At 44.9% G+C, this 82,146-nt stretch carries 57 protein-coding genes; 25 read left to right on the top strand and 32 right to left on the bottom strand.

Features of this window, described 5'->3' with window-relative positions:
* Nucleotides 1-12: 12 nt before the first annotated feature.
* On the bottom strand, nt 13-852 hold the full coding sequence (locus AC58PV_RS29465; RefSeq protein ID WP_497436371.1) for a phytanoyl-CoA dioxygenase family protein: 840 nt from the start codon (nt 850-852) through the stop codon (nt 13-15).
* A gap of 128 nt (nt 853-980) precedes the next feature.
* On the opposite strand from AC58PV_RS29465, the gene AC58PV_RS29470 reads away from it, so the two are divergent.
* The 3 genes from AC58PV_RS29470 (at nt 981) to AC58PV_RS29480 (ending at nt 3,895) form a co-directional block, all read left to right on the top strand.
* Nucleotides 981-1,778: an AraC family transcriptional regulator gene (locus AC58PV_RS29470; protein WP_497436372.1), complete on the top strand. Its 798-nt coding sequence runs from the start codon at nt 981-983 to the stop codon at nt 1,776-1,778.
* An 88-nt stretch (nt 1,779-1,866) separates the two neighbouring features.
* The gene (locus AC58PV_RS29475; RefSeq protein WP_497436374.1) at nt 1,867-3,018 is read left to right on the top strand and encodes an MFS transporter; all 1,152 of its coding nucleotides are present in this window, start codon (nt 1,867-1,869) and stop codon (nt 3,016-3,018) included.
* A gap of 46 nt (nt 3,019-3,064) precedes the next feature.
* Nucleotides 3,065-3,895 (top strand): 3'-5' exonuclease, encoded by an 831-nt coding sequence (locus AC58PV_RS29480; RefSeq protein ID WP_497436375.1) that lies wholly within the window; start codon nt 3,065-3,067, stop codon nt 3,893-3,895.
* A 606-nt stretch (nt 3,896-4,501) separates the two neighbouring features.
* Here the strand turns inward: AC58PV_RS29480 and AC58PV_RS29485 are convergent.
* The 8 genes from AC58PV_RS29485 to AC58PV_RS29520 form a co-directional block, all read right to left on the bottom strand.
* Nucleotides 4,502-4,876, bottom strand: a complete 375-nt coding sequence (locus AC58PV_RS29485) for a hypothetical protein (RefSeq protein WP_497436377.1) — start codon at nt 4,874-4,876, stop codon at nt 4,502-4,504.
* Nucleotides 4,877-4,986: 110 nt separating this feature from the next.
* Nucleotides 4,987-8,790 (bottom strand): OmpL47-type beta-barrel domain-containing protein, encoded by a 3,804-nt coding sequence (locus tag AC58PV_RS29490; protein ID WP_497436378.1) that lies wholly within the window; start codon nt 8,788-8,790, stop codon nt 4,987-4,989.
* A gap of 294 nt (nt 8,791-9,084) precedes the next feature.
* Entirely contained in the window at nt 9,085-10,899 is a 1,815-nt protein-coding gene (locus AC58PV_RS29495) for a cache domain-containing sensor histidine kinase (protein WP_497436379.1), read from the bottom strand.
* Nucleotides 10,896-12,467, bottom strand: a complete 1,572-nt coding sequence (locus tag AC58PV_RS29500; RefSeq protein ID WP_497436380.1) for a response regulator — start codon at nt 12,465-12,467, stop codon at nt 10,896-10,898. Before AC58PV_RS29500 ends, AC58PV_RS29495 begins: the two co-directional genes overlap by 4 nt.
* 106 nt (nt 12,468-12,573) lie before the next feature.
* A complete protein-coding gene (locus tag AC58PV_RS29505) occupies nt 12,574-14,130 on the bottom strand; it encodes a DUF3502 domain-containing protein (RefSeq protein ID WP_497436381.1) in 1,557 nt (518 codons plus the stop codon).
* Between the two features lie 44 nt (nt 14,131-14,174).
* On the bottom strand, nt 14,175-15,065 hold the full coding sequence (locus AC58PV_RS29510) for a carbohydrate ABC transporter permease (protein ID WP_497436383.1): 891 nt from the start codon (nt 15,063-15,065) through the stop codon (nt 14,175-14,177).
* A 10-nt stretch (nt 15,066-15,075) separates the two neighbouring features.
* Nucleotides 15,076-16,002 carry an ABC transporter permease gene (locus tag AC58PV_RS29515; protein WP_497436384.1) on the bottom strand — a complete coding sequence of 309 codons (927 nt, stop codon included), beginning with the start codon at nt 16,000-16,002 and terminating at the stop codon, nt 15,076-15,078.
* 237 nt (nt 16,003-16,239) lie between these two features.
* Entirely contained in the window at nt 16,240-17,496 is a 1,257-nt protein-coding gene (locus tag AC58PV_RS29520) for a carbon-nitrogen hydrolase family protein (RefSeq protein ID WP_497436385.1), read from the bottom strand.
* A gap of 229 nt (nt 17,497-17,725) precedes the next feature.
* On the opposite strand from AC58PV_RS29520, the gene AC58PV_RS29525 reads away from it, so the two are divergent.
* From AC58PV_RS29525 to AC58PV_RS29535, 3 genes are all read left to right on the top strand, one after another.
* Nucleotides 17,726-19,282 (top strand): hypothetical protein, encoded by a 1,557-nt coding sequence (locus tag AC58PV_RS29525; protein ID WP_497436387.1) that lies wholly within the window; start codon nt 17,726-17,728, stop codon nt 19,280-19,282.
* On the top strand, nt 19,279-22,242 hold the full coding sequence (locus AC58PV_RS29530; protein ID WP_497436388.1) for a DEAD/DEAH box helicase: 2,964 nt from the start codon (nt 19,279-19,281) through the stop codon (nt 22,240-22,242). Before AC58PV_RS29525 ends, AC58PV_RS29530 begins: the two co-directional genes overlap by 4 nt.
* Before the next feature lie 357 nt (nt 22,243-22,599).
* Nucleotides 22,600-24,057 (top strand): stalk domain-containing protein, encoded by a 1,458-nt coding sequence (locus AC58PV_RS29535; RefSeq protein ID WP_497436389.1) that lies wholly within the window; start codon nt 22,600-22,602, stop codon nt 24,055-24,057.
* Nucleotides 24,058-24,107: 50 nt separating this feature from the next.
* Here AC58PV_RS29535 and AC58PV_RS29540 read toward each other — a convergent pair whose 3' ends face one another.
* Nucleotides 24,108-25,607 (bottom strand): MDR family MFS transporter, encoded by a 1,500-nt coding sequence (locus AC58PV_RS29540; RefSeq protein ID WP_497436390.1) that lies wholly within the window; start codon nt 25,605-25,607, stop codon nt 24,108-24,110.
* 144 nt (nt 25,608-25,751) lie between these two features.
* Between AC58PV_RS29540 and AC58PV_RS29545 the strand changes: the two genes are divergently transcribed.
* Nucleotides 25,752-26,417 carry a TetR/AcrR family transcriptional regulator gene (locus AC58PV_RS29545; RefSeq protein WP_497436392.1) on the top strand — a complete coding sequence of 222 codons (666 nt, stop codon included), beginning with the start codon at nt 25,752-25,754 and terminating at the stop codon, nt 26,415-26,417.
* Nucleotides 26,418-26,420: 3 nt separating this feature from the next.
* Nucleotides 26,421-27,260 carry a helix-turn-helix domain-containing protein gene (locus AC58PV_RS29550; protein ID WP_497436393.1) on the top strand — a complete coding sequence of 280 codons (840 nt, stop codon included), beginning with the start codon at nt 26,421-26,423 and terminating at the stop codon, nt 27,258-27,260.
* 367 nt (nt 27,261-27,627) lie between these two features.
* Here AC58PV_RS29550 and AC58PV_RS29555 read toward each other — a convergent pair whose 3' ends face one another.
* From AC58PV_RS29555 to AC58PV_RS29570, 4 genes are all read right to left on the bottom strand, one after another.
* Entirely contained in the window at nt 27,628-29,055 is a 1,428-nt protein-coding gene (locus tag AC58PV_RS29555) for a HEAT repeat domain-containing protein (protein ID WP_497436394.1), read from the bottom strand.
* Nucleotides 29,056-29,212: 157 nt separating this feature from the next.
* A complete protein-coding gene (gene trhA / locus AC58PV_RS29560; RefSeq protein ID WP_497436395.1) occupies nt 29,213-29,857 on the bottom strand; it encodes a PAQR family membrane homeostasis protein TrhA in 645 nt (214 codons plus the stop codon).
* Between the two features lie 83 nt (nt 29,858-29,940).
* Nucleotides 29,941-30,567: a glycerol-3-phosphate acyltransferase gene (locus tag AC58PV_RS29565; RefSeq protein WP_497436397.1), complete on the bottom strand. Its 627-nt coding sequence runs from the start codon at nt 30,565-30,567 to the stop codon at nt 29,941-29,943.
* A complete protein-coding gene (locus AC58PV_RS29570; protein WP_497436398.1) occupies nt 30,564-31,658 on the bottom strand; it encodes a glycosyltransferase in 1,095 nt (364 codons plus the stop codon). Before AC58PV_RS29570 ends, AC58PV_RS29565 begins: the two co-directional genes overlap by 4 nt.
* 171 nt (nt 31,659-31,829) lie before the next feature.
* Here AC58PV_RS29570 and AC58PV_RS29575 point away from each other — a divergent pair, with 171 nt between their 5' ends.
* From AC58PV_RS29575 to AC58PV_RS29585, 3 genes are all read left to right on the top strand, one after another.
* Complete coding sequence (locus tag AC58PV_RS29575; RefSeq protein ID WP_497436399.1) at nt 31,830-32,072, top strand: hypothetical protein; 243 nt, start codon at nt 31,830-31,832, stop codon at nt 32,070-32,072.
* 44 nt (nt 32,073-32,116) lie between these two features.
* Nucleotides 32,117-32,875: a hypothetical protein gene (locus AC58PV_RS29580; RefSeq protein WP_497436400.1), complete on the top strand. Its 759-nt coding sequence runs from the start codon at nt 32,117-32,119 to the stop codon at nt 32,873-32,875.
* A 667-nt stretch (nt 32,876-33,542) separates the two neighbouring features.
* Nucleotides 33,543-34,397 carry a helix-turn-helix transcriptional regulator gene (locus tag AC58PV_RS29585; RefSeq protein WP_497436401.1) on the top strand — a complete coding sequence of 285 codons (855 nt, stop codon included), beginning with the start codon at nt 33,543-33,545 and terminating at the stop codon, nt 34,395-34,397.
* A 98-nt stretch (nt 34,398-34,495) separates the two neighbouring features.
* Here AC58PV_RS29585 and AC58PV_RS29590 read toward each other — a convergent pair whose 3' ends face one another.
* The 13 genes from AC58PV_RS29590 to AC58PV_RS29650 form a co-directional block, all read right to left on the bottom strand.
* Complete coding sequence (locus AC58PV_RS29590) at nt 34,496-35,404, bottom strand: phytanoyl-CoA dioxygenase family protein (RefSeq protein WP_497436403.1); 909 nt, start codon at nt 35,402-35,404, stop codon at nt 34,496-34,498.
* Between the two features lie 62 nt (nt 35,405-35,466).
* Nucleotides 35,467-36,264, bottom strand: coding sequence for a response regulator transcription factor (locus AC58PV_RS29595; RefSeq protein ID WP_497436404.1), 798 nt, complete (start codon nt 36,262-36,264; stop codon nt 35,467-35,469).
* Entirely contained in the window at nt 36,265-38,046 is a 1,782-nt protein-coding gene (locus AC58PV_RS29600) for a sensor histidine kinase (protein ID WP_497436405.1), read from the bottom strand.
* A 131-nt stretch (nt 38,047-38,177) separates the two neighbouring features.
* Entirely contained in the window at nt 38,178-39,005 is an 828-nt protein-coding gene (locus AC58PV_RS29605) for a carbohydrate ABC transporter permease (RefSeq protein WP_497436406.1), read from the bottom strand.
* A gap of 4 nt (nt 39,006-39,009) precedes the next feature.
* Nucleotides 39,010-39,879 (bottom strand): carbohydrate ABC transporter permease, encoded by an 870-nt coding sequence (locus AC58PV_RS29610; protein WP_497436408.1) that lies wholly within the window; start codon nt 39,877-39,879, stop codon nt 39,010-39,012.
* An 83-nt stretch (nt 39,880-39,962) separates the two neighbouring features.
* Entirely contained in the window at nt 39,963-41,291 is a 1,329-nt protein-coding gene (locus tag AC58PV_RS29615; protein WP_497436409.1) for an ABC transporter substrate-binding protein, read from the bottom strand.
* Nucleotides 41,292-41,461: 170 nt separating this feature from the next.
* Nucleotides 41,462-47,362: an S-layer homology domain-containing protein gene (locus AC58PV_RS29620; protein ID WP_497436410.1), complete on the bottom strand. Its 5,901-nt coding sequence runs from the start codon at nt 47,360-47,362 to the stop codon at nt 41,462-41,464.
* A gap of 85 nt (nt 47,363-47,447) precedes the next feature.
* Complete coding sequence (locus tag AC58PV_RS29625; RefSeq protein ID WP_497436411.1) at nt 47,448-48,941, bottom strand: response regulator transcription factor; 1,494 nt, start codon at nt 48,939-48,941, stop codon at nt 47,448-47,450.
* A 129-nt stretch (nt 48,942-49,070) separates the two neighbouring features.
* On the bottom strand, nt 49,071-51,860 hold the full coding sequence (locus AC58PV_RS29630; protein ID WP_497436412.1) for a carbohydrate binding domain-containing protein: 2,790 nt from the start codon (nt 51,858-51,860) through the stop codon (nt 49,071-49,073).
* A 733-nt stretch (nt 51,861-52,593) separates the two neighbouring features.
* Nucleotides 52,594-52,764 (bottom strand): hypothetical protein, encoded by a 171-nt coding sequence (locus AC58PV_RS29635; protein ID WP_497436414.1) that lies wholly within the window; start codon nt 52,762-52,764, stop codon nt 52,594-52,596.
* A 67-nt stretch (nt 52,765-52,831) separates the two neighbouring features.
* The gene (locus AC58PV_RS29640) at nt 52,832-53,668 is read right to left on the bottom strand and encodes a helix-turn-helix domain-containing protein (RefSeq protein ID WP_497436415.1); all 837 of its coding nucleotides are present in this window, start codon (nt 53,666-53,668) and stop codon (nt 52,832-52,834) included.
* Between the two features lie 63 nt (nt 53,669-53,731).
* Nucleotides 53,732-54,466 (bottom strand): phytanoyl-CoA dioxygenase family protein, encoded by a 735-nt coding sequence (locus tag AC58PV_RS29645; protein ID WP_497436416.1) that lies wholly within the window; start codon nt 54,464-54,466, stop codon nt 53,732-53,734.
* Nucleotides 54,467-54,573: 107 nt separating this feature from the next.
* A complete protein-coding gene (locus AC58PV_RS29650; RefSeq protein WP_497436417.1) occupies nt 54,574-55,020 on the bottom strand; it encodes a DUF1761 domain-containing protein in 447 nt (148 codons plus the stop codon).
* Nucleotides 55,021-55,351: 331 nt separating this feature from the next.
* Here AC58PV_RS29650 and AC58PV_RS29655 point away from each other — a divergent pair, with 331 nt between their 5' ends.
* From AC58PV_RS29655 to AC58PV_RS29670, 4 genes are all read left to right on the top strand, one after another.
* Nucleotides 55,352-57,022, top strand: a complete 1,671-nt coding sequence (locus AC58PV_RS29655) for a CotS family spore coat protein (protein ID WP_497436418.1) — start codon at nt 55,352-55,354, stop codon at nt 57,020-57,022.
* A gap of 17 nt (nt 57,023-57,039) precedes the next feature.
* On the top strand, nt 57,040-58,182 hold the full coding sequence (locus AC58PV_RS29660) for a glycosyltransferase family 4 protein (protein ID WP_497436420.1): 1,143 nt from the start codon (nt 57,040-57,042) through the stop codon (nt 58,180-58,182).
* Between the two features lie 174 nt (nt 58,183-58,356).
* Nucleotides 58,357-58,917 carry a helix-turn-helix domain-containing protein gene (locus AC58PV_RS29665; RefSeq protein ID WP_497436422.1) on the top strand — a complete coding sequence of 187 codons (561 nt, stop codon included), beginning with the start codon at nt 58,357-58,359 and terminating at the stop codon, nt 58,915-58,917.
* Nucleotides 58,918-59,099: 182 nt separating this feature from the next.
* Nucleotides 59,100-60,302 (top strand): CynX/NimT family MFS transporter, encoded by a 1,203-nt coding sequence (locus AC58PV_RS29670; protein ID WP_497436423.1) that lies wholly within the window; start codon nt 59,100-59,102, stop codon nt 60,300-60,302.
* Between the two features lie 135 nt (nt 60,303-60,437).
* Here the strand turns inward: AC58PV_RS29670 and AC58PV_RS29675 are convergent, their stop codons facing one another.
* Nucleotides 60,438-60,848 carry a hypothetical protein gene (locus tag AC58PV_RS29675; protein ID WP_497436424.1) on the bottom strand — a complete coding sequence of 137 codons (411 nt, stop codon included), beginning with the start codon at nt 60,846-60,848 and terminating at the stop codon, nt 60,438-60,440.
* Nucleotides 60,849-61,085: 237 nt separating this feature from the next.
* Here AC58PV_RS29675 and AC58PV_RS29680 point away from each other — a divergent pair, with 237 nt between their 5' ends.
* From AC58PV_RS29680 to AC58PV_RS29695, 4 genes are all read left to right on the top strand, one after another.
* The gene (locus AC58PV_RS29680; RefSeq protein WP_497436426.1) at nt 61,086-62,069 is read left to right on the top strand and encodes a sugar phosphate nucleotidyltransferase; all 984 of its coding nucleotides are present in this window, start codon (nt 61,086-61,088) and stop codon (nt 62,067-62,069) included.
* Complete coding sequence (locus tag AC58PV_RS29685) at nt 62,066-63,358, top strand: UDP-glucose dehydrogenase family protein (protein ID WP_497436427.1); 1,293 nt, start codon at nt 62,066-62,068, stop codon at nt 63,356-63,358. Before AC58PV_RS29680 ends, AC58PV_RS29685 begins: the two co-directional genes overlap by 4 nt.
* Before the next feature lie 27 nt (nt 63,359-63,385).
* Entirely contained in the window at nt 63,386-64,339 is a 954-nt protein-coding gene (locus AC58PV_RS29690) for an NAD-dependent epimerase/dehydratase family protein (protein WP_497436428.1), read from the top strand.
* 507 nt (nt 64,340-64,846) lie between these two features.
* Nucleotides 64,847-65,386: a hypothetical protein gene (locus AC58PV_RS29695; protein WP_497436429.1), complete on the top strand. Its 540-nt coding sequence runs from the start codon at nt 64,847-64,849 to the stop codon at nt 65,384-65,386.
* 85 nt (nt 65,387-65,471) lie between these two features.
* On the opposite strand, the gene AC58PV_RS29700 is transcribed toward AC58PV_RS29695, so the two are convergent.
* From AC58PV_RS29700 to AC58PV_RS29710, 3 genes are all read right to left on the bottom strand, one after another.
* Nucleotides 65,472-67,304 carry an LTA synthase family protein gene (locus tag AC58PV_RS29700; protein WP_497436431.1) on the bottom strand — a complete coding sequence of 611 codons (1,833 nt, stop codon included), beginning with the start codon at nt 67,302-67,304 and terminating at the stop codon, nt 65,472-65,474.
* 210 nt (nt 67,305-67,514) lie between these two features.
* Nucleotides 67,515-68,555 (bottom strand): S-layer homology domain-containing protein, encoded by a 1,041-nt coding sequence (locus tag AC58PV_RS29705; RefSeq protein ID WP_497436432.1) that lies wholly within the window; start codon nt 68,553-68,555, stop codon nt 67,515-67,517.
* 127 nt (nt 68,556-68,682) lie between these two features.
* Nucleotides 68,683-72,000: a pectate lyase-like domain-containing protein gene (locus tag AC58PV_RS29710; RefSeq protein WP_497436433.1), complete on the bottom strand. Its 3,318-nt coding sequence runs from the start codon at nt 71,998-72,000 to the stop codon at nt 68,683-68,685.
* A gap of 371 nt (nt 72,001-72,371) precedes the next feature.
* On the opposite strand from AC58PV_RS29710, the gene AC58PV_RS29715 reads away from it, so the two are divergent.
* The 6 genes from AC58PV_RS29715 (at nt 72,372) to AC58PV_RS29740 (ending at nt 81,466) form a co-directional block, all read left to right on the top strand.
* Nucleotides 72,372-73,691 (top strand): extracellular solute-binding protein, encoded by a 1,320-nt coding sequence (locus AC58PV_RS29715; protein WP_497436435.1) that lies wholly within the window; start codon nt 72,372-72,374, stop codon nt 73,689-73,691.
* A 74-nt stretch (nt 73,692-73,765) separates the two neighbouring features.
* Nucleotides 73,766-74,641, top strand: coding sequence for a carbohydrate ABC transporter permease (locus tag AC58PV_RS29720; protein WP_068663847.1), 876 nt, complete (start codon nt 73,766-73,768; stop codon nt 74,639-74,641).
* Between the two features lie 19 nt (nt 74,642-74,660).
* Complete coding sequence (locus AC58PV_RS29725; protein ID WP_441991262.1) at nt 74,661-75,536, top strand: carbohydrate ABC transporter permease; 876 nt, start codon at nt 74,661-74,663, stop codon at nt 75,534-75,536.
* A gap of 52 nt (nt 75,537-75,588) precedes the next feature.
* Nucleotides 75,589-77,358 (top strand): cache domain-containing sensor histidine kinase, encoded by a 1,770-nt coding sequence (locus tag AC58PV_RS29730; RefSeq protein WP_497436438.1) that lies wholly within the window; start codon nt 75,589-75,591, stop codon nt 77,356-77,358.
* On the top strand, nt 77,339-78,925 hold the full coding sequence (locus tag AC58PV_RS29735; RefSeq protein WP_497436439.1) for a response regulator transcription factor: 1,587 nt from the start codon (nt 77,339-77,341) through the stop codon (nt 78,923-78,925). Before AC58PV_RS29730 ends, AC58PV_RS29735 begins: the two co-directional genes overlap by 20 nt.
* Before the next feature lie 30 nt (nt 78,926-78,955).
* Complete coding sequence (locus AC58PV_RS29740) at nt 78,956-81,466, top strand: glycoside hydrolase family 2 protein (RefSeq protein WP_497436441.1); 2,511 nt, start codon at nt 78,956-78,958, stop codon at nt 81,464-81,466.
* A 419-nt stretch (nt 81,467-81,885) separates the two neighbouring features.
* Here the strand turns inward: AC58PV_RS29740 and AC58PV_RS29745 are convergent.
* Nucleotides 81,886-82,146, bottom strand: a 261-nt coding sequence (locus tag AC58PV_RS29745; RefSeq protein WP_497436443.1) for a hypothetical protein, incomplete at its 5' end; no start/stop codon positions are given.

Consider the following 82,146-nt stretch of genomic DNA (forward strand, 5'->3'; position numbering starts at 1 on the left):
ATCTAATAACATCTAGCATTCTGCACCGCTCATCTCATTAGTAAAAAAGCGTTTGTATTCCTTCGGCGTAAGCTTAACAGCGGATTCACCTACATAATGGAACTGGAGTGCGCGGCGCTTCTTCGTTGATAGATTATACGGAGTGCCATGTTTGAGTAACCCGTGGAACAATAGTATCCCTCCTGGCAGTAAAGGCACTGCGATATCCCTCTCCACTTGCACATGGGCATCGCATAGTTGCCAGTCTCTAATGGCATAATGGGGTGTTGCCCCGTCCGCATGAGAACCCGGGATAACATGCATACAGCCATTATCAAGCGCAGCCTCATCTAGAGCAATCCACACGCCGACGACGGGTTTCTCATACGCCAAATTTCCATAAGCCATATCTTGATGCCACGGCTTTTCCCCACCGCCATGCGGAGGTTTAAGCAATGCCATATCCTGCACAAGCCGCGGCGTTTCTCCTAGAATATCTTGAACAATGGCAATAATCGCAGGATGCTCTGCTATCCCACGCAGACGTTCTTCCACTTTGACAAACTCATGTACCTTCCTAACGGCGAGTTCCTTCTCTTCGTCCGTTTTTAATTCACTTTTCGGTTTAGAGAATTGAATTTGTGCTCCTTTGTTATCTTTAAAAATAAGCTCATACAAAGCTTCTTTCGAATTCTGAATTTCTTCTTCATTTAATACATGTTCAATTGCGGCATATCCGTCTCGCCAATAATTAGCAAGATGGGTTTCATTCCAATGAGTACTACCTTCAATTTTATCTGCAACACGGTCGTATCGGTACAGCCTCGTTGATATTTCTTCAGGCGTTTGCTCAGTCTGTTCAGTTCTTGGCATAACGGCAACCCCTCCGTTTAAATAATTTAACCATTCATAACTTTATTATATGAATAGAAAGTAGTAAAATAAATGCATTCAAGCACTATACAATTTGCACTATTTTACACAGAGGAGCTGTGAGTCTCGTGTCCATTTTCACATCTCAAGCCATTCAACTTAATCCTTATTTCGGCAAAGTTATTTGTGAAGTGAATTGGAAATGGAGCCGCCGCGAGGACGACCCCTTCCAAGACTTCGATTTCTGGTATGTATGGGATGGTGAAGGTGAGGTCACCTTAAATAGCAAGCGTTACCACGTTAGCAGCGGCGACTGTTTCTTGTTTAAGCCAGGGGACTTGTCCAGTGCGAAGCATAATCCAGAACGCCCTCTTACCGTTACGTATATTCATTTCTCTGCGGAAGGGGATCATTCGTACCCGATGTCGCTCCCATCTTTCGTCCATTTCGATCCTGCTGAATTCCATGAGAACTATCTTGATCGTTTCGTACAAGTCAGACACTCTGAGGCTTATGGGCAGGAGGAAGAAGCGAAGACGCTGCTAAGGCTAATTCTTCTGTTATTTGAACGTCAAGCTCCTGACCATCAACCTCAAGGTGATCAATCGCGGCGCTCATTGAACCGTGTGATGATGGATATCGCCTCTCATATTCGGCAAGATCCCGGGAGGCAGCATAGCATTCAAGAATTAGCCAAAGAAGCGCATCTTTCTCCACGCTATTTCTCGCTTAAATTCAAAGAAATCATGGGCCAGACGATTGAATCGTATCTCATTCAGTCTAGAATTGAGCGTGCGTCCTACTTGCTTAAACTAGGCATGAATGTCAGTGAAGTCGCTGAGGCGCTTGGTTATCGAAGCATATATTTCTTTAGCCGCCAATTCAAAAAAGTAACAGGAACGAACCCCTCACAACTTCGTTCTTGATAAATTTTTTTTGCAACTTTGGCTGAGCATGATAGAATGTACATTCACGACAGCATCGCGCTAGTACTTCAAGGAAGGTTAGGTCTTCATGCATTCATCCAATTTATTGCGCTCGTTTAACTTTATGTATTTCGCATTACTTGCCCTCTTCGTCTCTTTTCTACCGGTTTATTTGGACGCACAGGGACTTTCCACATCACGAATTGGCCTCATTATTGGGACTGGTGGTTTCATCGCCATATTTTCACAACCCCTATGGGGCATGATCAGCGATCGAACAAAAACGATCAAGAAGGTTATGCTGCTGCTTCTATTCTGTTCCACCATCATTGGGTACTTGCTGTACGATTCCAATAGCTTTATCGTGCTGCTTCTATTTACGATGCTGCTCTACTTTTTCTTAATGCCGCTGGACCCTTTGACAGAAAGTCTGAACTTTCAAACTGCCGAACGCCTTGGAACAAGCTATGGTTCTATTCGGACATTTGGTGCCGTCGGCTACGCAGTGATGTCTTTGATTGTGGGCTATGCGGCGCAATACTTCGGCATTCATAGCTTGGCCTACCTTTTTGGCGGCATTGGGATATTGAGCTTGATCATTTGCTTGGCTTTGCCCGACGCTCCTGTGACCGGGAAACCTATCTCGCTGCGCAGTCTGCGAAAATTTCTAAGCAATAAAGAAACGATTTGGTTCATGCTTCTAATCTTCATATGCGCAGTCCCACAACGGATTAATGACACATTTCTTGGTGTCTACATCCGTGAATTAGGAGGCAGCAATCATTTGGTTGGGATCGCCTTCTTCCTAGCTGCTGGGAGTGAAATTCTAGTATTCGCTTTAAGCTTTTGGTGGCTTCGAAAAGGGAGAGAATTAGCGCTTATTTCATTCGCTGCCTTCTTCTATTTTTTGCGCTTCTTGGTCAGCGCTTGGGTAACGGATCCACATGTGCTTGTTGCGATTCAGCTTCTCCAGACGTTCACTTTCCCCATTTTCTACTCGGCTGCGATTCAGTACTTGTATCAAATTGTCCCAGAGGAATGGCGTGCAACTGGACAGACTGTGCTAGCTATCATCTTCTTCGGAGTCTCAGGAATCGTCGCTTCTTACCTTGGGGGATGGTTCTATCAAGCCTTTGGTGTACACACGTTATTCATCTGGGTGTCGGTCATGTCTTTCTCTGGATTCCTATTAAGTCTGGTGCTGCGTGCGGTCTATCGTAAACAGAAGCTGGCAACGTAAGCTTTTTCTGCTAAAATGATAGGATAGGAAGAAACGGGGGCACATCATGGATTACATTATATTAGATATCGAATTTAACGGCCGCAAGTTTGCAAGTGATTTACCCATGGAAGTGATTGAAATCGGCGCTGTCCGTTTAGATGCTTCACTTAAGCAAGTTGATGAATTCTCAGCTTTAATTAAGCCAGTATATTTCTCTAAATTGAACGCCTTTATTAAGAAAAAAACGGGGATCCCCCAAGAAGATATTGACGAAGCGGCTGGTTTCCGCAAAGTAATTGCCGATTTCTTGGACTGGCTCGGACGAAGTGAAGAATTGTTGCTTGTCACGTGGGGTGGCGAAGATCTCAAGCGAATCGTGTTTGATACGCGGATGCACAAATTAGATGATGCGTATTGGATGGCCGCTCACTACTTCGACTTATTGAAAGGGTACACCCGCTTCAAAAAAGTAACTAATGATGTCAGTGTCGAAGCTGCACTGACGGATTTGAACATCGTCGCCGAAGGCACGGCTCACCGAGCGTTGGACGACGCGAAGATGACAGCGGAGGTGTTCCGCTCGATCTTCACCGAGCTGGACTTTGAACGCAAGCAGCACTACGTCGACATGTACACGAATGCCAAGGAACGCAGGCTGATCAAAACTGCCGTCAAATCCATCCACACACAGAAAGTCGTGCCGACATGGGAGCTTTTCGTCGAGAAATATTTCGCCGATAAAATAGAAGCTGCCGACGCTAAGAAAGTCGCCGAAATGCAGACTTTATTCGCCGCGGAAGTGGCGAAAGGCGTGCCAGCGGCGAAGGCTGCGGGAAGTACAGCGCCTGCGGGGAGTAAACCAGGAAATACAGGAGAAAATACGACAACGACGTAGTGTACTTTCTACGGTCGGCTTTACTCTAAACCGCGTAGACTCGTAGTTCCCTGTGTTTTGGGGACATGTTCGAGATACGGAACCTGGTTCCGCTATTTTTCTAAAAACCGACATATTCGCTAAGAAATGGAACGTAGTTCCGCTATTATTACGTTTTCACACCTAATAACACCAATTCGGCTAAAATAACGGAACCACGTTCCGTAACTTTTTCGAATTCACGTTTATCACCTAAATAAGGGATCCTCGTTCCGTTACTCTGAAGCAATTTCTCCAAAATTGCTCAACTCCGGAACGATGGTCTTTTTCTACAACTAACTAGTCTAATCCATTCCTCTTCCGCTCGCTCTCGAACCAGCACATTGCATCATACATTCTACATCTTGACCTCGATCCACATCCCCAAGTACATGCCAACTGTTGTAGATACCTCAGAATTTATGTTCAACGAATACGTCACACTCCCCAACTCACTCATCCGACCAATCGCTTAATCCGCCGCCACCTTCCCCACATGCAGATCCGAACGCAACGAAGAAGCCAACCCAACCGATAAACCTTGCCATGCAAGTTATCGATTAGATTGGCTTCTTATGACTTCAGCTATCACAGTTGATCCACGCCTAGGCGGTTCGTATAGAAACTAGAGATAACTTTGTCTTTAGTCGACTTAGATCCACTAGATTGTAAAGAATATAATGTATCGGTTAGCTCCATAAACCACATCTCATCCTTGATGCTAAGAGCAATGTCGATCATACTGCGTACGCCGTCTTCTGTATCAAGTCCACTAACTGGCAGTGCCTTCACACTGGAGAGTTTCACTTCAATTTGATGACCAATGATCTCATCTTGATCAGAAGCAATGACATGAACGAAGGCGATACCATGCTGCCACGCGATCGCTTCTACATAACCATGAACCATTTCATCTTCACTTGTTGTTGCGACGACCCAATCACCAATTGCAACATTCAACATACGCCTCGCCACCTTCACTCGAAATGTTACTGCATACTGTAATTATAATTATTACAGTATGTTTTGTCAAGTGAAGGTTAGACTAATGAGAGGCATCCACAATAAACAAACTAATTCGTAACATGTATAATCATTTTTTCGCTAGATGTAGCTCCCGCATAGTTAATGAGCTCAGCTCGATACTCATAGTTGCCCTTAGCTTTATTTACTAAGGACGTTACGGATGATTGGGCATCCGGTGTATGATTGGTCAGTACTTCTGAATAGATGAGAATACCGTTTTCATATAAATTGTACGTCCCGCCATTCGTTCCCCACCACATGTTCATGCTGACTTTAAAGTTGCCATCACCATCCCAGTTATCGTTCGACAGAACTGATTTACCCGGAGCTGCATTTGTTACAGTTACTACGTGTGTGCCGCTCATTGTTGTTCCGAAGGCATTAGTAAGTTCGGCATAGTAACGATAAGTCCCATTCAGCTTATAAGTAATTGATGTTACGGTAGATTGAGCTGATGGTGAATTGTCAGTTAGCATTTGTGTATCAATTAATGTATCATTCTCATAAAGCTTATATATTCTACCATTTTCACCGTACCACATATTCATCGCTATACTGTAATTACCATCTTCGAGACCAGTATCATTTCCATTGGAATCAGAAAGAATAGGTATACTTGGTTTGGCTTTACTCTTTGATGCAATAGTGGTCACTGTCGCTATCGCATTTCCGTGATTTCCTGCTGCATCAACGATTTCGAAGGTGAAGCTATCATTAAATGTGAATGTATAGCTGTTTGAACCCCCATTATTCGTAATCGTTACCGGTTCGCTCGGTGTGATTGTGGCGGTGACACTTTGTGCGGTTACCGAACTATAGGTCACAGTTGCTGTTGGAATCGTATTATCTATATTACCGACTACATATTGGGAGACATTGGATACATTGCCCGCAGCATCCGTTCCTCTTGCGTACACCGTTTCATTAGCAGAAACAACTACAGGAGCTCCGTAAGCTGTCCATGCGCCGCTAGTACCCACTTTGTATTCTTTCACGGTTGCATCAGCCGGATAGCTGATCGTGATAGTGACATCAGACTTGGTCGGCACTGTCATATCTGCCGCGAAAGTTGCATCTGCTGGTATTGTCTTGTCAATCCTAACGGTTGCCGTGCGCGGGGTTTCCATATTGCCTGAAATGTCCACGCTCCAATAAGTTAGCGTATGAACTCCCTCTGTCGTCAAGACGATTGATGTGCCGTTTTGTTGCGTTCCGCCATCTACCGTATAGTAAGTAGCGGCTACAACGGATGTTCCCTCGGTTACGCTCAAATTAACTGTCGTATCTTGATTGACCCAACCCGTCGGAGCATTATCTGTTGTCGTCGGTGGTATTGGAGCTGGTTTGATGGTGAAATCATCCATCCAATATTCTTGTCCTGCGGAACCTGCTGCCATGGTTCTGAAGCTGGCCGAACGAAGGTAATTCAACCCCGCATAGGTTCCCCCCAGATTTCGGATTGCCCTCACATCCACCTCAATCGTATGCCACTGGCCGTCAGCAATCAAGGTATATGCTGCTGTTGGCTCGTTGGAAGAAGCGGTCGCCGCAATCGGATATGTCCGATTATCCAGACGTATTGGATAAGCCTCCAAGGCTAACACAAGCGGCGTTCCCGGATTCACCTTATACTTGGCGCTCATAATTGGAAATTGATTGATATTCCAGTCTGGCGGGTAATTCCCAAATCTCAGTTGTTCAGTCTCATCGTTGCCACTCTTATAGTAGACGTGGATGACTCCGTTGGTACCATTCTCATAGATGCGCTCGTAGTTCGTGACCTCATTCCCACGTGAACTGTGTCTATAAATTTGAGTATATAAATTGTCATCGGCGTCAAATGAATTGTACAGCATCGGCTGACTCAGATAATCCGTTGCGTTAATAATCACATATGTTATGCCGGATATCGATTTGCCGGATGCATCCGTCGCTTTACTATATACGGCATATTGACCTGGTTGGTTGTAAGCATGGGTTGGGCTAGCCCCTGTTCCTGTTGAACCATCGCCAAAGCTCCATGAATATGATACAGGTATGAAACTACCGAACACAGTGGCGGAAAATGGTACTGCAGAACCGGTAACCGCCTTGAATTGACCGCTCGTTACCTGCAAGGATTCCGGAGCACCAGCTCCTGTCTCAACAATCCCCATGTCCGGAGCGCTGCCAGCATAAGCCAGATTGACGGAGGCTCCATCAGCCCAAGTTAATGCCGTGTCCAAACTGAGAACTCCACTTGTAATTACGCCGGTCGCTGCATTCTTCGTGTAAGCAATGTTCGTAATACGCGCCCGATTAGCGGATGTACCCACGGAAATGAGGTCTCCCACCTGATTGTCGATTCCCCAGCCATCAAAAAAATAGTTCGGATTGTTGACTGTAAGCGATGTGCTTCCGCTTCCAGCACCTATCGCTGTTGTCAGATCCGTACCACTGTCGATCATCGGACTACCAGATTGTAACGTGTAATTGTAATTGTTTGGATCCGTGAATAAAGGATTTACGTTCATGTTTTGCGCAAACAGTGGAACTTTCGTTCCGACAGCCGCTGACATCGACTCCACCTCGGACAGAGACCATAGTTTATAGTCACTATTAAACAGAAAACTATTATTATTTCCGAGGAAGTTAGGGACTACGCCCGGACCGTGCCAGAAGTTATTTTTGATAAAGCTGAGTGTTCTAGAACCGTCATCATTAAATGCTCTTTCGAAATACCTGAGATTCGTATTGGACGCATTGTTATCATTGTTATAAAAAATGTTGTTCTTAAAGAAATTGTTTTTGATCGTGAACACGCCATTACCGCCAAACAAATAAACAAACATTTCGTTCTCTGCAAATACGTTGTTATAAAAGACTGAATTTTGGAAAGACATGTTAGCTGAATACGGAGCACTGCCTAATGTACCTCCACTATAGTTTCGAATGAAACGATTATTACGGAAAATAGTCCCATCGGCATGGACGGAGTCCCTGGATGATGCATTTCCGGATCCATACCTTTGTTCAGAAAACACATTTCCCTCCAGAAGAATTCTATTGTTGGGGAAGATTTCGAAATTCCGACTCCACTGGCTGTTAAATACATTGTTTCGCACGACAACATCGCTTACAGTATTATAGTTCGTGTCAAAGTAAGAGAAATTCAACACCGTGTGCCTTGCCTTACTGAAGTTATTGCCTTCGATTAACAATTTGGAACTATTGGAGAAGGTAATCAAATCATCGCCTAAATAAGCCTCTGTAACTATGTTGTTAAGTAACTTTAACTGGCTGGTGTAATTAATGAATATGGGTGCACGGTAGCCCCACCCGGCCGTTGCGTACGAAAAGACGCAATCTGAAATCGTAATGTTGCTGTTAGGTGTTCCGTTCGCTGTACCCGCTGAATACATGGTACCGTCGGTGCTGTCTATTTTCAGCCATTTTCCAAGATTCAGATGTGAGGTTAGTTTAAATCCATTCAACGTTATGAAAGACTTACCTTTGATTTGAACAATATATGAATCCGCGTTCGGATACGTAAGTATCGCTTGTCCTTTATTTATCGCTTTAAATAGTATCGGGTTCGCCGTTGTTCCGCTGTTCTGTGGAATGAGTTGATCACTATAAATCCCGTCCATAAAGAGTACAGTATCTCCAGCAGCAGCTGTAGAGGCTGCCTTGGTTAGCGACCAAGGCGCACTTGTCGACAATCCATTATTCGATGCACTTCCAGTAGGGCTGACATAATACGTAGCCCCTGCAGCGTGAACAATCTGGGGAGGAACTCCCATCCCTAGCCCCAATATACTTATTAACATACTCACTACTGTCAGTATCAAATACGCCTTAGATCTTTTCAATTTCCTTCATCTCCTTAATTAATTTCTGCTCCATCCTTCCAATCCATCATGAAAGAAACGTTATTCTGTGATTATCACCCCCTCTCCATGCTGCTAGGCTGCTTCCTAGCTTTTGCTTCAAAACAAATTTGAAAGCGCTGTCATTTATCAAATTAAAACCAGCCTGCCGCGATAAAAAGTATAGAAATCAACGAACAGCAAATAAACCACGATTGACTTGGATTTTTTTAATGAAGGTAGTCCATCCAATACCCATGTGGGAATCATGTTTACATCTATGAAACTTTCTCTTCCCTATCCCATCACCGGCGGAATTCTAATCTCCACTTTGGTGCCGATTCCTGAAACACTCGTGTAGCTCAAACCGTACTCTGCGCCGAAATAAAGCTTTAATCTTTCATTAATGTTATGAACGCCAAATCCGCGCCAATCATCTTTGGATTGCTGCTGGAACATGCTCATCAGAGCATCCTCCATCATACCTACACCATTATCTTCAATGCACAGAAGTATTAATCCGGCTTCTAGCTTTCCGCTTATCGTGATGGTCCCGCTTCTATCTGGCTTCATCTGAATGCCATGCATAATGCTATTTTCGACCAGAGGCTGTAGTGTTATTTTAGGTATTTGATACGACAGGATGTCATGGATATTCAGTACAAGTTTAATGCTATTATCAAATCGATAATTCTGAATTTCAACGTAGGTTTGAACATGTTGGATTTCATCATCGATCTTAACAATATCCTGACCTTTTCTTAAGCTGAGCTTGTAGAAGTTCGATAAGGATGAGATCAAAGATTCAATATCGGAGCAATTATGTTTAATGGCCATCCAATTTATGGAATCCAGCGTATTATACAAAAAGTGTGGATTGATTTGAGATTGCAAAGCCTTAAGCTCTGCTTGGGCCCATTTCAACTCCGCGTTCTTCATCTCTTGTCCGGTTTTGAATTGTTCATCAATTAATTTTTCAATCTTTTTGATCATAAAATTATAAGATTCCGCCAGCTCCCCGATCTCATCTCTGCCGAACTTCTGCGTGATGACGGACAATTCGCCATTTTGAACCTTCCGCATTTTAGAAATCAATCGGTAAATCCGTTTCGTGCTGGACACGGAGCTTATATAAGCGAGCACATAGGCTACTGCTGCCATGACAATCATAATCAGGATTAGCACGTTTCTTTGACGGGAACTGGCAGACAGAATATCCGTTATTGGGATAATACTGACGATTCGCCAATCCGTACCTTCAATCGTTTTATAACCGACGATCGCTCCCTTACCCTTAACAGTTGTTTTCTGCCATATATCCTCTTGCTCCGTCGCTAAGTTCGGAACTCTCCAAAGATTGATCTGTTCAAGTGAAGCAGTCGACTGGATGATCTTCCCGCTGCTATTTTCAATATAAATCATGCCTGTTTCCGTAATGTTGGCTGCTTTATTGATAATATTCAATACATCACTTAGTAAGATATCGATGCTAAGTACACCCATGTTTTTGGAATAATCATTTGGATTTTTGACAAGACGCAGTACGGATAACACTTTATCCTCTGTCACATTGCCAGTCTTTTCCGTGTAGTGGGTCGTGGTTGGAGATAATAAAACTTTACCGTTACTATTTAATAATTGTTCATACCAGGGGGCATCACGAATGGATTCCATGCTATAGATGAGTTGTCCATCCCCTGAATATATTAATTCATCCGGTACGAACAAACGAATGAGGTGGATATCCTCGTTACGCAGTAAATATTGAAATAGTCTTAACAGATAAGAACTATCTTTCAATTGCATCGGGATTTCATAAGATGATTCATTTCTACCGAACACCCTTGTTGCCTCTTCATCAAGAATAATATAATCCGAAATCGTAGAAGCGCTGTTGACTTTGGATGCAAGTGAAGACGCTGCTTGTTCGAAAGACTGCTTGGCCGAATACACCGTGTTTTCCTCGATCACTTGCGCTGCTTGTTTGTAGGCTAAATAAGTAAAGCCGAAAAGCGGCACGATCATGAGGAAGAAGAAAATCAAAACGAGTTTGTGTTTGATTTTGAGATCCTGGATATATTGCCAAAGAACACGAATCGATTTCCCTATCATAAGTAATGCCTTTCTCTATAATCGGAAGGATTCATTCCGGTCATTTTTTTGAATATTTTGGTGAAATGGTTGGGGCTTTGATAGCCTACCTTTCTTGATATTTCCAACAGCTTCACTCTTTCTTCTTTCAAAAACTCCTTAGCCTTTTCGATTCTGACTTCGGTTATGTATTGGTTAATTGTTTTCCCTGTTTTTTTCTTGAAAATCATGCACAGATAGGTCGGTGTCAGAAACAAATGCTTCGCCAGCATGTTAATCGTTAAGTGATCATCATGGTAATGCTCCTGGATAACCTGCATGATCATAAATACATTTTGTCCGATGCTATTCTTGGAATGGATATTGTCGAAAACAACCGAAATTCGGTCCAGCATATAGTTTTGAATTTCTGTCAAGCTGGACATACTCGTGAAGATATCCCAAAAATACACGTGTTCCTGTTTTTCAAAGGGATCGATATTGTATCCTGTTGCAAATGCATTTAATTCAAGGAGCATGCTGCAGAAAATGTCTTTAACTTGCTTAATGGGCAATTCGGTATGCCTTCTTATTTCGTCATGCATCTGGATAATGAATCGAAGCGTCTTATCTTTATCGCACTCATTCAAGCAATCTATAAATTGCTTAATAACAACAGCATCCAATCGATATGTTTGACCGTTATCAACCCGATTCTCGTAAATAACCATCTGATTTGCCCCGATAAAAAATTGTTTCTGCAAGGCTAGCGCAGCGGTTCGATACGATTCTCTAACCTGCTTCAACCCATCCACTTTTATTCCAATACCCATAAATATATCGACTTTCACGCTTGCCAATTCCTCTATCGTTTTTTTCAGAGAACTAATAGTCGTTGAGGGAAAATCTCGATGGCTAATTCCTTTTCCGTAAAAGTGAATAACAAGATGCTGGTTGTCTTTAAACCCTGCTAGATGGTACATCACGGGATTATTAAATACCAAATCTATAGCTTTATGTATAAATTCTTTATGATTATGCTCCATATCTACGGTTGGGTCTGATAGGATGTCTATTTTTATTATTGCGGTTATAACATTCCCATGAGATGAGATATCTTTATTAATTTGTTGTAATCGTTGCAAAATGTCAGGGAACGGTGTTTGCATACCAGCCATGTCCAAAGCTAGTTTTTCCTTTAGAATTGCGTTACTTTCCGCATTTTTAACTTGTTCGTCCATGACGGCATGAACAGCCAGACTAACTGCGCGTTTCACTTCTTCTCTATTGACAGGCTTCTCCAGATAATTGATTGCACGCAATTGAATAGCCGATTTCAGGTATTCTTTATCCGCATACCCGCTTAAGAAAATGAATTTACAATCCGGGAGAATAGCCTTTACTAAGACAGCGAATTCAATGCCATTCATACCAGGCATCTTGATATCTGACAGAATGATGTCAGGTCGTATCTGTTCAGCCAGCTTCAATGCTTCATCACCTGATCCCGCACATTCAACAACACTAACGCCAAGGCTGTTCCATGGAATAAACTGGGCTAATCCTTCTCTTGTCGACTTCTCATCATCTACAATAATAAGTTTTATCATATACGTGTACGCTCCTTGGACCTGATTGGAAAAGCATACCATATATTACCTCTAAAGGCTCTTGCATAGCGTCAACTGCCAAAGCCTTTAGAGGTATTAATAGGAATTATTTATTTTTCAAATATTCATTGATTTGCGTTTGCGCGACTTCCATGTATTTCTCAACGCCGGCCTTCTTCAAGTTCTCTTTGTAAACTTTAATCCCGTCATCCACATCATCAATGAAACCCATATAAAGCGGTCCGGCATACTGTGCAAACAAATTGCTCAGATTGGTGCTTACATCATTGATCTCCTTGGTGTTCAGGGCAAAATCGACCAGAGGGTTCGCTTTATAGCGTTTTTTGGCATCATCAGTTAGAGCGGCATAGTTGGGAAATGATCCATCAAACACTTTGGTATAGGCTTCATTCGTCCAGCCCCATGTGCCAGCCGCATTCGGCGGATATTTATTATCGATAGGAAACTTAATAACTCCTTTGTCATCGACTGTATAATGAGTACCCTTCAATCCGTATTGTGTTAGCATATTGTAGGATTCATTGTATCGCAGCAAATCCAGCAGCATGAGCGCTCTTTCTGCATTTTCGGATTTCGCGCCAATTGCCATACCTCCTGCCATATAGGAGTATCGATCAATGGAGCCTTTAGTAAAGGCTGGATAGACCTTTACATCCCATTCTGGATGGTTTTTGCTTACTTCATTGTAAATATTATTAGCACCCGGAATACTTGAGATTAACGCTGCATTCTTGCCGTTCTTGAAAGAATCATTGAGCCCGACCGTGTTAGAAAGTGCATTCTTCGACCAGTAACCGTTATCTTTCCATTGCTTCATTTTCTTCAAAAATTGCGTAGTTTCCGGTAAATCGAAGGTATACTGGAGCTTTAAGGAGGCATCGTTTTTATTGATAGCAATAGGGCTCGTACAGTTCGGAGCTCCAGGCGCCATCAAATCATTATTTCCGAAGTAAAGAGAGCATAGCATCCAAGCATCATTTTTCCCCATATTAAAAGGGATCATGTTTTTTTCATTTTTAGCCACCGCATCGAGATAGACGCCGAAATCATCCAACGACTTGATATCCGGTACGTTATACTTCTTCATCAGATCGCCTCTAACGACATACGTACTGTAATTAAAACTTGCTGCAAGCGTAGGCAACGCATACATTTTGCCACCCACGTAACCGCCCGCAACCTTATCTTTCGCTTCTTTGGCTGAGATAGGAGCATAGGTGCTCAACATGGCAGGAGTGATTTCCTTGAAAGCGCCTCTACGGGCGTTATCAGCAAAATTCATATAATTGGCTGCGAAAATCAGATCAAATTTCTCACCGGAAGATAACATCAAGTTATACGCATCGTTGGATAGAAAATTGATTTTGACCGTTGCATTGATGTCCTTAAGGGTTAACTTGTTCAATTCCTCGTGGATGAGCTTGGCATCAGGTGTACCATCCGATGGTAAGTACATACTGAGTTCAACTTTTTTGGAAATATCGACCCCTGGAGCAGTTGCAGCCGTGCTTTTAGCTTCTGGAGTAGGGCTCGTTGAACTTTCTGTTTGGCTCCCCGTATCCTTGGAACATCCGATTGCAATCATCGATACTGCCAGAATAGATACTAGCACATTAACCATCCTTGACCACTTTCTGTGCATGTCATTTCCCCCTATATTGTATTGATAACTGGAAGATTCCAGCGTTATCCTTTCACTGCGCCTACCGTCATTCCTTTAACGAAGTACTTCTGGATAAACGGATATACCAATATAATTGGCCCCGTTACGACTACCGTCATGGCCATCTTGAACGTTTCTGAGGGCATTTCAACAACAGGGATACCCGTTTTTTGCGCAACAATCTGTGCAGCCTGCATGGAGTTAAATACTTTATAGAGGTGATACTGTAACGGCATCATGTGCGGTTTCGTAATAAACAACATCGCTTGATACCAATCGTTCCAATACGTAAGGGCAATAAATAAGCCAATTGTAGACAAAGCGGGAAGAGACAACGGAAGATAAAGTCTAGAGAAAATGGTGAAATCTCCGGCACCGTCTATTTTGGCAGATTCACCTATGCTATCAGGGATTGTTGTAAAAAAAGTTCTCATAATAATGATGTGAAACACCGCTAACAGATGCGGAAGAAGCAGCGCCAAATAGTTGTTTTTCATCCCTAAACTAATCATGATGAGATACCACGGGACTAAGCCCCCACTAAACAGGGTCGTGAAAAAGAAAAAGAAGGAGAATTTATTGCGGTATTTAAAATCTTTGCGGTGAAGCACATACGACGTCATGGACGTTAGAAAGAGTCCTAGAACGGTACCTGCAATAACTAAACAAATCGTAACACCATAGGCACCTACGATGACCTCCGGCGTTTTCCAGATTAACTTATACGCTTCCAATGAGAACTCTTTCGGGAGGAGCCTATATCCATGCTCAAAAAGCGAAGAATCTTTCGTAATCGATCCCGACACCGTAAGAAGGAACGGAATGAGACATAATAATGATATAATTCCAATGAGTACATAGCCGATGATGTTGAAAAAGAGATCATCTTTTTTTATAATTTTGTTCCCTCTCATGAAACCACTCCTAAAATAAGGCATACTCTGGATTCACTTTCTTAATGAGGTAATTCAATGTCATTATGATAATGAATCCAACAGCAGATTGGTACAATCCTGCAGCCGCAGGCAATCCCAAATCCAACCCCTGCTGATTCAGTGCACGAAACACAAACGTATCAATCACGTCCGTCGTATTAAATAGCAATCCGTTATTACCAACTAGCTGATAAAACATATCCAAATTCCCTCTCAGAATACCACCGACTTGCAATAGAACCATGATGATAATCGTGACTCTCAAGAGAGGTAAAGTGATATAAGTAATTTTCTGAAAAATGTTGGCTCCGTCCAATTCAGCCGATTCATACAAATCAGGATTAATCCCCATAATGGCCGCTAGGTACACGATGCTGCCGTACCCGATAATTTTCCACAAATAAAATCCTACAATGATGAAGATCCATAAATAGGGCCTGCCGTACACATCGACCGATTCAATCCCCCATGCTTTCAGCAGCGTATTTAAACTACCGAACTCGTAGTTGAATATGCCATAGACAAAGGATCCAACCACAACCCAAGAAATAAAATAAGGTAAAAGCATCGTTGATTGCGTGATTTTCTTGAAAAGTTTTCCCTTCACTTCGGAGAAAAGGATAGCTACTCCCACCTGGAACACTACACCGACTACAATAAAGGCTAGATTGTAAAGAATCGTGTTTTTGGTAAGAAGCCAAGCCTGCCCGGATTGAAAGAAAAAAGTGAAATTTTTGAACCCGACCCATGGGCTAAACAAGATTCCTTTATCAAACTCAAAGTATTTAAAGGCAACAATGATCCCTCCCATCGGAAGATAACTGAAAATGAAAAAATAGATGACCGCAGGGGCTAACATAAGAAACAACATTTTGTTTTTCTTTACTTCCATTAAAAAGCCTGACGTTTTTTGCATGTAACAACCCCGTTTACATATTTAGTAGTGAGAAAAACTTCTATCGAAGTCCTTCTAGGATGAGCGACCGCGTTTTAAATGTAGTTTTTATCGCCAATAAGAATTTGTTCTTCCGAGTACCGGAAACTTATAAATTCTTATGTGGTCATCAAAGCCATAGCCCCACTATAACAGCGCTTTCATTACGTTGAAATCATGCAATCTTATAATGATGAGCGATATATTCTACTTTGCCATTTAATCTATTAAATAATTGTATGTATTCGGGCGCCGCTCCTGCTTAAACAAGATGCGAGCTTCGCCGCTTGCATTTCCTACAGACAGCCATGGCTGGTAATAAGACTCAGCAAGGTCGATTTCGCTAATCACTATGCCTTGTGTTTGTTCCGAAATTTCCGCAATAATTTGGCCTTGGGGATTGATGATTCTGCTTGGATTTTCTCCCCACATTCCAGCGACCACGACGTGAACCCCACAATCAATCGCTCGTGCAAGAGACTGAATTAAGGCATTTCCCTGCGTAGGTACGAATAGTATTTCCGCACCCTTCAGTGTTAGTATTCTTGCTACTTCAGGAAAGTAACAATCCCAGCAAATCATGATGCCGATTCGACCCAGGTCGGTATCAAATACCGGATACTCGCGTCCAGGCGTAACCCCCATCTCAGCTTCATCCAGAGGCACATGCGTTTTTCTGTATTTTCCTGCTACATGGCCTGCTCGATCTATCAAGAGCGCTGTATTATAAAGGACATCCCCATCCATTTCGAAAAAACTAGTAATGATGTAGTAGTCGAATTTTCTAGCGTAATCCGCAAGAAAATTCGTAAATGTGCCCGGTATCGACTCACCAAAGAGTCCGTAGCCCCTACCTTCACAACCTTGCTCATATACGCATTCGCTCAGACATACGACATCTGCACATTCTGCTCCAGCTTGCTCAAGAATGGTCCCCATCGCAGCTAAATTGTCATTCCTATTGCCGGAAAACTTGTTGATTAGCGTAGTTGCTGCCCTTATCTTTCTAGAACCTTCAGACGGTTTCTCAATAAAAGACGGCTTTCTCCAAACAATCGTACCACGCTTAGACCAACGGAAAGCAAGTTCCACCTCAACAGCCACTGCCCCTTCCGGCGCAATCATTGTTCTATGCAAATTCACCCACTGATCATCAAGCCTACTTGCTTGATCCAAATAGTCCCTTGTCAGTAATACCCCTTCTGAATTAGACCAGGTGAGCAAAACATAGCAGTTAAGCCCATTTAACTCTATCTCAGTTCCCCGATATTGGACGCTGATTTCATATGTCTTTCTGCCAGTTATCCCGGTAAGTTTACATATCCATTTTCCGTATTTCTCCAAAGTACCGTTGGCATGCATAACTAATACTGGCTCTTCACCCCATACGTCCCTTATAAACTCTGGAGCAAGTGCTTCATGTGGAGACCAGCTTATCCAATCCTTAGAATCGAACATTTGTATTCGATTAACCATCGTCGTTCTCCCTCCTTTCAACGATTCTGCTGATACTTGTAAAGTATAGCATCACATATATAAGGCGAAAATTATGTAAAGTTATAGTAATGAGCGATATCTTACACTTTTTGTGCAGTCCTCGTGATTGTGCCTATGCGTTAAATAAGCCTCCAATGAGACAAGTCGCTGTAAATATTTTATAATATAGGCATGATATCTTATCGTAAGATTCTAAAGGAGTTTACTTATGTCTTCTACACCCGTTATGAATGATGACCACTGGTCGAAATTACTCGAGTATGTGGCAGAAACGTATAGCGAAGTTACGCTAAGTCGAGGCTTTCATTTCTATAAGCAGCAAATGGTACTCTCCATGAATATTGCTACAGAGATTAGGAAGGTTCATGCTGTCGTGGAAGAGTTCGGGGAAAAGTGCCAAGTAGCGATTGACTTGAATCAATTGAAAGCTAGTTCCTGCACCTGCCCTGTTAAGACATCGTGCAAACATATAGCAGCAGCCTTCATGGAGCTGGCAGATCGCCAGGGCTATCCAGCCTCGCAAATTATGAATGCCAAGATGGCATTGAAACGCGTTGCTGCGCAATCTGCTAACGTATCAACCTTAGAGCAACTACCAGGGATGACGATAGAAGGCTGGCACAAGTTCATGGAGCATTACACGTATCATCTTAAACCTAACTATGATCAGTGGAATTTTGTTGAGTTACTGAGGGGGCAATTCGCAAATCTCAAGCGTACCCCCATTCCGTTCTCAGAAACGGATCAGTTTTATTTTGAGTTTCATCAGCAGCTATTCATTCTACGTAAAATCGTAGAGCAGAATGCGCAAGCTGGTGTTACCTTTTTTACTGCGTCGACCGTCTATCATTTGGTCGATGAATTGATGGAGTGGATCCAACCAGCGATTAGTCTCCTAAATGGACTCACTGATATGGAGCGACTCCAACAAACAACAGCCTATTTTCGGATGCAAATGTCGCTAGAATCACCTAAGAAACTGCACCATTTCAGTGTGTTCACAGCATTCTTAACCTCTCATCCAGTGCTAGAAGATAGCAAGTTGGCTTCGGAAATCGTTGCTTTCGAGGAAATGGAAGCGGCTGAACTTTCTTTTTCCCTATGTGCAGGACGAGCGTATCTATATCTTATGCATGGAAGGAAAGCTCTTTCCTGGGAAACGTTAGCCTCTCACGTTGCATTCAAGGAAGCCCCGACACTCCTGTTCAGGCCTTTCCTGGATGAATTGAAACAGACGCAGGATTGGCAAGAGATGATTCTGTGGTTGCGAAGAATGTGTTCATTTTATCGCGGCAAAAGACACCTCGAAATTGACGTCTATGTCTCCTATTGGAAGTTAGTTATCGCTGAACTGCCTGAAGCAGAGGCTGACATGTGGCAGTCGTTAGAAGAACTTTTGCCCACTACATATCGCATTATCGAAGATCTCTATTATGAGAAGCGACAATGGAAACGGTGGATTGAGATGCAAATTGCACAGGGTTATGACCCTTTTACACATCGAGTTAATGTACTTCAGCCTATTGAGAAGGAGTCGCCCGAACTACTCCTACCTTACTATCATCAAGCGGTAGAGCACTATATTCGCCTCAAAAACCGTCATGACTATAAAGCCGCTGTACGGCTATTGAAAAGATTGGAAAAGGTCTACAAAAAAATGAAGCAACCCGAACGATGGGAAGCGTTCTTCACACGATTCGTCAGTCGGTTTAGCAGACTGCGCGCATTGCAAGAAGAATTGAAGAAAGGGAAGCTGCTAGAATGAGCACCAAACTGCACGAAATGTCGTTATGCATGTCCCTATCGGATAGTGGCGATGCTCTGCTCTGGGGATTCAAAGATGGCCGAGATGTCTCGGGTGACCACTTTCGTAAGCTCTTATTCACGTGGCATGAGCCTTCGCTCTATGGCACTTTATTAGAAACTCAGCAAGCTGGAGAGCTCGTTGTGACAATTCTCCCAGCGGAGCAAGTACTAGGCTTCTTTGCGGAGCCGAATTTCATGGAGATTGTCAGTTGGGAGATGGGCACAGATGCTGCGAGTATGATGTTGCGTGTCGCTCCACTTCTCCATGATGCTGCTAAGAAAGGACTCTATGTACCTAGTTATGAGGACTTTCGTAATGGTCAATTAGTATGGACTTGGGATCGCAATGCGGATGAACTAGCAAATTTCGATTGGCACACGTTGGGGAGTGTGGATGACCTTGGCGAAGCCGGATTGCGAGCTGCTTTTTCAGCTGCAGTGGTAGAAGCTCATTATTCGAATGAATCGGCCTTGGCTGGTTTACGTCGAGATTATCCGGCTTTATTTACTGCGAATCGGAAAATGACTACCACGGACGATTCCCCAGCTGCTTTTACAGAAAATGAATGGCTCTCTGCTATGGGCTGGCGACCTGACTTAGCGCCTTTCCGCCCTGCTCTGCAATTACTTGAGCCTGATGAACTTGAAGAAGACTGGCGATTGAGACTCGTCCTGCAAGACAAGCAAGACAGCACCCTGCTCACCCCGATCCGACTACATGTGGATGGAACAGCATCAGGTCAATGGGCGTCCGAATGGACGCCTCATGTGGTGGAGCGAGCGCCAGGCTGGGTAACGCGCCTATTAGAAGCACTGCCCCGTATGGCTGATGACGGGGAACTGCTCGCTCATCCGATGAGCGATGACTCCGCTTGGACGTTCCTGACCAAGGACAGCCGCATCTTGCTGGAGGATGGCTGGAACGTCATGCTGCCAGCTTGGTGGGAAGCCGCAGCGAAGCGCAAGCCTCGCCTCAGCGCCAAAGTCGCTGCTGAAGCAGGCAGCGGCGCTGGCGGAGGCGGCAAGAGCGAGTCTTTGTTCGGCATGAGTTCACTCGTCAATTTCGATTGGCGGGTTGCCATTGGCGATTCCGAATTGAGCGAAGCAGAATTCAACAGCCTGCTTACACGGAACGAACGATTAGTTCGATTCCGAGGGCAATGGATCTATCTGGATCCAGCATTTCTGGATCAAATCCGCAGGTTGATGGATAGTATCGATCCAGCTGAGGGCTTGTCGCTGCAAGATATTTTCCAATTGCATTTGCTGAGTGAGTTAGAACGGGATAAGGTGAAATCTTCTTCCTGGGATGGAGAATCTCAGGAGGAGTTGGATTACGAAGAAGAAGCTCGCTTGCAGTTAGAAGTTGAACTGAACAGCCATTTGCTTAATTTAGTACGGCAGCTAGGACAACCTTCCGATCTAGAGATGATTCCCGTGCCGCAAGGGCTTCGCGCCGAGTTACGCGGATATCAGCACCAAGGGTTCACTTGGTTGACTTATCTGCGAAAGTTCGGCCTTGGTGCTTGCTTAGCAGATGATATGGGCCTTGGTAAAACCGTCCAATTCATCACGTATTTACTGCATCACAAACCGGTTTCTGAGCAGCCTGCACTACTGGTTTGCCCTACTTCTGTACTCGGTAACTGGCAGAAAGAACTTGCTCGTTTTGCGCCGGAACTTACGGTTATGCTGCACTACGGCAAAGGTCGTTTGAGCGGAGGAGCACTCGATGATGCCCTGCAAGGCGTTGACATTGTCCTTACTTCTTACACGACGGCACTCATGGATCAAGAAACGCTTCAGCCTTACACATGGAGTTCCCTCTGTTTGGATGAAGCTCAGAATATTAAGAATGCGCAAAACAAGCAATCCGCCGCCATCCGCTCCTTGAACGCGGTTCATCGCATCGCACTCACAGGTACGCCAATTGAGAATCGATTATCAGAGCTGTGGTCCATCTACGACTTCCTGAATCCAGGTTATCTCGGGAACCAGCGTGGGTTTCAAGTTCGCTTCGCGAATCCGATCGAGAAGCATCAAGATTCGGAGCGGACTGCGCAGCTGCAGCAGTTGGTGAAACCTTTTATGCTGCGCCGCAAAAAGAAAGATCCTGCTATCCAGCTCGATTTACCGGATAAGTTGGAAATGAAGGTTTACATCAACTTGACGGCCGAGCAAGGTGCAATGTACGAGCAGACCGTCAAGGATCTGATGGAGCGCATGAAGAAGCTCGAGGGTATGGAGCGCAAGGGCGCGATCCTTGGCGCTTTGACACAGCTGAAGCAGCTGTGCGATCATCCGATGCTGCTCACGAAGGAAGCTGAGCAGGCGGAGGACATGGCTCAGAGCGAGGAAAGCCGCGCTGAGTTGGTTCTGCGCTCCGCGAAGCTAGAGCGCTTGGTTGCGATGGTCGATGAGCTCCGCGACGAGGGCGATTCGTGCTTGATCTTCACGCAGTACGTGGGCATGGGCCGCATGCTCGCGAGCGTGCTCTCCGCGCAGCGCGGAGAGCCGGTGTTCTACCTCAACGGGAGCACGCCGAAGCAGGAGCGCGACCGCATGATTGAACGGTTCCAAGCCGCTGACGGCGAGGGACCGAGTATTTTCGTGCTGTCGCTTAAAGCCGGCGGCGTTGGGTTGAACTTGACCGCGGCGAATCATGTGTTCCACTTCGACCGCTGGTGGAATCCCGCGGTCGAGAACCAAGCGACCGACCGCGCCTATCGCATGGGCCAAACACGGAACGTGCAGGTCCACAAATTCATCTCGCTCGGCACACTGGAAGAGCGGATCGACGAGATGCTAGAGAGCAAAATGAGCCTCAGCGACAACGTCATTTCCTCCTCCGAAGGCTGGATTACCGAGCTGTCGAATGATGAACTGCAAGATTTGTTTACGCTGCGGAAATCTTGGTAATTAGCAGCGGATGTAGCTGTAATAAGGCCCGAATTGGGCCTTATTTACATTGCAGCGGCACGGAATCAAATAAGTATATGCCATACCGCTAATCTGCTAATCCCTCACCTTCTCTGCATTTAACGCGGCATCCTCGCTCCACACTCTAACCAAGCTACTCAAATAACGCTCCCCCACCACATACGCATTCGCTCACACACATTCGGAAAGCACCCACTAACAAGTTTAGGTCCTACCTTTCGGGTCATATTTCAATCTACCTACGTCTTAAACACACCTTCTCCTTCGAATGGTATACTAACCATATATATTTCATCATATTTCGACATTATTTATTGATAAAGGAGACATTACTTAATGCTTTATCCAAAGCTGATACTTCCTGCAACTGCCCTACTCCTAACCGCAGCACTTCTCACAGGCGTAGCATCACCAGCATCCGCAGCCTACTCTCCATCCGTTAACGCATCAACGAAACTTGTCTATGCTGCTGGCAAAAACTTCACTGTCAAAACGGTCACAGTTGACCTCACCGATCCAACACTTGAACTCGTTCCCGCTTTAGCGGATGGTGGTATCGGTCACGATGACGCCATGCAAGCCATTGTGGATCGCGAGAATGGCGTCGCGGCGATCAATGGGACTTTTTTCAACGCTTACGAGTCCGATCCGTATATCCGCTACCCCAACGGTACGTTGCTGGAGTCTGGTGAACCGATGCATTCTGGGGAAAATCAGACGCTTTTTCTGAACAAAGATAAGGTGCCTGACATCCAGTTCGTCAATCTCGATATGGCCATTCGCACCAGCGAAGGCGGCGGTACCTACACGATTAATCCATGGGGGATTAACAAATATTACGGAGACACGAGCACCGACCAGATTGTCTGGTATACGCCGGATTTTGGGCGTTGGATCGGTTTCCCCAATGGTACTAAAGTCGTGATCATCGATGGACTTGTCACACGGATTACGCAGGATTCCGTAGCGGTTCCGGATGATGGTTATGTGTTATTCGTCGGCAATAGCGCCAACAATAAGCAGAACGTACTAACCAAACTCGACGTAGGTGACAGAATCACGAAGGATATCTTGGCAAAAGGTGAAGGCGGAAGCAACCTCGACGCCAAAACCTGGCTATCTGCGATCGGTGTAGGACCAAAGCTCGTAACCAATGGTTCCTCCGATATCAATGTGAGTAGAGACGGCTTTACAGATCCCAAAGTCACACAGTCTTCCGCGGCTAGAAGCTTCGTTGGAGTCGACAGCGCCAATCGTCTTGTCATGGGCACCATACCTAGTGCCACATTGTCTGAGCTTGCTGCGATTTCGATTGCTCTTGGGCTCACAGAAGCGATGAATATGGATGGCGGCGCAAGCTCCGGTCTTTATGCCAACGGTACGATGATGACGTATCCTGGACGCAAGCTTAGCAATGTACTCCTCGTCCGCAAGCTGGATAAGCCGAAAGTACAAATTGAGATTAACGGACAATATATCTCGGACTTTACAGGCTTTATTGATAAAGAAACGACTGTCGTCCCGATACGTCCCTTCATCACCGCCATGAACGCCAAGTTTACTTGGGACGCACCAACACGTACAGCCACAATTACGAATGCTGGCGTTACTTTGAAATTGCAAGACGGAAGTTCTGTCGCTACCGTGAACGGCAAGTCCGTTGCTGTACCTGTCCCCTTGCAAATCATGAGCGACAGCCGGATGTATGTCCCGCTTCGCCTCGTTGCTGAGTCGCTCAAAAGTACAGTCACGTGGAATAGCAAGCTCTACCGCGCATCAGTGAAACTTCCTTAAACATAAGAAAAGGCAGCCCCAAGTTTACCTTGAGGGCTGCCTTCTGATTATTAGTGCAAACCTTCTAATGCAACGTCCGCTCTTCCTTCGGCATGAGCTTCTGTCTTGCCGCGGCGTAGGAAGAGTCCAAGAACGACGCCACACAGCGCGATAATCATCATACATGTGAATGTGTATCCGAATGCATCAGGAGCAACGGATAGCATCGATTTCTGCATATCCGCAGGTGAACTTACAGGAAGCTTCTGCTCGGTGATCAATGTTGTCACACGTGAAGTCAGAATAGTCACGACGATCGCAACACCAAAGGAGCTAATTACTTGCTGCATCGCACTTGTCAACGAAGTTACGCGGCTGACAAGATCTTGCGGAGCTTTTTTGATCAAATGGGAGTTAATCGGCATCATCATGAGTCCCATACCTGCCCCAGCCATAGCTAGTGGTAGAATAAGATCCGTTCTTTGCGTGTTCATATCCAAATGAGAATACTGGAAAATTGCCCCGGAAACCAAAGTAAGACCGATAACAACTAACCAGCGAATGCCGATTCTATCAAATAAATAACCGCCAATTGGCATCATAAGTGCAGACGCAATCGCTTGTGGGAACAGGGTTAACCCCGTATCAAAAGCACCGTAACCACGGGCTTGCTGCAGGAATTGTGGGAGAAGGAAAATCGCCCCAAACATACAGAATTGAATTACCCATTGAATGAAAATACTAAAGGAAAAATCAAATGATTTGAAGACGCGCAGTTCAAGTAATGGAATTTTAGTTTTGAGTTCAACGATAACGAAAGCAATCAAAGCTAGGGCACCCACGATGATACCACCAAGAGCTTTATCGGATGTCCACCCTGAAGCACCTTGTGAAATACCATAAGATAGCGATGCGAAAGCAATCGGCCCCAAGATCATTCCTGGTAGGTCGAAACCAGCCACTTTTTTACGTGCTACAACAGGCAATTTCCACAATCCAAAAATAAAACTAAAAATACCGACAGGCAAATTAATTAGGAAAATCCAGTGCCAGGAGTGGTATTCCACTAACCAACCTGAAAGAATCGGCCCAATTGCTGGCGCTAATAAAATAGGTACACCAAGCATACCCATGACTTGCCCGATTTTGTTCGGCGGACTCAGTCTGTATACATAAGCCATAGCGACTGGCATCACGAAGCCCCCGCCTAAACCTTGCAGAATGCGGAAGAAGATCAACATCTCAGCCGAATTTGGCGTTGCGCATAAAAGGGATGCAATGGTAAATAGAAGTACAGATGTAAGGAAAACATTTTTAGCTCCAAAACGGTCAGATAACCAACCCGCTAATGGAATTACGGCAGCAGATGCAAGCATATAGCCTGTTACCGCCCATTGAATCGTAGGTAGATCTGTTTTAAAGTCAACCACTAACTTCGACAATGCAACGTTCATTGCTGTCGTGTCGAGGATAACCATGAATATGCCTGTAATAATTGCGATTAACGGCACCAGAATGCTCGTAATCTTAAATTCCGGCTCCGTTCCACCGGACACAGCACTTTGACTCATTCCTAACTCCTCCTTAGACAATTTCTGTCTTTACGTGTTACAATATTTAGAGGACAATTGTCCGCTACCCCATATTACGGACAATTGTCCGCAAAGTCAAATATTTTTTTTATGGACGATCTCTTTACCAGGAGGAAGCAAAATATGAAACATCCAGATGAACATCACCTAGAAATCTGTGCACTCGCAAAAGATGTCGTCAATGATGCCGTTACCCCGAACAGTCGCCGCGGAGAACGGGATACGGAGTATCGTCGTCGCATCCTTTCTGCTGCTCGCATGCTATTGGAAACGAACGATATAGAATCGGTTACGATGCATCAAATTGCTAAGGAATCCGGCGTTGGTCAAGGAACCCTATACCGCCGCTATACCCATATTGGGGATGTGTGCAGCGATTTAATCAAATCCACCACAACTCGTTTTATTGATATGCTTGAGGACAAATACACCAACATAAATCCAATTGAATCAGGACTGGATCAACTATCTGCTTGTATCCATGATGTCATTGATTTCGTCGACGAGAATGTCGCGCTTCTCTCCATTATCTCTTCTATGCATGGGGAGAAACGGCACTACAGCATTCACAAAAAGCCGTTCTTTATCAGACTTCGCAATATTCTAGCTCCACTCATTCAACATGCCATTCAAAGTAACGAGATCAAAGACCTAGATATCACCTTGACGGTCAATACACTACTCATTTCCGTGTTTCCGGAGCAATATTTGTATCATAAAGATGCATTAGGCTATACGAAGCAGCAGTTTACTGAAGGCATTTGTCGACTATTCGTAAAAGGAATCTAACTTATGAAATCAGATATGAATCCGAGTCAGCGAACTTTCTGGAAGAAATATATGGCCAAAGCAAGAATCGATGTCGACTTGGCGGCTTATACCAAAGTACCGAGAAGCTGGAACGATGAGATCCCTGCTTGCCCTGTTAATCGGCTTTATTTTATAACGGAGGGCGAAGGTTTTGTTAAAATAGGTGATAACACTTACTATCCGCGTCCTGGTGAGCTCTATTTATTACCTGCGGGTAGTGACCAAGCTTATGGCACGATTAGTGAGAATACCTTCGGCAAGTATTGGTGCCATTTCACTGCGAAAATCGGTGATCTGGATCTCTTTCAGATTCTGCATACCAGCCCATCGATTGTGGTCAAAGACACATTAGCCCTTGGTCAAACGTTCGAAAACTTAATTGCACATCGTTGGAGTGATGCCTTATCAGCTGAATTTCGCGTAACAGGCATCCTCCATGAACTCATCGCAGATTTCATAGATGCCAGCGCTGCCGTGAAACTGAATTTAGCTACCACCCCTACCCATGAGAAAATGAATGTTGTGCTGCGCTACATGGAACAGCATATGGCAGACCAGGTTTCGATCGAAACGCTGGCCCAGCTCGCCCATTATCATCCGAATTATTTCATCAATGCGTTCAAACAATTCACGGGATACTCCCCGATTCAATATATGAACCACTTGCGCTCGGAGAAAGCCAAAGATCTGCTCCTGACAACGGAGCTGAATGTCTCCCAAATTGCCGATTCATTCGGCATGGAATTATCGTATTTCTCCCGAATGTTCAAGGAACAAACGGGATTCAAACCCACGGCATTTCGTGATTTGCGGCCGCGCTGAGTTATCGAGGCGGTCGCAAGTAACTGCTCCTACTCCTGCTCCTGCACCCACTCCCGTTCCTCCACCGCGCCAACATTAACTGTAAAATAGGTAGTTATTTTCTTATAAAACAAGCTAAATAGCGAAATAGATGGAAAACCTCCATCTATTTTCGGGTTATTTGCCCTTTTCGGCTGAAACTGTCAAGAATAGCTGTATGTTTTCCATTTATTTCATTTCAACCGCTGTTTTGGAGCAAATTAACTGTATGTTTTCCATCTATTGGTTACAAATGGGGGACTACACAGTCAGCGATGAAGCCACCAGATACCAATCGCCAAACGAAAGAAGCAGCCCCCGTCGATGGGAGCTGCTTCCGGATAAAACCTTAAGGATAAAACGCATTCTTCGCAGTCGTCGTTGGGCACCAACGCGCGTTAAGCAGGAACTTAATGAGTGTGTCCTTCGCTCGTTCGGTACCTACATAGCGTAAGGATTCCGCCGCATGTGCACGCACGTAGCGGTTCTCGTCATCGAGCGCGATTTCCAATTGTGGAATCGCTGCTTCTGCATGGGCCCCTAGACGGGACAGCGCCAAGCTGGACATGAACCGCACCTGAGCGCTTTCATCCTGCAGCGCATTCCCAAGACATGCCACCACTTGATCGTGGCCAGTTTCCATAAGACCCAGGGCATCTACAACAGCACAGCGGATTTCCTCCGAAGGATGCCCCATCAAGTTAACTAGCGCTGGTACTGCTTTGCTAGTGTGTCCTCTCATTTCACCGAGTGCGAACACGGCATGCGCGATGATTTCCTCTGCATTTGCAGCTTCGTTATCCTCTGTTGCCAGCGTTGCAATCAATCCGCTTTCCGCGCCATTCCCCGCTACAGCTAAGCCGTAAGCTGCAAGTCGCGACACATTGGTTTGCTCGCTATGAAGGGCATGAAGCAATGCTTCCACACCACTGGGTCCACTAGCTGCGAGCTCATAAGCCGCATTAATGGCATCAGGTTCCAAACTACTTAGTCCCGCTGCCAACTCCTTGATCCGTTGCGGATCAGAAGTAAGCGTATTTGCAATGCTGCCAACTTGTCCTGACAACCAATTCCACGTTTCTTCCCACATCAGATCGTGCTCACCCATTGGCAGTTGCAGCCCCTCTGGTTTGCGCCACCCGATCTCTTGATTATTCCAGCTTGGCGATTGTGGCAGTTCAGTCCGCATAAATTCAAACTTCAACATGTAACGAGCTTGCCCTAATACATTCGGAGTGGAACGGTGCCAAATATCATAATGAATCAGTGCAAACGTCCCGGCATCCCCGCTCGCCAACACTTCTCCCTCTGGCTCATTCCCTTCAAAAGTACGTGATTCATAATTTTGCGTACCTGGCAATATGCCAGTCGGCCCTAACTCCACAGGCGTATCCTGTGGGAAATACATAATCATTGCCCATTGCGGGTGATGATTGCGCATCCTTTTATAACCCCAATAGCTATCTTTATGCCAGCCGCCAGCTACACTCGAGGCATTATAATGCCCATGGCGATGCGCATGCATCATGTAATTAGGCCCAAGCACACTGGTCAATGCGCCAGTCACCACCGGATGGTCAAACACTTTGCGCAGCTCACGAATGCGAGGTAAAAGATTGTTGCCTGGATTGCCTTCTTCGGTATACACCGTATTCAATTGCTCGACTAAACTTTCATGAAATTCACGTGAAAAATCTGTTTTAAGAATTAGACAACCATTCGTAATAAACAATCTCATTTGCTCATCAGTCAATAATAAAGGTGTGTTGCTTTGCATTGTCTCTGCCTCCTTGGCATGGAAGGAATGTGTGACTCATGCTTTTATTATATGAATGATGATTCGAACATTAAATAAACAATCTTAATCCGTACTAGCACAAAATTAAGGTATTATTATCCTCCTCACGGGCTATTTTAAACGCATTATTCCTCATTTATAAAATCGCAGGCATCACATAACAATAGACAGCTATAAAGTGGCAGGTACTTCCCGCCAGAACAAATAGGTGCCAGATCGTGTGATGATAGCGCAATTTGCGCCAGAGAAAAAAAGGAACTCCTCCGATGTAGCTCATCAACCCAACCTCTAGCCAAACAAAAGCAGTATGCGGTAACCGCACATAAAGTGGCATAATAAATAGCATCATGAAGGCTCCCATGCCCAAGTACATCAGCAGCCCCCAAGGCATAAAACGCCCAATAATGACATGAACATACCTTACTCCGCCGAAAGCTAATGCCCATATAACAATGAGCAGCTCAATTGCAACCCGACTATGCCATGTGATGAGCAGAAACGGTGTATACGAACCCGCCATAGCAATGAAAATTGCTGCGTGATCCAGCATCTCGAAGCGTTTCCCCCACTTAGGTGAGCGTACCACATGCAACAGCGTCGAGGACACATAGAGTAGGCAAAAGGATACTCCGAACACCACGTTGCTCGCCGTATACAGCCAATCTTCAAATAGCACTGACCGCTGCAAGAGCAGAATAAGCCCATAAACGCTTAAACACACGCCAATGCCGTGGCTAACTGCGTTTAAGCGTTCTTCTTTCCGTGCAAGTTGATCCTCCATGAGGTAAGACACTCCCTCGTTTTTTGTACTAGTTTTTCCCATGGAGGAGGTACCTATGTATGGATCTTCTTATCACGTACTTTTCAAGGCAGAGTTCCCTCTTGTTCCCTCTTCTTTTTGCGCAACCAGGCAGCCAATTCTTTCTGATGTTTGAACATAATGAGCAGCGTATTCCCTACCCAAATCCACAATAACACTGCCGCCGTATCCCTCACATACAGATAAACTCCCAAAAGAAGCATTCCGATCACCACCTGTTGACCGTCCACTTCCGATGAAACCGGCTTCCATTTATGAATCACCTTTATCCCACCTAGCATCACTGCCAAAATAACTGCCAACGCAAGTGACACTTCAAATTGTGTCAAGCCACTCCAAACACCGAACGTAACAGCGATGGCTTTGCCCCCTTTTCCACGTAAAAATGGCGAAAACGCATGCCCGAAAATCGGCGCTAACGCAATTGGGATGAGGCCATATCCCGACACTCCGCCAACTTTTACCGCCAATAGAATGATGAGGTATCCTTTGATGAAATCGAGCAAAACACCTGCAAGGCCCAGCCGATATCCCGCCGCTTTCCATAAATTGAGGGCACCTGGATTGCCGTCCCCCACGGTTTTTAGATTTTTCCGAGCTAACCGACCTAACCAGTAACTAAACATGAGCGCACCCGATACAAAAGCACCTATCGTCCAAACGATAATCATTGCTCTCGCCTGCTTCCTACTTTGACGTGCCGCCCTTTCCAGGCCACATGCCCTAGAAATACGACCTGATACATCGAGTACAGCATGACAATAATGAAAAACAACGTCGACACTGCGTGTATAACGGGTGTAACAATGCCGAAAATACCAACGTATTTTACAAAATAAAAGAGCTGTGCCATGTACAAAAGGTAACCGATTAGTAGCGGAATACCCCAGGATGTTGTTAGGAAAAAGGGGAATGCTGCTGAGAGTACCAGCCCAATCGCCCATATTGCAGTAAGCGTAAGGGTACCTGCTTTGAGTTTAGACGTACCTAGGACAGCGCCTTTGCCGAAGCCTTGGATCTGACTTTTGAGACCCTGCGGATACATGCGAAAAGAAACCAGCCCATAGCCGATAAAATTATTTACCGGTATACCTGCCCTTGCATAGGTCGCGCCGAGATTTAGATCGTCCAGCATTTCCGATTTGATGCCTTCATGGCCTTTAATCGATTCGTAATCTTCCCTAGTCGTTACAATACAAGAGCCGTAGAGGCCTTTCTGATTATTTTTCTTCTCAAAAGGAGACGTAAACGCAAATACACCGAGCACATTAAAGATGAGCGCTAGTCTCTCTCTTAGATTCTCCGTGTAATGGTAGGGCACAATTGACAATACGCCACCGAGTTTATTCCGCGCTTTTACCAAACATTCTAAGGCTCGCGGTGCAAATCGAATATCCGCATCCAGGAAGGCAATCAGATCACCAGTTGCTTTGGAATAGCCGTTCCAAACGGCCCAATTTTTGCCCGTCCACCCGTCAGGCAGCTTAGGATTGGAGACCACGGTAACACCGTAATTTTCAGCTATTTCCTTCGTCTGATCATCCGAAAAATCATCCACTACAATGACTTCGTAGGGTTCCAAGGTTTGAATTTTCAGGGCATGCAGAAGGTGAGGAAGATTATCCGCTTCATTCCTAGCCGGAATTATAATGGATAACTTAACTTCATTCAGCGCTTGATCGGTGTTGCGGGGTATCACTTGTCTTCTGAAGATCATGAAGCCAGACAGACACCCTAGGACACATATGACTAGTAACGCCATTCTTGGAATTCCTCCTTCACATCCGTTGCTAACGGGGCAGTGCGAAACGCTAATCAATCCGGGAATACAGGCTATATAGATGTATATGAAAGATCAATCGCTTCTCATGCGAACAATTCACTTGGTATGTTATAATATTGCTTATCACTTATTAGGAGGCATACCTTGCCTATGAAAATCTATGTCATCCTCTCTTTTGATGGGGAAACACTTGAGAATGTTTATGTCGGTCCCGACGAGGACAAAGCGCTTGCGTTTAAGCCGGCTGATTTTGACAATTGCGACGCACTCTTTGTGGAAATATGGGAAGATGGGGAAAAGACCGATGATTTCCGTTTAGAAGAAGAGGACGATTCGGAAGATGAAGACGAGGATCAAGATAACGAAGAGGAACATGAGGAAGAAGTGAAGTAAATTTCAAATTCCCCCTCTATATACAATGGAAAGGTTGATTACATATGGAATATGCATTCGCTATTCAACCAGCTGCATTTACTCGTTTTGATGAAGAGTCCGAGCTGATCGAACAATGTAAAGAATGGGGTTTAGTTTCTGAAAAAGCGGTCAAAGCGAAAGCCTTTTTCTATAAAGGCAATAGCCTCAATGTCGCTTGCAATATCGTCGGCCTCGTGGATCCCATGACAGCTGTCATTGAACTGGATACGAAGCAGTTGCACTGCATACATCCCTCCTATTTGAAGGAAATGCAGGCGGCGAACTATAGCCAACGTGGTGCAGCGCTAGCTGAAGAAGCTGCAGTTGTGGACGAGGCTGAGTCTACTGCTGAACCTGAGGAAAAGCCGGCAAAGGCGGCCAAGTCCAAGAAAACCGAAGATATTTCGGAAGATGGACAAGCAGCCCCTGCTGAGAAAGCGCCGCCTAAGGAAAAAACGAAAAAAGAGAAAGCCCCTAAATTGGAGCTTCCTGAAGAAAAAGTGAAAATGCAAGCAACAGTTAGCGAGTTTACGACCGTACCGAACAACTTCTCAGACACCGATGATGAAGTCATCATCTATGAAGCTGTATCCATCCTGGATCCAGCGCTAGAGGTAGGAACCGCGTGGTCGAGCCACAGTGCAACGCTCAAGAAGCTCGAACTCGCCGTCGGCGACACCGTCACCTTCGAGTGCAAAATCGTCGCGAAAAAGCTGAGCAAGCATCCGGTGCCTTATAAGATCAACAATCCGGGGAAGATGCAGAAGGTAGTGGAGAATTAGTGTGAACTTCAGCCCCTTTTGGGGGCTGGAGTTTTTTTGTTGGCTGAGCTGCCGCTTCAGGCCAGCTCAGACGCCTAGGCGGAGTTAGCGAAATAAGGCCCAAAATGGGCCTTATTTCCTCCAGCGACGCCCCGCGGGCCAACTTTAGCGCCCTAAATAGGCGCTATAGCCTCCGCTGCGCTCGCCTTCACAGCGCTCCGAGCCCCATAAGGCCCAAAATGGGCCTTATTCCCTCCCACGACGCCCCGCGGACCAACTTTAGCGCCCCAAATGGGCGCTATCTCCTCCGCTGCGCTCGCTCCCCCGGCGCTCCGAGCCCCATAAGGCCCAAAACGGGCCTTATCTCCTCACACGACGCCCCGCGGACCAACTTTAGCGCCCTAAATGGGCGCTAAAACCTCCGCTGCGCTCGCTTTCTCAGCGCACCATGCACATACACGCCCAAACCATCACTTCAAAACATATCTACTCAACCCCTCATCCGCACTAATTTTCACTCTACACCCTAACCCTTATGCGAATGAGCTACATAAACACAAACCACACACCCACAAGTAGCTAGATTTGTCATTCATCCCCTTCATCCCCACTCTCACTTTGTTGCCAAAAGCACTCTGCATACCCTGCTGCTCATGCTATAATAAGCATTGAGAAAGGTGCTGATCCCATGGCTCACGACCTGACAAGCATGCAACCGGCAGAAACGATCGGTATGCTTGCGGACTACTATTTTCCACCCTACATTACATTAGCTCATATGTTCCATGCCCCGCAGGGATGGGGGATACACAATCGAGAGATGACACAGTACGTTTTGCAATATGTCGTCGATGGGTTTGCCCATTATCCTGTTGGTGATAATCCGTATGAGACGCGCCGCGGTGATCTCTTATTTCATCGTCCGAATGAACGACACTCGATTATCAAAGAAGATCACAGTCCTTATGTTTGTATATCACTTGTCTTTCACTTCGGTACGTCCGCGTTCCCCTACGAAGACCTCTTCAAACATAAGCATCACCTCGGTAATTTCGCGGATCATCCGGTAGAAACGATGCTGTCACAGCTTGTTTCGCACTACCGCCAACCAGGACTCCTGCATCAAATGCACTGTCAAAGCCTACTGATGCGCATTCTTGCTGAAGCCGCGCAAGCTTTCGAAACGGGTTCTACTCGTGCCAAAACCGACGCACTCACGATGCCCAAACTCGTCTTAATCAAAAACTATCTCACCGAACACTACGACCGTGAAATACAAATTAGAGAACTGGAAGATGTTTCTGGTCTCAGCAAAAACTACATTTTGAGCTTATTCCGCCAACACGTCGGCATGTCGCCTATGCAGTACTTAACGTGGATCCGCATCAACAAAGCCAAAGAGTTAGCTATCCACAGCAACCTTTCCTTCAGCGAAATTGCGGATCGCGTGGGCTACTCAGATGTCCACACATTCGGGCGCATGTTCAAGAAAAAAACGGGGCAAAGTTTAACCCAGTTTTGTTCGAATTTGATTTATTCCTAAGGGGATGTAGCTAATTTTGCCCCCTTCTGCTCATTTAGCGCAAAGTGGCACTAATTAAAAAATAAGGCTGCCCCCATCAGGGACAGCCTCATTCTCACTCACCTACGCCAATATTCCGTATGCGTATACCGATATGTCTTCGGTGCTTGCTTCGTACCTATCGCAAATGCACCCTTTGGTTGATAGTCATACGGCGTTTCACCTGTTGTATACGCTGCTTCTTTGCGTTTCTCGATGCAATCGACGAGCATATGCTGCTTCAACGAGAGGTACTCCAGCGTATGCGGACCGAATTCCGCTTCGATTTCACCTGGGCGGAACTCATAGTACACGGTTCGGCGCAGCGCGTTGCCATCTCCCTCTGGAGAGCCATGCAGCAGCTGAATATTGTGGAAAATAACATCCCCAGGATTCATCGGCACGGGTACAGCATCGCTGACATCAAAACCTGGGAGCGCACAGCGTTCCTCAGCATCCTTAGCCCCCCAATGGTTCGAACCAGGAATAACCCACAGACATGATTTCAAATCCGCTTCATCCAAATAGAAATCGACATTGAAGATCGGACGCGGATCTGTGCAGCCTTCAGGCACTGACGCATCACGGTGCCAAGGCACGCTAGCCGCTTGATTCGGGATTTTCACAACTAAGGAATCCCACGTTGGAATAAAGTTAACCCCCTGAATCTTGGCCACCGATCTTAAAATAAACGGATGCGCAAGCAGCACTTTATTTGCCTCTTGCTTGTCGATAATAAATTCCGTCCGCCAATATTTGCGTTCTCCATTTTTCCTCACACGGTACATATAGTCCTCGTCATCACTTCCAGCCATTCCAATGTCTACGGCCTTCATCGTCTGTTCCTGTAAGAGTCGAAGCTCCTCTCCAACGATCACATTGCGGATAACAAGGAAACCATTTTCCAAGAAAAACTGCGCTTGTTCACTCGTAATTTCATCTTGCAGTAAAGCATCGGCTTCAGGTATATGGATCTTTTGTTGGCTCATGCGAACAACCTCCTCAACTATCTTTCATACCTTTACTTTACTGCAACAGGCAAGGAAAATCTTTAGTCTAAACAGGCATTTTGGTTGCCAAAAGCACACTGTCCGCTTTGATATTCTTTTGGCGTCATACCAACCGACTTTTTGAACAATTTCGTGAAATAAACTGGATCCGAGTAACCCACGAGCGAACCCACTTCGTACATTTTCACATCCGGATAATCTTCCAAGATATGCTTCGCTTTCACGATCCGCAGATCGGTCACGTAGTCGGTGATCGTCTTATTCGTTTCCCTTTTGAACAACTTGCACAAATAACTTGGATTCAAACCTACTTTAGCGGAAAGCTCATTCAGCTCGAAGGCTTGATTAAGATCAGACTCCAGCATGCGAATCACATCGGCAATAATTTGCTTTTTGTGAACCTTAGGCTCCTCCGCTATAGGACCAGCAGTCTCTTTTTCAGATGCATCCACTTCCGCCAAACGCTCCCCAACTCGCTTCAAAACTTGAAATAAATCCTTCTTGTTCACGGGCTTCGACAAATATTCCTCTACACCGAACCGAATGGCTTGGCGGGCATACTCGAATTCATTAAATCCACTTAATAGAATAATATGCGCATCCGGATAATCGGCCCTTGTTCGCTCGATCAGCTTCATCCCGTCCATCATGGGCATTTTGATATCTGTCAGGAGGATCTTACAATCCGCAGCTTCCCAGCTCCTCATTTTATCCATCGCCTGAATCCCGTTCGCGCACAACCCTATAATCTCAATAGGCAACCCCATCGCCTCAATCATGGCTTGAAGACCTAACCGAATTCGCTGTTCATCATCGACTATCAACATTTTCATCGTCATCTATGCGCTCTCCTTCCATGCTTCCAGAACCGGTAGGACAATCGTTACGGTCGTGCCCACATTGATTTCACTACTTACTTGCAGACCGAATGGTGCCCCATACTGCAAAATAATGCGCTCATTCACGTTGGCAATCCCGATGTTATTGCGATTTTCTTGCTGCAAACCTTGCATCGCATTCCGAATCATTTTCAGCTGCGCCTCTTCCATGCCACACCCATTATCCCGAACGGTAAAATAGATCGCTTGCTTATCCTTGTAAGAACGAATCGTAATGAGACAATTCTCTTCCTTCATTTCAAAACCATGCAAGATGGCATTCTCCACGATAGGTTGAAATAAGAGTTTAATAACCGGGTAACTTAGATGAGCCTCGCTGATGTCTAACTCAAGAACAATATCTTTGGAGAATCGAAAATTTTGCAGTGCCACATATTTCTCCAAATGGTCCAATTCCTTATGAATCGTCACCTGATCCGTCCCTCGCAGTATGCCATACCGCAGCAATTCCCCCAAATTATAGGTCATTTCCGATATCTCATAATCTCGCTTAACTTCGGCCGTCATGCGGATAACTTCCAACGTGTTATAGATGAAATGAGGGTTAATTTGATGCTGCAGCGACCTTAGCTCAGCCTCTCGTTTGCGATTTTGCGTCTGATAGACCTCCTCTACCAGCTCATTAATTCTTCTAATCATATTATTAAAATGCTTCGCCAGTATGCCAAACTCGTCCGAATATTTCACCGGAATTTGAACATCCAGATTCTCCTTATTGACCTGTTTCATGGTCCTCATCAGCGTCCTTAACGGCCGTGTCAACGCAATCGCAATGATCGCAGAGGTGACTAGCGCAACGGTAATTGACAGCAGAACGAGAATCATCGTGAAATCCCGCGTTACCCGCGTCTCCTCTGTCAAATGATCCACAGGAATTAGCACGATCTGCTTCCAGCCCGTCACTTCGGAAGTCGTATAGGAAGTCAAATACGTCTTCCCTTCCAGCGTCACCTTGAAACTGCCCTGTGCCCCGACGGCTTTACGAACCAGCTCATTACTCGCTACATTCGTTGAAATCCATCTCTGTTCGCTATCATAGATCACCGTATTCTGATCATCAAGCACCATGGTCCTGCCTGTGGTCACCTCATCCAACTCACGGACGGCATCCCCGATGACTTGAATTCTCGAGTCAAAGATGATCATGCCAATACCTTCTAGCGAATTCGTATTCTTTAATTCTCGCGCTATCGAGAAATAATATTTATCCGTATGACCAACGGTTATTTTCTGAGTGGAGATCACAATGGAAGATCCCTGTGCATTCCGTACTTGTTGACGCAAATCAACGGCTTGCTGCCGAATATCGGCTCGGATCGTATCATTCTTGGTGCTGTCGTACATGTTGCCATAATTATCGAATATATAGACGGATTCCGTATCATTCTTCAAGCTATTCAAGCCTTTGACGAAGTTCTGGAGGCGGTTGTTTTCTTCCACCGTTTTATTCGGATTCGCAAGCGACTCCTGAATATCTTGCATATAAATCTGGCTGCCTGTTACGCGTTTAATATCCGAGACATATTGGTCTACCCGCTCCAAAATTTTCTGTGAAATCTGATTGACATAGAGAGCTGTATTCTTTTCAATCGACTTCGAATAACTTGAATACGAGATCATTGAGATGGTAACTATCGGCACTGTAATCCCAATGACAAACACCGTAATTAGCTTCTTCGTGAGTGACAGCCTCACAATCCAATGCCATATTTCGCTTCGCACAACAAGTTCCCCCTAGCTCTCCCACAGGAATGTAAGCCCTTTCTTTTCAAAATCCAAGAAAACCCATGGCTCTGTAGTCAGTGCCTTGGGTTACTATTTCGACTCACCAGCAGCGGTGTCCTGCTCATTCATTATTTCACTGAACCATTCGTAATCCCGGAGAAAATATAGCGTTGCAAGAACAGATATAACAACACTGTCGGAAGTAAGATAATCAGGATAGCCGCACAAATCAATTGCCACTCGGCACTATTCGTACCTGTAAATTTCATCAAGGTGGTCGACACCACACCTAGCTTCTGCGAAGGCATATACAAATATGGCGTGTACATATCATTATAAATCGAGATGGTTTTCAGAATAATGACCGTTGAAATCGCCGGTGTCAGCAGCGGAACGATAATCCGGTAGAAAATACCATACAGCGATAGACCTTCGATCATTGCATTCTCATCAAGCTCATAAGGGATATTTCGAATAAACTGAAGCAAGATGTAAATTTGTACGACGTCCGCTCCAATATATAAGAGCACAGGTGCGAAATGTGTGTTGAATAACCCCAACCATTTGATAATGGAGAAAATCGCCACCTGTGTTGTGATAGCTGGAATAATCGCTGCACCCGTGTATAGACCGAGTATAAGGAAACGACCTGGAAACTTAAAACGTCCTAACACGTACGCCACCATTGTGCCCATAACGATATTTCCAATCAAAGACAAGCCTATCACGATGGTTGTATTCAGAAACGCCTGCCCGAGGTTTCCTCGTTCAAACACAAGCTGGAAATTTTCAAAATTAAGAAAGGAGTTCGGCAATGAAAACGCGCTGGACATGCCATATTCCTTGCTCCCCTTAAAGGCATTTACACACAAGATATATAGGGGGAAAAAGATAATCAGGCTCGCAAAGGACAAAAGCGCGTATTTCACTGCCGATGTGATCTGTCTTGGTTTCATGGTGTCACTCCTCCTTTCCTCCAACAATTCTCCGTTGTACAGATACTACGACAATCACGACAATCATGAGTAGTACACTCATCGCTGAAGCGAGTCCAAAGTTGTTATATTGAAACGCGGTCTCCACTGTTTGCTGAACATACGTTTTACTTGCCGCCAAAGGGCCGCCTTTGGTAAGTACGAAAGGAAGGTCGAATACTTCCAAAGCCCCAATCACCGTCAGAAACAGATTAAGCTCGATAATTTTCCTCATACCAGGGATTGTAATGTAACGAAGCACTTGAAATCGTCGTGCACCGTCTATTTTAGCTGCTTCATAGAGATCTTCAGGCAACGACTGTAATGCACCTAAGTAGACAACCATATTGAAACCCATAAACTTCCACACACCAATTGATGCTAGCGATATGTTGACTAGACCAGGCTTACCTAACCAGGAAATCGGTTCCATGCCTAGCCAACTTAAGAAATAATTCAATGAACCCGTGTTGGTGTCAAATACGTAACCGAACATGAACGCTACGGCGACCCCATTCATAATGTAAGGCAGGAATATGACCGTCCGAAACATGTTACGTCCCTTGAGCTTACTGTTTAACAGGACTGCGAAGAAAAAGGCGATTACATTTTGCAGGATACCCCCTACGAAGTAAGCAACATTATGGAGGAAAACATAAAAGACTTCCCTATTTCCTATGATTTCTTTGTAATTTGAAAATCCAACCCACGTTTTAACCGGCGCTAACCCATCCCATGAGGTAAAGCTTAGGTAAATGAGTCTTAGAGCCGGATAGTAGGTAAATGTCATAAGCAGCATGAGTGGCACAATTAAAAACGATACGATTAAAGTAATTTTTTGTTGTTGGTAGCTCATCCCCATACCTCATTGCTCTTTAATTTGAAAAAAGAGGACTGAATGCTTGCACACTTCTCATTCAGCCCTCTTTCGCCTAACGCTTACTTACCGAGCGCTTTCTTTGCATCTACCCATTTTTTGTTGTATTTATCAAATACTTTGGCCACATCTGTTACCGCTACTTCTTGTGCGATATCGTTCAGGTCAATTTGCGCTTTGTTTTGGATCGCCATGGCGTCGCTGTTATCCGCAGCGATTTCAACGAAGTTCAAGTCTTTGGTAGCTAGGAATTCCGACAATTGGGTTACCGAGGACTTCTTATCTTTCAAAGATGGAATGAAGCCAGCGAAATCATCATAGCCTGAATCCTCAATTAACCATTTTACGAAAGCTTTTGCTGTCTTGAGGTTTTTACTATTTTTGCTAACCGCATAGAAGTAGTCAGGTGTCATGAGAGTAGTCAGTTTACCTGAGTTATCGAAAGGCATTGGGAAGAAGCCAACATTCGTACTTTCCGTGCCATTTTCAATGACTTGCGGGATGACCCAGTTCGGCAAGAGGTACATTGCCATTTTACCTGAAGCTACATCCTTCTTGGATTGCTCCCAGTTCGAGGAGTTGATATCTTTCTCGACATACCCCTTGCTAATCATCGTTTTGAGGATGCCAAGTGACTTGGCGAACGCACCATTCGGGTCAAAAGCATTTTCCTGCTTGATACGATCATTCCAGAAGTTGGGGTTGCCGGACATCGCTACAGCGACATGCTGCCATGTGTAGAGCGGCCATTTGTCCTTGTAATTGGTTGCAAGAGGAACAATTCCCTTCGCTTTCAACTTCTCAGATGCGGCATAGAATTCATCCAATGTTTTCGGAAGTGCGGTAATGCCGGCATCAGCGAAGGCTTTCTTGTTGTATACGATGCCTGTTGTGGAGCCGCCAGTTACGAGGCCATACGTGCCACCGTTTGCTGTTTTGTAGTCTTTGAACCGAATTTTTTCATTCAAGCCGAGATCATCCAGTGGGGCAAAATAATCAGGAAGCTGTGTATTCGGAATGTTCGGAATCAGAACGACGTCGGGTACTTCCGCTGTTGCCAAGCGTAATTTGATCGCAGCTTCATAATCCTTCAGCGCCTCGAATTCCACATCTGCATTCGGGTACTTCTTCTTGAAGGCTTCCTTATATTCTTTCAGCTTCGTATCAATTAAATCTGTGCGGTTCGTTGCGAACACGATCTTCCCTTTAATCTCATCATTCGGGTTCGCCGCTTTGGGGGCTTCCGTCGCTGCGGCTGGCGTAGCTGCTGCCGTCGTAGCTTTGGCTGCAGGTGTTGGGCTAGCTGTCGTTGTCGTTGTTTCCGATCCGCATGCTGCGAGTAACGTTGCCAGTAAACAAATTGATGTTGTGGCTACTAATGTTTTCTTCATCCTATTTCCCCCAATGAACTAGTTTGTGTAGCGCTTACATTTTTATTATAAAACGTTCATACTTCGAGTAAAATGGCACGCATTTGTTTTTCCTTGTACTGTATTTCCACTTTTCGGTGGAAACGGGGTGAAAACCATGTGGAAATTTGGGGGCCGAAGCCCCCTCTTTCTCATTGTACTACGCCAAGCTTATGCAATAGATTATAGAAAACCGTGGCTGCTTCCGCACGCGTTGCCACAGCTTGCGGATGGAAGGATCCGTCCGGATTGCCGCTTAATAAGCCTAGGGCTGCTGCTTGACGGATGGATGACTGTGCCCAGGCTGAAACGCTAGCCCCATCAGTGAACGTCAGTGTTGCGGCAAGCTTCACCGTCTGAGGCAGCTTCGTTAATGCCAGTGCTCGGCTGAGCATGACTGCCATCTGCTCTCTTGTGATCGTCGCATTTGGCCGGAAGCTGTGGTCTTCGAAGCCATCTATTAAACCTAGCTCACTAGCAGCATGAATGACTGATGAATACCAATCGGTTGCGGCTACATCCGTAAATTTGGCTTGTGAATCCTTCGACGGTACAATGCCCATCGCTTTCACAAGCATCGTGGTAAACTCGGCACGTGTGACTGCACGGTCTGGCGCGAACGTGGTGTCTGTCACACCATTCAACAGCAGCTTGGATGCTAAGGTTCCAATGGCAGATTGAGCCCAATGTGTACGTGGAACATCTGTGAAATGAGCTTCATGGGAGACAATTGCGTATACGCTGTTCCCATTTCTGTTAATGATAGCTTCTACACCATTGGCTTGGGACTGGAAGGACGCAGGAACGAATGTCATAGCACCTGTCGACTCATCAATAACGACAACTGTAGCTAATGACAAATCGCTAGTGCTGTTCACAAAAATACTCCGAGTGATGAATAACGACCCGAAATGAGTAATCTCGGTTTGTTTATCTCCACTAGATACAACCAATCGGAAGGATACCGGCGTACCTAGTACTGTTATGCCTTGCTTTTCAGCTGCTTGGCGAACTTGTTCTGCTAACTCCGTAGATACAGGCGTGATTGCTATATGCAAGCTCGCATCCCCAGCGTCTGTACCTATCGCTTTAAGCACAACTGGATTCGTTAGGATACGGAGTGGGATCTCGTAAAAGCCCGCTTCATTAGTCAGCTTAACCACTGTATTGGCTAGTGCATCAGGATATGCTCCAAGTGCTGTAGATAGCAACGAAGTTGGTATCACAACTTCATCTGTTTCCTTCGTGCTGTATGCCATTACTATTGGCGTTCCATCCTCTTTCGTCAACAGAAGCTCCAGCGCTTTCTTCAAATCCGCTTCTTGGATAATGGCTTGACGAACTTCTTTACCTGCGGAATCAGTCACCGTTTGACGTTTGAAAGCTTCATTCGTCAATTCGATTTGATTGGCTTTCTCCAAAACGGTTGGTGCAGGTATGATAACCCCTGGTGAGGAAGAGCCGGAATCTCCTTGATCTATTGGATCCACAGGGTCTACTGGATCTACTGGGTCTACTGGATCTACCGGATCCACAGGATCCACAGGATCTACGGGATCCACAGGATCTACGGGATCTACGGGATCTGGGTCCTCCCCTGATTTGTAAACTTGGATCGTATCGAAATACAGTGTACCTTGACCGATCGACCCTTGCGGCCCTTGATTCACATAAATGGAGAACTCTTTAATTGCATCCAAATTGATCATATTGTCACCGCTAGAGCTCCATGGCGCTTTGGTAAACGCTTGGAATGGCAGCTTGATCACACTTGACTTCTCATCATTGAGATCGATATAGGATTCCCAAGCCGAACCATCATCCTCAAGAAATTGGATCGTTAATTTGCGATTAGACCCGTCTTTTTTCAACCAGAAACGGATGCCATCATACACGCTCCAGTCTAAAGCATCGAGCTTTTTATTCACGCCGGCAAAATTCTTCGATGCAGATGGCAACTCATACACATATTTGCCCCCGAAAGGTCCTGCTTCTTTATGATCCGCGACTGGTGTTAACGTCACAGATCCACCATCCCTGTTCGTCGAATAAGTACCACCTGCCACGAGTTCGCCACCGCCATAATAGTCGAAATTATCAATGGTCGGCACTTGATCAATCGCGATGGAATCGATATAAATGGCATTCGATCCCAACTGCCCTGCACCTTGATTTACAAAAATAGCATAGGAGGCAATCTCAGCACGATTGAACTTACCGTCACCCTTGGACCATGTTTGATTGCGTGCGAAACCACCAAACGGAATTTGAATGACACTTGCTTCCGTTGAATTCATTCTCAACTGCGCTTCCCAGATATCCCCATCACTTTCAGTCAATTGGAACGTAAGTCCATGGCCCACTGCATCTGACTTCAGCCAGAAAGATAGTGCATTGCCGCCACTCGCAATATTGAGCTTGCCTAATGTCCTTTTGACACCTGCGTAGCCTTTCTCAGTTGTCAATGTGTAGGCGAGTTTCAGTCCATGACCGCCATCTTGTTTAATGCTATTTTCTAGAGAAGCTGTGATTTCCGCGCCGCCTTCATCCTTCACATAATCTGCTCGGACGCCCGCATCGGTTGAATAGTAGTCAAAGTTATCAATCTCACGAAGCGAAGCCCCCTGAACATCGTCCAGATACAGTGTTCCTGCTCCATTGCCGATTGAACCTCTGTCCACATAAACGGAAAACTCTGAAACAGACGCCAAATCAAGCTTCCCATCTACCGCTACCGACTGCCATCCTGCCAGATGGAAGGAACCGAAAGGAATCTTTAATAAGGTGCCATTGGTATGGTTGACATACACCTTGGCTTCCCAATACTCGCCAGTTGCGTCTTTTAATTGATACGTGACACCGCGTCCAGCTTCTCCTGCTTTCATCCATAGCTGGACACCATTGTTGGCCGACCAATCCGCTCCTCCGATGAATTTGGTTACACCCGCGTATCCTTTGGCTGCAGTTAGATCAAAAGCAAGCTTAAGGCCAAACGCACCCGATTGTTTGTTCTCCGCATCGAGCGTTGTCTGTATGGGATCACCATCGGAATTTCGTTTATATTGAGCTTGCAACTTCGCATTATCTGAACCATAGTCTTCATAATTGTCTACAACAGGTGATTTGTATAACCGGAAATCATCTAGATAAATCGTGCGAGTAACGTTGGCCGCTCCATCAATGTTAATACTAAATGTCGTAATGGATGAAAGATCAAAAACATTGTTCCCTACGCCAACATGCGAATTCTTCCACCAGTCAGGTACATAAAATTGGCTGAATGGTAACTTAATTAACTGAGGACCACTGCCAGATACCCCAATATCTTTTTTCCAAACCTCACCTTTCGTGGCACTTCCTTCATTAAATTGAATGGAAATACCCGTATAGGCATCTGCAGGCTGTACCCAGAAAGAAATACCGCTATTGCCAGACCAATCCGTATTGGTAATTTGCTTTTCCATGCCCCCCCAGCCTTTGCTCAGGGAAGAGGTTAATTTCAAGCTGTAATTTCCTTCGGATTTATGCACAGTATCTAAGTTTAATTGGAGTGGTGAACCTGAGTTATTCACTGTATAAGCACTTTGTAACATCGAATCTGAGCCCGTATAGCTCTCAAAGTTTTCAATGACATCACTCTTCACATTGGTAGGTGGCTCTAATTTTTCTGAACCTACACCAATTTGGATGCGCCCTACTTGCGGGCTCCAATACTCGGAAGCGAAATTTGCTGGAATAACCGGGAACACAATTTTCAAATACTTCGTTCCAGCTGGCAATGTGTATGCGGTGTATACCATACGGCTCCACCAACCGTCGCCCGGAACTTCATCTACACGAACTTGACTAACCGTTGAGTATTGTACACCATCTGGCGATGTTAAAAAAGTGAAATTGGGAAGCCGATATTTACTTGGTTCTTGCCTAGCGAAACTCGTCATGACGAAATAATTCATATCCCCGGCCGTGTGATACACGAACGATTCCGCATTGTTAGCTGTACGTGCTAAACGTTTTAAATCATCGCCAAAATAAGTGCCTCCAGATTCAAAACCTAGATTAGGCGAGTGGTCGGCCATTTTCAACATATTATTCATTTCGTCTGTCAACACGCCATTGGTAATCGCGACGCTTGTTATGGCCTCTTTATAAATAAGCTCTTCGCCACTTGTATGGTTGTATACGATTTCAATATCGCCTAACTGGGATTCCCCATCCCCTACAGGGAAAGTGACTTTAAAATATTTCGCATCCGCAGGCAATGAATTCGATTGATACACAATGTGACGCCAATCACCACCGCCAACATCCGATTGGTCTACCCGAAGCTTCGTGTAATTAGTTCCATCCGTAGACATCCAGAATTCAAACTCGCTATTGGGATGACCCGCATGTCGGTAAGCAGATGCTCTCACGGACAACGCTCGCAGCTCACTTGAATTCGTTGGTGTCGAAGGAAGTGCATAGGCTACGAATTGTTCAACGGCATTCGGCTGCAGTTTGAGTCGATAATGATCGCCACCGATTAAAGCTGGATCCAAATCATCAGTGGTAAATTTCAAATCCGTAGAGAATTGATACATTTTGCTATAATCGATGAGCTCATCCTGTATGGCATGTTTCGCAATGACAGGACCTACGACTGGCGAATAGGTGGATTCACCAACGGTATTACGTGCCTTCGTTCGATAGAAATAGGTAGCACCTGTAACAGAGGTCATATCGTCGAATAAATCCGTTCTGTAGGCGTCATATATCTGCGCTCCTACAATCTCCCAAGGCCCGTTTGCATATACGGAACGCTCTACGGTATAGGCCGTTGCACCAGTGGACCCTTTCCATCCGATACGGGAAACCGTATCAATCGGCAGCATAATCGGTGCTTCAGGCAATGGTAAATCTGGCTTTGGACTGATACCGCGAATGGCATACGCTCTGTCCCGTAACAGCCCCAATACGGATGATTCCTCGAAGCCTTGTTCGCCTGCTGGGAAGCCTGGCCATTTGTAAGCCTCATAGAATGTCCCGCCATATGTTCCTTCCGTATGTCGGAAGAAGCCTCCGTCCTCATTGTGATACCGCAGGCTCCAAATCAAGGCACCGCTGGTACCATTTTCAACAACATTGTTTAAGAACGGTGTTAATTCTGTCTTTGGAATAAAGCCAAATTCCCCGACGTAGAAAGGTTTTTTCCCTCTTGCCGTATTCTTATCGATATTGACTTGTGAAGCAAAACTAGCGTAATGGTTAGGATAATAATGATTACTTACCATATCAACAGGTGAACTTTCCTCAAGTGAACTGGCATCAATGCCGTATTTCCCGTCAATAAGCAAGTGCTTAGGATCGATTTCTTTGATGAAAGCACCTATTTCCGCCGTCCATGCGGAGGATGGAGGAGTTAATTCATTTCCTGTCTCCCACGCGAGAATGGCAGGATCATCTTTATAAAGCACGTTTGTCAGTGTATTCCGACGATTCAATACATACGAGATCGTATCTTTGAAATCCTTCTTAATGTCCGCATCTGTCCAGAAAGCATCCTTGCTCTTCCCGCGAAACTTGGCATACTCAGCAATCCCGCCCCACCATTCATATTGATCTACGAAAGGAATGATAAGACGAATGCCATATTCGTTTGCAAGCGCAAGCGCACGGTCTAGTGCGACAAACGCTTCCTCGTTGAACTGATTAGGTCCAAGAACATGGCGAATCATGCCAGGGTAATCGGTCTCCTTTTTAACAGAAAGGACATAGGTTCTCGTTGCTGTTGATCCCATTTGCTGCAAAGCTTTAAATGCATCACGCTGCTCCCATTCCGTCGGAACCTGCCAATAGCCGTCCTCGACCATCGTTAACGTAGGCACATTCGCCCCAATAAAACGAAATTCGCTGGCGCCATCCATCAATTTATCCCCTGATCGGGTAATAAAATTGCTCAAGGCCGCATTTGATTCCGCTTTCATTTTTGGCGTGCCTACAAAACCGCCCATAAGCATTGATACCACTAGCATGGTTACTATAAGCTTTGCACACATGCTTTTCAAACGCATACGTTCGCCCCCTCGTATCCTACATTTTGTATCATTTTAATTATAGGAGGGATGATCGATGGTTGAAATGTACTGGCTTGGCATTTTATTGGACTCTATTGTCCTTCGAGATCTGTGTTTGTTCCCTGTACATGCGAGGGGTAGTGCCGACGATCTTTTTGAAAAGGCGATTAAAGTAAGCTGCATCAGGATATCCCACCGCTTGCCCTACCTCATATGTTTTCAATTCCAGCTTATTCAGGAGCAGCTCCTTCGCTTTCGAAACTCGAAGATCCATAATGTATTCGGTGATCGTCATCCCTGTATCTTTGCGGAAAAGAAAACTGACATAGTTTCCAGTTAAATGCACTTGATTCGCTAACTCTGACAATTCAATTTCACGGTAATACGTTTGCTCGATAATTTTCTTAACTGTGCTCACCACTTTGCGTTCATATGCGCCAGGTTCCAATTCCATATCACCTAACATACGATCAATCCTGTCAAAAATATCATGGAACACATCATGCAAAAACGCATGCTCGCATAGCTGGAGTTCAAGGTCGTTCCCGTCCGATGGTGGAAAAAGAGACCGATGGGTCGCATCTGACATACGCATTCGCAGCTGAAATAATAAATAGCCCAGTATGCGAGTTAAATCAGTCCAGTGGATCTGGATGCGTCGTGCTCTGCTATACAACTGATCTTTTAATTTAGTGAGTTCCTCACGGTCCATCCATTTCGAGGAATTCTGTAATAACGAGTCGATTTGAGCTACCATTAGGGTAACTTCAGAACGAGGATAAGTTGGTTCCACAAAGGGGATTAGACAACGTTGACCTTCGCTATGCCACTGCAAGCAATACGCCGTAATCGCTTCCGAGTAGCCCCTCGGCCAATCATCAAAGCGTGAAATGATAGACGATGTACCGCACAAATCAGCCACATATTCCTTAATCGTTTGCCCGAACACGTCGACCTCGCCTATACCAAATACAATGTACAGTTGCAAATTTGATGTTAGCGTGCATGTGATCATTTCACGGATGGATGAGCCCGTAGGGACGCTCTGTAAAGTTTTACACACAACAAATACACAAGGTACGGCACGTCCGCTATAGGTCGAGAAGGATTTCCAGAGCACCTCTAGTTGATCTGCTCTCATCTCGCCTGCTAAATAGCTTCTTAACAACAAATCTGTCGTTTGCCCCTTGCGCATTCTTTCTTGCTCCCGTTGATTCATCAGTTTCTGAAGTACTTGGAGAAGTTCCTTGCGATTCACTGGTTTGACCAAATAATCACTGACGCCTGACCGCAACGCATTGCGCACATAATCAAATTGATTGTACCCACTCAAGATGATGATGTTGGTTTCTGGATAAGTGATTCTCACATACTCCGCAAGCTCGAATCCATTCATCCTTGGCATGGAGATATCTGTAATAATTACGTCTACAGCTTGTTTGCTCAGAAACTTAACGGCTTCCAGACCATTTCCGAACGAACCCACAACACTGACATGAAGTTCCATATGTTCTATCATGCTTATGATGCCCAATCGAATTGCCTTCTCATCTTCAACAACCATGATGCGGATCATGTTCATCCCACCCTTGAGGGCATTCCAGCATACAACTCTGGTCCCCTTCATTCTATCATATAGGCAAAAGCCATCATACGGAATTTCCCGTATGACGGCTTCAATTGTAATCGTTAACAAAGAAGACACTTAATACGCTTGGATATCATCCACATAAATCGTAGAGCTGCCTGTGCCGCCTGAACCTTGATTTACGTATAAATTAAACTCGGAAATCGATCCCAAATCCTTCGTCCCATTCCCACCTGAATACCAAGGTGGATGTTGGTAGGCTGTGAACGGGAATTGAACCGTTCCGCTTGTTGTACTCGAGAGTGTATACGTGGTTTCCCACGGCTCACCGTTCGGCTCCTTGAACTGAATCGTTAGGGTACGGTTCGAACCATCTGGCTTCAGCCACAGTTGGATACCTGTTTTACCTGACCAATTCTGACTGATGCTATGCACAACACCAGCAAAGTTAGGTGTCCCCATGGTGTACGCTAACTTCAAACCATAGGAGCCTTGCGATTTATTCGTCCCGTCTAACGACGGTGTAATTGCGTTCCCATCCGTATTACGCACATATGCCGCTAAGACGCTCGGATTGGAGCCACCGTAGCCCTCATAGTTATCGATGATAACGGTCGTTGGCGGTGGAGGTGTCGAGCCATTGCCTAGGCCAATGGAATCTACATAGATCGTGCCGCTGCCATCAGCGCCTGAACCTTTATTAATATAGAGATTGCCTTCTGCGATGGAGCCCAAATCAATGACACCATTTCCTCCGCTATACCATCCTGGGTGCTGGAAGCTCGTAAATGGAATAGATAACGTTGTTGCTGTCGTACCGGCAAGGGTATAGTAAGTTTCCCATAGTTCACCGTTGGTTTCCTTGAACTGAATGGTTAATGTACGATTCGATCCATCTGGTTTCACCCAAAGATTGAAACTTGTGTTCCCCGTCCAATTGGCATTGCCGAGCGTGTGGACAGCACCCGCGTAACTGGTCGTTGCGTTGACGGTATAGACGATTTTGGCGCCATACGCGCCAGTATCCTTGGTCGTAGCTTCACGTGTCATCGTGAAGGTGTTGCCGCTTGCATTTTCCACATAGGCAGCCTGCAGTGCCGCATCAGATGCATAACCATCGAAATTATCTACAGTTGATGTTGGTGCTGGAAGTGCCACCGTTGTGAATGCAATTCCTGCGTTGGATGCATTCGTTGAACCTGTACTATTAACAGCGGTTACTTTCCAATAGTAGGTTTTGTTGTTAGTGAGCACGTTCGGAGGTGTGTAACTAGTGCTCGTCAGCCCGCTCACATTGATGACTGGGTTCGCATATGACGAATTATCTGCAACGACAATTGTGTAAGTTGCTGCATTCGTGGCTGTTCCCCATGTAAACGATGGTGTTACGTTCACACTTGTTGCTCCGCTAGCTGGGGCAGATTGCGCAAAGCTTCCTGGTGCTTGCAGCTGTGTACCGGAAATGGCATACACCGTTGAATAAGCGCCAGCAATGCCAGATAAGTTATGTCCTTTGACCCTATACCAGGTCGCAGCACCTGCAGTGGAACCCGAATCGGTCCAAGGGGTTTGATTATCCGTGACGCATTGATTACATGCGACAGTCCAAGGTCCGCTGCTGCCCGCTGTGGAGCGTTCGACCGTATAGGTATCGGATGGTACGGAACCGCGCCAGCTCAAGACATATTTACTACCGGAGGTTGTGGAACCGGTAATGGTAGGCGCACCAGGAATGCCATGCGCAGGCGGTGTCGTGATGCCTCTCATTTTGTACGCATGATTCCTCATCTGTTGTGCTTGTGTGCGCATGAAAGTGGTATCACCCGGATAGTGGACCGTGTAGCCATCTGGATGCTGGACATAGCCATAATTATCGTTATGGCCAAATAGCGCCCAGTACATGTCACCTGCAATTACACTATCATTCTCGATTGCTGTATGAAAAGCAGCTAATGTGCCGAATTGCTCGCTTTTCCAATCATACTCACCAACGAACATGACTTTGCCCGCATTTCTGACTTTATTCGCTTGGGTCTGGAGAACAGGGACGGATAATCCTTTATCTCCCCATGTATAGAAATGATCTGAATACATATCAATGCTTGAAATTGTCAAATGGGCATCGGCAATCCCGTAGTTGCCATCTGCTACTAAGTGATGTGTATCTTGCTGTTTCAGGTAATCTGCTATTGACTGTGTCCAGTTTTTTAATTGGGTCGGATTGTCGTACCAACCTAGTTCATTCCCTGTTTCCCATGCGAGAATCGTTGGGTCGTTTTTGTAAGCCACACCTGTATAGGTGTTCACTCGGTTTAACATGACACTCAAATGTTGTTTGAATGCGGTAATAATATTCGCATCGCTGAAAAACTCGTACCCTGTATAAATAACGCCATCATCCGGGTACCCGTACCATTTGGTCCACGTTTTCTTGCCGCCATGGTAGTAATTATACATATCAATAACCGGTAAAATGAGTCGGATCCCTTGATCCCCTGCCGCTTTAATCGCATAATCCACCTTCTGCCAAGCTGCCTCGTTGTAATTGCCAAGTGTAGGCATAATACATTTGGCACAACCAAATGAGTTAACCAAGTGTGAGCGCACTACGGTTGCTCCCATTTCTTTGGCTGTAGCGAGCGCATCATCGACTCGGAAGTTCGTCGGAAAATCAATCGTACCATTCGTTGGTACATTCTCATCCAAGCCTAACCAATAAATGTTCGCTGAGCTGAACCGAAATGGTTGTCCGTTCAATTGCAGCTGATTACCCGATCGTGTTACATAGCCTGTCACAGCAGCTTCTGCTGCAGGCGGCGTATAGATCATCCCCCACAGCATTAAGAGCGGCAAAACCCAAGCTAGCAGAATTGACCTGCTCCTATTGCTTACTGAACCTGAGTACATCACTATCACCCCAGTCATCTTATTCGAGGCACTGTAAGCGCCTACAAAACAAGTATACGCTGTTTAACCCGAGATTGAATTGGACTCAGCATCAAAAACTTGACCTTAAACGGGAATCTATGTGTTCGTTACCGGCAGGAAGGTGTCGGAGTAACTAGCTTGTGAGAGGTGGAGTTGGTGAGGTGAGGTGAGGTGAGGTGATGAAGGGGCAAGTTGGAGTTGGCGAGGTGTGATGAGCTGGGAGGTGAAGTTGGTGGATTGAAGCTAGCGTTCGTGCTGTTGAGGGTACTCTAGCTAACTAACTGGAAAACCTACAGTTAATTCATAGGAATTAGTTCAAAAATCTGATTTAGATGGAAATTAGGTTGTTAATTCAACCGATATCTAACTGATTCGCCAAAATGGATGAATTTAACTGTATAAAATCCATTTATTTGATAATTTGATCGAATTTCTTGATAATTAACTGGAAAAAATCCATCTATTCGCAGCGAGCGTGGTAGATGATGGCAAGTGAGATGAGTGCAGCCCCCTCTCTACTCTACTTTACTCTTTGCTACTCATTCCCTACTCATCCCTCTCATTTCCTTCTATCTCACCGCCAACAAGCTATCCAATAAAACAAAAAAACACCTGACCATGTCGGGTGTCTCACTGCCTCACTGCCTCACTGTCTCACTACCTCAATGCCTCACTCTGGTTATTCCCAGCCCTGCTAAGCAAATGTACCAGGCTAATGTTTCAATCTTCTTCTCGCTTCAAGCTCCTGCTTCAACGCTTTTTCCACCAGTTCGGCCATCATATCGAATTTCTCAGCAACCGTGTAGGGAGACAACGCCCCGCAGTGCGAACAACGCTGTGTATGGAGTTCTGTTGGTTTGGAGCACGATTTGCAAGTTATCATGAGAAGTTGTCCCCTTTGTGTAGATTAGATATATCTATTATACACATCTAGAGATCAACACACACCTTTAGTTCGAACGGAACGTTCGCGGGGAACTCCCATATTTCTGCTTGAACGCTCTTTCGAAATGCGTTAAGGTATTGAATCCTGAGGCAAAACAGATTTCCGTAATGGGAATATCCGAGGCTTGCAGAAGGGACTTGGCAAATTGTAATCGTAACCCTTGCAAGTAGATTTGGAATGAAATACCTGTCATTTTATGAAAAACGAGACTAAAATAATTCGGCGCCAACCCCGCTTGCTTAGCCGCATCTTCCAACCGAAGTTCTTCGCGAAAATGATGATGCATATACACAAGCGCTCGCTGAAGCGTTGAGGACTGCGACGGCGTGACCGGCAGCGCTGGATGACCTTTGCGATCATGGTAGGTACGAAATAAATACAGCAGAATTCGCTCAAAGGCTCCTTTAATCAGAATAGAATGTCCGGGCCTCATCATCTGAACCTCATCGCGAATCATGCGAAACTCTGACTCTATTACATCATGATGCGCTTCGTTCAAGTCCACCATATACTCCGCAACTTGCCCAAACATGAACTCACGTATCTCCTGATCTAGCAGTTCCTCATCAAAGACTAGATTATACAGCTCCATCGGTTCATCCGGATAGGAATAGATTTCGTGAAAGTCGGCAGGAGTCAACAGGAACAAGCTTCCTTTGCGCAATTCATGTGCAGTTCCATTAACTGTATTCATCCCTCTACCACGAAGCACAAAACAAAGCTCATAGAATTCATGCCAATGCAGGGCATGCATCTCATTAATATATTGAAAGTAAATTTGAAAGGAGGATGCTGGATGAATAAACTGTTCATTCGTCAATCGCACTGGTTGTTTCTTCATCTGCTTCCTCCTCGTGGTTAATTCGTTTATTATAAGATTTCGCTTATCGTATTAAATTTCCTTCTACTCTACGTTCGCATATTTATTTCCAGCTAGATCTTTACCGCGAGCTAACCATACTTTGTGATTCGCGTTTTTCTCTTCATAGACCTTAGTGTCCGTTGAGAAATAACGCATGGTATAGCCACAACGACGGAAGTCACTCTTATTGGGATCCGCACCGTGCATAATGCGTGAATCATGCAGCGAACATTGACCCCTTTGCAACTCAAAATGTACGGCTGTGGATGTGTCTACATTTTTAATTTGCGTACTAAAGAGATTCGTCTCGCCGTCTACATTCTCATACTCTGAAAATCCATTAGCGTGTGTGCCTGGAATGACTTGCATACAACCATTTTCCTTCGTGCTGTTGTCAATAGCCAACCAGACGGTAATGATGTTATCGAAGTTGGAGACGCGGCCTTTCCAATAGGCAGAATCCTCATGCCAAGGTGTTGCTCGGCCAACAATCGGATCCTTGCAAATAAAATGAGAGGACCAAAGACCGATGTTAGGACCGATAATAGGCTCAACTAGATCCAACACTTCATCCGATAACAGGAAGTTCAGCAAGCGTTCCTCGCGGAAATGCGGCGTGTCTAACTCATCCGATAGTTTGCTGCCTTTTTGCTTCAACTGATCCTCAAAGATTTCCGTTAATTCGGCTAATTTATCCTCGGAGAATAACTGTTTATCATACAGGAAATACCCATTTTCCTTATAAAAGGCTACTTCTTCTTGCGTCAATTTACTCATCTTGACCCCTCCTGAAAGTGTGTTCTTAGCTACACACTTACTATACCTCGGAGAAGGATTCTAAGGCTTATCATAAACTTAGAAGAAGTTAGCGTATCTTCAGATTATTACACCCAGAACCAGAAAATAAGCAACAGCATTGTAAAACGAACAATCTCATAGGATGTGTCTACTGCCACGACAAGCCAACTTTTGAACTGCCACACCTTTTTTCCAACGGTAAACGGAAGCGTGTAGCCCGCTGCTAACAGCATAGTAAACCAAAAAGCATTCGATAGACTCTCTCCATCATATTCAAATGCTTGCCCACCAGCTTTCCATAGTTCTAAACATACGGCGAAAGCAATGGAAGTAACGAAGGATACAAGAATATAGATGACAAAAGACTGTATCTTATCCGCTTTACTAACGTTAAGATTAGCCTGGTCTGACTTGCCGTACATAAGCTTTTGATAAGGCTTGGCCCAAATCACAGCCATCCAGAGAAAGCCTAATACTAGTGATAATATCCCCGTAACAAACACAGCCCAATAATTAATTGTTTGGAATAACATAGCCAATCTCCTCTTCAATTTTAAGTCATTTTAGGAAACCTTTTGGTTTCGTTTTTCATTATATACAACCATTTGGTTTCATGTCAATGCTGTAATCCCATTTAAAAGTATGCGGAAGTCTAATCGTTTTTCGTGAAGTTCCACTCTTGTACATATCAACGATTCACCTAATGACATATGCATAGAATTAGATAAACCTAATTCGGTTTATGTGAGGTGATCAATCGTTTTCCCAGCAGTATGCAACGGCACAGAAGTAAAACTAACGTAATTTCGTAGATTAGGTAAGTGCTTAGAACGTACAATTCACTTTAAAATACGTGATGGAGTGATGGTGGTGGAAAATTATCAAATCGTTCCCTGGATCGATGACGTCTTGGAACCAGGAATCGTAGCTAACATGTATGTTCCTCCTGGGCTAGAGATGCTGGCAAGAGAGGTCCTGGGACATTATGACTTGCAGGTCCATGATATGCTCTTGATTACCTCTAAGCCCGACAAAGGCGGCGCTATTTGGAAAATCAGCACAAGCAAAGGCAACCTCAGTATCAAATGTTTGCACAGACGCCCCCGAAGAAGTCTTTTCAGTGTAGGTGCTCAGTCCTATATGTCCGGTTTAGGCTACCGTGTCCCTTCTTTCATTCCTACCAAGGACGGGAGTACGTTCGTAGAAGCGGGCGGTAAACTCTGGATCGTTACAGACTGGATTGAACCCTTAGTGCCCGTATCCAAAGTCGATTTGGAAGGCGCTTCTCAGCTATGCTTTGGCTTAGGAGAATTCCATAATAACTCACGGGGTTATGTTCCACCTTCTGGTTCGGAGAAATCCTCGCGCATCTTTGGATGGGGCAAATATTACGAAAAAATTATTGCCAAAATCGGCTGGTTTCAGGATATCGCTCTCGCCTATTCTGATACTGCAGCAAGCGCGAACTTACTTGCCGTTATCGATGAATTCAAGAGACAAGCGAACGACATGTATCAACGTTTCCAAAATTCCCCTTACCACAAGATGATTGCCAAAGGTGAACCCCATTGGGGACTTGCCCATCAAGATTTCGGATGGTCCAACGGCCAGATGGGACCAGGCGGCATCTGGGTCATTGACTTAGACGGCGTTTCTTACGATCTGCCTATTCGGGACTTGCGCAAATTAATTACTAGCACCATGGATGACATGGGTGTGTGGGATATAACTTGGATTCGCGGCATGATTGAAGCCTACAATAAGGGCAACCCCATTGACCAAGAAACCTTCGAAATATTGTGGATCGATATGGCTTTCCCAAATGAATTTTATAAGCATGTCAAAGAAATTGTGTTCAATCCCCAAGTTTTTCTTGATACTGAGCTTGCCCCAATTCTCCAAAGAGTCATGACAACAGAAGCAAGCAAATGGCAGGCATTAACTGAGCTTGAAAAAGATAAGGCAAACTACCCTGCTGGAGACTACTCGGCAGATTACGTCAAACCTGTTCTCCAACGTCCTTCTATTGTTCTTCCTGGAGATCTATTAACGCCTGTTTACTCCGAAATGCCCATTGCACCTACTACGCCTGCTGTTGGAGAGACCATGCCAGAACCCGTTCATGCTGGAGACTCTACTACTATCGCACCTACAGTTCCTGCACTTATTCCGTTCCCTACTCGCAGACAAAAACGCTTTAAACTTCGCGTTCCACGGAAGCGTCGCGCTATGAAAAGAACTCGAATTATTAAGAAAAGCCGTTATCTGAGACGCAGAAAACTAAAAAGACTTGCAAAATGGAAACGTCTCACAGGTGTTAAAATCATTACGGGTTACAAAAAATCGCTCAAGAAAAAAATCAAACCAGTATTCCGTTCTCGGAAAAAACCAATAAAACGTAAACTAGGCCTCAAAAAACCAGTGAAACGCGCCATAAAGCCAACGATGAGAAAAGTAAAACACCCATTAACCAATAAGAAAGCACCGCCGCCATGGAAAAAAAGGCAGATTCCCCCTAGAAAAAGGACCGCCTGAGAAAGGAAGCTGTTAACTTGAACATTCTGATGATTTGTACAGAAAAGCTGCCTGTCCCCAACATTCGAGGGGGAGCTATTCAAACCTATATTGACGGTGTGGCCTCGCTACTAAGTAAACATCACAGAATTACCATTTTAGGAAGAAGCGACCCGTCTTTACCTAATGATGAACATGTAAATGGCATTCGCTATGTTCGTGTGGAATCCCACGGCCTACTGGAGGCATACGCGACAGGGGTTATCGAATTTATTCGGCATACACCAGAGCATTATGATCTTATTCAAATTTTCAACCGCCCCTTGCTAGTCCTTCCAGTTAGAGCAGTTGCCCCTTCCTCACGGATTATTCTAAGTATGCATAACGATATGTTCAATCCCTTTAAGATCGAGGCTAACGAAGGAAATCAAGTCATTGAACAAACCGAGCGTATTATTACGATTAGCAATTATATTGGCACGGCCATCTGTGATTACTACCCCCAAGCAGCTGGTAAAATAAAACCGATATATTCCGGCGTTGACTTGCATCGATTTGCCCCATGGATGGAGTCGGAACAGGCAAGAATCGCTCGTGAGAGTCTTAGAGCTGAACACAATTTATCCAACAAGAAAGTTATTCTTTTCGTCGGAAGGCTTACACGTAATAAAGGACCCCATGTCTTAGTCCGCGCAATGTCTCAAATTCATCATCCGGATGCTGTTCTCGTTGTAGTAGGAGGCGCTTGGTTTAGTGACAACTCCGTAAGTGATTATATCGCTTATGTCAGAGCTCTTGCCTTACGCTCACCTCTTCCCGTCATCACAACCGGGTATGTGCAAGCACAAGATATTCACCGCTGGTTCTGTGCGGGAGATGTCTTTGTATGTACGTCGATTTGGCAGGAACCCCTTGCTCGCGTTCATTATGAAGCTATGGCAGCTGGATTGCCATTCCTTACGACTGCTCGAGGCGGCAACCCAGAGATTGTAAAAAATAACAATGGGATACTCATTAATAACCCTGAAGATCCAAATGAATATGCACAGACACTCAATTCATTGTTATCGGATATGAACCATGCACGCCATATGGGACTTAACGGACGAAGATTGGCAGAACAATATTTCCCTTGGGAACGTGTTGCACAAGAGATTCTTGCCGTCTGGGAACAAAGATAAGCATAAATATGACGATTCTTGTTAACTTCATTGGCTGTCCCAAAAGTAGACACTTCTACTTAGGGACGGTCCATTTTTATTTGGCCCGTGCGCTAATCGAGCATACTACGCGTATGGAAAAGAATTTAAATAAATACTATACTAGCTATAACTGTTTTTGTTGAGGTGAATCGAATGGATGAAATCAATGAATCTAAAGAATTTGTATTACAAATTGGTGTTATCTTGAAAAAGTACAGAAAAGAAAAAAACATGAGCTTAGACGACTTAGCGGAACTAACTGGCGTAAGCAAACTTACTCTAGGTAATATCGAACGTGGCGAGACAAATCCAACTTTGGCAATTATATGGAAAATTTCAAAAGGTATCTCTTTACCGCTACTGGCTTTATTCAAATCAGAAGACTCAGCTAGTTTGTATCGAGCAGGTGAAGGATTGCGGTTTTCTAATGATCAAAAAAATTGGACCATTGAACCCGTCTTTAAAAGTAACGATATTGAGATGTGTCGGGCTTACCTACAGCCAAATAGCTCCTATCAGCCTGAAGGTCATCACGTCAATACAACTGAAATAGCGACAGTCATGACGGGTTCCATTGAACTTCAAGTCAATGATGAGATGTACACTTTGCATCAATACGATACGATTAGCTTTCGTGCAGATTGTCCTCATTCATATACCAATCATACGGATAGCGAAACCGTGCTCCATATAGCTTTAAAATACGATTTCTAAATTCGAAAAATCCACTCCTTACATACAACTCTGAATTCCAAGACGGGAATTTCAGCGTTGTATTTTTGTTTGCAAGTGAATTGAAGTATATCATAAAATACTTATTGATAAAAATAATATAGTATAATATACTTCATTTATTCGCGCGGATGCATCTTTTTTCAAGAAAGGAGAGATTAAGAATGCCCAACAAACAAACTAATCAAACTGTACCATCCTCAATAGGGCTGATCATTCTCGGCATTATTGTTATTGCAGCTAATTTACGTACTCCCCTAACATCAGTCGGTCCTTTAGTGAGTCTAATCAGGGATGACGTTCATATTTCAAATACATTAGCAGGCTTGATCACAACGGTACCCTTGCTTGCCTTTGCTTTATTATCGCCTCTCGTACCAAAATTAGGACAAAGGTATGGGGTTGAACGTATTATTATGATCGCCTTACTCTTTCTAACTGCAGGTATTGTAATACGCTCTTTATCTGGCGCAGCTGCTCTGTTTATTGGGACCGCAATTCTTGGATTCGCCATTGCCGTATGTAATGTATTATTGCCAAGTATTATCAAAAGGGATTTCCCACATAAAATTGGCTCCATGACAGGTATTTACTCCATTTCAATGAATTTATGTGGAGCAATCGCATCGGGGATCAGTGTGCCTCTAGCCTTGAACGCAGGTCTTAAATGGCAAGGGGCATTGGGAATATGGGGGATTCTAAGCTTTGTGTCAATCCTCTGTTGGTTACCCCAATTAAGAAAACCAACGAAGCGAACTACCAAGACGAGTCGGCAAATCGCCAGCAACGATGCGAATGTTTGGCGATCCCCCATTGCCTGGCAAGTAACCTTGTTTATGGGGATACAGTCCATGGTTTTCTATGTGTTGATCGCATGGTTGCCTGAAATTTTAAAGGAGCAAGGCATTGATCCAAACCAATCAGGATGGTACCTCTCGATCATGCAGTTAGCTATGCTTCCATTTGCCTTCATTGTCCCCGTTATTGCTGGGCGCATGTCTAACCAACGGTTGTTAGTGGTCATTACAACCCTTTTGCTTATGACGGGAACGCTTGGACTTCTTTTCGGAAGCTCCAATATGATTCTGTTGTGGATCATCATGCTCGGAATTGGTGGAGGCTTCGCCTTTAGTTTGTCCATGATGTTTTTTGGGTTACGTACCCAAAATGCGCATCAGGCAGCGGAACTGTCTGGCATGGCACAATCGATCGGCTATCTTTTTGCCGCAGTCGGTCCTGCTCTTATCGGATATCTGCATGATGCGACAAATAGTTGGAACCTGCCGCTTTTCATTCTGCTTGGCGCTGCGTTCTTGCTCTTTATAGTTGGTATAGGAGCAGCTAGAAACCGTTATGTAGCTAGCTGACATAGCGAAACATAAAAGAAATGGTGCTTGGATGTAAGACAACAACGGCGGTCTAAAACTTTTACTAAAAAAGTCTTGGTCCGCCGCTGCTTTATTTCACCGAACATCTATCAGATAAACCTATAATTCCTTTACTTATGCTTCGTCGTCTTCATCTTCGTCTTCGTCTTCATCTTCATCTTCGTCATCATCATCGTCATCATCATCGTCGTCTTCATCTTCGTCGTCATTATTTACAGATGACACCGTTACTTCTTCATCTTCGTCGTCCTCGTCTTCATCTTCATCTTCGTCTTCGTCTTCATCTTCGTCGTCTGATTCTTCTTCCTCATCATCCTCATCATCTTCTGAACCAAAAGCGATTTTACTTCCGTCAGTTAATTCCACTTCGACTTCGTCAACTTCGGCCCAAGCGATGTCATTTCTTAGATCTTTGATCTCTGCTAATTCAATTTTGTTTTTGTCACCGTTCTCATACTCTACTGAGAGTTCTTCCACTTCAGGATGCGCTTTTAAATAACTGAGTAATTGTTCTAAATTTTCCAACAACAATCATTCCCCTCACCACAAATTTGAAACTTAATGTCTCCATGTATACTATGATATTTCATTCTTCCTGCTTAGGCTCTTGATAGAGTAGATTGGCGGATTATGTTTGTCCCGAGGGAAGATTACTCCTAAAACGCATACATATCAGCTTATTCTCCCTGTGAATAGCCCTTACATTTCACAATTTTCATCATAAATTAATAATGTCTTCATATAGACAAGGAGGTAAAGCTTATGAAAGGATTAATTCTCTGTGCAGGCATTGGTACTAGACTCCAACCTTTTACTAATATCAAACCTAAAGGTCTGCTTCCAGTGGCGAATAAACCCTTAATTCATTACGGCATCGAAAAGCTAGTGGAATTAGGCATCGACGAAATCGGAATTGTTATCCGGCCCAATCTTCATGCCATGTTTATGGAAGATGTAGGCGCTGGCGAGAGGTGGAACGTCAACATCACATATATTTTTCAAATTAATCCTTTGGGTATCTCAGACGCAGTGAAACACGCCGAGGCTTTCATGAATAACGAACCGTTCGTACTCCTTCTTGGGGATAATTTAATTACGGAAGATCTACATGACTTGTGTCACGCAATTACACACAACAATCATGATGCAGCCATTCTTCTGAGAAAGGTTGCGAATCCAAGAGCATTTGGGATTGCCGAGATAAATAAGGATCGTATTATTGGTCTAGAAGAAAAGCCTTTAGAGCCCAAGTCAGATCTTGCGGTTCTGGGGAGTTATGCGTTTACACCAAGTATCTTCCAGGCTGTCCACGCCATTCGTCCTTCCGCCAGAGGCGAATATGAAATAACAGATGCCATACAATGGCTGATCCAACAGGGCTATTCAGTTACCTATCAAATGACAGAAAAGAATTTCTCGGATGTCGGGACGATGGAAGGCTGGCTGGAGGCCAATCGGTGGATGCTGACACAGTTAGCTGATCAAGGCTTACTAGCAACCCGAACCGATTATCCAGGAACAACTTTAATTCCACCTGTATGCATTGACCCTAGTGCTGAATTAAAGAATTGTGTAATTGGCCCCTACGTAACGATCGGACCTAATATTAAACTGGAAAGCTGTACATTGGACAATAGCATCTTGTTAGAGTATGCCATTCTTAATCCGAACCACTATCCTATGACGAACTCAATTATCAGTCCATTGTCGATGTTTGTGAAGGAAGACGGAGGGCCTGGAAAATGAAAATTTTAATTATGGGCATGGGGTATGTAGGCATTACAACCGGCTTGTTATTTGCTGAATTAGGATGGCAAGTCACTGGACTCGATACAGATACGCTGAAAATACAAGCATTAACGGCGGGCAAGTTATCTTTCTATGAACCTGGGCTAGACGTCTTATTGAAGAAACACCTTGAATCCGGAAGTATCGATTTCACGACCTCTCCCGAAAAAGGTATTCGTGCGAATGACATTATTTTCATATGCGTCGGTACCCCCTCCGACAAAGATGGAAGCGCTGATCTCCAGGCTGTGCAAGGAGCCGCTAAGAGTATTGGTACTTACATGAATGACTATAAAATCATTACTGTGAAGAGCACAGTTCCTATAGACACTAACCGCAAATTAGTCGAATGGATCAGCGAATCGCAAATTCATCCTGAACCTTTCGATGTTGTTTCTAACCCCGAATTCCTTCGAGAAGGCAGCGCTTTGTTTGATTCTCTGAATCCGGATCGCATTGTTATAGGAAGCGATAGCGAGCGAGCAGCCCAAGTTATTCAATCCCTATATAGCAGCATCAATGCCCCTATCTTGTTGACCACCCCTCGAACAGCAGAATTGATCAAATATGCTTCGAATGCCTACTTGGCAACGAAAATTTCTTATGTGAATGAATTAGCAAGACTTTGCGAAGCCTTGGAAGTCAATGTCACTGAAGTCACCAAAGGGATGGGGATGGACCAACGAATTGGCCCGCATTTTCTGAGAGCTGGGATCGGGTATGGTGGTTCTTGCTTCCCGAAAGACAGCATGGCTCTCTTATTCACGGCGAAAGAGCAGCAAGTTGAAATGAGCATTCTTGACCGCGTTGTTGCCGTCAACAACTCGCAGTCTACCCACTTTTTGAATATATGGGAGCAACAGATAGATGGATTTAGTGGTAAAACGGTTGCGATTCTCGGCATTTCCTTTAAACCGAATACCGACGATTTAAGAGAAGCACCTGCCCTCTCCATCATTCAACAATTACAACATAAAGGAGTCCACCTCCGAGTACACGATCCCATTGCCAAGTTACCTCAAGCATTCCGCTCTGAAATGGTTCAACAATTCGAATCCATTGAGACCACATTACAGCATTGTGACGCAGCCATCCTTTGTTCGGAATGGCAAGATTATCGCGAAGCGGATTGGCAGCAATTAAAAGCACATATGAGAAATTATTATATATTTGATGGAAGAAATACGTTGAATGGCAAAGAAATGACCAAGCTAGGCTACTCTTATTTCGGTATTGGATATAGATAATTGCTGCAAGAAAGGAAGTTACATGCGATGAAAATCCTCGTTACAGGAGCGGCAGGTTTTATCGGATCGCATCTTTGTGAGAAGCTTCTTCAGGACCCACGGAACGAAGTCATTGGATTGGATGCGTTAGTTCAGCAATCTCCAACTCCGATTCAAGTAAGAGAATATAATCTGCGTTATTTACGAACCCATGAACGATTCACTTTCATTAACCAGGATTTATTGCATGTTCAGTGGTCGGAGATTCTTCCTGGTGTCAACATTGTCTACCACTTGGCTGGCATGCCTGGGGTGCGCTCAAGCTGGGGGGAAGATTTCAAAACCTATGTCACGAATAACATTGAAGCTACACAACGACTACTAGAAGGTTGTCGGATGTATCCTGTCAGCAAGATTGTGTACGCATCCACTTCCTCCGTGTATGGTGAAAAAACAAATCAAGTGAATGAGTCAGCTACGACAGAGCCACTCTCACCTTATGGGATCACCAAACTGACGGGAGAGCAGCTCTGTAAGGTTTATGCAACAAAAGATGGCTTACCCATCGTTGTATTAAGATTCTTCACGGTGTACGGTCCTAGACAGCGACCTGATATGGCTTTTCATCGGTTCATCCAGCATATACGGCACAATAAGCCCATTCCGATCAATGGCGATGGACTCCAAACACGCGACTTTACGTTTGTGGGTGATTGTGTGGAAGCGATCGCTGCAACGGCGCATGCAGCGAATATCATTGGGGAGACGATCAATATCGGAGGCAAAGAACGTGCTTCTGTGCTTGATTGCATCGCTATTCTCGAGGAACTATTCGATCGCAAAATAGACAGGCAATTTCTTGGCAAGGCTTCCGGAGAGCCTCGCCACACTTGGGCTGATATCAGCAAAGCGCAATTGTTGCTCGGCTATCAACCCAAAACGGATTTACGAACTGGTTTACAAGCAGAAATCATGGATTTATCTCAGACGCCTTATTTATGAGGGGACACACATTCACATATAACTGGATTTTCTACATGTAGACGTATGTAGAAACATCCAGTTTTTCTGTTGAAAATTTATCAGGGCTGCAGGCCGCTTTGCGCTCGCGGTAGTCGATTTTATCGACTATCTCCCGGTCGTGGGCACGCTTTTCTCCCGCGGTAGTCGATTTTATCGACTATCTCCGGGCTGCGGGCCCACTTTCCGCCCGCGGTAGTCGATTTTATCGACTAAGGGAATAAGCATTCATTTTAGACACAACAAAACTAGTATTTAAAATTATCAAATCTAAGTTCCCTTCAAATCGTCACAATTACAAGCGTTTCCATCACTTTTATTCACTTTTATTAACTAAAATCGGCATTTCCCTGCACAACCACGCGCGCTCAGGGTTGCATTTCCCACTGTTATCGTTTATATTTTTATCTTGCTGGCTATCCTATTTGCATATAATTCGGTTTTTTTAACAATATAAGCCAGTACATAACTAATGATGAGGTGTACCCCATGACTTTGAAAAAAGCAGCTGCAGGGCTTCTAATACTAACAATGGCAGTTACAAGCGCTGCATGCAGTTCCAAAGATTCCACAACTTCAACACCTGCTGCAACAGCGACAGCAGCCCCACAAGCAACCGCTGCAGTTACACAAGATGCAACAAACATGAAAGGCTACATCGCTGCTAGAATCGCCCGCGAGAAAGTGGATTACTTGTTCGCTGAAGCGAAATCAGCAGATGGCGCTTTCGTTCTCAATCCGATTGCTGCAACAGATAAAGAAACAGCTAAGAAGTTTCTTTCTAGTTACGTCGATGCCGCGATGCTGGATGCCATTGTAAATCATTATGTAACCGATACGAAGGTTGGTACGACATTCCTTACGAATACGAAGTCGTACTTCACTGACAATATTTTGACGACCAAAAAGGAAGAAATCACGTTTGATAAAGCCAACACACCTGAGCTTGTGAAGTTCTCGACGAAAGACGGCGTGACATATACAACGAAAAAAGTAAACGATAAATTCCTACTTTCCGAAGTAAGATAATACTTTTCAAATCACAATAGCCCAGCCCCTAAATATGGGGGCTGGGCTAACTTCATTCACCTTCTGCTACCTTTGCTCATTCAGCTCACTTCGCAAAATAATTGCTCTCATGCACCCAATCCGCAATCTGGAATGATCGCAGAATATGATCTTTCTCTGCATTCTGCGGCTCCCCAACGAGCGTACCGTTGTTCAGAATCGTGTAATTTCGATTCGTATTCACCAGGATTTTACCCATTGCTGTAGATTCGAACTTAGCGCGCTCAACACCCATAAGATATGCAAGCGTCGGCAAGGTATCGATCTGCCCGCCGATGGTGGGAATCTGCTCCCCTGTCATGCCCTTGCTGTAAATGATGAACGGCAGTTGCAGCGAATGCGTTCGCCAAGCTTCATTTTCCAAAGACGGTATCGCATCAACTTGATCTTGATAATACTTATGCACACCCGTATGGTCGCCATAAATGGCAACGACCGATTGGTCCAACAGACCCGTTTGATCCAGCTTGTCGATGAATGCGCCAATCTGCTTGTCGGTATAGTTGATCGCTTGGAAGTAAGCGCCCATGATCGTTTTATCCAAACTCGGGTCGAGTTGAAGCTTCCTTGTTTTATCCGGCAAATCGAAAGGACCGTGACTGGATAACGTGATAACATGCAGCATGAATGGCGACTGCACACTTGTCATTTTCTCGCCAAGCTGCTTGAGGTATGTCTCATCAGACAAGCCAAGTCCAACGAGATCGTCCACTTGGTATTTACTAATATCCCAACTCGTTTGGTAGCCGATATTATGATGGGCTTCTACCCAGTTCCAACTCCCCGCGGGTTCGGAATGTGTCGATATCGTCTGATAGCCCATGCCTTCCATCAACTTAGGCAAGGAATTGTACGTATTCGTCGGATAGCGGAAGAAATTCGCGCCTGAACGAATTGGAAACATCGATGTTGTCGTCAGCAAATCACTGTCTGAGCTCGTCCCATTGTTCACCTGCTCATAAAAATTCGGGAAATATAAACTATTTCCTAGCAAACGATTGATATTGGGTGTAATCTCTTGCCCATTCACCTTCTGACCAATGACGAAATTTTCTAGGGATTCCACTTGAATGACAATCAGATTTTTACCTTGAAACATCCCTTTGTAGGAATTATCCGGCAGCTTCTCCGCGTTCGAAGCGAACCAATTTTGAACCTCACTTCGCGCACCCTCTGAGAGCTCAATGGACTTGGCAGCTCCGAATAACCGTAAACCATCATACAAATGATAACCAATCGGTGACATATCTGACATAGATTGAAAAGGAGCCCAACTGAGATTGAAGAACATCATCTCGCCTTGGGTCGAGTTCTTAACATCGATACGATAATGGTCATAGGAAACAATCCCCACAGCTAGTACCATCAATACTACAGCCGCTATGGGCTGTCTTTTGCGTTCGGTTCGGCGTGAGAGAATCGGGCTGTTATTCATTCTGAATAGCGCAATCGCAGCGAGTACCACAAGATCAATTACCAGCCACAGATCGAAAGGGCGAATAAATGTCCATAGATTATAATCCAGTGGATTAAATCCAGTGGGATGCGCAATAAAACGCAGGGATAGAAACGCTGAATAGGCCCTGAAATACACTAAATCGCATACCAAAAGTAAACTAAACAGTACCTGAACGCTTACGAGATACATGCGACGGCCACGTTTTTTAAAGAAAAGACCAATAGACACAACAAACACAACAAACATCAAATGGGAAAGAACTGGCGGCACTGTGAAATACATTTTGCCAATATTAATCCCCGCCTTATCTGGCGCATGCAACGCAGCCAACAAGAGCTGTGACTTCAACAGAATGGCAAAAAACGTATAAATCAAAAGTTTTCCAGGACGGACAATGAGTCCCAATGCATGTTGGATCATAGAGAGAAAGTTTTTCCTTCTATAGGTTGATAACTGTAGCAAAAAATAGTTCACCTCATACTTGTTGATTTCAAGCCGATTTTTCCATTTTAACACAAGATGCTTTCGCGTGTTGCTTACAAATATTGCAATATAGCGACAGCAATGCTTGGATAGATAAGAAAAAAGACCTGAGACATGTGCCTCAAGGTCCATTTCAACATGAAGTCATTACTTCAAGTATGCCAATAAATTATAAATTAAAACAGCAGCTTGTGCGCGATTCGTTGTCTCTTTGGGATGGATCCCATTCGCGTAACCATGGATGAGTCCAATTTCAACTAAAGTAGCAACGCTGTTGACCGCATACGCTGAAATCGACAAGGTATCTTCGAAAGCTGTAAGATCAGATTCATTACCACTCATCGTCAGTTGCTTGGAGACGCGTATGGCTCGGTCCGTAAGAACCATCATATCCTCTCTTGTAATAGATGCTTGCGGATGGAACTGATTCCCTTCATCTCCTTGCACGATCCCCAATTCCCTTGCAATCGCTACAGGTTCCGCGTAGTAAACGCCATCTTCAACATCCTCGAAAGACTCGCCAACCGTCCCCTTCAATCCTAACACTCTCATCAAAAGCACGACATAATCCGCGCGAGTCACCGCTGAGCCCGGACTAAACTGTCGATCTCCCGTACCGTTCACGATTCCTTTAACCGCCAGTGCTTCAATCGCATCTATCGCCCATTCGAATCCATCAAGATCATCGAAAGCATACGGATTGTGGTTGTTGAGGGCTGTACGCATATTCATCAGCTTGGTGGTACTCACGAGGTTGGAATCGACAACCTTCACACTCTTTAATGTGAGTTCATTGCTCTCGTTCCCAATTACTTTAAAATGCAGTTTGAATAGGGTGTGCTCCCCTTCTAAGCCTTTTCCTTGACCCACCTTAGTATGTGCGAGTTGGATATTGGTCTGTTTGACAATCGCCGGAACGGAGAAACCAGGAGCATCGGATTTCGCATCTATGAATGTTAACCTTGTAGGATCATACGCCATATTCATTTCAAAAGCATAGACATCTTTCAATGCGTGGCCAGTAATGATGACTTCAATCGTGTCACCTTTATTCGGTAAGAGCGATGAAACCTTCATCGTAAACGTGCCTGACTCCTCGGCCTCTGATGCCCAACCCGTTGTAGGAACAATCCAACTTATGAAGAAGACGAGTGCGATGCTTATTTTCAACCATTTCCCCAAAACCATGTTCGATGTCCTCCTTCAGCAATGAGCACACACAATATGATACAAGTTATTTCTATGAAATTGAAAATCGCCCGCCATGAAACTATACGAAATGTATCATAGCGGGCGATAGGTAACCTGTTAACCCTTACTGTTGCAGAATGCGTTGTGCCACAGCAGCCAAATCAACCAGATCCACTTTGCCATCCCTGTTGAAATCAGCTTTCTTGAATGTCGCCCAATCTGTATCTGAGGATGTTTTGCCGTAAGCTGCTGCTACATTGGCCAAATCTATGACGGAGAGAATGCCGTCATTATTCAGATCTCCTGGATCACCAACGTATTTCAACGAGTCGAAGATGTCTAAAGCTTGTTGCAGATTAGCTAATGCTTGCGTCACTTGCGGTTTCGTAACCGCTGGATTCGCAGCGACACTTCTTGCCGTATCGATTGCAGCCTGCAAGGCAGCTTTCGCTCCTGGCGCGTATTGACCACTGCTGTACCCTTCTGTTGCGGCATCATGCAAGGATTGTGCGGTGCTAATCTTCGCGTTCAAGATGGACAGATCAACAATTGCTTTCACCAAAACGACTTCGGAAGCCGCGCCCAGGTTCGTTGCTGTCTGCAAATCTGCGAGGGCAAGACTGTCTAATACAATCGTTGTCGACACATCATCGCTTGGGGTTAACGCTTTCCAGTGAAGCGTCAGCAACGGTCCGTTGACATCCCCGCCTGTCAAATTCGCTGTCAGAATGCGAATATGTCCCCCTTCAACCTTTTGACCAATAATCGTAATGGCAGGATTCAAAGATTCCACTGAGTCAAATTCAAGCACTCCTGTGTCATATGACAATTGAATATCTTGGGCATACACGCTGGAAACGACATCAGATAAACTCACCGTAGTGTCAAAAGATTGCCCGCTTGTAACTGTCGCAGGCCCTTCAATCGAAGCTGATGCAGGTACAGAACCGTACACTCTCACCTCATGAACAGACCACCAGCTGGAATTCGTTCCCGTTTGCACGATTTTAAAGAATCTAGCCACTTGCGGAGCAAAATCAATGGAAATTAATCTGTTGCTACCTACTCCCGTGGCAATCGGACTGCCCCAAGTCACGCCATCATTAGAAACGTATAGCGCATATCCCCGCGCATAGTCATTATTGCTGCCTGTGGAATCCATCTCAATACTGTTAATACTCGTGAGGACTTTCATATCAATCGTGAATGATTGCTCAGGTGAAGGCGACATTGGCTTGCCTGCGCTCCAACGCGTCCCCATATCACCATCAATGAGATTAGCGACTGGATCTGCTGATGTTGAGGTCGCTGTCCAAGCTGAGCGATCCAAAGCTCTCTTCGGCGTTGTTACACTTAACTCCGCACTTAACAAGGAAACGTTGCCGCCGCCATCTTTGGCTTTCACTGTGTAGCTATACGTCGTCAGTGGTTTGACCGTCGTATCGAGGAATTCCGCTGTCGTTGTATGACCAACAAGCGTCCCATCCCGATATACCTCATAACCTGTGACATTAAGGTTATCTGTGGAAGCCGTCCACCCTATTTTGACACGATTATGTGCGGCCGTCTCTTTGAGAACCAAATTCGTAGGCACACTTGGTGCTTCCGTATCCCCTGTATCTGTTCCATAGAAATTAATTGTTTGCCGTTGCGAGCTGCCAGAAGTGCCATAAACACGGCCGCCGACACCATTAATAATGTGCGTAATTTCACTGCCTGCTGTACCATTCAGCCAAATCGTCGTCGCATGATGAATTTTGACCCCTGCCGCATTCGGTACTTCGATGGCATTTTCCAGCTTCACAGCTGCATCTCGGAAATAAGAGTATACGCCAAGTCCCCAAGCTTCGTGAGTCGTGACTGTATCCGCTACTTTATAAGAGGCATACCCATTCTTGCTTCCGTCCATCCACGCTGCTTGATTCGGCACATCGTACGGAATTTCGGACTGGTAGAAATAAACACGGCCACCGTTCCCATTCCATAGGGTTTGATACTCATTGTGATGCTCGTTGAATAAACCATATAAGGTGACATCATCGCCATTCACGATGAGGCCATTCGTCGAAACATTCTCTGTCCATCCTGCACCAGCGCCATGGTCTGCGCGCCACATCCAGAAGTGATCACCGATAATGTCGTCGCTGTTAATCGTCATTTGCGCTTTATTCTTACCAACGACTGCGCCTCCCGTACGGAAGAATAGATCGTGCAACGAAGTTGGATTAGCGGAGTGATCCAATGAACTTCCAGTTGGACCGACTTCCAATAAGGATGAGGTTGCATTAGGTCCCGCTTCATATAGCAAGCCTGCCAGCTTGACACCATCCACATCAGCAATTGTCATAGCTGGTTTATCTGTCGTTGGAATCAGCGTTGGCATCCCGATGCCTAGTACAACTGTATTCGGGTTATTGATACGAATCGTATCATCAATGTGATAAATTCCCGGCGTAAATAGCAAATTCTTGCCATTCGCCAATGCAGCATTTATATTCGCAGCACTCGTTGTCGCTGGTACATCCGCGCGTACAATATAGAAATGATCGATGCTGATGGAACTTCCTGGTGTTGCGCCATTCGCCCAGCTTGCCCCTTGCGTATTCTGAGACAGGGATGGGACGAAAACTTGATATTCGTTTGCATTGTTCACATAGAGATACGGCTTCTCTCTAATAACAGGTGTGTTCTCAACAACCGTATAGGGTGGATCCGGGAAATTTCCAGTTGGCGTATTCTTGTCACCCACGAACACCATGTTCCAAACCCCATTGGACCAACTCGACCATTGACTATTCCGCGAGAACCATTGTTGCTGAGAAGCTGGTGTTACTTGACCATCTACGATGGAGTCCGCCAGGAAGCCGCCACTTGCCCATCCAGCGCCCCATCCAGCATCGAAATCGAACAAATTCAATTTCCCTTTAATATGTAAACGTCTGAGTGGTGCAGCTTGAGAAACCGCGATTTGGGTCGTTCCTGCCGAGAAATGCGCTGGTGCTGGTGGTGTATAATTGAAGGTCGGATTAATACTGAGATTCTCGATCCCCCGCCAAAAATTACGAGTTGCATTCCCATTATCCCAATCTGCATTCACATTCAGTCCACCATTGATCAACACATCATCTGGATTGAGCCCAAGGCCTGAAGCTTGTGTGTTAAATCCAATAAAGTAATTGCCATTATACGTTCCCGGTTTAAAAAGAAAGGCATCTCGTTCCGTTCCAAATTCATTGGATTCCTGTCTTGTGAATACCGCATTGACAGCACTCTGAATGTCAGCTGCCGGCATGTCGGGGTCGAACACATACACATTGGGACCAAAAATGGATGAATTGGCATCTCCAATCGGAGTTGCTGCACTCGAAACACCAGGACTCCACAAACTAAGAACGATTGCCATCATCGAGACAGATGAAACCATTTTTTTCAAACTACGCATTGTATACCTCCCTTAGATTAGAAACGATCTATCCTGCTCCACATTCTTTCGGTAAGCGATTACATAATTGCTCCGATCACCCTCTCATCTTACAATGTAGGATGCTGACTCGTAGTTGGTATCTCCATCATAGAAAAATATGGCTTTTAATGAAAGCGGTAAACTTAAGGAGATTAGGAGAGTTACTTAAGGTATTGGGATATTTTAACTGTAACGACCACCTTGCCTTATTCTACCTTACTTATGGATATGCTGAAGAATAACGGATCCGATATCCGATCATTTTCTACCCTGGTCCTTATCCTGTTCACCTTACGAAACATGTGAAAATCTTTAGAATAAAGTAGAGTCAATCAATCAGGAGGTCGAACATGAAAAAACTAACACTTATCTCTACAGCTTTACTTGCAACAACTGTTCTTGTATCCGCATGTGGCAATGGCGAGGAAGCCGCCTCAGCAGATAAAGGCACTGCGGGTGAGAAAGTAAAGCTTACCATTTGGCACAACTGGTCTGGTCAAGATGCGAAAGCTGTGGCTATGCGTAAAATTCTAGATGATTTCCAAGCTCAGAATAAAGACATCGCTTTGGAAATTGAAGGTTTGCCTACCGACGGTTTGAAAACTCGTCTAAAAACCGTTGCAGCTGCCAATGAAATGCCTGACCTATTCGTCATGTGGCCAGATGCGATGACGAAGGAATTCGTTAGCGGTAACTTGCTTCAACCGATCAATGAGTTCTTGGACAGCAAACCAGAATGGAAGAACAATTTCATTCCAGGCGCTTTAGAGGGATATACGGTAGATAACAAAATCTATTCCGTACCTATGAATCTCTCGCCAACTTCCTTTATTTACTACAATAAAGCGCTGCTTGATCAATACAAAGTTGCTGTTCCTAAGACTTGGGACGAGCTTATGGCAGCTGTCAAAACCTTCAACGACAACAAAATCATTCCGATCGCGCTTGGCAACAAAGCGAACTGGGCTGCGCAATCCACGATTTTCAGCGGACTTGCTGATCGTATGACAGGTTCCGATTGGTTCCTTAAAGCAGCTAAGCAAGACGGCGTGAAGTTTACAGACCCTGAATTTATTCAAGCTTTGAAAAAATTACAAGAACTAAGCAACGCCAAAGCATTCCAAGATGGCTTTAACAGTATTGATCAGAACCAAATGAGACAATTGTTCTATCAAGGTAAAGCAGCGATGTTCATTGATGGTGGATGGGCAATGGCTGACGTCGTTCAGAATGCACCGAAAGATTTGCTTGCTAACACGCATATCGCTTTAATGCCTTCCATCGCAGGTGGTAAAGGTGATCCTCAATCCACTTCAGGTGTCGTTGGAACTGGTCTTGGCGTTAGCAAGAAACTGACAGGAGCTAAGAAAGAAGCCGCTCAAAAATTATTCTACGCGCTATCTGGTCCTGAAGGGCAACAAGCTACATTGAACAGCTCCACATTGGTTAGCTACAAAATTGAACTTGATCCTTCCAAAGCAAATCCATTATTCGTTGAACTTAACGATCTTATGAAAACAACAAAAATCACGCCAGTTTATGATGCTAAACTAAGCTCCGCTGCAGTTGAAGTTATCAATAACGGTCTGCAAGAACTTCTCATGGGTGGAAACGCCGAAGCGATCGCTAAGAAGATTCAAGACTCCCAAGCGGCTTCACTAGGCAAATAAATCATTATCGTACAACCAGCCCTCCACATCTGTGGCAGGGCTGGCTAATTTCATACATGAAGGAAGTGAGATTGATGAATGCTGCTTACGTCCGCAGGTTTGTTTTTATGAGCCTTGCTCCTGCGATTCTGGTTTACGCCTTATTTGTGTTTGTTCCTGTTCTCTGGTCAGGCTATTATAGCTTCTTCGACTGGAAAGGTATTGGTACAGCGAAATTTATCGGTTTGAAAAACTATGTAGAAATTATTCATGATCCTATTTTTTGGACATCCTTAAAGAATAACCTTATTTTTCTTGTTGTTGCTGTGTTCGGCCAGCTGCCGGTCGCTCTCATCCTAGCTATTCTCTTGCATAAAAGCAATGCGTTACAACGGTTCATCCGTTCTGCTGTCTTCGTCCCGATGGTTATGTCTTCCGTTGTAATCGGAATGATCTGGCAATACATTTATCACCCCCAAATTGGTATCCTGAACCTTCTCCTCGAGAAGTTAGGTTTAGAATCTTGGAAGCTGCAATGGTTATCAGATCCTAAGATTGCTATCTTCGCATTAGCTCCTCCTCTGATTTGGAGCTTTGTCGGTTTATATCTCATTATTTTCATCTCTGCTTTTCAAAATATTCCTGGTGAAATCCACGATGCTACACAAATCGATGGCGCTGAAGGAGCTCGCAAATTATTCTCCGTTACCCTGCCTATGATGTGGAGCACTGTGCAAATTGCCATCATCCTATGTATTTCTGGCAGCTTGAAATCCTTCGATCTCGTGTATGTCATGACCAAGGGTGGACCTGCTCACGCCACAGAACTACTTGCTACGTATATGTACAATTCGACGTTTTCCTCATATCGATATGGGTTTGGCAGCGCCATTTCGACAACGATCGTCTTGATCTCCCTTATCTTCATTGGGATCAGCCAATGGGCAACAAGCCGTAAATCCAAAGGATAATGAAAGGAGGAAGCTGACTATGTCTTCAATTCCCATTCAAGTAAAATCAACCGCGACAACTCGGAAGTTCTCGTTTCAAGTATGGAAACAAGGCGCATTATGGACATTCTTAACCTTGTATGCCATTCTCACGCTCTATCCCTTGTTTTGGCTCGTTATATCCTCTTTCAAAACGAATAGCGAATTCTTTAACCATCCGTTCGGGCTGCCCCAAGTATGGAAATTCTCAAACTACGTAACCGCATGGCAAGCATCCAAGATGGGGACGGCTTTTCTCAACTCGGTTATTGTGTCACTCGTTTCACTCGCACTTACCCTTTTTCTAAGTTCCTTAGCAGCGTATGTATTAGCTCGAATCAAATTCCGCTTCAAGGGCATTATTCTGGCATTTTTCGTCATTGGGATGCTGATCCCTATTCATAGTACGTTGGTACCTTTGTTTATACTTATGAAACAAATCGGACTGTTGAACACGTACTGGGCTCTCATCTTGCCTTATACGGCTTTCGCATTACCGACAGCCATCTTCGTTCTTACCGCTTATTTGGCTTCCGTGCCCAAAGAAATCGAAGAAGCTGCTTATATTGACGGAACCAGGCTTTGGGGTGTATTCTGGCGTATTATGCTGCCAATCTCATTACCAGCTCTATCAACTGTCGTCATTCTCAGCTTCTTGCATTTCTGGAATGACTTCTCGTTCGCCCTTGTTTTTATTAGCAAAAGCAGTTTAAAAACATTACCGTTAAGCATCGCGAATTTCGCTGATGGTTACCAAACCGACTACGGTTTAACACTAGCCGCTATGACGATCGCCGTTATTCCAACAATCGCTGTGTACTTGGCTTTCCAAGAGCAAGTTATGAAAGGGATGACCGCGGGAGCTGTTAAAGGCTAATTGACTTCAATAACTTCCATGATCCAGACAACGAGTTAGGAGATGACATCTGTTGCGCAAGTGGTTCGGCTATTCCTTACAGCGTAAACTATCCTTCATTATGCTTGTCACAACATTAATCCCCCTCTTGTTTCTGGGTACATTCGCTTTTACAACTTCGTCGGATATTACCAAGGATAAAGCGCAGCAAGCGGGCTTGAACTCCCTCGCTCAAATGGATGCGAAATTGCAGTTCATCCTGAAGGATGTTGAGAATATGTCCATTTTCCTCATCGGGCAACGGGACATTCAATCGTATTTGAAGAGATCCGATGAGAACTTGGATGCCCAATCGCAAATCCTTGGATTGATGACCAATCTGGTATATACCAAAGATTACATTTCAAATATCACTATTTATCCCAGCAATAACACGACACCGCTGTCTACCTCTACAATCTACAACTCAAGTTTGGAGCAAGAAATTGTCATTAAACAGATTACAGACAAGATGTGGACAAGCTTGTACCACATTGAGAATTATTTAGGGAACCGTGAAGTGTTCTCCTTCATAAGACCGCTGCGCGCGATGAATACCTACCAAACACTTGGCTGGCTGTCCATCACTGTAGATGAGCAGGCGCTGTCTCGCATATGGTCAGTTCCACAATTAGCTGATGGCTATGGTCAAGTCGCTTTGTTGAATGATCGAGATGAAATCATCTCATCCACCTCCAAGAGTTGGCTGTCAGAGAAAGCCGATCGCTTGTTCCCCGGCATAACCGATCGCGTCCGTGACCATTCTACCGGCGTATGGACGTTAGGTACCGGGAACTCACAACAGAACATTCTGTTTTACCGAGAACCAACCATCAACTGGACGATTGTTGGCATGATCCCATCGAAACTATACAGTGCTCAGAATCGATACATTTTGCAACTAACTGCCGTTGCTGTGGCGATTTCTGTCCTTGCCAATGTGTTACTCACTATATTCGTTATTCGTAAGGTCACCACGCCTCTCGGATCGTTAACCCGCTTGTTAACCAAAATCAACCCTGATGAACCTTTACCCCTCTATCCGGTATACACATCAGATGAAATTGGCCGACTAGCTGGCAGCTACAATTTGTTAAGCACACATATCGAAGCTTTGAAAAAGCAGCTCATACACAATGAAACACGCAAAAAAGAAGCGGACATGCGCGCATTGCAAGCCCAAATCAATCCACATTTCCTCTATAACACGCTGTCTTCCATACATTGGATTGCTCTACTCCAAGAAGAGGATCGCATCGCAGAAATGGTCGGCGCCTTAAGTGATTTCTTGCGTTTCAGCTTAAATAAAGGGAAAGAATACTGCAAGGTTTCACAGGAGCTAGCCCATATTCGCAATTATGTGCAGGTTCAATCCATCCGATTCCCGGATGAATTTACCGTGGACTACGTGGTTGACGCCCGTCTTCATGATCGGTTCATGCTGAAATTATTGCTTCAACCTTTGGTTGAAAATGCGATGATTCATGGCATTCAGATGAAAGAGGAGCCCGGGGTTATTTCCATTTATCTCGAGCTGAAGGGCAATTCTATGCATGTTAAGGTCATGGATGATGGCCTCGGAATGACCGAAGAACGATTGCGAGAGGTTACTGAAAGTTTATACCCTGCTGAAGGCATGGAAGCCAATGATGCAAGTTATGGGCTGCGCAATGTGCATGAACGCTTGCAATTACATTATGGGCTTGATTCGGGAATCAAGATCGAAAGCCGATTAAATGAGGGTACGTGTGTGTCATTCGCGATCCCAGTTTTGGAGGATAACCATGAAAATCTTGATCGTTGATGACGAGGTCATCATCCGAACAGGCTTGGCTAAAGTGATTAATTGGAAAGAGCTCGGACTTGAGCTGCTCAAGCCTGCTGCCTCAGGGGAAGAAGCACTCCGTCGCATGCCAGAGGAACGCCCGAATATTTTATTAACGGATATCCGTATGAAGCATATGAATGGGTTAGAACTGGCCACTAAAGCGAAAGAAATCATACCCGATATCGAGACAATTATCCTTTCTGGGTACGATGATTTCATGTATACACAGCAAGCGATTCGGCAAGGTGTCAGTGACTATCTCTTGAAATCCAGTCGACCCGAAGAGATTATGAAGACCGTCCTCCAAGTCAAACAGCGTATTGAGGATAAATGGAAGCATCTCAATCAGGATCTCTATAAGAATAAAGAAGTTCGCAATCGCTTGTTTGAACGCTGGATTATTGAGGGAGAAACTGCCGCAGTTGATGCAGAGATGCTGCCGGACTACCTTCCTCGCTTATTTCTCTCGAATGAACATGAGCAATCCAAATTTCAAACCTACGTTGTTACCGCCGAAGGATGGGGAGATACCTCCGCGGAAATTTCACTGCTTCTTTTCGCAGTAGACAATATGCTTCACGACATTTTGCATTGTGAAACATTAATTTACAGGCAACGCATCGTCGTGGCACTTCCCAAAACCAGTGCATCCGATTTCTTCGATCATCCCCAATCTGCCAAACAAAAGATCGAGCGGCTGCTCAAATGCAAAGTCAGTATATCCATCGGCGAGGTCGTTCTCCAACAGTCCGATTTATATAAATCGTATGTTACCGCGGACTATGCTTATAGCTATAAACATCACCTTGATGAATCTATTCTTATATATACGGACATTGTTAGTCGAAAAGGCGGCAAAACGGTCTGTACCCATGAAGAGGAGCTTGAGCTCTCTTCGATCCTGCTGGATGATGACTCCGTCGCATTGAAGAACTGGGTTCAGCGTTATTTGCAATCGGAACTGAACGACCCGCAGATGACGATCGAATCCCTTGAATCGTTGGTCCGATCTGCTGCACTCACCGCACATCGTTGGCTTGAACGTGTATTGACGGCTACTGGCCGCCAGGGTGCACTGGATAACCAAAATGTCGCTTTCGTCGTCAAACGGGATATCGTGCTGAAGGACGCTTTGTTTCAATATTTGTTGACCCTTATGGAATTGTATCATCATCGTTTGGGTGGCGGACAAGCCACACATACACAGAAAGCTATGGCCTACATTCATGAGAATTTGGGGAGGGATGTTGGCTTGCAGCAGGTTGCTAAATATGTGCATTTGCATCCGAATCATTTGAGCGAAGTGTTTAAAAAGGAAGCCGGCATTACGTTTGGTGACTATGTGACACGTCAAAAAATTAATCGTGCCATGGAAATTCTAACCGTATCCCCTGCCAAAATTGCCGATGTCGCAAGCTCTGTCGGATTTGAAGATATCAAATATTTCAGCCAAGTGTTCAAGAAATTTACTGGCAAAACGCCAAGCGAGTACCGAGAGGAAGCAGTCCTTCACCCTGCTGCTTCACCTTCAAAATTAGTATAAAAAATCATGGTGTTAGAGGAGAAATCATAGATGGAATTATCAGGATTATGGCGATTGCAGCAGTTCGAAGTCGGACAAGTTCGACCACTTGAAGTCGCGGCAGCTTGGTTAGACGATCGATTCTGGATCACAGCGAAGGTTCCTGGGGATGTCCATTCCGCCCTCATTGAACGAGAATTGATTGAGAATCCTTATTTCGGTCATAATGACGCGAAGAGCCGCTGGATCGAACAGAAAGAATGGTGGTACCGTCACTCTTTCCAGTATTCCTTAGGGGATGCAGAAGAAGAGAAAGAAAAGCATGAACTAACCTTTGAAGGTTTGGATACGTTTGCTACGATTTATGTGAATGGGAAAGAGATTGGAACTACGAGCAACATGTTGATGGCGCACACTTTTGATGTAACACGCGTTATTCAAGATGGCAAAAATTCAATTGCCGTTAAATTCGATCCTTTACACCTGCATAATAAAGATAAAGAATTGTTCCAATGGTCTTCCTATACGAAAGAACGTCCTTGGCTGCGTAAAGCAGCAATGAACTTCGGCTGGGACTGGGGTCCACGCATGGTCACTGTGGGTATTTGGGGCAAAGTCTTCATTGAACGTTACCGCCGCGCGAAGCTGGATAGTGTTTTTGCTAGAACATGTTCGATCAGTGATACTGGTGCGGAAGTTAATGTGGATGTTGACGTGATAACGCTCCGCAAAGGTGTACAGAAATCGTGTGACATTCGTTTAGTGGATGCGGCTGGTCAAGTCGTTGCTTCTGCGAGCGGGAATGTTAGCTCATCGGAATCGTTTGTACTACAAGTCGCTGATCCACAGCTATGGTGGACACACGACCTCGGCAAACCTTACTTGTACGAGCTGGAAGTTGTTCTCTATGCTAACGGTGAGCAAGTGGATGCGTATCGCAAGCCGTTTGGTATCCGTACAATTGAGCTGCAACTCAAGGATGGCGATGGTCAGAATGCCTTCGCATTTGTACTCAATGGGGTCAAACTATTTGCCAAAGGTACGAATTGGATCCCGGCGGATCACTTCATCGGAAGCATACCAGACCAACGCTATCGAGATTTGATTGATCTTTCTGTTACTTCCAATCAGAACATGCTTCGCGTATGGGGCGGCGGCATCTATGAGAAGGATGTCTTCTATGAGGAGTGCGATAAGCGCGGCGTTCTCGTTTGGCAGGATTTTGCCTTCGCGAATGCGTTGTTCCCGGATTTTAACCGTGACTTCATGGAGAATGTGAAGCGTGAAGTGATCTACAACATCAAGCGCTTGCGCAATTACACTTCCCTTGCCCTCTGGTGCGGGAATAACGAAATTGACTGGCTGGTTGATATGAAAACGGCTGGCGGCGACATTGATTGCCCGTTCTACGGCGAAACCATTTACCACGAGCTGATTCCTGATGCGCTTGAGGAGCTGGATGACAGTCGTGCTTACTGGCCATCCTCCCCATTTGGGGGCAATGATGCCAACGATCCTGACGTCGGTGACCGCCATAACTGGCAGGTGTGGCATGGTTCCGTTTATCCGCGTAAAGTCGGCGATGTGCCTTTGCTAGACTATAGCATTCAAGGCGTCACGTTCAAAAACTACAAAAAAGACTTCACCCTTTTCAGCAGCGAATTCGGTATGCACGCCTCTGCCAATCGTTACACGTTGGAGAAAAACATTCCAAATGGCCAATTCTACTGGAACAGTGTTGAAATGGCTTATCGCAATAAAGATACCAATCACCAAAAAGGTATTCTGCTTATGGAAGGATACACCGGTATTCCGACCAACATTGAGGAGTATATGAACTTCTCCATGCTGACACAAGCCGAAGGCTTGAAGTATGGTATTGAGCATTATCGTCGGAACAAACACCGTACAAGCGGCTCGCTCATCTGGCAGTTGAACGATAGCTGGCCTGGCACAAGCTGGTCGCTCATTGATTATGAATTGCTACCCAAAGCTTCCTATTACTATGCGACCAAGTTCTATCATCCGCTTCTGCTCTCTATCGATCACGAGCCTGGGCAGGATTTGCATGTGTGGGCTGTCAACGATACGTTGGATGCGTTAAAAGGACAAGTTCACATAACCGTGTATAACTTCTCTGGAGAAATCGTGTTCACGCATACGTTCGAGGCAACTGTAGCGGCGAATGCTGCGATCCAACTGGGAAGCTTGCCTGAAGCTACAGTATTAAATGGCTTGCCTGCGGAGCAAGTTGTTGCCCGCGTTCATACGACAGACTGGGCAGCGCCAGATAACCTTCATTACTTACGTGATCAGAAGGATCTGCAGTTCCCAACGACTGCGCTCAGTGTGAATGTTGATTCAGAAACGCAAGCCGTGCATATTACGGCCAATGGTGCACATGCACGTATGGTGAAGCTCGATCTGCCACAAGGCAACATTCGCTTCAGCGACAACTTCTTCGATTTGCGTGCTGGCGAGCAAGTAACCGTGCAGATCAGTGATCCAACGGGGAACAAAGTGGATTTGAGTCAATTGCGTGTGAGTGCAATGAACATTTGAGGGAATTTTCCAGGTGAGAAATAGTTGTGAAAAGGCATACTTTTCACGTGCTCGAATAAAGAAAAAACTGCATATTTGCAGTTTTTTCTTTTTCTGCGTTATAAGCTCCGGCCAAAGCTGTCTATATGCAAGTAGATCGATTTGTGAGTCATGGCATTGTAGTAAGGCTACCTCTTCATTCTGAGCACAAACCTTCCTCCACCGCCACAAATAAATTAGATGGATTTTATGTTGTTATTACTGCTGATTTCGGCCCTTTTGGAGCAATAAATGGATTTTCTACAGTTAATTCCCTCAACAATCCACCAATCCGCCATTCTATCATAAATTAGATGTATTTTTTCCATTTAATTGCTAAATCCCCTCCTAAACGGCTAGATTAGCTGTACTTTTTACATCAATTTGGTAAAGCTAGCTACTCAATTGAACACTACTCTTACTCCTACTTCTACTTCTACTTCTACTTCTACTTCTACCTCTACTTTTACTTTTACTTCTACTTCTACTTCTACTTCTACTTCTACTTCTACTTCTACTTCTACTTCTACTTCTACTTCTACTTCTACTTCTACTTCTACTTCTACTTCTACTTCTACTTCTACTTCTACTTCTACTTCTACTTCTACTTCTACTTCTACTTCTACTTCTACTTCTACTTCTACTTCTACTTCTACTTCTAC

Source organism: Paenibacillus sp. J22FR83, assembly GCF_059691955.1.

Coding starts and splice junctions, on each gene's coding strand:
- AC58PV_RS29465 (WP_497436371.1), bottom strand. CDS start 852: ATGCCAAGAACTGAACAGACTGAGCAAACGCCTGAAGAAATATCAACG.
- AC58PV_RS29475 (WP_497436374.1), top strand. CDS start 1,867: ATGCATTCATCCAATTTATTGCGCTCGTTTAACTTTATGTATTTCGCA.
- AC58PV_RS29480 (WP_497436375.1), top strand. CDS start 3,065: ATGGATTACATTATATTAGATATCGAATTTAACGGCCGCAAGTTTGCA.
- AC58PV_RS29485 (WP_497436377.1), bottom strand. CDS start 4,876: ATGTTGAATGTTGCAATTGGTGATTGGGTCGTCGCAACAACAAGTGAA.
- AC58PV_RS29495 (WP_497436379.1), bottom strand. CDS start 10,899: ATGATAGGGAAATCGATTCGTGTTCTTTGGCAATATATCCAGGATCTC.
- AC58PV_RS29500 (WP_497436380.1), bottom strand. CDS start 12,467: ATGATAAAACTTATTATTGTAGATGATGAGAAGTCGACAAGAGAAGGA.
- AC58PV_RS29505 (WP_497436381.1), bottom strand. CDS start 14,130: ATGCACAGAAAGTGGTCAAGGATGGTTAATGTGCTAGTATCTATTCTG.
- AC58PV_RS29510 (WP_497436383.1), bottom strand. CDS start 15,065: ATGAGAGGGAACAAAATTATAAAAAAAGATGATCTCTTTTTCAACATC.
- AC58PV_RS29515 (WP_497436384.1), bottom strand. CDS start 16,002: ATGCAAAAAACGTCAGGCTTTTTAATGGAAGTAAAGAAAAACAAAATG.
- AC58PV_RS29520 (WP_497436385.1), bottom strand. CDS start 17,496: ATGGTTAATCGAATACAAATGTTCGATTCTAAGGATTGGATAAGCTGG.
- AC58PV_RS29525 (WP_497436387.1), top strand. CDS start 17,726: ATGTCTTCTACACCCGTTATGAATGATGACCACTGGTCGAAATTACTC.
- AC58PV_RS29530 (WP_497436388.1), top strand. CDS start 19,279: ATGAGCACCAAACTGCACGAAATGTCGTTATGCATGTCCCTATCGGAT.
- AC58PV_RS29535 (WP_497436389.1), top strand. CDS start 22,600: ATGCTTTATCCAAAGCTGATACTTCCTGCAACTGCCCTACTCCTAACC.
- AC58PV_RS29540 (WP_497436390.1), bottom strand. CDS start 25,607: ATGAGTCAAAGTGCTGTGTCCGGTGGAACGGAGCCGGAATTTAAGATT.
- AC58PV_RS29545 (WP_497436392.1), top strand. CDS start 25,752: ATGAAACATCCAGATGAACATCACCTAGAAATCTGTGCACTCGCAAAA.
- AC58PV_RS29550 (WP_497436393.1), top strand. CDS start 26,421: ATGAAATCAGATATGAATCCGAGTCAGCGAACTTTCTGGAAGAAATAT.
- AC58PV_RS29555 (WP_497436394.1), bottom strand. CDS start 29,055: ATGCAAAGCAACACACCTTTATTATTGACTGATGAGCAAATGAGATTG.
- trhA (WP_497436395.1), bottom strand. CDS start 29,857: ATGGAGGATCAACTTGCACGGAAAGAAGAACGCTTAAACGCAGTTAGC.
- AC58PV_RS29565 (WP_497436397.1), bottom strand. CDS start 30,567: ATGATTATCGTTTGGACGATAGGTGCTTTTGTATCGGGTGCGCTCATG.
- AC58PV_RS29570 (WP_497436398.1), bottom strand. CDS start 31,658: ATGGCGTTACTAGTCATATGTGTCCTAGGGTGTCTGTCTGGCTTCATG.
- AC58PV_RS29575 (WP_497436399.1), top strand. CDS start 31,830: ATGAAAATCTATGTCATCCTCTCTTTTGATGGGGAAACACTTGAGAAT.
- AC58PV_RS29580 (WP_497436400.1), top strand. CDS start 32,117: ATGGAATATGCATTCGCTATTCAACCAGCTGCATTTACTCGTTTTGAT.
- AC58PV_RS29585 (WP_497436401.1), top strand. CDS start 33,543: ATGGCTCACGACCTGACAAGCATGCAACCGGCAGAAACGATCGGTATG.
- AC58PV_RS29590 (WP_497436403.1), bottom strand. CDS start 35,404: ATGAGCCAACAAAAGATCCATATACCTGAAGCCGATGCTTTACTGCAA.
- AC58PV_RS29595 (WP_497436404.1), bottom strand. CDS start 36,264: ATGACGATGAAAATGTTGATAGTCGATGATGAACAGCGAATTCGGTTA.
- AC58PV_RS29605 (WP_497436406.1), bottom strand. CDS start 39,005: ATGAAACCAAGACAGATCACATCGGCAGTGAAATACGCGCTTTTGTCC.
- AC58PV_RS29610 (WP_497436408.1), bottom strand. CDS start 39,879: ATGAGCTACCAACAACAAAAAATTACTTTAATCGTATCGTTTTTAATT.
- AC58PV_RS29615 (WP_497436409.1), bottom strand. CDS start 41,291: ATGAAGAAAACATTAGTAGCCACAACATCAATTTGTTTACTGGCAACG.
- AC58PV_RS29620 (WP_497436410.1), bottom strand. CDS start 47,362: ATGCGTTTGAAAAGCATGTGTGCAAAGCTTATAGTAACCATGCTAGTG.
- AC58PV_RS29625 (WP_497436411.1), bottom strand. CDS start 48,941: ATGATCCGCATCATGGTTGTTGAAGATGAGAAGGCAATTCGATTGGGC.
- AC58PV_RS29630 (WP_497436412.1), bottom strand. CDS start 51,860: ATGTACTCAGGTTCAGTAAGCAATAGGAGCAGGTCAATTCTGCTAGCT.
- AC58PV_RS29635 (WP_497436414.1), bottom strand. CDS start 52,764: ATGATAACTTGCAAATCGTGCTCCAAACCAACAGAACTCCATACACAG.
- AC58PV_RS29640 (WP_497436415.1), bottom strand. CDS start 53,668: ATGAAGAAACAACCAGTGCGATTGACGAATGAACAGTTTATTCATCCA.
- AC58PV_RS29645 (WP_497436416.1), bottom strand. CDS start 54,466: ATGAGTAAATTGACGCAAGAAGAAGTAGCCTTTTATAAGGAAAATGGG.
- AC58PV_RS29650 (WP_497436417.1), bottom strand. CDS start 55,020: ATGTTATTCCAAACAATTAATTATTGGGCTGTGTTTGTTACGGGGATA.
- AC58PV_RS29655 (WP_497436418.1), top strand. CDS start 55,352: ATGGTGGTGGAAAATTATCAAATCGTTCCCTGGATCGATGACGTCTTG.
- AC58PV_RS29665 (WP_497436422.1), top strand. CDS start 58,357: ATGGATGAAATCAATGAATCTAAAGAATTTGTATTACAAATTGGTGTT.
- AC58PV_RS29670 (WP_497436423.1), top strand. CDS start 59,100: ATGCCCAACAAACAAACTAATCAAACTGTACCATCCTCAATAGGGCTG.
- AC58PV_RS29680 (WP_497436426.1), top strand. CDS start 61,086: ATGAAAGGATTAATTCTCTGTGCAGGCATTGGTACTAGACTCCAACCT.
- AC58PV_RS29685 (WP_497436427.1), top strand. CDS start 62,066: ATGAAAATTTTAATTATGGGCATGGGGTATGTAGGCATTACAACCGGC.
- AC58PV_RS29690 (WP_497436428.1), top strand. CDS start 63,386: ATGAAAATCCTCGTTACAGGAGCGGCAGGTTTTATCGGATCGCATCTT.
- AC58PV_RS29695 (WP_497436429.1), top strand. CDS start 64,847: ATGACTTTGAAAAAAGCAGCTGCAGGGCTTCTAATACTAACAATGGCA.
- AC58PV_RS29700 (WP_497436431.1), bottom strand. CDS start 67,304: ATGATCCAACATGCATTGGGACTCATTGTCCGTCCTGGAAAACTTTTG.
- AC58PV_RS29705 (WP_497436432.1), bottom strand. CDS start 68,555: ATGGTTTTGGGGAAATGGTTGAAAATAAGCATCGCACTCGTCTTCTTC.
- AC58PV_RS29710 (WP_497436433.1), bottom strand. CDS start 72,000: ATGCGTAGTTTGAAAAAAATGGTTTCATCTGTCTCGATGATGGCAATC.
- AC58PV_RS29715 (WP_497436435.1), top strand. CDS start 72,372: ATGAAAAAACTAACACTTATCTCTACAGCTTTACTTGCAACAACTGTT.
- AC58PV_RS29720 (WP_068663847.1), top strand. CDS start 73,766: ATGAATGCTGCTTACGTCCGCAGGTTTGTTTTTATGAGCCTTGCTCCT.
- AC58PV_RS29725 (WP_441991262.1), top strand. CDS start 74,661: ATGTCTTCAATTCCCATTCAAGTAAAATCAACCGCGACAACTCGGAAG.
- AC58PV_RS29735 (WP_497436439.1), top strand. CDS start 77,339: ATGAAAATCTTGATCGTTGATGACGAGGTCATCATCCGAACAGGCTTG.
- AC58PV_RS29740 (WP_497436441.1), top strand. CDS start 78,956: ATGGAATTATCAGGATTATGGCGATTGCAGCAGTTCGAAGTCGGACAA.